This window comes from Legionella stuttgartensis, from assembly GCF_977063405.2.
The window spans coordinates 1-115,343 of record NZ_CDRUHA020000061.1 but is presented as its reverse complement, the minus strand read 5'-3'; the positions used below and the strand labels follow the sequence as shown (position 1 = coordinate 115,343).

Genomic DNA, 115,343 nt, shown 5'->3' with positions numbered 1-115,343 from the left:
TCATTCCAACAGGAGTGGATCTAATCACGAGCAACTTACTTAAAGCAGCAAGCCATGAGCTCTTACCTGCTTTGATTCAAAATGAAGCCGACAAAGGATTTTATTCATTCCCTACAGCTGAAGAACTAAAACTTTTTAAATCCAAAGGATTGAGCCTTTATTCAAAAGAGGAGTTAATCCATGTAATGGACAATTATTATCTAGGTGAAAATCAAAAGGAGGTTTTACACAAATTACAAAACCATGGTAGATCTAATGCTGCACCGTAATAAGTAATCTAAGAGCAGACTCTGGTAACGCGAAAAAGGAAGAATCATGATGCCAATGCTATTGAATATTTGTTTACTTGCTGTAGGCCTTTTCCTGGTAATTAAAGGAGGGAGCCTCTTTGTGGATGCAAGTGTCCAAATAGCCGAGGGATTAAACGTTCCGCGTATCGTGGTAGGTGGTACTATAGTAAGTCTCGCTACAACCAGTCCCGAGCTTGTTGTTTCTACAACGGCTAGTTGGATGGGGGATAGTGGGATCGCTATAGGAAATGCGGTTGGATCTGTCATCGCGAATATTGGGCTCATAGTTGGAATTATCGCTTTTTTAGCGCCAGTTTCTGTCGATAAAGCTAATTTTCGAAATCGATCTCTATGGATGCTTTGTGCTGCTATTCTGGTGATCTTATTCTCTATATCCTTAGAGATGGGGCGATTTGCTGCATTTTTATTAGTGGTATTTGCAATGGCTTATCTTGCTTATGACTATAAAGGGATTATGGAAACCATGAAGCAAAATGCTGATTGTAAATCGGATACTAATTCTGAACCTATTTCGTTAAAAAAACCATTTATTACCTTCATTATCGGGGCTTTTGTGGTCGTGGTGGGAAGCAAATTGTTGGTCACATCTGGTGTCGCGATTGCCAATGCACTTCAGATCCCATCCATAGTCATTGGATTAACGGTGATCGCTATAGGGACATCTTTACCTGAGTTGGTTACCGCGATTATATCCGTCAAAAAAGGAATTGCGGATCTTTCCATAGGGAATATAGTGGGTGCTAATATACTTAATTTATCGATGATTACTGGTGCTGCAGGGCTCATAAATCCCTTAACTTTAACCCGATTTACTCGGAAGTATTCTTTTTCTTGGATGATGATTATGATGCTCACCATGATCTTTATCTTCTGGAGAAAGGGTAAGGTGGGAAGAAAAGAGGGAATCATCATTCTCGTCCTCTATGTTATATATTTTGCAGGAATAGTTATCCGCTCAATTCAGTATAGCGTCATGAACCCATTGGTTTCATAGATTGAAGCCTTACTCAAGCACTACCTGAAAAAATAAAGGATGGATTTCTTAGACTTTAATAATCTCTTAATAAACCCGAAATATAATTTGGCCCTCAATATAAATTATTCATCCAATTATATCGTCATGTGCTAAGCAAGGATGAATGGAGGACCGGTACACTTAGTACTCTAAATCAATAAATTATGAACAATAAGCCAGATTATTGAGGTAGATATTTAAGTTAATCAGTCCACATGCTTTTAAAGTCCCTTTGTGTTTAAGCATAATATCCATTTATTCATGCGTCTTAGAGATTAATTGACTGTTACTTATTTATAAATGTTCTCTATTCTGATTACGAAATACTTCATAGTCTTGTTGATTCAATAGTTACTACTTTATTCCTGGAATATCTTGAACGTGTAACGTCACTCCCAACAAAAGAATAAAAATACAGAGGTATTTAAAATGAAAAAATCTTTTTTCACCGTATCTAATAAAGAAAAAAATAAAACACAATATTTTTTACAACAATTTCCATGTATCGAACTTTGGCGCTTTTTTGTTGAGCGATCGAGGTATGACGACAGGCAATTTTCTAAAGATTTGCTTATCAAGTGCCTTGAAGGGGTAACAATTAATTTTCATGGAGAGTACAGAGTTCTCAACAGAGAGGAACGAATAGAATATCTGGAAACCGTTAGATTAAACGAACTTTACCAGTTGGCTTTCAGGGGTTTCTCGCTAGCAAATTTAAATTTACTCAATTTAATTATAAATTTTTTTAAGTTTGAGGAACAAGACCCGCAATTACTTAAAGACTATTTCGAAATGCGTAGGGGATGGAATGGTTTTGAGCTATCCGAGCCGGGTTATATGCTTGGTATGGCGCACGGCTTTGTTTTTATTGTAAACAAATTAAAAGAGTCTGCGGTTCTTGATTTAGAATTTATCAAAGGTCTTCATGCTGCATGTACCACAGTAGTCAGGAATCTAATGGGTTCAAGACCCGGTGAGTTCAGGAAAAATTCTTTAGTTAGCTGGTCCTTGAATGCAGAACAAAATTCATTTGAAGGTATTTATGAAATTCTACTCTATATGCGGACTTCTGAGTGTAAAGGCCTCTCTTTTATTGATAAGAGCGGTAAAATTCTTGCCAGTACGCGGGATAAAGCTTTTGATCCCAGGGAAAAGGCACTTTTGATTTGGGATATGCTCAAACAGGAACAGACGATAAGCATGCGTACCTCTGAAATGGATGAACAAATTAGGGATGTGGATGGATACCTCAATGAAATTTGCAATTTACATCTAAAGACATACAAGAAAGAGATCTTGGAATCAAACTCAAAACGAGAGAAGCTCGCAGCACTATTCAAATTTATCAAATATACCGTATTACATCATCCGTTTCCTGATGGAGTGGGTCGTACTATTTCGATGCTTTTAACCTTCTATTTATTAATGAATAACAATTTACTACCGGTAATCTTAAAAAATTCAAATAATATTCCGGGCTGGTCGGTTAAAGAGATGGTTGAAGACTACTTAAGTCTTGAGCAGGAAATGAAGGAAGTTTTGCGAAATCCCAGTTATCTTTCAAGTGAGCGTTTTGCATTAAACAATCTTGATACAGGCAATTACCTAAAGCAACTTCCGGAAACTTCTCGAAGTCAATTTTATGAGGCAGTTGAAATGATGCAAAATGCCATCCAATTATATAACTTGGAAAATCAAGAAAATTCCTGCTCCTCTAGTGAGACTATCCAATTGTAGTTCTCTGGATTGCAAGAACGAATCTCACCCAATTTCTTAATTTAATTGGGGTTTTAGTAGTTAAATGGTCTTTGATTGTCGTATTCATTTTTTTATCAAAGGCCTTATCAATTTATCGTGAGTGAAAAGAACAAAATGAAAGTACTTGACCATTGGTTTGTTACTTGATCTCTAGAGAAGAAAAAACCAGCTAAGTCACACGCTAAGGGATAGAGATAACCATTTTCAGTTGAATGTGAGATTTAGAAAAAGTACACTAAAGTGGATTCTTTGGAGGCAAAGAGTTATCAGTCCTTTAATAAATTCGTTCACGATAAATATATTCTTCAAATTAAGAGGGAAATTACTAAGAGATTTAAACGTCCGTTCTTTTAATCATTCCGGATCATGTTTAGCCAACCGAAACCAACAACTAGCCCACACCTCCTTGTAGAAAAGGAAAGATCCAGCACTAGGGGCAATTAAGAGTGCCAAGATAAAAAGAAACAACGCCAATATAGTTAAAAAGGTATGAATAATTAATTTCAAAATCACAATAAAATCATCTCTAAGTTCAATTTTTTGAGGTGCTGTCAATTGTCATCATTCAAGCTAGAAAAACGACACTCTTTTAAACTATTTCTAAACGCAAGGCCAGGGAGTCGGCTTTAAGGACAGAAAAACCGAACTCAATAGGAATTTGTCGTTTTACCTTGTTGGAGTTTGATGTACCTCATCATGTTATCTTTATCGGAATTACTGGGTCCAGTGGCTAAAATAAATTGATGATGCATCGAAGTTTCATTAATTTGTATTTATTTAAAAAATTATGTATAAGCATTTCTTTTTAAACGTAAATAATGAGAGATATTATGCTTAATATGCCCAAAACAATAAAAAATAATTGCCCTGGAGATGAAAACGCGTATGTTGAGTTTAATCGGGAATTAAAAATGTTTCGTGCGGTGGTAAAAGATGTGGAATTCTTCGACACTCCAAAAAACTTAACACATGTTCTAATTGATTTTAATCGCGATGAGGAGCGGGTAGAGTTAAGTTTAATCATTTCAGAAAATGAATCCGAGGCGAAAAACCAATTAAATGAATTTCAAAAGGTAGTCGGTAAATTAAACGATACAAGTTTTTTCAATAAATTCTACCTTTCTCGGACTGATTTTTTTCAAAAACAATGCAAACATTTTGTCGGCATGTTTTCTAATCTCTCAACTGAGAAAAAAAGCGCTACAAATAATCCACATGAAAGTAATAGCCATAATGGAAATTTTGCATTCTAATTTGAAAAAATTCCATCCTAAATTACCGAGCGGGTTAGTTTTAACCCAACAATAGACGTTTTAAGCGATTGTTTGGTTGGGTCAGATGCCCCAACCAACTTAATTGTTTTTCTTGGTTGGAGCATTTTCGATTACCAAGTTTTGAGTATAAACACTGGGTTTTCGGGACCTTATAGCAAAAACAAACACAAACAGGCTGAACAGCAATAAATAAGCTAAATCCCAATACGGAGGTAGAATATGTTTACCGCCGTAATTACCAAGATAAGAGAAAATACCAAGACCAAAAAGATACAATATAAACCACAGGGATTGTTTGCCATCAAGTTCCTGATGGGTGTTTTTTATAAAACAATAAAGAACGGTCCCTCCTAGTCCCAGCAGCGTGATCACCAATAGCTTTCGCATACTGTGGAATCCCGCCCAATAAACACCGACTGTACAAACATAAAACCCAATACAAGCAATAAAGTTACCACCCTGCAATCGAAAAGGTCGTTTATAGTTGGGTAATTGCCTACGTAGACAAACAAGTGCAATAGGTCCTACGGAATAGCTAACCATTAATATGGCCACAAGAAAAGCTGACATTTCTTGCCAGCCATGTAATACAAGCGACATTATGGCTGCAAGGACAAAGTTCACTCCTAAACTAACCCAGGGCACTTGGAACTTATTTCGTTTGGCAAGGACTTTGGGGGTTTGTACCACCGAGCTCATGCTGCTTAGCATATGAGCTGAGGTAGTTGAATAAACCAGACCGGTTGAATAAGGCGATATAAACGCATCAACGTACAATAAAATACTCAACCATACCATGCCGGCTAGGGACGCGAGAGCTGCGAAGGGGCCTGCGTCACCGATAAACGATAAGTTGACCCAGCCCTTCGCAAGTGAATGATCACTAACGCTGCCAATAAAAGACCATTGTAAGCCTGTGTAAAGTACGGTTGTGAAAAATAACGAACCACACAAAATCAACGGAATATACTGGCCTGGTTTTTCAAGTTCGCCCATCATAATAACCACTTGCCTAAATCCTAATAAGGAAAAAAGTACACCGCCGCTTGACATCGCAGCCATGATCCCCTGCCAACCATAAGGCATAAACCCACCATATTCAAAGAAATTATCTGGGTGATAACTCATGGTCACTAGGCTTGCAATGGTAAGCGCGGGGATTATTATTTTCCAAACAGTAAATGCTGCGTTAATGCGCGCAAATAAACCGATACCGAAATAATTGAACAAAACAAAACTCATTAATACCACTAAGGACAGCACATAACCTAATGGAGTATTTCTATAATACACCCCATAATGGGCTACTAGACCAGGAATATAATTACTAGCGTATTGAATGACACCTTGGGTTTCTATTACGGGGAGGAGAGCTAAGGAAAACCAGGTCATGCTGTTCACCATTGCACTTGTTAAACGCCCATGAGTATATAAAGGTAAGCAAGCCAGGCTATCGGACTGTGGAAACATCGTACCTAACTCAGCATAGGATAAGGCAACAAATAAAAGTAAAAAACCTGCAAGTGGCCAGGCAATAATCGCTGCAGGACCGGCAAAATGAGCGGAGTATAAAGAACCAAATAACCAACCTGAACCCACCATGCTGGTAATTGAAATCCAAAGTAAACTCAGGGGACTTAAATTTTTATTCATCTTGTTTTCCCATATCCTTATGGTTTTGCTGTGAACAAATAGTCAGGCCGTAGTAGCGATAAATAATTATATAATTTTGAATTGTAAACAGAAATATCGTTGTTACCAACCCGTAGGAATCAAGAATTACCAAACGATATTATTTTATATCTAAAAAACAAATCTGTTGGTGAAAAGGACCTAATCTACTTCTTATGTAATTACACATACATTTATGTTAAAAATCATATGACTGAAATTCGACTCATGAATTTCAGAAAATAACTTTTTATTACAGGGAGTTACAATGCCTCAACCTAAATACATTACCGTTAATGGTGTTATGAAAAAAAACCCAAAATATGCTTCTGAAGTAAACACAATACCAACCGCTCAAAAACCTCTTAACGCAATCGCGGTAGTCTCATCGCCAGACGAGATATTCGAGGCTTCTGAAATCCAATTGCAATCCGCTAAAATGGTAGTACCGATGGAAGCAACCACTTCAAAAACAATTGAGATGTTGCAGAAAGAAGAGACATTACAAAAATACCAGTCTCCAACCCCTTTAGATGGTGGAGAAATTATCGATAAAATTGGAGAAAAATTTACACAATATGCAACTCCTTTCGGGCTGATCAATCAATTAATAGCGTTAACCAAATATAAATTAGATTTTCTTATTGATGATAGTGGCTCCATGTCCAATCTTACCGACGTGGATGCCTTGGAAGCCTCAGAGCCGGTAAAGTCAGCTATTAGAAAGAGCTTAGGGAGAGCCCCCTACATCGGTGAAAAAATGACTCGTCTGCAAGAAGCCGAAGATCGCTTGCATATTATGATAAGTATTTTGGCATATATTCCCTTTGAGCACATTCAAATACGTTTTTTGAATAGTCGCACCCCATTGATTTTAGAGCGAAAAGGAAAAACTCCAGGACAATTTGAAGAGTACGCCCATAAAGTAATTCGTGAACGATTTGCCAGTCTTGATTTAGGAACAACTCCGGTTGCCGATCCGCTACAAGCAGGATTCGATTATTCAGGAAGCTGGTCACATTATTTATTCAATGACGGGGAACCTGATGAAGGTGGAGAGGCTATCGCACAACAAATTATTAAACGAAAAAATCCTGAAGATCATCCTCTGACTCTAATCAGCTGTACCAATCGAGATGAAGATACTGAATGGATGAAATGGGTGGATGGGAAAGCAAAATTTGTCGCGGAAGTCGATGATCATAAAGATGAATTACGTGAAGTACAAAGAAAACAAGGGGAGGGGTTTCCATACACCCGAGGTATTTGGATACTTTGCCAACTCGTTGCTGCAATCACTCCTGATTTAGATGCTTTAGATGAAAATCTGCCTCTAACAAATTATTCTTTATCTAAGATCTTAGGTCGCCAATTAAACCCCTATGAGTATCAATATTACTTTGAAAGAAATCCAAATGCGGCATTATATGTAAATGAATACTCTCGTTTCTTAGAAGAGGAGGGATTTGCGAGCCAAATCATTTCAAAAACGGAGCAAGAACGACGGGAACAGTGGGCAGGATATGTAAAAGGTGAGCGCCCTAATATCCCGCTGGCTAATATCAGTTCGCAATTAACGCCCATAAGTGCTAAAGCGCATCAAATATTTTTAGAAAAATACTCAGCGAACCAACTTGTTCAAGAGCTCCCTACACAACTGAGTTCGATATCAATTGCACCCCATCAGGCATTTATGCCCTCACCAATGAAAATGGAAGTGTCACAACATTCCTATGAAAGCTCAATGAGTAGCAATTTCAAATAAACGAAAAGTAGTCTTTTAACCTAATATTCGAAATTGTGGGAGATTGATGGTTGGGTCAAGACGACCCAACCTACGTTCTAAATGATAATTACCTTGTATTAATTAAAACAAACATTTACCCATTCATATCCATCCTGATTACATCGAATTGCGGGTTATTATCGGCCTCCTCCTTCTTATTTTTTTGCCCAAACTGACCTGCATTGCTCACACCCAAGTGAACATCAGCTATAAGCTCTTTCTTTGAAGCCGGTTTATTATAATTTCTCTCTTCAATCAGGTTTTTCACGAGCAGATTGGGGTAGAGTGGTATGGTTTGTTTTATACCTTTTGGTGTTAGGTTTCCATGTTCAGCCAAGTATTTTTCAATCTCTGTTTTTTCATAAGTAATTCCGTCTGCCGCAACAACTGGACTTTCAAATGTTTTATTAGTCTCTTTAGAGATTAGGATAGGGGGCGTCTGAGTTAGATCTATTCCAGGCTGTTTATAATAGGCAATTAAATCACTTACTAGTAAGTTCGGAATCAAATCAGCTTGAGTTAAAGCTTGTCGTGTGGAAGGATCCCTATTCAAATCTACTATGGTTGCTTTTTCATAAGTAATTCCTGCAGGAGTAATGACAGGATTGTTCATTTCCTCATAGTAAATAGGATCTTCAAAAGAAGGTAGTATTTCGGCAGGCAACTTACAAAACTCTAATACTAATGGCTTAATAATGTCAGCTTTTCCTTCAGTGATTAAAAGAGCAATAATTTGTTGTTCATTGTTCTTAATTAACTCTTTAAAATAAACCTTGCCCTTCTCTGAAGTGAAAAACTGCATTGGCGCACCCGCTTTTAATAGAGCACTTGCTAACTCTATTTGATTGGCGTTTAGTGCAACTATCAAAATAGAATCATAGATAACTTTATCGGTCTCACACATCCTATGATTTTCTACAATTGCTTTAATACAGCTCCACTCTTTTTTAAGGACCGCCAAATCGAAAGCTGTTTTGCCTTGCTTATTCTTCCGATTTACATGTACACCATATTCCAGAGATAAACGAATTAGCGCCACATTTGGGATTTTCACACCCAGATGCAAAATAGTATTTAATTCATTATCAATAACCGTATTAACAGATACACCCTTTTGTAACAATTTAGAAATTTCGGCAACATCCATGTTTTCAACTGCTTTTTTATAAGCATCCCTAGGATTTAATGGTTCAAAAAACCGTGTCTCGATGTCCATAGGCTTTGTGTCTAATGGATGCATGAAGTCAGCAATTAATTGATAACAATCCCAGTGCTCTAATTCAGCAGCTAATTGAATTGGTGTGAGCTTATTTTTATTTAATGCATTAAGCTCAGGTTTATATTGTAATAATAATGCGGTTAATTCTTTATTATTTAACTTTACTGCTTTATGAATAGCCGTGTTTAATTCTTTATCCACACGAATATTGATAGAGAAGCCTGAATCCAAACACGCTTTCACTTGGAGAAGGTCACCTTTATTAACAGCCTGTATAAAGGTATCTCTTTTAGTTGTTTGTGCTACTGGTCGCGCTATAACATCAATGGGTTCCTTAACAACATGGAACACTTTTAACAAAGCCAAATCACCTGAGGATAATTGCCGAGTATTATCTGCGAAACAAAACTCAGCCATTATGGAAAGGCAATCATCAGCCTCCATAAAACCCGCTAGCCCAATAGCGCTTAAACCTGCTTTATTTTTATAGGTCAAATCAATTTTATATTTTAACAATAAGCGGACCAACTCTTTATTGTTTTGTTGTACCGCATAATGCATTGCCGTATTAAGCTTACTATCAATACGAATATTGGGAGAAACTCCGTTAACATTTAAACAGTATTCTAGAGCACTAAGATCGTTAATCGATAAAGCAGCTAAAAAAGAATCACGAGGAGATTTAGTATACATAGTTTTTAGTATCCACTTTTTAGGTTAATTGAAATAGAATTTTTTTATCGTGCTGGAGCGGGTAGCCCTTCATTATTGATAAGCGGTGGTTCTAAACTATGACCTCTCAACGAGCTTATTTTCTTTGCAAAAAATGAAACTCCATTCGCTGCACTTTTAGAGTCTCGATAGAGCTCATTAAGATACCCTAAATTTCTAATACAATTTGAAAATTGAGTCTGTAGTTTTGGATGAATGAGCCCACTTGTATTAACGCTCTTTAAAATTCCAAAAAGTTCTTCATTCGAAAGTTCTTTCTGAAAATCGCGCAGTGCCAAGAACGCTTTACGGACTCGCATTAAATAAGTGGTGGGTTCACCAGCTTTTCGTGCTTTTTCGATATGTTCGGACAAAAGAGTGTCGAAACTTGTACCAAAGAGCGCGTTTTTTATTGCAGTTTTTGGCACAGATCTCAAGACATCACCTAGTTGCCTTAACTCAACTTCGGTGGGAGGTGCTAATGACATTTCCCCAAAGTCGTACAAGCCCAACTTATCATGTTCATAACGTAATTGATTACCATGTCTATCCGAATCAAAACAGCCACCGCTTAGAATGTTAACCAGTTCCACTGTGATGACTGCTTTAGCAATTGCTTTACGAGTTGCTTTATCCTCTTTGGTCAGGTTGGGTAACTCATTAAACTCTATTCCATAGAAGCGCTCGATGAACCGATACCCTTGACCATTTTTAAGCAGATGAGCCGGTTTCATCGTTAGGGTACGCATTACACCGTCCCCCATCACAGTGACCAACCGGTTATATTTTTGGGAAGCAATTTGATTTTGTTTTTCGCTAAGATCTTTATCCATTTCAACAGTAGATAATGCTTCTGCTTCTTTAATGATGGACAAAACGGTTTCACGCATTGACTCCATTTTTTTGTGTGTACAAGCCTTTATGGTTGCTTCTAAATGAGCAAAACCTTGTTCTGCATCTTTTGCTGCATTCTCACGCTGCATCAATAAAACAACGTGTTGTCCATCCTTAAGTTCAGCTTCTAACGCCAAGTTATAAGAAGCAGAACCTAAAAGAGCGCCAATGCGAGAAATATCACTTTGATCTTCATGCGATACAACCTCACGTATAAGTCGCCATAATTGCCAACGAGGAGGTGGATTAGCTCGTCCTTTCACATGATCCAAATCGCGACGGATATGCTCGGGGGTACGCGGATGACTATGCACTGCTTGAGCAAGTTTGATGTAGGCTGGTCCCATGTGCTCACATAAAAGAGCTAATTTTTTGCCGGCGCTTGGCTTTTCTCCAGAGCGGTTGACTTCGTTAGTTGCAACTAACATTCCCGCTAACAAATGACTCCGAATATATTGATTTGCTGTTTCCAGATAGGCCTTTAATAGAACAAAAGCAAAGGCTTCATCTTCATCTGTTTCAATATTAGGGAATAGTTTTTGTGTAACATATAAAAATGCTTCTTCATACGCTGCATCCATCTCTTTGGCAGTTTTTACAGCATTTGCGGGAATCAGCAAATGATCAATAATGACCGCCCGTTCTTCTAATTTCCTATCCCAAAATTGGCAATAAAGTGTTCTTAGCATCATCGCCACACTACCAGGATGACGTTGTTCGAACTCCTTAATGTCTTTGCCATATCCCAGAGACTCAGCTAAATTGTTTATCTTTTCGTGGCCTAATAAATAGGTGGTGAATTTATCCGTAGTTTCATTGGTAATTGGGGCAGAGATAAAATCAAGATATGCAACGATATCATTTTTGTCTTCACTCAGCAGTTGCGATACGACGGCCAAATTGCTGAGAGTCCTATCTAAAAATTTTTTATTATTAGTAGCTAAGTATTTCTCTGGCTCGAGCAATATTCCCAAGTGTTCTGTTACACCCCATTGCGATTCTATAGTATCCGCCAAACGAGAAAGGATAATGGGAGCATCACGCTGTGCTACATTTTCAAAAAGATGGTTTATTACAGCGATCATTTGTTCTTTATATTGAGAAGACTGATTATCCTTCCCATATTTAGTACCTAGAGTATTTACTAATAACTTAATGGCCTCATTACGTAGTTGAATGTTACTCAGTGGTAAAGTGATGTTATTTTCTACAAAAAGTAATGTTTCTAAAACTTTCATCCTTTCTTCATCATCTGTTATTTCTGAGATTCGTTGTATGATAAGAGCAGCAAAACGTTCTTGTACTTCGGTCGATAAAAAGAGTAGGTGTGCGTCAAGAGTGCGATAAAGAAAGACCAACTCTTCGGGAGTCAAATGACGCGTCTCATTAATATCTTGAGGAATATCTTGTTTAAATTGAGTTAATATTTTTTTCGTATCCGCAGGGTTTCTCAAGGACTTTGTTACTAATTGGATTAGTTTGACGGCTTCTTTGGACAATATACTATAGGGTCCATGTTCTTCAATATGCGCTAAAAAAACCATTTTTTTAAATAAATCGGCATACCATGGTATCGATTTTTCAATTAAAGGCATTAACTGTGTAATACATTCGATAGAGAGTGACTCAAAAGGGAGGCGGAAAATGTGAATTAAATCCTGGGCCGGAATCTCATATATTAATATCGAGCGATCATTAATTATTTTGATTTGCTCATCGGGAGTAAATAAATTAAATTTTGCTCCTTGAAACTCTTGCTTCGTTACAAATGGAACGTAACAGCTTTTATAGCTCAAGCTCGAGTGGATACTCTTGCTATTAGGTTTGATTAAATGTTCTAGATCGCGATTATCTTCTCTTCCTAAGAAGAAACTCTTTACAATGGCTTTTTCTTCAGAAGTACCATTTAGAGCAATATTAGCAAATTCTGCAAGTAAAAACCGAATCGCGATATTATCAGAATTTCTATCATCGCCTGGATGAATTAATACCGCCCAATTCAGATCATAAAACTGCTTGAATTGTTCTTCAAAACTCAGTTCACTAAAGAACATTTCCAATCGAATGTTAAATGTTTGGAGTTGTTCCTCAGATAAAAAGTTTAAAATATTTTCATAAAAATTAGGGTTTGCGTATTTTTTATAGGCTTCCGGTAATTTTAGGTATCTTGAAGACTTTTCAAAATCTGTATATCCATATAATTCCTTGGGTTCAAACAAGGACCATAAACGCTTATCATTATTAATCCCAAAGCTCCATAAAGTGTCAGCAATAACATGGCTGTCATCTTCTTTTGCCCAGTTCAGATGTTTTGACCATGGTACTTCATCTCCCTCTTGGAGCATATTTTTCCGGAAATTACTCCATTTAATATGAGCACCAATAGAGGAACCAAAAAATCGCTCTCTTCCCGTGGGAGCTCTTCTATTGTCTTTCTTAAACTGATATAAATGCGTAAATGCTGAATTGGCTAAATACTCAGAAAGATGATTAGTATGTTTCTCACGAAGAGCCTTTAGTTTCTCTGCGGCCTCTTTAGCTTCTTTGTAATCCTGTGCACTTATAAAAGCTTGGATAGTTTGTTCAATCTCATTAAAAAAACCCAGTGGCCTAACAAAAACATCTCGATTTAAATATCCGTGTTTATTATAGGTTTGATGTACAAGAGCCAGATAAATCAACTCAAATGCTGGGACTTTTAATTCATAAGCCCGATCGATTAACTGGTTCGCTGCCATTAAATGCTCAGGATTTTCAAAATCAATCGGAAGTTTATGCAATAGCTGACAAAAATCTCTTACTTGAATACTTGGTTTGAAAGTCAACTCATAAGGAAGTAACTCGGTGGTTATCAGTTCGTTCAGTTTTGATTTCAGATAATTGAGTACTTCTACTGTTCCTTCGCAGACATTATATACTTCATTAAAGTGAAAGCGTCTTTTAATAGAAGCCACTTCGTCCAATATGAAACCAGGTAAAGACGTTTGCTCTTTGTCATCCCGTTCTTTCTCATCTATGGCCAATAAGGTCATTAAACTTTTTATGCGCGTTGAAAAATCCGCGGGCGGACCTTCCCTGTAATTGAAAATCAAATCAGGTAGTTTGACCTCACTGATGTCATGTTGATTTTGCGCTTCAAAATCAATACTTTTTCGAAGATAACTAATTGCAGCCGGGGCATTATGACATTTCTCGATACTTAACCTATCAAGCTTGTGTTGTTCGCTACTTGGAATAGAATGATAAATTCCTACACCTTCGTGCATGATATAAAGTAGAGCATTTGCCAATGCAAATTCGAGTTCCTCAACGGTGTAAACACCATTTTGCATTTTTTTGAGAAAATCGCTGTGGATTATAATCTTGGGTTCAGAAAATCCTGACAGAGTATCAACGAGATGGGCGCCTCTGGAAGTAATAAAAATTTCAATTGGACCCTTAAAATTATCAGGACGCACTTTGTCCAGCAGTTTATATAAGAATGACTTGGTTGCCTCTAATCCTTCTTTATCGAGCGAGGTCAATTGGTGTTCTTCGATGAGCTGGGGCACACGTTTTTCTTCAGCATTGCTGCCGGTCATACTAAAATAGGTCGCTGCATCATTTAGATTTCTTTTAATATCATAATCAGCTTCTGTAAATTTAATTGACTCCCATTGGGCTCCAGCAGGATACGAAATGAAGTAAGGCTGAGCGTTTAAATCATCCGTAAAGCAGGTTACCTTATTCCAGGGATCAAACAGAATAGCCTTCCATTGACTCATATCATTGAGTGGACTATCAGGATCCCGGTTTATGGCTAGGAAGATATGGTTGTCCGCGGGTTGGCCGTTATCATCAAAATACGACACAGATATTGCTTCAACGGTTATTCCCTCCTTGATAAGAAATTCATCATATAACCTTTTCAAGGCAATTGACGTATGTTCATCACAAAAACCCACATCGATTTCTTCCTTATCAAAGTATTCGGCTTTTGCAAAAATAGCTTTTTTTTCTATTGTTTCACCAATCTTAGGATCAACCATTTTTTTGACAAGCAGAACGTTTTCTCTGCTAAAGTTCCTGGAAAAAGCATCGCGATGCTCACCTAACTCAAGATCTTTTTTAAATCGATAAGCTAACTCTTCATCGTCAATGTTTAGCTTTTCCCCTTGGCTTAAAATTTCGATAAAATGCTCGATATTATTCTGAAGGTAGGCATCAATTTGTTGTTCATCAATAGAACTACCGTATCCTAGAAGTTGATGGGTTCTTGTCAATTTGTCACAAAAAATCTGTGATTTTTTCAGCACAAGATTCTTAAATGTATTATTCTGTTCCGGACTTAACTGTTGTGCTGAAGTTACATTTGCTTCAGTGAGAAAATCACTAAAAAGTAAATTGATTTCATTAAGAATTTGATATTGGATTTTCTTTTGATCGACGAATTTTTGATACAACTCATATTTTTTATCATGCAACTCGAGGTATTCCATTTCATAAATACATGATTCTAATGGCTCTTCATGATTATTTTGGGCCTCTGCAATCTTGGCTTTTATATACGTTTCTATTTCAGTACGATTAATCTGTTCAAATTGCTCAAACCGATTGGTTGCAAGTGGAATTTTTTCATTTATTCTTTTTTGGATTTCAATGCATTTTGCCAACAATGGTTTTAAATCTTCTTTGCTTCTCATGATTACTTTTCACCTTATATTCGAATTCAAATGACACATCTGATATGAGTTTTCATTGGTAATTTGATTTTAAACAGATTGACTATGCTGTCATCTGGTAGGTCAATAAGTCAACAATTCTGAGTGAAATGCGTAGTTCTACGTGGTAGCGAAAAAGAGTGCAAATTGAGAGAAGCGGAGGCCCAAAAATGGCAGCCAAGGAAATGAAGATGATTCTGAATCAGCGAATAAAGATAGGAAAAACAAGTAACTTAAATGTGATGCTTAAGTGTGACCTGGATCGAGTGGTCTATACGGACCACATAAATTTCATTTGTATGAGTGGACATTTCACCATGCAGTGCATATGGAAACCTACGAACCTAGAATGTAACCATAGCGGGTAGGCTTGGGTCGTTTGACCCAACTTTCGGAGTTGGGCCAGATTGTTTGCAGGATCAAAATGATCTGAGACATGGATTCCTTGCCTGCGCGGGAGTGAGCTGGGTGTTAAAAACGGTGACGGTATCTGATATCAAAACGATTCAACCCTACTTGATAAATTATTTGGAGGGACGCGTAAAATATTCTTCTGCAATTTGAATCGCTTCCATTTCGTTACATAAATCAGAATTTCCAGTAAATCCTGCCATCATAAATCGTAACTCTCGAGGCATGTTCTCGTTAAAAAATAATTGTCCACTTCGAGTGCGTTCCGCTTGGGCAAATAAACGCGCATTTTTTCTAATTTCAGCGTGCTGAGCATTTAGCAAGAAGAGTTGACGGGCTTTTTCATTTTCTTCAGGAGGAACTGAGGCATCAAATACTGTTGCGTACTTTGGAAAATTGCGAAACTGTTTCGACAGATATAACTTATTACTTATTAGTTTATTAAAGTGTTCTGAATCCTTAATTACTCGATTAAAAAAAGTATCAGCATGCTGTGGGGTAACCATAGCAATACGTAATAGATTTCCCATAAATCCCACAACTTGCTTAAAGTAATCAGGATCTTCCAGTAGATGATTAATTAACTTATCTGCATAGGGATGTAAATTTCTATGGAAAAGGAAACTACTTAAAGAGTAGGGATTGTCGATGAATTCTTTATATACCTTTGCTTCGTTATTGAAAATAAAATCGATTAATTTATTCGTTGCAGTTGGAGTAAGTGCCGCTACAACTTTGTTTAAAAAGGAGGGGGCTAAAATAATCTGTTTAAAATTTTTTAGATCACTAATAACCACATCAATTAGTTGATCGGCAAATTGAGGAAAGCCTTTTGCAACATGACATAAACTAAGGTGCCCTCTAATTAAACGATTAAATTCTTCTTTGTCTTTAAGTAAACATTCAATCAACTCGTCAGCCTGTGACTCAGGAAGGGTGGAGGCCATTTCTTTTAATTCTGCAGCGCTTTGGATGTCTCTAAGCCGAGCTAATATTTGAGAATGATTTGTAGGACTACTTATTTTATTTTCTTTCATGATTAATCCCTTTTAGTCGGCAAAAGAACAAAAAAGTATCCTGTGATCTCTTATTTTACAATTTACATTTTTTGAAACCATTATTTTCCAAATAAGTAGATTCTCTAAAAAATATCAGTCGGATAAAATAATGGTTATTTGAGTTTTTTAATCCCCCGCCCATCAAGGTGAGCATCATTCGACTACCTATAATTGCTGATGTAGAAATCTAAAACGCGGCTTCGACGATATAGCTACAAATCAGTTTATTATGAAATCGATTATACCCAGGAATATAGATTTTTCTGGAATAAACTATTCGCATAAATAGAGCCATCCATCTCGTGCATTAAATTATCATCAACATTATGCAGCATCACAACATGTACTATATTTATACAAGGTGCTTTGTTTCGGAGAGTGGACATGCAAGATAAATTAGAGGCTCAAGTTTTTGTAGATGCTTTAAGAAGAGGTGAGTTTGCATCTACAGCAGAAGTTCTGGCCAAGAAAATATATGAGAAATATCAGACACCGGAAAGGCCCCTTCTGGCTGACGACTATCTTCCTTTAATGACAAATATATTAGCAGAAACAGACATTTCTATTAACGACCTGCCCATGCTTAAAGTCGGAACACTCTCTACCGGAAGCCTTACGGAAGTTGGGTATTATATGAATGAAATCCTAGTAGCAGCTGCAGTGTTCTTAAGCCATGAAGCATGGTTAAGAGAGCAAGAAGGAAACCAAGACAAATCACCAGAAGAAATTCGCCAAATGGTAAAAGATGAAGTTACTAAAGCATTTGAAAAAAAAGAAGATGGGATTTCTAAAGCCGTGAAAATAACTGAGGGAAAATTGAGTAAACAAATGGCTGCTTTGGATTTGCTTACAAAAGAAGCGTCTCACCCGAAGGCATTTGATTATGCTATTAATCATTTAATAAAAGAAAATAATACTTTAATACGTGAAACGGGAGAACTACTTGTTAAGGAGCTCAATCAAGTAGAAGCTGAAATGGCAGAATTAGATAAAAAGATTGTATCAGCAGAGGCTAAAATAAAAGAATTGGGTAAAGATGCTAAGGAACATAAAGATGACCTCAAAAAAATGGTACAATCTAGAAGGGTATTATTTGATCGTAAAATAGAACTAGAAGAACATCTTTCGAATTTGATGGTTAAACCTCACGATTTTAATGCAAATAAAGCTTTTGAAAAAATGCCTAATGTCAAATCTATTCAAGAATTAAAAGGACGAATCGAATCCTATTTGGAATTTTTAAATGATAACCCTGTTGAAGAGCCAGAGGAAAATCTAAAATTATTAAGATCTTACGAGTCTCGCAAATCTGCTGCAACAATGATGCTTACGGCGATCAAAACGGCCAGTTTAAGGTCACCTGAACAAACACTAGCCATTTTACAAGATAATGCTGAAGCGTTAGCAAAAAACCGTCCTGGTATATGGGAATTAGGTATTATTGCTTGGATAAAAGATTATCTTAGTAAATCGGGGATGATGAAAACAACCGATGAGGCATTGAAGTCAACTAAAGCGGAGATAGAAACACTGGGAACTAATAGCTTTTTTCTAATTAAACAGGAGCTTAACGAAATAAAAAAAGAAAATGAGGTTGTCCCAGAACATAATAATCCGATGTCGCCCCAGGGCGGAGGTGGTTCTTAACCCGACAATTCCTTATAAAAATACCAAATGTAATCTTGTTGGAACGATTTGTTTTGTCGGACCCAAGTCCAAACTAGCGAGCTACAATTTATTTGAACATATACCCTGAAATACTTAAAGATTTTGAAGAATAAAACTGTCGCACAGAGAGAGTAATTTCCTTCCCCATTAAATAATTTCATCCATATACAGATTTATGATAAGATCTAAATTTATACAAAGTGCTTTTTTGATGGGGCTTATGTGCAAGGTAAACTAGAACCTCAAGCTTATATTGATGCTTTAAGAAAGGGTGACTACGTTTTTGCATCAATAGGTTTGGCCAAGAAAATATATGATAAATATCAGTCATTAAGTGAAAAGCCCCTGAGTGCGGATGATGTCACCCCTTTATTGACAAATTTATTTGCAGAAACAGATCTTTCTATTAAAGACCTGCCACTGATTCAACTTGGAATATTATCTATCGGGGCATCTTACGGGCCAGGGGAAGCTACGTATTATATGACGCAAATTATGGCAGCTGCTGCAGCGCTATTTAGCCATGAAGTCTGGTTAAGAGAACAAGAAGGTAATCAAGACAAATCACCACAAGGTATTCGTCATATAGTACAGGATGAAATTACTCAAGCATTTAAAGAAAATGGACTTAAGGCAGCTGAAGGAATAACTGAAGGAAAAATGAGTAAAGAAGTAGATCCAGCTGTTTTGATTGTAAAAGAAACGACTTACAAGAAGGTATTTGCTTATGCTGTTAATCATTTAATAAGTAAAAATAATGCACTTGTCCGCGAAACTGGAAAGCTACTTATTGCTCGTCTCGATGAAGTAGAAGCTCAAATAGTAGAATTAGATAAAAAAGCTGATGCAAGTGAAGGGGACTCCAAAGAAATAGGAACATTAGGAAGAAAAGCCCGGAAGAGTCAAAGAGAAATAGAAGATCATCTTTCATTTTTGATGGTTCAACCGAAAGATTTTAATGCAAACAATGCATTATCCTGGATGCTGGATCAAGGTTATTTACAAGAGGTAAAACAACAAATCGAATCCTATTTGGATTTTTTTAATAAAAATCCTATAGATGACCCAAAAAACAATCAGGGCTTGTTAAAAGCTTATGATGCTCGTAAATATGCTGCAGCAATGATGCTTACGGCTATTAAAACTGCGAGTTTAAGGCCACCTCAAGCAACCTTAGCCATTTTACAAGATAGTGCCAAAATGATTGAAAACAACCGTCCTGGCCCATGGGAATTAGGTATTATTGCTTGGATAATCGATTTGTTCATTAAGAAATCAGAGATGACAAAAATAACCGATAAGACATTACAGTTGACTAAAGCTGAGATAAAAACATTAAGAACTAAAAATTGGTTTTTTCAAAGTAGAAAAGCGCTTAATGAGGTGAACGCAGAAGACAGCGGCCCAGAAGCTGCTGATAAGGATATTCCATATTGTATTTTTGATTAGCTAGCTTAGGTCGGGTCCGTTGACCCGGCATACGCTAGCTATATAAAAATCACTCTAAAAACCAACTAGTCTTCAATATAATTACCTCGACTGGTTTTTAATTAAACTCCAAACTCTTAGTTTCATTAAAATTAGGTTTTTCCTTCACAGTTATTCCCTTTTCCTGGAAAAAATGGTGAGGATTCCATTTTGAAAATTGAATTTTCAGGAAGGACTCTATGCTTGAAAAGAATGCTTCTGGAACATCTGCCTCCATTGAATGATCTGCCTGGGGAAACACTATAAATTGATTGTCTGGGATCTTGCTTGCCATGAATTCGGAATGTTTTTTATCGGTAATCCAGTCTTCTTCGCCCACAAGAATAAGTGTTTTACATGCTATTTCATGCAAGCGATCTTCATAATCAAATGTTCTTAAAAACCCACCAAATCCCTGGTTTAAGGGTTCATGGGCAAAAATATAATCAGGAGCTGGTCGATTTATAGGGAGGCTGTGTCTTTTTTTCCAGGAATACATAGAATCCATAACATCAAAAAACTTATCCAATTCTTCATCACTACTAAAGCTTCCTTCCCATAGTTGTTCACAAGCTTTTTGTTGGTCTAAGTTACCTCTATTTTTGACATTTTGACGTGCTGTCTCCAGGTTTCTAAAGCTTGGAGAACCTGCTGCCAACACCAGATTGGCAACGTGGTTCGGATAGCTCAGGGTATATCCTAATGCGCACATTGCTCCATAAGATTTACCCAATAAAACGATTTTATCCAGATTGAGCTGCTTACGAATTTCCTCAACATCCTGAATATAATTTTGCATGGTATATGATGAAGGTTCGTTTTTATCGCTTAATCCACATCCTCGGGGATCGATGAATACCATATTTCCTGTGGTAGATAGACATTCATAATCTTTGTAATGAGAATGATTTGCACCAGGTCCACCAGGGAGCATAAAAATGTAAGGCCTTTTATCGAGCTTGTTCTCATTTTCACTGACTATTTTGATATGTAATCGGGTTTCCGGTGCGTCGTCTCGCACAGGAATATCAATAAATAAATCCTTACTCCACATGTAATTCTCCTGATTTAGATTATTTTTACAGAGCACTTAGAAACGAGCTGTAATTGCATTCCAAAGCTATATGGTTCAATTTTTAGAAAAATATCATAGAAAAATCAAGAAGTAATCTTAAAATTACCGGTTCGTTTGATTGGGCCAAAGGCCCAATCAAGAATTCAGTGGTATTAAAAAGAGAAAGGATTAACTGCTTATAGTAGGGCTATTTTCTCGCTCTTCAGATTCCTCTGTCTTTTCTGATTCATTAATACTGTTTTGAATGTCTGCAGTCATATTGGTTTCAACTTCTTCTTTTGAAGACTTTGTCAGCTCTTCTTTATGATTAAATAATGACAAGTTAAGGAGAGCACTTTCTTCATTTACAGAGTTCCCCTCTTTAATGATGTTTTGTACAAGAGTACCTATTTCAATGTTGCTATTTAAAATGCTCCATGCTTCAGTATCTATATTGAGTGCTTGAGCTAAAAGAGGGTAGTGGGGAAGAAATTCACGAGTGAGGTAATGGAATGTTGACTTACCGTCACTTGCTGCTTGCTCAATTAATAGAGTTGCTATTGTTTTCAGTAAATCATGATTTTTCGGAGATAATAGTCCTGTTCTCTTAATTGCATAAAGCATAGCAATCAATTGCTCGGAATCAATTAAAGCCCTTAAATCACGAAGGATAAGTGAGAGAAGCTCAAAATACTGTTCTGGTTCTTTAAAAGATGTATGTACTAATGATTCTATAAACTTGTTAAAAGCATCTTTCGATAAACTTCCTTGTGTATAATTTACAAGAAGAGTGGTTAAATGCGCTGGAGCAATATGTTGTGAGATATCAAAATCGGAAATTATTGGTAAAAGCGATTGTTCATGCGTTTTGGCATATTCGGGATTGCTAAGCAGTTCATGGAGCTCAAGAATCGCTTGGGGAAAACCAACTTTTACTGCTTTAAGAACGAGAGCAAGTTCGGATTGTTTTCCTGCTTTTTCTACTTGATAACGATTTTGATACCATGCAACAAGACTTGAATTTTCTTTTGCTGCAAGTTCCAACATTGCAAGTGTCATTTTATTAATGTCTGTATAGTACCAATAAGCTACTGCCGTAAATGCAACGGCGGGAATTTGCATACTTAATTCTTGGAATAAATCAGAAGCTGCTTTATCGTTTGCACGCATCAGCTGAATTAATGCTTCAATGGCTTCTTTTTGTTTCTCACCGGCTTGTTCTAAAATGGAGAGTTTGACTTGCAGTAGCTGCAAATCTTTTTGAGAGTTGGGAGCTTTATCAGGTAATTTCGAAGCAAGTTCTAAATAGTGGTGCGCTTTAGCAAAGTTTCTGGAGTTAGTATAATAGGTGGCCAATAGTATTGCTATATCAACGTTCCACTCAATATATTTTGGGGTATCATTTGAACTCATTAGAGCGCCTAATGTTTCAACTGCCTGAGACATCCCTTGTTTTGACGCTTCTAAAAGATAACTAACACTTTGCTTAAAATGATAACTAATTTCTAGTTTGGCGCCAGGTTTCCCATTAGGACGTATTGCTAGAACTTCCAATGCCATCGCATAATAATATGTTAACTGTCCTAATTCACTTAAGAAAATAGCGTGGTTATTGGAGATAAGCTCTTGAGCTTTCTGTTTGCATGGTCCTTCTTTAAGAAAGAAATAGTGATAAAGTTTTATAAAGTCTTCAGGCTTATTCAAAACAAAACGCCCTAAATTAAATGTTTCGGGCATGTGTTCATTATCATTGGGTTGAATTCCCAGCATCTTAAAGATTTTAAGATATACGTATGCCTGTATGGTGGCTGGCGTTGCAGCGTTACCACTCAATAACAAGAACAGATACATTAATTCAAGGTGGTTTAAAGATTCGGCCTCCTCCTGATTGTTGTTCTCATCGGAGGAAGTTTTGGATTCATCATCAAAAAATAGATGCCCCTGATCATATATGAATTGCATCATTTTTGAGGCCCCTTCAAGATAATGAGTTAGAGCTAACGGATCATTTGGGGTGAAGGGAAACTCATAATAGGTTTCAATGAGTGCACTTAAAAGAACGCTAAAGTTTTCGAATGGACTTATTTTTTTTATATGAGGTATTTCAGAACCAACAGTATTTAAACTTTCAGTAGCCTTGATTAAATTATCCCGGCTTGTTTCAAGATTTTTTTGCATGCTGGTGAGCATAAGATAGAGGGAATTCTTGTCATTTGGCCCTAGCAATTCCAGTTTCTCTTTAATTATATCAATTTGAGTTTGCAACTCTTTTATCACGTCCTTAATCGTATTGTCTTGCTTACTTGCTATATCGCTTATCTTCGTATCTTGTATAAAACTAATAAACTCGGTTCTGTTGGATTCTCGTGTTATCTCGCTGAATCCTGCAAGAATATCCAGATCTGAAACAGATAACCGTTCAAACTCTTTAATTAGTAATCCTAGTTGCATGTTGAAATTTTCAGGATAGTTTTTTAATTCAAACTTTAATTGTTTCGTTAGGAATTCGGTTGAATATTGGCGTAATGTCTTTAGTAGGGTTAAAAAATCAAGAAAATTTAGATGAGCAAAGGGAATCTCAAACCCCAGAGCTTCATTGATGTCTTGTCTTACTTCAGGAGGATAATGAATATTTCCACTTTCACTAAATCCAGGCACATTGAGAATATTTCCTGTGATATTATTCCAATAAGTGGGGCCTGATTCATGGTCAATCCAAATCCATAACCAATTATCATATACCCCAATGACCGTTCCAATTCCTTTAGGGGTAGTTATTCTATCTAAAAAGTAAATTCCAAATTTTTTAGTCGCTTCAGTAGTAATATCAAAGGAATAGTGTTTTCCATATTTAGTAAAAAGCTCAATACTTGAGACCGGTTTAATTGTATTTAATACGTCAATTTTTTTTTGCACATGTCACCTTGAATTAAAAAAATTTTAGAATGATTCATTATTAAACAACAAGTAATGCGAAAAGTGAACATTTATTTTATATAAAGGACATATTGCTCAATGTAATATCGAGGGTTGGAATAAAAAATGATTAGTATGTGCCTAAAAATGGAACTTGCGCCACATTAATGAAATGCGTGCGCTAATTCTTAGCAATGTTTACTGTATTTGGTAATTGAGGGGGGAACTTTACTTGTGTTCAAATGTTACCATCGAATAGGTTTCCGCTGTGTAATATGGCTCTTGGTCCACTTTGTATTCCTTGGCTAACTCTGCTGCCGTTTTATGATCAATGCATTTTATTCCAAGCTCTTTACATAGAAGTACAATTTCGCTTGGCTCAAAAAATGTTTTGAAAGGAGATTTTTTACTGGCAAATTCATCTAAAGTTTTTTCTAAACATTTTTCTTTAGCAGTTGAGTCTAATTGTTGTGCCCCGGTTTGCATTAAAGTATGCATGTAGTCGAAGGTAATAATTAAATGGCTAAACTTACTTGATAAATCACGTAAAATTCTTATTACCTCCTCTTTTTCGAGGTAAAAGGTATTTCCTTCCCATAAAATTAAAGTGGGTTTTGTGAAATCAATATCATTTTTTGTTAATTCAGCGATTAAATCACCCTTAACATAGTCCAAACCTATATAAGTGGCATTTTTATTAATACTTTGTTCGGAATAAATCTGTTCCTTACATTTTAAAATTTGCGGTTGATCAATTTCAAAAAAACGTGCGCCAAATTGTTGCGTATATTTCATTTTACGAACGGGCAGGGTATCAAAGCCGCTCCCTAAAATGACGATTTGCTTAACTTCTTTGTTTTTGACTACATCGGATACGGTGCGTCTAAAAAAACGGGTTCTAGTAGCTAATGGCAACCACATTCTTTTATCTAGTCTTTGTTCTGCTTCTTCTTTAACTTGCTCGTTCACAAAGTTTTGCATGAGCGGATCTTTAAACAAATCGTTCTCTCTTGTGCCTTGCTTTTGGGTTAGTGCCGGCCAATTGTCTTTAGATTTAGCCTCTTTTTTCCAATAATTCGCCAATAGGGAGGTTGTCGCAACATTATTATCTTTCAGAATTTTTTCACGCATAAAAGCACTTTCTCTTATTTTATTAATTCATCTACAATCTGGCTCACGCCTGAATAATAAACGGCATGATCGGCGTCTAAATATACAATATTATCGGTGACTTCTCTACTCATGTGTAGCTGATCGCTTAGAAGTAAGACCTTATCATACCGGCAAACTAAAGAGCGTTTCGAAATACGTGTAAATTGTTCGCCAATATGGACTGATTCGATAAAGGGCCGTAAGGGTTGAGGTTGTAATCGAGCCATCGCTTTTTGAGCATCCTCCAGGCTACAACAGTTAAAAAAAACATTGACTAAATCCGGGGAACGTTGAAGGCGAATTTCTTGTAATGCCTCATCGATGATTAAATAAGGTGTGAGGTTATTAGATTCAGATTCTTGTGCTAATGAAAACAGAGACTTATGGTCTTGTGGAACATAGGCTGCAACAAAAATTAGTTCACGAATCGCCTCAGGAATAATCTCAGCAGCTTTTGCGATAATTAAACCTGCCATACTATGGCCAACCAGCGTTACCTGTTCGGGTTGTTGCTCAATTAGTGTGACAATACTCTGCACGTAGTCATTGAAACCTATTGAGCTACTCATTTGACTTTTTAGGCCATGGCCAGGTAAATCGGGCATCAATACTTTATGCCCTTTAAGGAACAACTCTTTTGCAATACGCCTCCAACACCAAGAGGCATGCCATGCACCGTGAATTAAAATAAATGTTTGAGCGCTTTGCATAAAAACGATATAAGAATAAATTTAATTGTCATTTTATAAACATTGAGTCATTAAATAAAAGCTTTATCTCCAATAATGCCCCAGAATATCTGAGCTTAAAACACGAAGGTTTTATTCTTTAGTTGGCGCGATGTCTGTAATTCCGAGGCATCAGCTATTAATATTAAATTAATGTTGGAGTGATATAATTAAACTGTAGCGATATCTCCTAGGTTATAAATCAAATTTCTATCGCTACATTAAACTTTTTCATTTTGTTAACCCATCTCGAAAATATTCTTGTTTGATATTTATTTTTTTAACACTATTTGTTTGTAACTTAAATAAGCTAACTGTATAATTCGCCGTTAATTTGGTAATTTTAGAGTTCATTAGCTATGCTAGCTCCACTTCAAAAACAAGAATTAGAGAAAATAAAAAATAAAATAATACAAATACAGGATGTTTCTCAGGAGTTAAAAGCTAATGAAGAGTTCATGCTTGAAGTAATACGATTATATCCTTCTGCAATAGCTCATGCCGATCCTGCATTAAAAAATAAAAAAAGTTTCGTTTTAGCAGCGATTGAGATCAACGGTTGGGCTTATGTCTATGCATTAGATAAGTGGAAAGATGATGAAAATGTAACCTGTTTCGCAGTAAGAAAAGCCTCTCGTTTTCTTTTTTATGCTTCCGATAGATTAAAAGCTGATGAGAATTTTAAAATCAATGCTTTGAAAATTAACAGTTGGTACCCCTGGATAAGACTAAATAAAGTTATAAAAAATAATTTTTTTGAAGGGTTGAGCGACACCTTTGCAATAATGTACGGAAATTATGGGATTTTCGATAAAATGGATGGAAAGGAGTTCGATCCTAATAGACTAAAACATGGGTTAATTGATATCACCTTGATCCCGCAATTATCTAATTTTTTAATTAATTACGGAGTACCTAGTAAGCCATGTAGTGCCAATCCTTTCCGATATGCTCTAGATAAAGAAAAATTGAATGAAGCCACTCTTCTTAGAAACATATCCTCTTTTATAGGATTTGGTTTGCAGTTTTTAAGATTCGCGATGGCCGCAGCAGCCACGGTAATGGTCCTGCCCATAGTTGCTTTGGTACATGTACTCAAATTCCCTTATACTTATTATTACCAAAGGAGCTTACTTCAGCTTGAGGGGGTAATTTACAATGCTGAAAACCAGAAGCCTATATCCCAAAAGACGACTTTGGCAGAGTTTATTTCAACTACTAATTCCAGTTTAAATGATTTATGTGGTTATAAGTCTTCGAATATCACTTCTTATTCTTCTAAAAATACAGACATAGAAAGATATGAGGGAGCGAAAGGCCTTAATCCACACTTGTTCTTTAAACCATCAAACAAAGCAACGCCGTCTCAGATTCGAGCTAAAGCAATAGTGTCCTCCCTAGAAATAGATGAAAAATATGATCCTAATGACTCCAGATCATCAGCTATAGGCCGATCTTTTTACTAGTAAGTTGGGTCGTCTGACCCAACAAGCAATCGCTTATAATTTCGAATGTTGGTCAAATGGTTTTCAACTAACTGTTCTCTCTCATGAGTCTATAGCGGGGTAAATCTCGGTCAACCCATATAGTAAATCTACTTTTTATACATCTTATCGCTAAAAAATCTTTAATTTTTATATACCTATGCTATTTTAGTTCCCAAGATGACCTAATTTAGAAAAGGATATCTCCTCGTTGTACAAAAAGCCTGGCACTACAAAATCGATATCGGGATTATAAATACCTAGCAACTTTGCTATAGAATTTTTAATTATTATTTTGACTAACATTAGTGAATGAGAATACTTATGCCCAAACGTACAAAAAAGAATAATGGAACGAATACCGAACCTCTGTTGCCAAATAATTCAGCGTATCAATCAAGGCCTTCACATGACCCAATTGTAACTCAGGATCCAATCACTCAATCAGAAATAGAATCGAAAAGACAACTTAGGTACACAAGAACTCTTAAAGGAGATGGAATGCAATTATTTGTTAGTAAGCAGCTTCCTCTCGCAGCTCTTTACAATAAAGAGAAACAAACAAATCCTCTAGCAAAGGGAATTCCAATCCAAACCCGACAGGAAGAAATAGTTTTCAATGGCTCTGGAACAATTGTTGGCTTGAGTATCAATACAAATTGGGAAGAAAATACAAAAGAAATCCAGCAACTTACTAGCCAATGGCGGCAAATACAACAGGATAAATTGCTCGAGAAATTATTAAAACTTATTGAAACGCTACTGGAGCAACCCAAGCAAACATTTCGTTTTCTCGATGCTCTAGAAAAATTTTCTGTACAGCCTCCTAATAGTAGTTCGAGATTTATTAACTTTTTTAATCTTATAGAGGAGATACGTTTAGCTACCCAACATTGCCAGTTAGAAACTAAAACTAAAGCTTGGTTTGCAATGAAATTAGATGGATCCTCATTAAATGAGGATTTATCTTCAGCAGAGTTACGTTACTTTCCTGAGCGGATGTCAAATTTGATAGAAAAATTCCTGAGTACCTTGGTGAATGAAGAGCAATTAAACAATGAAGCATTAACAGCAAAATTTGAAGAAATTTTTCCACAATCTTCTTCAAATAATAATAATGATCTTCATCATATTCACAAAATTGTTCTGGACGCTGCTAAAGAGGTTTTTTTACAGCAAGTCAAAGAAGATTTAATCGCCATAAGAAACAACATGGATCGCACTCTTGATTTTTCAATATTCAAGAATGTTAAATATCTTACAATCGGTGCCTCCTCGAAGAAGCCGAGTAACATCGATGCATCCTCGCAGAAATTACAAAATGATAAATTTGCAGACCTAGTTTGCATGCTAAAAGCTATGGAGTTCTCTAATTTAGAAGGAATAGTCATCGAAGATTTGAGTGTCTTTCAAAATAAATCGAAACTTGCTCAGTTGTTTTTATTTATTGAAAAAAATAAGCAAACCTTGCAAAAAATAACGATACTTAACGGTGGTACTAGTGAAGATGTGGCCAATTTTCGTACCATGCTAGAAGCCTTTGCAAACATCACTTTAAATGTTGAGGGAAGTCCTACGCCATCACCGCAACCAGAAAAAAAGAGTTTTAAATTTTTCAAGCGCTCCCAATCTCGGCAAGATGAACGCGACACCTATTCTGTAGGTTCAAGATGCAGCCCATCATCTAGCTAAAACTACAAAGTACGGTAGCAACTGCCTTGTATTTTATTTCAAGACAGTTGCTATTTGCTTTGTTAATCCTAGATAAGTGCACATGAATTTGAATACCGAGAGTCATCACCTTTGTCTGACGTAGGAATTTCCTCTTCCTTTGTTGTATCCGTTGGTTCAAGTATTATTTCTTTTTTAGGTTGCGGGACCTTTTTCTCAAAAATTTGCCTGGCTTGTTGCATTTCTTTTTCATCTTTTAAGGAATGCCATGTCAGTTCGGTATCATCTGAAAACGTAATTTTATATGTCACTATATGACTATCTTCAAAAAATGTTCCTTTATAACCCATGCTTGAGTTATTTTTATAGTCAATAAGTACATTGAACCCCGAGACGGGTTTTCCTTCAAACGCTAATTTCATCTCCTGTTTTAAATCTTCATCATAGAATAAAGAATTAATTTCATCCATTAACTTGTAATATTCTGATAATTCATTTTTTATCGTTCGTTGTTTAAATATATTTCATTTTAATAGTTTCTCTCCCTACTTGAGTTGCCAACTCATATAGGGCGAGATGAAACTCATCCATTGTTCTATTTTTTAGGCAAATTACATGATTATCAAACTACTAGGAGCTTGCTGTTGCTGTTTAAGAACGTTTTAAACTCTTGGTTTAACTGCATTATTGTTAGTTTTGGAGAGTCCGTAAGCTTAATTGGATATAATTCCTATATTATTGGGGGAAAATAATATTGAATATGAAAACAAGTTTCAACTTTTGCATAATGGTTTCAAAGGCTTACAAATGAATCATTAAGAAGGTTATCATTTTGACCTAGCAATTTCTTGTCAGCGGAATGAAAACAATCGTAACTACATTTTCAACACTTCTATTTTTTTTACCTCGTCATGTTCAGCTCCTTTTTTAGGGGCTTCAAAAATACTGTTCCTCGGTTTATGCAAAGTAAATGGGGCAACTAATTCTGTTTTAGAGTCGCTTAAGGTGGTTAAAATTTTTATGGTCTGGGTTTGGGTAAATCTTCTAAATAATTGAGTATTAATAAAGATCATGGCCCTTTTTTCAATGAGAGGATATTCTTTTTTAAATTCGATAGGACCTCGGAGCATTAAGGTAAGCGTTTCTCTTTTATAAGTACTAAAATAAAGGTTTTTAATTGTATTTTGGCTCTCCTGGATCAGAACACATTCATTATTAAAATCAACAATAGCGTTCGGAATTTTATTGTTTTCTCTAAGTCTTTTATATTGTCTTTTCGTGAGGACAATACCTTGCTCTGCTAATATTTTCAAAGCATTGGCATAATTGCTTTGTTCATTATTTGAGTATTTTTTAGGGGGAGCTTTTTGAGGTTGATTTCTTGGATGAACTAACAATTGTCGAAGATGTTTTTCCAGTGTGCCCAAAGTAGGTCGATGTTCTGGTTTGAGCGAGAGACATAATTGAATGAGACGATTGAGAGCGGCAGATGGTTTTAATATCGATTGCATCATAACACCTAGAGCGTAAACATCCATACTTTTTTGAGCAGTTATCGGCTTTTGTGACCAGCATTCGGGTGCAATTTGCGTATATGTTGTTTTATTCGATATTAGAGCCTCTTGAGTTTTTACAAAAAAGATATCTGGGTCGAGTAGCATCCCTTTCTTTACAGAAATACCTCCATCAAGTAAATAACTTTTACCTGAATCCTTATTATAAAGAATATTGTCCGCTTTTAAATCCAGAACTATATATCCCTTATCATGACAATCTTTTAATGCTTCAATTGCAGAAATAAAAAGCTTTATTTGTTGCCTTTCATTAGTAAAATGCAACTCTTCATAGGGTATGCCATCAATATAGGGAAGCACCAAACGATAAGTATCCTCCCGTTCTATTAATTCACTAGTTTGTTTCGGGTATAGGGTTTTGAAAAATTTATATTTATTGTAGGCCTCGATAAAATCAACATCATCACTATCCGCTGGCATTAGTACGGCAATTGAGCGTTGACCATCAACAGATTGAAATTTTCGTGCTTTGGCGTATGTGCCCGAACCAATTTTTTTTTGGGGATAATATTCTGTTTCTCCGTCACTTTCATAACAAGAGTCTTCAGAAGCATTATCATCATGGAATTTATAGTTTTTTGGCATGGCCTTGCCCTCTCATCCAAGAATTCCTTTAATCAATTTTGCTTGTTTTACAGGATAAAGTCCATGGAGTAAAAATACTCTGATTTTTCCCGGTAGGTTGGGTCGTTTGACCCAACAAATTAAACGCAAGGACGCTAGAGAAGGGGGCCTTTAGTAGTATTTCGGCGACAAATTACCAGTTTTCCCAGAATTATGTTTGTCAGATTCCAGTGGTTTTATCGTTTTGCTAATACTTGGAATAACTGAAACACTAGCTGCCCTTCCTTTGCCTTTAAAATTATTTCTTTTATCGGTAACGTTCTCAGCTTTTTCTTGTTCTCTCGGTTCTTTCCCTCTTGCTGTTTTTGGCGTTTTATCTTTAAACATTAAATGCTTTTCTAAATCGCGATGTGAGTATTGCTTTGCATTTAGACTCAACTTAGGAGTGGGCTTTTTTTCGGGTTCTGGTGTCGTTTGTTGTAATTCCTGCTCTACTAGATAGGAAGCAGAAGAAGTGGCTAGTTCCTGTTCTGAAAACATTTTAATTGAAACTTTTTTCTTTGCCTTATGCTTCTTCTTCTCTGGTGTACTTTCCATTGATTCATCTGATTGTGGCGCGGATGATTGCTCTGCATTGTGAATAGCAGTTGATGAAATAGCTTCTTTCTTTGCTGCGAGCGTTAGCATTAACAAAGCTTGTGAAAAATCCATCCGCTTATTTGCTTTCTCATGAGTTAATCCACGAATAACCTTTTTTACACTTTTGCCTAGGGGAGAGTTAAAGGCGGGGTGGTTGAAATCGAGTCGTGTACCTGGTCCCTGCATATCGAGCTGATCCAAATAGGCTGATAAATTGGTGACAGCCAATTGTATGGTCTGTGCATCCAATCCCAAGGGGGTGTCTTTTGCTAAGTCATACTGTTGCTGGTTCATTAAGTTAAATAAAGATTTCTTTGAATTTCCAAAATTACTGGCAACCGGCACCCCTGTTATCACTTCATAGATGCTAACTCCCATCTTATAGCGCGATTTATAATCAATTTCCGAAATCGAATATTCACTTGAAGTATCTGAACTTGATGTCACGCTAAGTGAAGTGGGTCTGGAGCGATAGATAGGGGTTTGGGCAACTTCCATTTTAGGAATAGAGCTTTCTTCGAGCACATTCAATAAAGACTTAATATCGCAAAGGACTAAACGTCCATCATCCGCAACAATAAAATTACTCGGTTTAATATCTGTAAAGCGAAAGCCAGCCCTTTCTAAATCCACCATGAGTTGTAACATCTTCCTTGAATAATCAAATGAAGTGTCAAAATCCTCCGCATGCCGCTCCAGACTACCCTTACCACAATATTCAATTAGCTCAAGATAATAACTATTTTTGCGATTTTTGAATGGTAACAAAAGATATCGTTCTGGAAAGTGCTTAGCAAGTTCTGGTTGTACTCGCAGCACATCGTAAGCAGCCACATATTTTTCTTCAGCGGGTAACACGCGAAACACCACGCTAAAATCTTTGTATGTTGCCGAAAAAAGGGATATCACTGACCCACCTAGGAATTTAAGGGTAACAGGCTTTTTATCAATCGTGATCAGCATAGCTTGCGGATTATCGCCAGCATTCATTAGTGCTACTAATGGCGCTTTAGCTTGGCCATTCTCTGCCACCAATTTCTTAAATTCAGCAGTAAGTTTCTCGATAATTTTGCTTCTCATTTCCGCAGTTTTGCTCACTTTTCCCATGAGTACAACCTATAACTTAAAAAGGAACAATATTATCCATTCCGTTGATTTAATGTCAACGAGTCCGCATAAATTTTAAACATTCCAAATTTTGTTACAGTGGGTTGGGGCATTTGACCCACAATTACAATCTTCTTTGTCGAAACAATTGTTCAATGAAATAAAGAATCACTGGCATTTTGTGACCCATCCTACTACTCTAAAATGCACGTAAAAAAATATTCTATTGAAACAGAACAAAATAAAAGAGGGAGATAACATGATGCGTTCAGCACAAATTGCCTTGGTTTTGACTTCAATTTGTTTTTTTAATATACCCGCAGCTTATGCCATGCAGTTTAATATCCATGGTACGCAAGCAAAAAAACTCTACAATATGCTCACAGGTCCTAAGGTTCAAGAAGAGGGTGCGGCGGGGCATTCTTATCGTAAGGGAAAAAGTATTCTTTGCCGTTATACTAATGCTGATATGAGCAAGAATGGAAAAGAAGTTCCCAAGACCTCGTCATGTCGTTACGCATGTTCCATTAATTTTAATCATAATGGATTAGCAACTCCTGGACAAAATCCACAATAGATTGTGGTCAGTAAACCTACGTTGGGTCATTCTGACCCAACGACTTGCTTTGTGTATCCTATAATTAAACATCATTTTAAAAAACCGAGATTTTTTATGAAAAAAAATCCGTTTAACATAGGTACTTCAGGATGGAGCTATTCGGGATGGTTGGGCAATTTCTACCCACAAAAGATAAAACCTAATCTGGTACTTCCTTATTATGCTGACTTGTTGAATAGTGTGGAACTTAATAATAGTTTTTATCAAATTCCTAAAGAAAAAAATATAAGAAACTGGGTAGATATAACACCACCTGAGTTCGTTTTTTCATGTAAAGCAAATCGATACATTACTCATTTTCAAAAGTTAAAAGAAAGCACTGAAACTGTGGATAAACTACTTAAAGCGTTTAGTCATTTTGAAGAAAAATTAGGCCCTATATTATTTCAATTCCCACCCTGGTGGAAAATAGAAATCCCCACTTTGAAAACATTTATTCAGCAGCTTCCTAAAAAGTATTTATATACATTTGAATTCAGACACAAAAGCTGGTTTTGTGAAGAACTTTATGAGTTGTTAGATAAAAACCAAATGTCACTTTGTTTTTATGATCATAAAATGTATCGCTCACCGGAAATAGTCACAAGTCCTTTTATCTATATTCGCATGCATGGACCTAATATAGAGGCATATAAAGGAGCTTATGAAGAATCTACCTTAATGGAATATGTAGGGAAATTTATTAATTGGCATAAAGAGGGTAAAACAATCTATTGCTATTTTGACAATGATGAAAAAGCGAATGCACCTCAAGATGCACAACGTTTAAATCAACTGTTAAAAAATAAAAATCTTGTTTAAGCTTAGGCAGTAGTTAACGCTCCCACCCAAAAATGCTTCTGCCACCATAAGTTGGGGAGGCCTTTTTTTCATGAGTAATTATTTCTTCTACAGAAGGACCAGAAATAATGTATTGTTCTAATTCACGTGCTTGATTATCGAGTCGCTTAATGGCATCCAATTTATCGCTTTGACCTAAATGTGCTTTTTGAATGGCAGTTTTCAATACCCGGATGGTTTCGTCATAGACTTTAACAGGAACAGGGAAAGGGTGACGATCTTTGCCACCATGAGCCAAAGAAAAACGAGCTGGATCGGAAAATCTGTAAGGAGCACCATGAATGACCTCAGCCACAAAAGCCAAAGCGAGAACGGTTCTTGCCCCCACGCCGGGAGTTAGAAGAAGCTCAGTAAAATCTTCTGGCCCCCGATTGATGGCTGCAGCAATATTGCTATGTAAACGAGTGATGGAAATATTTTCTGCTCTAACATCATGATGTGCCGGCAAATCGAGATGGGGTAAAAGAAGCTGTTCTGTTGAATCGTTTACTGGCTTCAGTCCATTCTTTTTTTGCTTGGATAGTTCTGCAAGAATACGTTCAGGGGAACATGTTTTCAAAAGCTCAATTTGCTTAAATCGTGATAAGTGAGCACGTTGATCGGTGAGATTGATGATATTTCCTTGATGAAATCCTTCTATGGCCGTATGAGGTGCGTCAATGAAACTAGTCAATCCTTCCGATAACCAGTGATAGCGTCGTGCCTGTTTATTAACCGTATTCATGCCCTGTTGGATAATCGTCCACTTGCCCTCATCCGTAACGATAAAGCCGTGCAAGTACAGATCGAATCCATCTTGGACCGCAGCACTATCTACTTTAGCTACGAGACGGCTGCATTGCGCAAGTTGCTGTCCGTCAAAACCGACTTTGGTTCCTATACTGATAAGCTCCTGGGGAGTTTGCCGTGAATATTTGCCCCTGCCACCACATACATGCACTCCAAGTTCATGCGCGAGCGGGGTTAAACCGCGCTTCAGAGCCCCTATAACACTGGTAGTAATTCCTGAAGAATGCCAATCCATGCCCATAACCGCCCCAAAGGATTGGAACCAAAAGGGATTAGATAAACGGCGAAGAATCTCATCACGCCCATAATGGTGAATAATAGCCTGGCATATGATCGCACCTAATTTAGCCATACGATCCGCAAGCCAAGTAGGCACACGACCATAATGCAATGGTAAATTAGCGCTGCCCGTTTTATGAGCCATACAGTCTTTGTGAATGGATTGGAAGTAATAAAATTATAGCAAATTGTTATATAAGGAAACATTAAATTTATATCATTTCCTGAGTACGCGGGAATCCATCTCACAATCCCTTCATAATAATTATAATTTATTATAATTAAAACCGTTGTCTTCCTGTTGACTAAGGTCTTTAATTTCACGATTTAAGGTATAACTTAATAGCGTTCGTATTAAAACGATGCTTGCAACAATTCCAACTGAATAATAGTCCGGTGCAGTAGTTGTTCCTATTAAATCAGCAGCTACAATAAACTCCAATCCTAATGTCAATACTCGACCTAATCGTAATCGAATTTGATTAATATTTTTGGTATCTGAGGTAAAAAATAGATAAGAAATGTAATGAAATAAAGCGATCAAAACACCAATAAAAATAACGAGAACGCCACAAAAAGAGATACTATGTTGGATATACAATAATAAGGTATGGAAATTTAATACATCCATTTATATATCTCCTTAGATATATGAATTTTAATAGATTAAATTTTAATGTTAAAAAAATCCAAAGTTTTTAACATGTGGGAAGTAGGTTGGGTCGTTTCCCCCAAATCTCAGAATTTTAAATTAGCCCTTATGGTAGTTTCTCTAAGACAGCTTAGGCTAAGAATTAAATAGTATATTGCTTTAAAAAATTATTCAAAGATCCTTCAGCTTCTTCGTATTTTTTTGACCATTCATCTATTACACTGTTTATTTGGTTTTGCTCTGCTTTGGAATCTTCATCAAATTTTTGCATTTCCTTTTCTACATCTCCTACCGGATCAGAACTGCGGAGTGCAGCTTTCTGGGCTACTTTCAATCTTTCGTCCCTCTGAAAGGGTTGATAAAATCCTAAGTTACCGTATCTGAATTCTTTAGCTAATCCATTATTTAATTGATTATACTCTTTGAGCATTTCCTGCTGATGTTCGATTAGGTGTTCAAATCGAAAAATCCCTTTTTTAATTTCGTTTATTCTTTGTTCTTCACTATAAAGGTCAATACGATTGGGGTTGTATAAAATTGTCCATTTTATACCATTAGTTATTAATAATAAGTTCATCAATAAATAATTCGTTCGAAGATTTACATCATAATATAAATGAAGAATTTCTAATTCATGGGTTAGTTTATCAATGGCTCTTATCTTATCATGAACAGTATCTGCTTCTCTGATCTCCTTATTGTAGGTTTTAACAGCATTTAAAGAATATTCATAAGCTAATTTAGGCTCTGGAGTGAGTATATAAATAGGTACCCCTTTTTTAATTTTCTCATAAATATTATTAGCGAGCTCTTTTATTTGCTCATCTTGGAAATTTTTAATGTTTACACATGTGTCTGAAGAAGTGTCACCAGCACATGCGAGTGCATTTTGTCTCGCTTCTCCGATTACAGCAATCATCTCTTCTCTATTTGAAAACTCCAATGTTGAAGGACTTCCAAGCATAAATCCCTCTGCATTGTTGTCCTCTCTAATTCGGAATAATAATTCTGTAACCCCTTCTAATGTGGATGTTTCTTTGAAAATCGGAAATCCGTTATAAATGGTACGGTATTTTTTAAGAGCTTCCCCTTCGCCCTCCATTTGGGCTAAACCTGTACTCAGCTGAAGATGCAACTTATCTATTAGCTCAAGGGTTATACTTGTTCTAATTTTGGGATCCCGCCTGTATAACTCTAAAATCGTGGTGGTGGTATCAAACAAATTTTTAACACATTTTTGTTCTCTAAACTCATAATCAATCCAATTTTCCTTGCAATGGTGAAATAATTCATAGTCAACAAATAATAAGTATCGTAGCTTGTGAGGAATCGCGGAAATATCTTTTATAATAGACTGGGTTTTGAATCGCTCTTCCTTAACATCGAACCGATACAATATATTATTTTCTTCCTGTTGTTCGTGTTTTATTGCATCCAGTTCGGTTCGAGTTATGATTATTCCACTCGTGTGGGTTATTGATTCTAATCCATCAATAAATTCTTCGCGGGATAATTTTTCTCCCATTTTTTGTTCATCTATTTTAATTTTAGCAATCCCAGTATGGTAGAACTTATGATGTTGACCATGTCGTTGCAATTCCATTCCTGTTTTTTTATATAACTTTCTAGATGCATCTGCAGCTTTTTTGAAATCTTGATAAACGCTTACTTGAGTATCTGCAAAGAGTTTATCTTCTGAAAAGGTTATATTGGCGATGCTTTCTAATGTTTCTCCTGCTCTTAATAACCCGGGAAAGTCATTTACAAGGACGTAAACATATTTGTCTTTTAGAGTTCGTTTCTCTTCCATATGTTGTTCCTCTAAAACATAAAGTACCTTCTAATAATTATAATAATAGTGCATTTATAGGTCTAATTGATCTGTTGTTGGGCTTGTGTTCGTATTAGATTGGAACTCAATAGGGAGTAACTTATCTTCAACTGAAGTTAACTTGTTTTGGGATGGAGTACACTTGGATTGTAATTTTTTGATTTCATTATAAAAATTTTATTTATTTGTCTTCATGCAAGCAAGATATCCAATAGTTTTATGGGATAGAATAGGATTCAACACGTCCTTATTTCAATAAGGCCAAGCGATATGTTCCAATTTCTTCAAAGCCTAGGGCTCGGTAAGTTCGTATTGCAGAATTATTGTTTGTGAACAAAATTGCTCTTTTCACTTGTCGGATGGCAGCTTGTTTTAAGCATAGATATACGGTAATTCGTGCAAAACCCTTATTTCTTAAGGAAGGAGGGGTATAAACAGGGCCAATTTGTACAATATCAGGTAGATTGGCATTAAATCCGCATAATGAAACAGGCGTATTATTTAAGTATAATACCCATCGATTTTGGCTAAGCTGTATATCTTGAATTTCATTAATAACAGATTCTTCAAGTTTAGGATTATTCTCATCATCTCCAAGGGCTTCTACATTGTATGCGATGAGCCATTTTTTGATGACATCCATTTCACTATCATAAACTGTTTTTAGCGTGTAACTCTGTGAGTGAACTGTTTGAGGAATAATCATTTTTTCAAGATTAAGTAGAAAGAGTTTTTCCTTATAGTTAATAGCAAACTGTGAGGATTTTACACCTAGGTTTTTAATCACAAAATTTGCTTGGGAATCTTCACCAAGGATTCCAGCAATTGGTCTTTTTCTTTTAAGCTTAAATTCTTCTACCAACGCTGATAGTACTATGAGATTTTCCGCTTGCATCATTACGTTACCATTCCAATAATGAGCTAAAACACCCTTAAGTTGATTTCCTTCAAAGGAGCCATAATAGTCTCCGTGAAAAGGTTTATTTTGGTAGGTAATTCCTGAATGGTATAAATTATTTCTAATAAACATGGTCGTTTCTTGATAATGATTGAGATAAGATGACAATTCATTCATATGCACTTCTTCTAGCATTTTTATCTCGATCATTTTTTTCTCTAAGGGAAATATTTTTAAGAACGTTTAAGGCATTGTTAAAATAGCCTAATACTCTTTATTATTAAATAAAAAATCTTGAATTCCTCCTACGGTACCTATTCGAATATGACAATAATGATAATAAGTCAGGAGAATAGTACCTACCTTGATTCTCAGCTATCAATCTTAGCGTATCGAGGACCCATTTTTGGGGTGGCAGCTTTCCAAGCCATACCAGTACGCCTTGCTATTCATCATGTTTAGAATCGCTCGTAAAACGAAACTCCTGAATGCATGCTTTAAAATCCCCTACATTAATTTCCTTAGCCAACATAGGTACATTACCTTTGTTTCGATAACTAGAATAATCTATCTTGGGTCTTGAATCGGATATGTGCCAATAATCTGCATTGATACTCTGACTACAAGGACCTTTAGAAGTTAGAGTGGCACGTTTTGTTAAGATGCATCGATTCGGTGTTTCAATAAATGATAAATCTTGTTTAATTGAATCCCCTTTGGAACCATAAGTAATTATTAATGTTACAACAGAGTAGCCTTTCCCAAGCGAATTAGAAGGGCTTTCTATGTCAAATGACCAATTTGTTTTATTTAATAAGTCGGTTTGATTGATAATAAATTGGTCGCAGTGCGTCATGCCATAGTTATGAAACTGCTTGAGTAATTGCTCATTATCACTTAGTGCAACAACTTTAAAGGATTGTAAGCTCAAGAGAAGAAAGGTGGCATAAATTTTTTTGTTCACGAAAAGACCCATCTTGTTATATTTGCAATAAACGTTTAATTAGAAAAGTCTCCGCAAAGCCCCTCTAATCTGCTTACATTACATTATTTTTTGCAATTTTCCTAAAACTATCGGAACGACTTAATCTTATTGGGGGCTGTGTTTTGCTATTGCACAATGCTTGGGTGAAAAAATAGTTATCCCCAGATAAAAATTCCTTTGATAATGAACCACTGTATATTTTTTTGTTACTGTTAATATTGTTAATTTAGCTGTCTATAGAGGATCTTATTATTAATTGAGAAATCCCGTAATCCTCTTTGCTCCTTACGGGCTAGGCTCTCGCCTTATTTGAATATTGGATTTTAATTATTATGGAAAAATACGAGTAATGAACAACAAAAAATTTATCCTTAAGGTTCAAAATCTAATTGATCTTGTTATTCCTCCTGCACAAGATCTCTCTTCAGATTATGAGACTCTAAATTGAGATCATTCCCGCATAGGCGGGAATTCATCTGCCAACCATTAATGATGATTATAATTTATTGTAATTTACCCCGTTGTTTTCCTGCTGACTAATTTTGTAAATCATATATCTTCTTGATTTACCTCCCTACATTATTTATAGCGTAGAGGAGGTCCAAGTTGTTCTTCCCAAAGAAGGACAAATGCAAGTATCTTCTTCATTCGAACTCGTATCAAAAAATCTTGGCCCAGTTTTCTTACTTTTAGAATCATTAGGTTGTGGAGATTTTTCTGATGTTAATAGAGTATTATTTTTCCGTGTTTCATGAGTAGAGTCTGAGCTCCTATTTTCTATCAATGGCTGTTCCATTTCTGAAGGATTTTGAGTTGACTTTTTTCTAGAGAAAACGGTTGGCCATGTAAAGGCGATCGAGACGAATACTAAAATGACTGGAGACAATATTGCCATAGTAACGGTTAATGCAAATTTCTCCCCTATTGCTTCCCCCAATGTTTCACCGATATGAATTCCGCTTCGGATTCCACCAGCAACAGAATAAGCAAGAGAATCACCTATCAAAGCACATAATTTGAGCATATTAATGGCGCCATACTGTATTTTTTGTGCTGTTGTTTGGTTTTCTTCGGGGGGTTGATAGATTGATTCAAATTTTTCTTTAAGATCGACATACGTTTTGGGGTTAAAGACTTTATATACTTGGGAAAAAGTATTCACTACCATGGTGGTCGAAGTACATATCATCGCAATAACATGTGCTAAAAGGGTGTCAGGTGTAGCACCTATAGCGTTTAAAAACTTATTAACCCCTGATGCAGTAGTAAACCAAGTCAGCGTCGCATAAACAGCTAAAAAGAGCGTGCTTACCACTCCTAATAACGCACATCTCAAAAGACCATAAGGTTTTTTATACTCATCAATAAAAAGATTTTTAAATTTGGTATAATTTTCCCGTATGCCTACAGCTTGAAACGAATAAAAAGAAATCGCAGCAACCACAGACAACCCAATTGTTACTGCCAAAACGAGAGGGGTAGAAGCAAGCGCACCTGCGCCCAAAAAAGTGAGGAGTCCTACAATACCCGCATATCCAGAAATGCCCGCAGAAATACAGGCCAACAAAGTCACAATTCCAAAAAATAATTTCTGACCACTATCTAGTATTGTTTTTTCTCTTATATTTTCTTCAAGGGTAGTGAACGTTTTTTGTTTTTTAGGCTGAAAACCAGCACTATCAAGCATGGCTTGCCCACGACTTAATAAACAAACGATGCCATTACAGAAGGAAAGTACGATTGCTAAGGCCAGGCTTACGCCAAAGGGTGCTCCTAAAGTACTCAATAATCCCAGGCAAAATACCATACAAAGTGCCATGGAGGTGACTACTTTACCAATAACCAAGGGGATTCCTTTTAGCAGTCTATCTCTATTTTGAATGGGGGTTCTTTTAAATTCTTCGCCCTTGCTTGAGTAGTGAGCAATTTGCAAGATCTCTTGCTTAGATAATCTTTTTCCACCCGCAAGAATCTCTCCCCATTTAAAGGTGAGGAAACTCCAAAAATTGTGGGAAAAAGGGCGTTCCAGAAGATCGGTTATTCGAAGATCTCCATTTAAGATCGCGTATTCGACTTTTTGAGATTCTTTTTTAGTAAATTGATATTGATTGAACGAGGCAATAATCCAATCTCTTTGAGTACGCCATTTTCTTCTTAAAACCATTATGACTTCAGGACGTTTATAAGGAGTCAAATCGATTTGCTTTTGATCTAATAAACTAATTATTTTATTCATTACCACAAATCCCTTTTAATACAAAGCGTGTAGCTTATTTATAATTTCAGAAGAATTCCATTTAAATTTTTAATTAATGATCTATAGATAGAGATCTGCTCATTTTCATGCGAAATAATTTGACATACTTGACGAGTTACATTCTAATCTTATTTTTTTTCATGATGATGGATGATCATGGCATTTTTGACTTTTCTAAAACCTGCTCCTTATCTTAATGAAATTCAAGATAAAGTCGTTGTTGAACGGCAATATCGTTATTGGCGTATACGTACCTTTTATGCAATGTATTTAGGGTATGTTTTGTTTTATTTTACGCGAAAAAGTTTTACCTTCGCTATGCCTGCATTACAAAGCACCCTAGGAATGAGCAAAACTGAACTTGGAATGATTGCTAGTATTTTGAGCTTAAGTTATGGCATCAGCAAATTTTTGAGTGGAATTCTTGGCGATAAGTCAAATCCTCGTTATTTAATGGCGATTGGGCTAATTTTGACAGGAGTTTTTAATATTTTGTTTGGTTTGTCTTCCACCTGGTGGTTATTTGCTGTTTTTTGGGGATTGAATGGCTGGTTTCAAGGCTGGGGATGGCCAGGATGTACTAAGTTATTAACCCATTGGTATTCTCAATCCGAACGCGGTCGCTGGTGGAGTATTTGGAATACATCACATAACGTTGGGGGTGCATTAATTCCCTTGATTGTTGCGATGTGCGCGCAATATTACGGCTGGCGTTCAGCCATGTTTGTGCCGGGGATCATCTGCATTTTAGGAGGTTTTTTCTTAATCAATCGATTAAGAGATACTCCTCAGTCGCTGGGTTTACCTGCGATAGAGCAACATAAGAAAGACTTTTCTGGTTCAGCAAATCACCACCATGAAAAAACAGAGCTTTCAGTTAAAGAAATTCTTTGGAATTATGTGCTAAGCAATCCATATATTTGGATACTGTCCATTTCTTATTTGTTTATTTACATTGTGCGAACGGCTCTAAATGATTGGAGCATGTTGTACTTAACCGAGGTGAAGGATTATTCCTTAATCACAGCTGGTAGTTGTGTCATATGGTTTGAGGTTGGTGGGTTTTTTGGCAGCCTGGCTGCTGGTTGGATTTCTGATAAAATATTTCAAGGTAAACGCAATCCCATTAATGTACTCTTTACTGCAGGTGTATTTGCCACGTTACTGCTCTTTACTTTGACTAAGGGATATACCCCATTCCTCGATTCATTATTTCTTTTTTTCTTTGGTTTTTTTATCTTTGGCCCGCAAATGATGATTGGTATGGCGTGCGCGGAGTTAGCGCATAAAAAAGCAGCAGCAACTGCAACTGGTTTTGCCGGATTTTTTGCTTATTGTTTAGGTGCTGTTATGGCTGGTGCTCCTTTGGGGGCAATTATCAAAAATTACGGCTGGGATAATTTCTTCCTTACATTGTTTGTTTGCTGCTTGATTCCATTATTTTTGATGCTGCCACTCTGGCATGTGAAAGCCCGTCCAACGGATCGTAAACCAGAATTTTCAGGAAAATCTGAGTTTGCTTAGCAAAGAAGGTGGGTCGAAAACGACCCAACCCTCTTGCTGGTTTTAACATCTTAGATTGGGTTGAAATTGATTATTTCGGATAATAATTCTTAGCCACACTGAAGACCATTTCTCGAAACCAACGATGGCCCGGGTCAACATCATCTTTTTGATGCCAATATTGATAGCAATAAAAACGGTCAACCTCAAAGGGAACTGAAGCAATACTTAAGGGTATCAAATGAGAAAGCTCTTCAGCTACATGGCGAATACTTAATGTCAGATATTGAGAATCAGTCAGGACAAGTAATGGCATGATTCCCTGGCCTAAGCTAATAGAAACCCGTTTGTCATGCCCTAGTTGACGTAAATAACGATCAAAATAATTATAAAAAGGAGTATCTCTTAATGAAAACTGAATTAATGGGTACTTTAATAGTTCTTCAATGCAAATTTTCCCTTCATCGATTCCTGGATGGTTACCGCCCCCAACGATGACAGCTTCATCTTGAAACAATTTTTGTTGCTTTAGGCTTTCGGGAACTCCCTCAAACATACCAATCATTAAATCAATCTCACCGGATTCAAACACCTCCATCGAATTTAAGTAGCTAGGATGCTTAATATTTAATTTTATGCCTGGAGCCTCTTGCTCCAATCGGCGAATCAAGCTCGGAGTCAATAAAATTGAGACCAGATCAGTCATCCCAATAGAGAAACTTCTTTCTGAAATTAAGGGATTAAAGGCATCTGTAATATTAAATAATGTTTCAATCATTGAGAGTGCTTGGCGGGTTTTGCCTATCAATGAGCTAGCCAAGGGGGTCAGTTGCATAATATTGCCTTGCCCACGAACAAGTAAATCATCATGGAAATGCGCACGAAGTTGTTTCAAATAAATACTCATTGAGGATTGGCTTATGCCCATTCTTTTGCTAGCTAGGGTTAGATGACGACAGTTTAAGAGTTCATGCAGGGCGCGAAGTAAATTGAGATTTAGTTTATCCATAAAAAGTCACCCATATTGAGGGAACCTGATAGTCTCTTTTGAGGTATAGTTGAGAACGATTTGGTTTGCAAATACAACGGGAATAATGAGAGATATCAAAAGCTCGAAGATTTTGAAACTTCGAGCTTTTTACAGTAAAACTAGAGAATACTGCATTGCTCTGACAACTTGGGTTTGTAAGCCATCTCTGGTTCCCCATCTAACATATCCAAAGCAGTTTGGAGATAACTTTCAATTTCAGGTTGATTGTGTATTTTTTCTTCGCACGCTCGCATAAATACTCCCTTGAATTGCTCGAATTCAGCGCGAGTGGCAGAGTGTTCGATGTACTCATGAGAACTCATTCTTAACGCTCGAATCTGTGCTGCTTGCTCCACTGTACGTTGTAATTGATGATATTCCCATGTTCCTACTAAAGTATCTGTTAATATCACCATATCCACGGTGTTTCCTCGATTTATAGAGAAATGTTCAATTCCCTCAGGTGATTCAGCATAAATTGATAAATTACCACCTTCTCTATAAATTCCTATCATACAAGCTTCATCAGCGATTAAATGGTCATGATTGATAACAGAACGTGTATTGATTTGTGTTTCTTTTTTGCTAAGCATTGGACCTCTCCTAATTTACATTGTTAAATAAATTCATCGCCTCAAAATGTCTAATATTTAATCATATTGAATTGATTTAGGTTATTTTATCGATGAAGACTTAGCGGATTATTAAAATTATTGATGAAATTTTAATAATGAGTATTAAGATTCTGGAGGACGCATGCTGATGTAGATGATGGATTTAAAATGTGTTTTGAGAAATGCAGTCCGTAAGGAGCGTAGCGGATTACGGGGTTTGTTCTGATATTGTTTTTACCTTCGTGTATATGAGAGAGCTAATTATGAGTTGAGAAATCCCGTAATCCGCTACGCTTCTTCCGGGCTACCTGTTAAGCATCATGCTTTTGAAAAACGAAAAATAATGGTGTACATATTAAAGGGAACATCTTTCTAGCGAAGCATATAAAGGATATAAATCATGCCCACAGAAAATAATTGGAAACGTGATAAAACATTTGAAGCCAAAAGAGAAAGAATTTACAAGGCATATCAAAGTCAGGATATTAGTGAGCTTCGAACGCAACAGGTTAAAAACTCCAATCACGTAGCTATGGAATTGGTTTTTAGTACGGAGCAAGTTATCGAGCGCGTGAGGCAGCAATTGCAGCTGAATCTACCATTCAATACAAACATCACCTATGTGTCGCCTGTCGAGCACCCACCGGGTCAAGGAAGAACGTTAGGACGTATAAAGTTTGCGACAGAAGATAAGTATGAAATGATGCAATTCTTAAAGGCGGTATCTCATTTACATGAAATAGCAGGAAAGGCAAAAGAAGAAATTCACAGAACACTCGGTCTTACTGATAAAGATGATACAAATACCTATCTTGCGGAACTGAAGTTATGCAAAGCACAGGGAAAAAGTCTCGAAGACGTTTATACCAAAGCTCTGGACTATCCTAATAAATCCTTACTTTGGGAATTAGGTCAGTATTGTCAAGAACAGCAATTAGACGATGAAGCATTAAAATATTATTTGGCCATACCTGAAAATAATCCTTATTATGAGCGGGCGAATAAACACGCTTATTTATTGGTTCAAAAGAGAACAGCTCAACTATTGATGTTAGTACAAGATCCTAGGTTGGATACTGAATCTAAGAAAGCATTAAATTCCGAATTAGAATTTTATAAAACTACTGAGGTTAGATTGTTATTAAGATACAGTCTTAATGATAACTTTATAAAAGAACGCTTTAGTGAGCGATTAGATTCTGCTGCTTATGAACTATCAGGAGGAAAGGGCGCGCCGGACATAAAAGGTCTTACATTCAGCGAAGAGGGATTTCTAACGTTGTTACACTACATTGCTGATTTAAGACAGAAAAATCATACATTAGAACAAGCTAATGCAGCTGCTAAAAAGCAGGCTACAGGTCTTACAGAACATTTGACAAGACAGGGTTTTTATTCTGCTCCTAAAGATATCACTTCCGAGAATAAGGATAATAGTTCTGCGGACGATTCTAATTTAGGCCCCACGTAGTAACAAGCGTAGATAGTGTCTTTAAGCAAGCAACCTTTTAATGAAAATTTTGTTTGCTTGCGACGAAATTTGATGGGAAGTGTTCACTGATTTGAACCATACCGATTAGATAGACTTCTCCAAATGCTCCATCGTGGTTGATGATCGGTACTGGGCCGAATTAATATCCATTGGTCGTACATTTTTTTCTGGAATCCATCATTTTTCTTGAGTGTAAGCCAATAATTTAAAAAATTTACAAATTGAGGTGAGTTAAGCTGCACCATATAGGCCATGAGAAAGGGGGCCGCAACACCAGAAGGCACAACAGAAGTATATTCCGGATGTGCCAAAACCCACACTTGAGTTTGAGCTTGGCTCCATAAAACAGCATCAATCAGATTCTGCGCGAATGCTTGCGCAGGTGCGTTGCCGCTTATATTTGGCAAGATTACAATACGCGCGTTAGGAAAGTTATTTTGAATTAATGGAATTAAAACGGGATCGTTAAATACACCGATTCTTAATCCTTTTATATTTTTTATCTGATCTGCAGTTTGAAATTGATTTTGCTTATTTTTAGGTACAATTAAAGAAACTGGACTATGAAAATAAGGTTCGGTGAATTTGCTGCTTGTCAATCGTTGTTCAGTTGCGTAAATGGCCGACATGGCAATATCAAACTTATTTGTTGCCAGGTCGCTAACTAAATATTGCCAAGTAAAAGGGATAAATTCGAGGCGAGAGTTCAATGCCTTGGCAAGCGCATAAGCAAAGGCGATATCATAGCCGACTAATTCATTTTTTTTGTTGTAAAAAGCAAAAGGACGCATGTCCGCATTAAAGCCCACTCGTAATACACCGGTTCTTTGTATACGAAATAAAGCGTCTTCTGTACTTTCTTTCGATGAGATATTTTTTTCATCAAAAGATGGCATGATGGTTGCCTGAGTTTTATCAACAAGTTCTCTGCTTAAAGAAAATGAATTCAATCGCGTATAATTTTTTTCTCCTGGGTTAGGAAATACGCTTTTTAAAGTAAAGGCAAGAATGATGAGTAACGCATAAGCGATGATGAAATGACTCGCCATTTTTTTATAGTTTATTCTTGCATATCCAAAGAACACGAAAGTACCAATAATAGAAATAAAAGCAAAACCCATGACAGACAATAACACTTGTCCATAGCGAATAAGTGGCAATAAGCTCATATAAAGATTAACTGTATCGATAGGCAAGTTCACCCAATTAGCAAGAAAAGCAACAGAGTTAATAGAGCTCGATGGTGATCCAATTGATGAGAGATAGGAAATAACAGGCAGAAAGACATATTGCAAGTTATTAATTGGCGAATCGAAATAAAGTGAGGCAAACAGGATGAAAAGATATACAAAGAAATTGCCTAATTGTGCGAGTGGATAATTGATTAGTAAGATTGTATTGATGATATCTTCGTTTTCTTTCGTATCGATCTCAGGTTTTTTATGGGCAATAAATTTTTCTGTAATTTTTTGTATATACGGTAACGCAACGACAGATAATGTAGTGATGGCGGATATAATTAATGCATCTCGAAGTTCAGGCAGGATTTCTTTATATCGAATATCAGTAAAAGAAGAAATCGTGATAGGGATGATCCATAAAATAAGCAATAAAATACCAATAAGAAATAAAATCAAAAATATGCTGAGATCATATAATTGGTTGAATTTTATTGTTCCAGAAATATAAGCCACTAAGGCAAAGGTGGCAATAGGCGCGAACTTAACCAGCCAATTCCAATATGATAGGCAGGTGTTACTTATGGTTTCTAATACGCTAAACAGGGTTGATTTATTTGAAATGTGCTGAAGCATGAATCCAAATAAGATACAAAAAATTACAACAGCGGGAACATAGTTATTTGTTAAATCGTAAAATAGATTTTCTGGCAGTAGAAAATCCAAAATTCCTGATTGTTGAGGATTGTTTGTTTGTTCGTAGGTTAATAATGTGGTCGCTAATGGTATTGCTTGAGCTAATATAATCAATGTGCCATAGGTAAGTAACAATAATAAAAAATAGACCCATATCTTTTTTAATAGTTTGAGTGAAAGCGAGGGAGACAAATCTCCAAGGCTGACTAACAAGGTGGAGATAACATAAGGGAAGACAACGGTTTCCATTAGCATTGTATACATTCTACCTAAGGGCTCAAAAATGGCTGCCTCATCTCCGATCAGCAATCCTGTCAGAATACCCAAAATAATCGCAATGATTACTTGTAGTGGTAGAGAGATAGAAAGAAGTTTTTTAAAAATCATTTGTGATCTAATCCTTGGCCTTATTTGTCCATTCTCACCAAGTTATTTTAATGATTTTAATTCCACAATGCATGCAATAAATATTTTTCTTAACCCAAAAGTAATGGTGTCTTCCGGTGAACCAGGGAATAACCATAAAAAACAAATGATAATTTTTCAAGAAGGTTGGGTCATCCCTTCCCAACCAATTAATTAAATTGTGCTCTACCCCAAATAAGAGCATTTTAATCAAGCTATTTTATACTAAATTTATGCTTGATTTATTGCCGCTAGCATAACCACCAGAAACTAAAGATCAAACATTCTATTGATGGAAACGTTTATAGACTGCAACACGGTCGTTTTAAAAGTATCTTTTGTTGCCAAAATTCCTGTTGTTAACAGATTATCGCCATTCATTGTAGATGTATTAGCAAATGACTGTTCATGTCGACTTACACGGTTTTCGAAAGCTGAAAAAGTGTAAGATGCATCTATAAACCACGAAGGAGTAATAAAATAGGACATTCCAATTTGACCACCGCCACCCCATGCCCACATGGTAGGCGAGCCATAGTTTACCAAACCGGTGACATTAAGTGTTTCACCATTCACAATGGCATAACCTATGGAGTTGTAGTTTTGTGATTGCAAACTGATTAATGAAGGACCTGCACCTAAGTAAATGCTTTTATTACCCAATTGTTTGCCAATTAAAGCGAATAAATTCATCTCGTGGTTAATAGTTGTTTCAACAGAATCAGCAATTGCATATCCGAACATAGGGCTCTGGGTGCCTGATGCACTGGTAAGCACACCGGTTTGAGGAAGGTAAACATCCCTATTAGTTGCTACTTCGCCAAGATATTGATAAGTAAATTTAATCCCATAATAAATGTTCTCATTAAAGTATCTTAAATACCCAGCTTGAGCCTCGGGCGATAAATTTTGGCTCGTATTTTTAAACGGGGCAGCATTCCCTTGGGCAATCCCGGTAGAATTGTACACCCCGTCAATATATAAACTTGAAATCCCCAGACCCCATGAATCCTGCTGAATCCTTACAGAGTTATAATTTCCACCTACTCCAATAAAAAAACCTTGAGGATTGGGCGCTGCACCCATGGTGCCTGCGAAAGCAGAGGTTGCAAAAATGGAGAGAGGTAAAATTGTATTTGATAATTTGAAAAACATTAATAATCCTTTATAAAATTAGGCAAATTAGTGTATTTACTAATTGACACTATTACAATCATTTAAGACAGCAAGGGTAGCCCGTAATCCGCTTTGCTCCTTACGGGCTACCCTTATTACCCCTAAGTTTTTCTCCTAAATCTTAAAATTCACTTGTTCAATCAGCTCATTAGGAAGGACACTCAAAGAGTCGTCACTCAGTTCCCCTTTTAATTTCATTGTTCTTACCTTAGAGAGGGCTAAAACGAATAATGATGGAAATTTATATTTTTTATTAATATCAAAGAGCTGCTCAGTGTTTGGATTTTTGGATAAGCTCTGTGTCAGTTTGTAGCGGAAGTTCAATTTAGCTATGGGGCTTGCCAATGCTGTTCTTTCAGCGATTAGTTTTTTTTCTTCTTCATTTAACGAATGCCGATAGGGTTTTGGTTTGTGCTCCAGCTGCTCTCGAACCTTAGCAAAGCTTATTTTATATTCAGGTGAGAGTGTTGACGTTACGCTCTCATTAAGCTCAGATGCATTATCCGGTTCTGCGTTAGGGTGAGTACAATGTTCTGATTCTTCTTGTTTTTCTTGGGATTCCGAATAACCAAAAAGGTATTTAAAATTTAACTCAAACGCGCTCATGTGTTCTAAGAGTTTATCCATCTTTTTTCTCATAGGTAAAATTCCTGTTTAGTTAAGTGAGTAGAGGTTTTCAAAAGCGGTTCATTTAGGCCATATTGATGAACAAATATGGATAGCAGGAATGATAGCTCATGATGACATTGATACAAGCTTTTTTTGTTTCGAAGCACTTTCTCCATTAGTAAATCCGTTGGGATCCTCCATCGTTTTTTTGAATTTAGTTAAAGGTTCTTTCTTGAACAAGTTTAAGTCGCTCACTGATGAAAATACCATTTGTGTCTCAACGGTTTTTAGGTAGCACGTTTACGGGGCAGTACGATGAAATGTCGGGCCGTGGGGCCGACCTACGGTTGCTCCGCTGTGCTATGGTTAATATATGATAAACAAGGGGATTAAAATGATTAATAACATGCTTCTTATAATGTGTATATTGTTTGCAACTATTCACTATTTGATTAGACGCAAACATTATTCTGCTGAACAGGTCGTAGATTTATACTTGGTTTATTTCCTATTTTTTACGGTAGGTCTTATCGGTTTAATTGGTTTTATCAGCCATGTATTCTTTCCTGATATGGCAGCTGAAATGATTGGTTGGCCTATTGGTAGTCCATTTCAATTTGAAGTTGGATTTCACGATGGCGCGTGGGCCTTGTTAGGTATCCTATCCTTATTTATTGGAGGAAAATTTTGGCTGGCTACTGGTTTAGGATGGTCATTTTTTATAATAGGCGCTTTATATGGTCATATTAGAGAAATGATTTTACATGAAAATTTTGCGCCTTATAACGCCGGAATTATCATATCAGAAATTATTATTCCAGTTGTAATATTGACTTTACTATTCGTGAAGTTTGTTGTTATGAATAAGAAATAAAAGAGTGCTGGTCGGGCCCATGGCCCGACATTTCTACTTACCTATTTATCTTTATATTCTCCAACAACGAATTGGCTGATAGCAATCCCTTTAGGTGCATTTAAAGTAGGTACTCGTACTATCAATATAGTGACTAGATTGTTTTGTTGTGAAAACTCAGTGGAACTCTGATACGTGACTAGTGTTGGCATTTGCACACGCCAGGAGTAAACACCATTCAATAATCCTTTTTGTAAAATAATCGGTGCACGCGTCGCAACAGCTGAAACAATTAATCTCTTAGCTTTAACAGCTTCGAGATTGTTTGATTTATCTAGTGCTTGCTGGAAATTCTTATAACCTTCGGTAGTAAAATATACTGATAAATTCTGCAATGCCTCATTATAATTAACAAAATTATAAGAAAAAGCAGACACAATAGCTTCATTTGCCCATGTTGCCACAGCTATATCTGATTGATTTGGTTCAGTCAGAGGAATCTCAGCCGGTTTACATGGACAGGAACATTCACTGGTTTTAGGTAAAACAGTTTTACTGGAATTAAATAAATTTGTGCCGGCAATTGTTGTTGTAGGCAGGACCAAACTTAACGCTACAAGTATATTTATTATTCGCATCAAATACCCTCTAGTTTTAAGAACAAGTTCGTTTTATCCAGCAACTCCTAAATCGTTTACAAACTCGAAGCGAATCACTTATTGGAGGTGTGAAATATCCCAAAAAGAAACGGCAATAACAATATTTGGTCCAATCTACCCGCCATCACTATGAGAATATCTACCCTACGCGGAGCAGTTAGTCCTCGCACGAGACTTAAACTGAGTGTGAAATTACAGGGTATTATTCTTATTGATACCCATGATTTTTTAGTATAGTTTATGAATCAGCACAGAGTAAATTTATTTTTATAGATCAAGCGTGTAGCACGCGTAGGTAGCTACATATCCATGCTTAACGAGATTATAACGGATGAATCGACGTGATGTTTAACGTCTTTCTCATCTCGAATGAGATGTTCCCAAAATCGTTTTTGCCGAGATACCCTGTTCCCGTTTATTTTTTCTGGAATCAGAAATAGGTTCACTAGCCGGTATCAGTTTTGAAAAAATGCCCTTAGTCCAATTCCAGCGTAAAGAATAGTTTCCATCGTCTTCAGGTCAGGCAACACAACGATGGCTTCAATGAAAATGGATAATCCAGCAACGTAATTTATCATTTTCAGTGAGCAACCTACTTTTTTGTCGTGCAGATTGACCGTAAAAAATAGCAGGTACCGGGAATGATTACTCTTCGATAGCGCATGGCGGACTCATTGGTTATTCCATTAGGCCGGATGTATAGCAATTAAAATTTTGGAGTGCAAGATGAATCCCTGGCCGTGGGCCTTAATCAAGCCCGGTTATTTTAGGAAAAAATTGAGGTGTTGTTGATTGATATTCAATATAGTCTTGTCCTCTTGCTTTTACGGATTCACGCTCGGTCACTGGAATAGTGATAAATACCATAATCACATACAATGCTAATGGCGAGAAGAGGCTTAGTACGCCATAAGGAGATGGCAGTGCAAAAAATGTGAACGAGCACCAGATAAGCCATTCAAAAAAGCAATTAGGATGCCGGCTGAAACGCCATAATTTTTGATTGCACACTTGTCCGGGATGACTTTTTTTAAACTGCTGTAACTGAAAGTCTGCTAGTGATTCTAAGCCCAAAGCAAAAATAAAGAAAATGAGCGCCGCGATATCAACAAAGGTTATATTTTTTGCAGTGCTCAAAGAAATAAAATACCAACATATGGAGACAATAAAGATAAATAGTCCTTGAAGCTGAAAATTAATAAAAAAGCCGAGGGGCTTTTTAATAGTCCAGGAATTGCTTAATGCCGTATAGCGTTTGTCGACATGTTTTTGTCTAATTCGAGCCCACCAAAGATAGCCACCAAGACGAAGACCCCACATTAATAAGGCGGTGCCAAGGATCACAGTGCGTATCGATAAGGGAGACTGACTTAGATAAATGAGTCCGCTTAATGTGAGGCCCGATGCCCATCCTACATCAACGACTGACGGGTTATTCGTTATTCGGTACCAAAGCCAGATAAGAGACATGTGAGCTATTATAATTAAAAGCACGACAAACATAATCATCATCTAGAGTGTTCCTTTCTTTTGTGCCTACCTTTATTATCCAGGTGTTATTCTAGCTGCTATTGCCACGCAGCCTTTTCCTGCGTGCAAGCCAATCACGAGAGAGACCGTATTGATAAAAAGAGGGTCTTTATTAAAATACTCAGAGCTAGTTTTTGCAAGGAGAGTTGCATATTCGTGATTGTCCGCATGAACAATCGCGTAGTCTTCTAGGTGAGCATTTGCTTTCTTAAGTTGCATTTGAACTAATTGAATTAATTTGCCAAGCCCTTTTGCTGAGGATAAAGATTTTCCTGCAACAATTCCGCGTCCGTATTTATCAATGGATACTATAGGCTTGATATGCGACCAAGATGCCAGTTTTGCTGATAGCTTACTCATTCTTCCAGAGCGAATCATTGAATCAAATTGATTTACCAAGACAAAAATAAAGGTATTTTTTATAGCGACTTGAACTCTTCTGATGACTTCGGCAAAAGGAAGTTTTGCTGCAATTAGCTCCCCTGAATAATGGAGTAATAATCCATGTGATGCGGAGTTGGTTTTTGTATCTAATACAGTTATTTGCGGGTCTTCTTTACTCGCTTCAATAAAAGCTGCGTACATGCCGCTCATGGCACTGGAGATTGATAAAATCAAAACATGGTTATAATGAGCACGCAGTCGATTTAAGTATTGTTTGACCTGATACGGGGAAATACAGGAGGTTTTTGGGTAAGTAGGCAAATTTTGCAGCTGATTATAAAAATGATTTGGTTCAAAACTGTATTTATCTAAAAAATCATGCTCCCCGATATGAATGTTTAAAGCAATGGTGTGAATTTGATATTTGTCTAAAAGGTCTTGGGGTAAGTCAGCGCTTGAGTCAGTAACTAATGCGATGGAGTGTTTCTTTGCAAACTGAACCTCATACTGTCGTTGCATGTCATCAACCTTAGGGTATTTTACAGTACCTAGTCGATAAAGAGTGCTGAATAGATGAGTCGGCTCATTGGTATGAATATGAACTTTAAGCAAGTCTTTTGTACCTATAGCTGCTAGGCTATCGCCTTTATTATTAAATTGCTGCACCAACTCATGTTGACTTATTAGCGGGTTTCTGAGAACCGCTTCAGTACAGTAGCGAAATTGAGGTTGCTCAATCATTTGATGGTCATGTGCTTGTGATGGATGAATTTTATGTGGTGTAGATGACTTGAGGACGACTCCTTTTGCTAAAAAATCAGTGAACCCTTCAATAAAGTAGTAAAAGCCCAATGCTCCTGCATCCACAACCTTTGCTTCTCTTGCTATTTTGAGAGTTGTTTTGGTTTTTTCTACTTCCTTTTTAAGCATTGGAGTGATGATATTCATGGTTTTTACGATAGAGTTGGGATGATTTTGTGAGTTTACAAACTCAGCCAGTTTTTTAATAAGAGTAATTATTGTTCCTTCAACGGGTGCTGATAAAACAGAGTTAATTTCTTCTCCAATTCTTTTGAGAGCAGAACATAAATTACCCACATTTAACTTATTGGAAATAGGAAGGTATTGATGTAGCCCAAGAAAAAATTGTGTTAATAGAATACCAGAGTTGCCGCGACTGCCTAAAATGGCTGCTTGTGCTATTGACTCAAGGGTTAATTTATTGTCTTCTTTTATTTCAGAATATTCGATAATAGCAACACATACTGAAGCCATATTATCACCTGTATCGCCATCAGCAACCGGAAAGACATTAATCCTATTAAGCTCCTCTCGTTTACTAATAAGTTGGTGACATCCATTGATTATAGCCCCATGGATTGACTCTGCATTTAGTTCATCAAAAACCATCAATTATTTATTCCCTTTTAACACTTGAAGTTAATAATACTCTGCTCCATATTAAGTTTTTTTACAACGAAGGTATAGGAATTTATGGCTCGATATTTAATTATTGCAGCAAGTAGTGCTATTGGTCAGTCCGTAGTTGAACTTCTTAAAACACAAGGTGATGAGGTTCTGACTACAGCACAAAGTACGGATAAAATGGCACCTGATTTTATTCTGGATGCTTCTGATTTTGATGCAGTAGACAGGGTATTTGAGCAAGCAGGTTCTATTGATGGGGTGGTTAATTGCGCTGGTTCTTTATTACTTAAAAGTGCTCATATGACCAGTTTTGAGGAGTTTCAAAAGACAGTTAATGCGTCTTTAACTACATCCTTTGCAACGATACGCGCAGCAGGCAAACGAATGACTAGAGGTGGCTCTGTGGTGCTTATTGCCTCTGCCGCAGCGTTAACTGGACTGGCTAATCATGAGGCTATTGCTGCAGCCAAAGCAGGTGTTATTGGCTTAGCACAATCAGCAGCAGCAACTTATGCATCATCTAATTTGCGTATCAATGTAGTGGCACCAGGGATGGTTAAAACACATTTAACTGATGCATTACTCAAGAATCAATTGATTGCTAAGGCATCCACTGCGATGCATGCCTTGGGGCGAATTGGCGAGCCATCTGATATAGCACGAGCTATTTTATTTTTTCTTAATTCTGAAAACAGTTGGATAACAGGGCAAGTTCTAGCCGTGGATGGTGGCTTAAGCTCGGTTCGTCCAAAGCTTAAAGTGTAATTTATTTACTTTTAGGGCGTTCTATGACGAAATTATGCTTTATTTTGGGCGACCAACTCAGTGAGTCACTTTCTTCACTCGCTGTAATCGATAAGCATGATGATGTGGTTTTCCTTTGTGAAGTGATGGAAGAAGCAACTTATGTGGCACATCATCCTAAAAAAATAGCCTTTTTATTTTCAGCCATGCGTCATTTTGCACGACGATTAACAGTGCTTGGTTATAGAGTTCGGTACACTCAATATGATGATGCCAGTAATACTGGTTCTTTTGAAAAGGAGTTGCATCGCGCGATCAATGAAGAAAAAATTTCAGAGGTACATGTTGTTCACCCTGGTGAGTGGCGCGTTCTAGAAAAAATGAGCCTATTAAAAAAACAATTGTTGATACCTCTTATCATTCATGAAGACACTCGATTTTTATGTTCGATAGACGAGTTTAACTATTGGGCAAAAGATAAAAAGCAGTTGCGTATGGAGTATTTTTACCGAATGATGCGTCAAAAGCATCATCTTCTCATAGATGATCGAGGGAGGCCGGTAGGTGGGGCGTGGAATTATGATGCGCAAAATCGAAAGAATGCAAATCATATCGAAAAATTTCCTAGTCGCTTGACACATCCTATAGATGAAGTGACCTCAGAGGTTTTAAGCTTGGTGGAAAAGGAGTTTTCTCATCATTTTGGTCAATTACATCCGTTTAATTTTGCAGTGACCCGCGAGCAGGCTCTTTGTGAGGCCAACTACTTTATAGAGCATTGTCTAGTCTATTTTGGTGATTACCAAGACGCCATGCGCTCTAATGAAGTCAATTTATATCACTCCAAATTATCTTTTTATCTGAATGCAGGGCTTTTATTGCCTTTAGAGTTATGCTGTATAGCAGAAGAAGCTTTTAAAAATAAACTGGCACCGTTGAATGCGGTGGAAGGATTTATTCGTCAAATATTAGGATGGCGAGAGTATGTGCGTGGTATTTACTGGCTCATGATGCCTGATTATGCAAACAGGAATTATTTTAACTCATCCAAGCCCTTGCCCTCACTATTTTGGGGGAAAGACACCCAGATGTTTTGTATAAAAGAAGTAGTGCGCCAGACTCAAGTTGAAGCGTATTCTCACCATATCCAACGCTTAATGATTACCGGTAATTTTGCTCTGTTAGCAGGTCTTAATCCTAAAGAAGTGTGTGAGTGGTATTTGGCTGTCTATGCTGATGCATTTGAATGGGTGGAGTTACCAAACACTCTAGGGATGGCGCTTTATGCTGATGGTGGGGTGATGGCGACTAAACCTTATGCGGCAAGCGGGAAATACATTCAAAAAATGAGTAATTTTTGTAAGTCATGCACTTATAATCCTAGCGATGTAGTCGGTGAAGATGCCTGCCCGTTTAATTCCCTCTATTGGAATTTTATAGAGCAACATCAAGACAGGCTTAAAAACAACCCCCGTCTTCATTATGCGTACTTTAATTGGGATAAAATGGACCAAGAAAAGAAAAAAGCCATCCTTGTCAAGGCAGCTCAAGTGTTGACTGCATTAGATGCTGAGCAGTTATAATAAAAAGTCACCCCTGAAAAGAAGAAAACTAGACTAGTTAACAGCTTTTGGTCAATAAAAAATTGTATGGCCTTGTCTTAATTAAAAATACTTATACCTATCAATTTTAACAGTATGTCTTAAGAGTAAATATGCTACAATTTATGGATCGATTCACACGGTTGAGATCTTTATGCTTGTAGAAATTCTATCTCGAATTCAATTTGGTTTTAGTATTGGTTTTCATATTTTGTTTCCTACATTAAATCTTGGTCTCGCGGTATTTCTTGTGATTATGGAAGCAACTTGGTTGAAAACAAAAAATCCAATTTATCTCGAGATCTGCAAACTTTGGACTAAAATTTTCGCTTTGACCTTTGGAATGGGAGTAGTTTCTGGAATTGTTTTAGCCTATCAAATTGGCACTAATTTTGGCCCCTTTATCACGCAGTTTGGAAACGTCTTGGGCGCTTTATTTGCATACGAAACCTTGACTGCTTTTTTTCTCGAGGCTGGATTTTTAGGGGTGATGCTATTTGGTTGGAAAAGAGTTCCGCCAAAGCTTCATTTTATTGCCACGCTTTTGGTAACTATTGGTACAACAATATCCGCATTCTGGATTATGTCAGCGAATTCATGGATGCAAACTCCTAGCGGGTATCAATTGGTTGATGGGAAGTACATTGTCGATAGCTGGTGGGCCGTAGTATTTAATCCTAGTTTTATTCCACGTTTTATTCACATGCTATTGGCCTCTTATGTGACCACTTGTTTTGTCATCATGGCTGTTTCTGGATATTATCTGTTACGGGAAAAGTGTAACGCGATTGCCAAAAGATGCTTAGCGTTTAGTTTGTGGGCAGCGTTGATTTTAGTTCCTTTGCAAATAGGTGTTGGCGATATAGTGGGTATTAATGTGCATCACTACCAACCTTTAAAAACTGCGGCGATGGAAGGGGTTTGGCAGACCCAAAAAGGAGCGCCCCTTGTGTTGTTTGCGATCCCGTCACAAGAACAACAAAAAAACTTTTATCAAATTGGAGTGCCAAAGCTTGCAAGCCTTATTAACACGCATGAGTGGAATGGCGAGCTTATAGGTTTGAGTTCAGTTCCTGCTGCTGAGCAGCCACGCATGCTCCCTGTTTTTTTCTCATTCCGAATTATGGTAGGTATTGGAATTTTGATGTTATTCACTGCCATAGTAGGAGTTTTTCTGTATTTAAAAGGTATACTGTTTAAGCTTCGTTGGTTTCATCGGTGGTGTTTTGCGATGGCTCCATTAGGATTTATTGCGAGTATTGCAGGATGGTTAACCGCTGAAATTGGCCGACAACCGTGGGTAGTTTATAATCTTTTAAAGACAAAAGATGCGGTATCTTCTATAGGGTATGAAGAGGTGCTGATTTCCTTTTCGTTGCTTATTCTTGCTTATGGGGTTGTTTTTGGTTTTTATCTCTATTATTTACTCAAACTAATTGCACATGGGCCAGAGACATTAATAGAAGAAGTAGAGCATCATGCATTTCAGTATATGACCGATATTCCTGAGGAGAAAAAATAATGTTACCACTTATTTTTGCCGCACTTCTTGGATTTATTATTCTGATGTATGTCATCCTCGACGGTTTTGATTTAGGCATTGGTATTCTCTTTCCATTTACATCCAATGAAAAAGACCGTGATACTATGATGAATTCCATTGCCCCCGTTTGGGATGGTAATGAGACATGGCTCGTTTTTGGCGGTGCGATGCTTTATGGTGCATTCCCAAAAGTCTATGGTTTGCTGCTACCCATTCTTTACATGCCCATCATGCTCATGCTAATTGCTTTAATATTTCGTGGTGTGAGTTTTGAGTTTCGTTTTAAGGCGATGAGATCGAAACCAATCTGGAATTGGATTTTTGCAATCAGCTCGGTTGCTGCAACATTCTTTCAGGGAGTTATTTTAGGTGCTTTTGTCCAGGGTTTTTCCATCAATGAATCTTCAATGACTGTTAATAATCCCAATTGGTTAACCCCTTTTAGCCTATGTACTGGAATTGCTTTGGTGTGCGGGTATGCTCTTTTAGGTTCGACTTGGATGGTTATCAAAAGCACTGGAAGACTTCAGCGTACAATGATTCATCACGCACGAGGATTGTTAGTATTAGTCGGTTTATTCTTGATTTTTGTGAGTATTTGGACCCCTTTGCACAGTGATGAAATTTTTCATCGTTGGTATAGTATTCCTAACGTGTTTTTATTAAGTCCTCTACCATTGTTTGCCGCTGTTGCTATTTATCAAGTTTGGAAAAACTTAGATGCGGCAAGTGAGTACAAGCCGTTCATCTACAGTATCATTGTATTCTTGTGTGCTTACGTAGGAATTGCGATTAGTGTTTATCCTTATTTAATTCCGCATGAGGTGACGCTTTGGGAAGCCGCGGCTCCTGATTCAACGCTTAAATTTATTCTTGTTGGTGTCGTGATTATGCTTCCTATACTCCTTGCGTATACACTGTATGCTTATCATCTCTTCCGAGGAAAATCGACAGGACACTATCACTAGAAATCCTGCCAATCGGAACTTAAGGCAAGGGATAAATAATTCATGTTACTGATGGTTTGCCTGCATTACTTTAAATGGCTGCCTAAATAAACGGTCAAAAAAGAGCTCCAAGAGCAAAGAAGGATTCCCCAAAACCAGTCTAAGATCCCCATTCCTATGGGGAAACCCTTAAAAATCGCAAGGCAGGTAAAATCGTAGACGCCATAAATTACGGCACCGAGAACGGCTCCGTAACAAGCAGCCCAATAGGGTGAATTATGAGCCAGTGGAATTATGAATAAGACAACACTTAAAGCAAACAAGAGATACACTATAAGGGTCGCCCACCAAATAGGTTTTAATTGGCCGTCTACAAGGTTTAACCAGGGCCCATAATTTTGAAAATAGAGATTCTTGGCAATAAAGCCCAACCAAATCATATCTGTAATAATAAATATAAAAAAAGCAATAAAAAATAGCTTTAATGTTATTCCATTCATCATTTGTCCTTATGCGTTATGGTATCGAAAACTCTTCATCGAGCGCAGACTCTACCTTAGGGTAAGTGAATTTAAACTGAGTTCATTTCAATAAGCTCCTTTTTTACCTTTTAGCTCCAACGTTTAGAGCCAATACTAGGTTCTGATAAATTAATGATGATATCGAATTGTTGGCTGTCGTGAAGACTCCTGCAATAAGCATATTCATGATTTAACTCCTTTAATTCATTATTGCAATAACCACATTGAGATATGAAGCAAACATCAGCCAAAATACGTAAGGACTTAATAACCAGGCAATGCTTTTATGCGTTTTTTTAACTTTAATGATTAAGAGCACATTCAAACAAGTTAAGCTAATAATCCATAGAGCACTAGGTATTAACCAGTGCAGGCCAAAAAAAAGCGGAGTCCATGCCCAATTCATCAGCATTTGTGATACAAAAAGCATCTTAACTATTTTAGAGAACTCGGTATTATTGCTTGATAAAAACCAGGCAATGATGGCAAGAAGTGCATATAATAAGATCCAAATAACCGAAAAAACAAACCCAGGGGGAGTTAAGGAAGACTTATTAAGATGCTCGTACCAAGGGTAAATATTAGCCTGAGTGAGCAAACCCATTAAAAAGCCTATGCTCTCAAAGAGCACAATCCATAATGCTAATTTCATTAGCTTATTTAAGTGCAAAATCAGTTCTCCAAATTTGGGTCAGTCCTTCTTTGTAAGTTGGGTATTTCAAAGCAACATGTAACTCTTTTTTGATTTTTAAATGAGAAACTCGCCGGTTATTCGCGTAAAATTCTTGTTCCACGGGAGATGAATAAGCTTCTGAAAAGGGAATTAAAGGACTCATGGATTAGTCCTCTTCTTTAGTTGATTGTAATAAGCTAAGGCTTTGGAACGTGATTCGCTGTGATTAATGATAGGTTTAGGATAATTGTTTGTACTATAAATTGATGCAGCATTCTTGGATTCCCAAGGTGCATGAATTTCACCATTATTTAGGCAAGAAAGCTCTGGTACCCAGCGACGTATATAAACCCCATTGAGGTCAAATTTTTGGCTTTGAAGAACCGGATTAAAAATGCGAAAATAGGGCGCTGCATCAGCCCCACAACCAGCAACCCATTGCCAACTGGCGCTATTGTTGGCTAAGTCAGCATCAACTAAAGTATCTAGAAACCAATCAGCACCCAATCGCCAATCGATGAATAAGCCTTTAGTGAGAAAGGAAGCAACTATCATTCTTACTCGGTTGTGCATGTATCCAGTAGCCCATAGTTCTCGCATGCCTGCATCGACGATGGGGTACCCCGTCATTCCTTTTTGCCATCTCTTTAATAACGATTCATCGTTATGCCAGGGAAAGGAATCAAATTCATTTTTAAAATTTTGATAGGGTAAAGATGGTACATGATAAAGCAGGTAATAAGAAAACTCGCGCCATCCCAGTTCTGATAAAAAGTGCTCGGCTCCCGCTAAATCACATTGTGGGTTGAGTTTGGCGTACTCAACGGCTCTTAAAATAGTCCAGGGGCTGATTTCACCAAAATGTAAATGCGGAGATAGATGTGACGTGGCATTTTTTTCAGGGATATTTCGATTTGTTTTATAACCATGAAGATGGTTCTTGATGAATTCTTGCAGTCGTCGCTTTGCTCCTTCTTCTCCTGGTGTCCAAAAATCAGGAAATTGTGATGCCCAATCGAGATGTGGTAATAACCTCCAATCGTTAATTTCATCACTTTTTAAGGAAACGGAAGTAAAATGATGCGATATTAATTGTTCTGGTTGAGCACTAAGTGCTTGTCGACACGTTTTCCAATAAGGAGTAAAGACTTTAAAAAAGTCACCAGTTTTATTTCTTATTGTCCAAGGTTCATTCAATAAGCTTCCATTAAAGCTGAAGACATCCATTCCAGATTTTTGAAGTGCTGCTTTGATTTCTTTATCGCGCTCGATATTCTTAGGTTCATAGCATCGATTCCAATAAATAGCCTCAACTCTTACAGTCTTTATAAGATCTAAAATAATGTCTAATGGGTTTCCCTTGCGCAGAATAAGTGTTAATCCGAGTTGTGTGGTTAGCGAGTTATTGAGAGCCTGAAGGCTGTGATGAAGCCACCAGGCTTGAGCTTCGCCAAGGACGCTGTTTTTTTCATCCAAAATATAGACTGGAATCACTGTTTCGTGATTCGTACAAGCCTCAAAAAATGCGGGATTATCAGCTAACCGCAAATCCTGTCTAAACCAAACTAATGCGCTACTCATGTCTTCCTTATTTATTTTTGTTGTGTAGAGCTATTTGCTCTGTGAGTTGAAGCGAAATAGCGAGCCCTAGCCTTTAATTCCTCTAACTGGACCTGAGCTTGTATGGTGTTGAGTTGTACCTGGGTGGTCATTTGCTCGCGTTGATTCACTAAAAATAAAGTACTGTCTCCTTGATAAAACTTTTTTGTTTCTCCGTGCTGCACCTTTTGAGCCAAACTTAATTCTTTTTTCAATAAACTGACTTGTCGTTTACTTCTGTTGATACCAATCAGGATATTTGCAAATTCATTGTGGAGTTGTTCGTATAAGAATCTCTTTTCAACACGAACTTGACGCAATTCACCTTCCGCCTGGATTAGGTTCCCTTTGGCTTGTCTTTGCAGCAAAGGAAATTTAAACGAGACACCGACCATTGCTGCTTGTGGAATTAATAAGGGGTATCCTCCCGTTCCATTTTGTTTGAAGGTGTAGGCACTTGCATCTAATTGAGGTAGGAGTTCGTTTCGTGCCTGATTGCGTTTGAGTTTCATCATATTGGCATAATGGTTAAGTTTTTTTATTCCTGGGTGTTCTTTAAGTGAGGCCTCGAAGGTGTATGAGGAACTGGTCAAAGCAGGTAAAGACCGTCCTTTAGGAATTAATGGGTTTCCCTTTGGGTCGCGAAAATAAAGAGATAAATTAATGCTTGTTTGTTCAAATATCATTTGAGCTTGATTGAGTAATTGTTCTCGTTGAATGATTTGTTGTAAATTTTCACTGATGGCAAGTTTTGGCAAATCCCCAAGATTGGCCTGTTGTTCAATTGCATGTTGACGTTTTTGTGCTAATTGCAGGAGTTGTTTAAATGTTTTTAATTGAAGGCCTGCTTCTACCCATTGCCAATAAGCTTTAATCGCTTCTTGATAAATTTTTATTTTGATTGCCTCTGCATCTTGTTCCTTCATCAGCATCAATTGTGCAGAAGACAATAATCCGGTTCGCTCTTTATCAATTAAGCGGTCGCGGAGCAGGGGAAGCGATAATCCTGCTCTATATTCTCCACCGGAGTTCGTCAAATAGTTTTGATAGTAAATGGGCCAGTTTCCTTCACCATTACGATAGCCTGCAAAAAGCTTCACACCGTTATAAAGCGTTGGAATGGTAAGTTGCGTATCGCCATAGTTATTAATATAACCCCCTGCGGGTTGCGAGCGAGTGCTGGCTTCTAATGAGGGATCAAATTGTCCCTTTGCATTGACAAAAGCGCCACTGGCTTTAATTACTTCAAGGCGGGCTATTTTTACTTGAGGGTAATGAGTGTCGATGCTTTGCAGTACCTCCATTAAGCTTAACTTTTGTATTTTTTGGGAGGCGTGCGATTTTGGATACTCCAATAGACCATTTAGTCCAAAAAGGATAAGGACTAACCCCCGTACCGTTGATCTCCTCATGAGCTTGCCTTTTGTGCTGAGCTTTCAGGAGGAAAGCCGTTAAACTGGCGCCATAACTCATACCACAACGGTACCTCGCCTAATTGCACCCAGCCATGTACCCGCACTCCTTGCCTTAAAAAGGTAGGCTCAGGCCAGGGCTCATCAGGCACAATCACGGCACGAAATAGCCCCATGCCATTATCTGTGGGGTCAATAAACGCTACTTTCCCACCAAAAGTACCTACGGCGATTTGCGGCCAACCCCTAAATTGAATGGCGGGCCATCCTTCAAATTGAAGGCGTGCTTTTTGATTCAGCTGAACAAATGGAATGTCATTGCCATCAATCCAGAGTGCTACGGCTCTTGATTCGGTTACAGGTATAATCTCTGCTAATATTTCCCCCTCTTTAACAACAACGCTTTCTTGTCCCGCCAGGCGCTTAAAGATGATTCCTGGGACATGCGCTTTGATGAGCTGGGTTTGTTGTCTGGCAATCCGAACATCTATGCTGACTTTATCAATATTGGCTTGTGCTAATTCATTCTGGTATTTGGCGTATTCAATTTGAGCCAATTCGTATTGACGCTTTGAATTAATGCCTTGTTGGTATAAGTTCTTTTGGCGATCAACATTGGCTTTTCCTGCTATTAATGATTGTTGAGCCGCTTCGATGCGAAGCAAAATGGCCTTTTTTTCCAGCTCCAATCGTTTGAGTAGTTCGGGATCATTATCGGTAATCTCTACAATGGGGTCGCCCGCTTTAACCCGGACACCCTCGTCAACATACCATTTTTTAATTCTGCCATAAATAGGTGAATTGACGGTATGCAATCGCTCAGTGGGTGAAAAAGCAATCACCTTTCCATCCCCAAGGGCAAACTGTTGCCAAGGGGTAAAGCTTAAAAATAAAATTAAAATCAAAAGAACTAAAAAAATAATTTTGGCAATTTTGCGAGGATTAGGTAATTTGCCAATCATCTGATAAGCGTGCAGCTTCATGAGAGCACCCGGCAGTTAGACAGTGGAATAAGTTTTGGGTATTGGGTGATTACAATCAAAAGCGTGTTATTAAGCGTTCTTAAATGAAACAGCAATAACTCAATGTCTTTTGTGGTCAGTCTATCAAAAGCTCTATCGATTATAATAAGCTGAGGTTTTGAAAGTAGCGCACGAATCACCATGAGTTGAATGAGTTCAAGCTCATTAAATACGTACTCCCAGTCATAGATTATGCTTTTTAAGCCCTGGGGTTGGCCCATAATTTTATCCATCAGCCCAAATGATTCTAAAACCTCTTTTAATTGCTGTATCGAAAAAGACGGTTGATTAAGTCGTAAATTGTCATAAATGCTGCCTGCAAACCATTCTTTGTCTCTAAGCAGCAGAGTGTGCTCACGCAGGGAGCGTCTGTATTCTTGATGACAGAAGGTCTCATTGATATACAGGGTGAGAGCATTATTATTTTTAAAACCTAAAATAAAATCGCTAAGTGATTCTTGTTGTTGTGTTTCATTTATACAAATAACAAGGGGATTTTCAGGAGTGCTGGAGGCCTTTTTTTGATTTTCAGTGACTAGTGTGATGCTTCTTATGGGAATAATAAGTTCGCTTAATTCGGTGTTAATCGTTTCGCTTGGGAGATTTAATACAACGTCAATTTTATGCTCGGAAGCTACTAAGTCGTAATAATTTTCCAAAAGAACACCAAAACGTTTAAAAGCATAGATTAACGCGCCAAGAACAATCTCTGCCGCAACGAGCTGACCTAAACTTAATTGGTTGTTAATCACGAGATAGCCTCCTAAGCCGAGTAGAAGACTGCTGGCGATTGCCGAGAGGAGATAAAAACCAACCTGATGTTTGATAAGTTGTTTAAAGTGCATGTTGCGTGCTTTTAAAAAGGAAACCAAGCGCTTATCTGTTTGTTGAGTTGCATAGTTATGATAACGATTAAAGCGAAATAAAAAGCGATTGGTCAGTAACTCCTCTAGCCATGCACCTACTTGATGTTTTTCCGCGCATTCTTTTTCGGCACTCGCCAATCCTTTTCGGTAAGGTAGAAAAACAATCAAAATTATACTTAGTACAATAAATCCATCGAATACCAGAAAGAATGGATGATAAAAAAGAAGCAAGAGTAAACCAAAAAAGAGCTGCAAAATTAAGTTCACGCCATAGAGTAATAGACTTGATAGCGCTTTGTTGATAGTCACCACTTCGAAAAAACGATTAACGAGCTCGGGCCCATGATGGGAGGAGAAATTATCTAGTGACAAATGAGTAAATTGACGAGTTAGGTTAAGACTTATTTTCACCATTAATTTTTGTTGAATAACTTCAATGATAATCGCTTGCCAAATATTTAAAGCTCCTAGAGCAATCATTAAGACAAGCACCATTACGCTTAGAGTAAGAACAGGTTGTAGCAGTTTACCAAAAGCAAGCAGATTGACTAATGTTTGAGCTGCAATAGGAATGCTTAAGGTGAGTAGGCTCACTATCACGCTTATCATGACTATTGATGCGATAGTCGCTTTATCTAAGGTCTCAACAATGGAATTCATTTCCTGTTTCATTAAACGCCCCATATCCTTTGCTTAATGTTTAAATTTATCCATTATAAAAAACTCCAGGGAATCAATTGCTTTGTTTGCATCTTCCTTTTTAATTAAGGAGACATGGATGTCCTTTAAAGAGGGTAGAAAATAATCATCCAGCCTATCCAAATAGTTTGGAATCATACTACGCTGTATGGCGGTAATCCCAAGGCCTGCTCGAACGGCTGCCATTTTACCGGCGTAACTTGGACTACTAAATGCCAGGCGCCATTTTAAGTGAAGTTGATTAAGTGACTCAATGACATTGCCGCGATAGACACAGGGAGTAGGTGAAAGAACTAATGGAATAACTGCTTTATCATTAAGTGCTGGCAGTAGTTCTTTTTTGCCTACCCATTCTACGGATTCATTCCATACATTCACCCCATCGGAAATTTGATTTCTTTCATTCGTTTTTATCAAAATTAAATCAAATTCGTCCCGATTAAATCGTTCAATTAAGTTGAGAGTTAAATCACACTCCACATTGAGCATGACTCTCGGGTGAAGCCTTGAAAATTCCACCAAGATATCCGAGAGCATCATGGATGCAAAGTCTTCTGGCAGACCAAAACGTAGTTCACCCTGAAGTTCTGGGGTTTTAAATCGATCAAGCGATTCACGGTGCAGTTCATAAATTCGTTTCGCGTAGCTTAAAAAAATCTCCCCATCTGGGGTTAGAGATAACTCTCTTCCACGTGTAATTAACTGTTTTTCAATTAAATTCTCAAGCTTTGCTATTTGCTGACTGATGGCCGATTGAGTTCGGCCCACACGAGAGGCTGCTTTAGTGAAGCTTTGAGTTTCTGCTACTGCTAAAAAGCATTGTAACGTTACTGTATCTAGTGACATTAGGATTCCTAATAGTAAATATAAATATTTTTAATTTTACTTATATCAGTATATCTAATACATTTCAATTGTAGCAAAACAATTTCTAATGGGGAATGGTGTGAATACAATAGTTCTAATTTTTTTATGTCTTATGTTAGCCTGTCCAATAATCGCGCTTGCCTTTAATTGCGGTTTAATTTCTCGACCAATCATTGGGGCGCGCTTGGCAGGTTATTGTATTGGGGTAGGATTTTTGATTGGGGTGGGATTACTATCTTACTTATCCTTATCGCACAATCCTACAATCTACTTATTAATTAGCCTTAATACACTGAGTCTGTTGTTATGTAATTTAGTGTTATTGGTGAGTTTTATCGTGCATCGATTTTCATTAAGGTACATGCATGGAGACAGACTCTACAGACGATTTTTTCTTCTTTTATCGGCACTGACATTAACGGCCATGCTCATGGTGCTTGCCGATAATTTATTTTTATTCTGGGGCGCTTGGTTTGCTTCAAATGTTTTGCTAGTGCTGTTGATGGTGCATAAGAAAGAATGGGTGGCCTCCAAAAACTCTGGTCTTTTGGCCTTATATACGTTGTCGATAGGAAGTCTGTGTTTACTAGTTGCATTTATTATTTTAAGTGTTACTTACTCAACATGCTCTATTTCGACTTTGACCCAACTATCTAACCCTGGTCACTTATCATTACTTTCACTTTCGACGGGCCTTATCTTGGTGGGCGGATTTGCCCAATCTGGATTGTTTCCTTTTCATCGATGGGTTATCAGCTCTTTAAATTCGCCAACTCCGGTTTCTGCTCTAATGCACGCAGGCCTTGTTAATGGTGGAGGAATTCTAATCGTTAAATTTGCGTCACTAATGATGCTTTATCCAGGATTGTTAACTGTACTGTTCCTACTCGGTTCCATATCTGCATTACTGGGTACAGTTTGGAAATTGATGCAACATGATATTAAAAAAATGTTGGCTTGCTCCACCATGGCGCAAATGGGGTTTATGATGATGCAATGTGGTGTGGGTTTATTTGCTGCAGCCATAGCGCACCTGTGTTGGCACGGGTTATTCAAAGCCTATCTATTTTTAAGCTCGGGCTCTGCAGTGAAACAAAAAAAATCAGAGACTCATTCCTCTAAAGTATCTCCCATGATACTTCTCACTTCTCTTGCTGGTGGTGGGGTGGCAATGATTTCCTTTGCTTTCGTGACACATAAGTCCCTGTCAGTGTATGAGGCAAGTAGTTTTGTCTTGTTCTTTGCCTTAATTGCCGGTGCACAACTCATGCTTACTTGGATTCGTGCTCATCAAACGTTGTTAAGTCTAGTCTCAGGCCTTGTTCTTGCTCTGCTTTCAGGGCTTATGTATGGCGCGAGTATTCAGCTGATTCAGTGGTTGATCCCAAGCATATCAACAATGCAAGCCCACCCGTTATCGATTATTCATTGGATCATCATGGCTTTATTTGGGGCTTTATGGGCGGTCTTTAATCTAGGGGTGCATCAAACAATGGGGCAATCAAAGCTGGGTTGTTGGCTTTATATGAGCTTGTTCAATTCAAGTCAGCCCTCTAGAAAAACTGTCACTGCGTTACGAAATCATTACAACTACTAAAGGTATTAAGGAGTATTTATGTCTACTGCAAAAACGCTATCGAAAGAAGATATGGCAACCAACGGCATTAAAAAAGTAGGTATGACCATTGATCCTGGAAAAAACAAAGACCTTGAACTACATGTCTTAGTGCACAACGCTGCAAAATGCATTGCGCCCGTTTGGCCGCTTGAAACTTTTATTGCCTGTAATCCCTTGCAAGGCTTTGAAGCACAAACCTTTGAAGAGGCATTGGCCCAAGGTGGCTTTAGACGCCAAAGAGCAGAGCGCAATATACAGCTCGAAGAGGTTAATTTGCAAATGATTAAATGGTGCGGTGGTTTTTTTGATGCCGGCCAAGGCACTATTGACATGCCTCATCGTGAACAGGGGTTTTATTATGGGTTCTTGAAGTTAGCATATTTTGACAAGCAAGTGCACCATAATAAAAAAGAAGCAAAAGAGTTTCTGCAGCAATTGCCTGAATCGGCAGAAGAGGCAATTAGAATTTGTATGCAAAGACTTCATGTTTCAGAAGGACAAGAAGAATTTCTTTCAAAGACACTTTCCTATTTACCCGGATGGGCTGGGCTTGTGAAGTGGAAAACAGACTGGCAGAATTCAAAGAGGCCAGGAGAAACACCGGTCACTCTTATTGATTTTCTAGCGGTGCGCTTGGTTCTCACCTGCATCCTCTGGCCTGATGCTGCCAACGAAAAAAAAAACGTCGACAATGGCTCTTTGGTTAAAAAAGTGTTGGGGCAATTAAAAAGTAATGAAGACTCCTATCGGCAAAAGCTATTAAGTCAGCTTTTGCCAGAGATACAAAAAGAAGCCGCCCAGGTTCCTCGAAGAAATGCACAATTGGTTTTTTGTATTGACGTTCGGTCAGAACCTTTTCGTCGCGCCATTGAGTCTTTAGGGGAGTATGAAACCTTTGGTTTTGCCGGATTTTTTGGTCTCCCTGTTCGTATCGATGAGTTCGATAGCAATAAAAATAAAGAGTGCTGTCCTGTCTTGTTAAAGCCAAAATATGCTATTAAAGAAATACCGGATGCTGCGAATAAAGACGATTTTGAGCGTTATCAGCGAGGAAAAAAACTCATTAACAGTTGTAAAAGCCTATATACGCAACTCAAACACAATGTGTCGACACCGTTTGCCTTAGTCGAATCTTTAGGGCTTTGGTGTGGTCTAAATATGACTTTAAAATCCTTATCACCAGAATTAACGAAACATTCAGTTTCAACCATCAAGAGTTGGTTGAAACCTGCACTTCCGACCAAAGTCGCCTATGAGTTAAGTGAAACCGATTCAAAGCAAGGTTTGTCCTTGAACGAGCAGATTAGTTATGCTGAAACAGTATTACGACTTATGGGGCTCACCTCAGGTTTTGCTAAACTCATTATTCTCTGTGGCCATGGCAGTACTACTGAAAATAATCCTTATGCTTCTGCCTTGGATTGTGGGGCTTGTGGTGGAAATCATGGTGGTATCAACGCGCGACTGTTGGCGTCCATTCTTAATAAACGTGAGGTTCGACAAGGTTTGGAGGACTGCGGCATACACATTCCCTTAGATACGGTATTTTACGGGGCCCTGCATAATACAACGACGGACAGTGTCGAACTATATGCACAAGATAGAGTAAAACCTCTTTATCCTGAGCTTTTAAGTCAACTTCAGAACGATTTAAAAGAAGCAAGGCTTATAACCAACCGAGAGCGGGGTATTAAATTACACAGTGACACGCCTCATAAAGACATCATAAGACGAAGCTTAGACTGGTCTGAAACACGACATGAATGGGGCTTGGCACGCAATGCTGCCTTTATTGTAGCACCTCGGCATCTAACAAAAAATATTCCTCTTGATGGTCGTTGTTTCTTGCACTCGTATCGCTTTGAACAAGACCATGACGGAGCATTGCTTGAGACGATTTTGACCGCGCCTATGGTGGTGGCTGAATGGATAAATACCCAATATTTATTTTCTACCTTAGATAACGTGGCCTTTGGGAGTGGGAGTAAAGTCACTCACAATGTTGTTGGTGCGATTGGGGTAATGCAGGGCAATGGAAGCGATTTGATGCATGGACTTCCTCTGCAATCGGTCATGAGCTCTGATGAGAACACCTATCATGAGCCACAGCGTTTATTGACGGTCGTCTATGCACCTAAAGAGATGGTTTTTCAAGTGATTAAAAAACACTCTATCTTAAAAAACTTATTTTTTAACCAATGGGTGCATTTGGCAGTTATTGATCCAACGAATCAAGTTGCTTATCAACTCAACCAATCTGGTGAGTGGAGTTTTATAAACTAATAGCGAGGAGAAAAAAATGAGTATTATTAAAGTTCAAGAACGAAAAGATATTGGGATTAATTTGCATCCGATGAAAAAAATAGAAATCATCGTTTCTGGTGAGCATGAGCAGCTCATCAGCTCGATGATGGAGGAGGCAAAAGTCACCGGATTTACCTTATTTAGAAACATTTCAGGTAAAGGCCATAATGGATTTCATGAAGGAAAAATATTATTCAATGACAGAGCTTCGCTGATTATGTTTCTTGCCGTAGCTCCTGAGGAAGTCATTGCAACCCTTGCTTTAGGCATGAAAACCTTATTTCAACAGAATTCAGGTGTGATGTTTGTCTCTGATGTCAATGTGGCGCGAATTGACTATTTTCACTCTGTTACAGGGGCTTAATCATGTACTACAAAAATCAGAATGTTTTATTAGCTTCCAAACATGAAAAAGAGCAAGTGATTGCTCTACCTTTTATGACTAGATTATCGTGCACTTTGCATGTGCACGAGTTTGATACCGATCAGTTTGGGACGTTTACCGGGGAGATTGCACGAACTCTGAGCCCTTATGAAACCTGCCTTTTAAAGGCTAAAACAGCAGCAGAGCGCTATGACTATGCACTTGCTGTTGCTTCGGAGGGAAGTTTTGGGCCTCATCCTGCCTTCCCTTTTGTACCGAGCGCTCACGAGCTGATGGTGTTTGTTGATAGAGCGCGGGATTGGGTGATTGCAGAGCAGCTAGTAAGTCAAAAAACAAATTATGAGATGATAACAATTAACAAAAATACAGTTCTGGATGCTTTTCTTAAACGAGTTCAATTTCCATCTCATGCACTCATTGTGCAAGTTCCCTCTAATAACCGTGTGTTGGCCAAAGGCGTTAACCATATAGAATCCTTGACTCATCACCTGGAACTTGGTTTTAAAATTGAAAAAGAGCTTCTTTTAGCAACGGACATGCGGGCTATGATGAATCCTACTCGAATGGAAGTGATTGGTGAGTTGGCGAATAAATTAACACAACGAATTGCTACTCTTTGTGCTCGATGTGAACGCCCTGGCTTTGGATTTAAAGCAACTAAAGGAGCATTACCTTGCGCGCTTTGTGGCTCTCCAACCTCGTTTTATGAGGAAGAGGTTTGGGGTTGTATTGCTTGTGAACACCAAGAATACAAAATGAGACGAGATGGTTTGTTAAAAGCCGATCCTACCTATTGTGATTATTGCAACCCTTAAAGGATAGCTTAATTTATTGATGATACGTTATGATGCCACTTTTTTAAGGCTTACTCACTATGAAAAAAGGATTGTTATTAATTAATTTAGGCACGCCAGATTCTACGAGTAGGCGGGACATTAAGCGATATTTACGCGAGTTTTTGACTGATAAACGAGTCATTGATTTACCGGCGATGGTTCGTTATTTTTTGGTCTATGGATTAATCGTGCCTTTTAGATCGAAAAATACAGCGCATGCATATCAATCGATATGGACTTCTAGGGGGTCGCCTTTAATGGTATATAGTCAGGACTTGGCGATTTCTATCCAACAACGCTTGGGGGCTCAATATCAAGTGGCATTAGGCATGCGTTATGGTGCTCCTTCCATAGAGCAAGCTCTTAATGAATTAGAATCATGTGACGAGATTACCATTCTTCCGGTATATCCTCAGTATTCTGCTGCTGCCACAGGCTCATCGATTGAAGAAGTAATGCGCGTCTTAGCTCAGAGAAACGTGATTCCTTCGCTTCGTGTACATCGTGATTTTTATTATCACCCTGCCTACCTCGCTTCACAAAGTGAGGTCATTCAAAACCATTTAGAAAAGGAATTTCATTTATTATTTAGTTATCATGGCATTCCTGAGCGCCACATTATCAAGACAGGGTGCGATACGATATGCTCGAAAGACTGTCATTTAACAAGCTTGAAAAATCGAGCTTGTTATCGGGCGCAATGTTTTGAAACAAGTCGTTTGCTTGCAAAAGAATTAAACTTAGAGGCACATCAATATACCACGGCATTTCAATCAAGATTGGGGAAAACACCCTGGATAAAACCATATACGGATGAAGTTTTATTTGAGTTAATTGAACGGGGAGTGCAACATCTTGCAGTGGTTTGCCCTTCGTTTACGGTTGACTGTCTGGAAACATTAGAAGAAATAGGCATGCGCCTTAAAGAGCGGTGGCATGATTTAGGAGGAAAGAAATTTACTCTAATTCCTTGTTTAAATACTCATAAATCTTGGGTAGAAGCGATTGCTCAATTAGTGGAGTCTTAAATTTAAAACAAGAAATGCAGTTTTTATTGTATCTGAATAAAGAGGCCTCATCATGAGGCCTTAGTGCATTATTCTTCAACGCTGATTTCAATTTTCTTTTCAGTAGCCGCTTCTCTTTTAGGAATTTTAATTTCAAGAACTCCATGAGTGTAGCGTGCAGTGATTTTGTCATCATCCGCGGTTTGAGGAAGGCTAAAGCGACGATAAAATTTGCCTTGAGTCCTTTCTCTCCGCGTATAGCCTTGATGTTCCTCGTTTTTTTCAAATTGACGTTCACCTTTAAGGGTAAGAACGTGGTTCTCTAAAGAAATATCAATGTCTTCTTTTTTTACCCCAGGGACATCAGCAATAACCAAGAAGCAGTTATTCTCTTCTTTAATGTCAACCAAAGGCGACCAAGTGCCTGTTTCAATGTAGGATGAATCATCCTGCTTTTGGAGATTAAAAAAATCATCAAACAACTGACCCATATCACGGTACATGGGCATAGTTCTTCTAAATGTGTTCATGCTGTCTCCTTAAAATATGTTTTTGGTTAATTTTTATGTAAGGGTTATTGAAAAAAATTCAAGTCTAAATTTTAAAAAATTTGATACGGTACTTTGGATTGTTTAGATGCCTGGGGTTGCCGTTAATACCGGATGTCGGAATCGCGAAATACGTGAACTTCGCTGGGATTGGGAAATACAAATCCGTTTATTTTTTCTGGAATCAGAAATAGGTTCATTAGCTGGTATTTGTTTTGGCATTTGATATCAGTTAATCAAATTTAATCGCTTGCATCGTTGCTCTAGCAATTCGAGATATTTTTCTTGCATCGGTTGAGATAAAAAACTGAAACCAATCAGCTCTTGCCATTTTGGTATTACCTGATGGAACTCTTGTACGCTCCCATCGATGACGTTCTGGTTTAATCCTAATTTTTCCACGGCAAAATAGTTAAGAAAATCACTCTTTGTTAAATTATTTTTTTTTCCTTTTAGAGGTAAAGCCAGTTCTTCTTTGGTATTTTTTTGAGCGATGGTTGAGTTAAGTAAATCGTAGGCTGGTGATATGGAGATTTTTCTATCCTTAGTAATCAGGGAAAAATTTTTTAGATGCATGTCTTCATTGCCGACCAGGAAGTTAAACAAGGTCAACTTAAATAATTTGACGAATTCAATTTTTGGGAATGTACAAAACTGTTCAATGACTGCAATTACTTTTTCCATAGAGCTTTTATATTTTGTATGTCGATCTTCACCTGATAGCTGTGCAAAATCTTCTAAAGCTAACTTTTTATTATGGCCTATTCGATCAAAGCGTTTAATGAAGTAGGTCAAACTGTTGTCTTTAGAATAAACCAAACCATGAACCGGAACTTCGAGGCCTATAGTTTTTGCAAGGGTCATAGTAATGGCTTCATTTTCAGGCAATTCTGGATAAATATCACTTTGTGGTTTTAAAATATACTGACCCTTTTGATCAACGATTTCAAAACATCCCTCTTTAATCTTTAATTTGGCACTTAGTTTCTTTTGAACCCCCTGGATAGACATCTTTCCTACCCGAGCAATTGCTTCCTGTCGCTGCTCATCAGCACTTAAATCTAATGGGCTAAGATTTTTTAATTGAGGAGAAAGCAAATGCAATCCACGTTGTGAATAGTTTTCTTGAACACTTATCTTTTCATAAGTAATAGGACAGTGTTTCATCTTAGTTCCTCAATCGTCACTGCGCCTACTACATCTTGACCAACTAGTATCAATTGGCCAAAATAATCATTTTTATCGATTTTATATTTGCGTAATAGTGCTTCAAGCATAATGCCTTCAGGAAGTAATCCTTCGAAAAAAGGCGGAAACACGTCAAAATCATAGACCTTATTGGTTAACGGCATGGTGAGAGACACAGGTGCGCCTTGATAATCATCAAAGTAGGTAAATCGATAGGTTCCACCTTGTAATTCTTCTAATATTCCAGCGTTCATACCATTCACTGATACGTATGCTTTTCTCATGTATTATCCGTTGTTTGAGGAAAAGGTGTTTCAAATTTCATTTGGATATTTAAAACATCGAACACTTTTAGCAGCGTGTTTAATCGCACCGATTCTTTACCTTTTTCAATATCGTATATCACTGTCTTCCCGACACCCGCTAACCGGGCTAATTCTTGTTGCGATAAGCCGCTGTGTTTGCGGTAGTAATGGACTAAATTGGCAATCTCGTGTTTGGACATGGAACACCATAAATTAATCATATATTACTGTTATAGCAGTAAAAAAGATAAAAATAAATTTATTATTGCATTTCTTTGCATTAATTCTCTATAAATTACTGTTATGGCGGTAAATTTGATTGATTTTCAAATTTTCCCTATATTTATTCATTATAAACGCCTGAAAATTACTGTTACCGCGGTAAATTTTTGAAAATAACAAAAAACTCATGTTCCTCCTCAAAACTCATCCATGATGAAAAGGTTCGGCTAATAGGGAATAGCTGGTTTAGGAGAGCGTAGGTCGGGCCCGCGGCCCGACCTACACTTGCTAAAATTTTACATACCTTCGACTTCCAACTCAAAATCGATGTTACCACGTGTGGCATGACTGTAGGGACAGATTTTTTCGTGCGTTTCCTTTACTAATTCTTTTGCTTCATTAGTAGAAAGAGATGGAACTTTAACATTCATCCTAACTGAAATACCAAACCCTCCACCCTCACGAGGACCAACAGAGACATGACATGTTACTGTTGCACCGTTGACTTTTTTCTTGTGTTGACTCGCCACAAATTCTAATGCGCCACCAAAACAAGCTGCATAACCAGCAGCAAAAAGATGTTCCGGTGTGGTGGTATTGGGTAATCCAGGCCCCCCCATCTCTTTGGGAACGGAAAAATCTGCACTAACCGAATGATCGGTGGTTTCAGAATGGCCGTTGCGTCCTCCTGTATTAGTTGCTGTTGCAGTTACTAGCGGTTTTATGGTGTTGACTGACATGCTACTCTCCTTGTTCTTTAAGGGGTTTGGGTTTGCTTACTCTGATTGTGAGGTTTCGCAGTCACAGAGACATTGTTCTAGTTTTGAGAAAAATTTCTAATTTAGTATAATTTAAACTGAGCATTTATTCCTAATGAATTGAATTCATAAAATCTCCATCATCGAGACTTTAGAAGATCAGCGTAATCGTAGATTAGGTAAACTTGTATCAAAGGACAACGTGAACAAATCCTTATCTCCTACTAAGCAATTACGCGAAGGTTTTTCCGGATATAGTAATGGTCGTGAAGGTTTTTTTATCGTACTTGAAGCAGAAAAATCACACACAGTTTCAGCATGACTTGCGGTTGCAGAATGTAAATTGGTTTCGGATCAAATTAATCTTTTTTATCATTAGGAAGTTGGTGTGTAGAGCCTACAACAAATTATCAGCAGGAAAGGACTTAAAGTTTTAAGTAAAGAAAACTACTTTTTGCTTTACACAGCGAAGGGAACTAACCGTTCCCTTCTTAATAAAATCATAAAATTTTTATTCATAAGTAATAACTGCTCGAAATCGTACCTCCCCTTTATCAACTTTTTCATAAGCTCGTTGTATTTCTTTGAATGGATAGGTTTCTGTATAAACCTTCACTTTTCCTTTTGATACCATATCAAGAGCTTCATAAAGATATTCGCGCCCATTTTGTTGACTACCTATAATTCGAATTCGTTTCATAATTAAATCGGTCATTGAAATTTGAAATGGTTTTTCATCAAATCCCATTGCAACAAAGCGCCCATCGGGACGTAATCCAGCTATGCTATCTACCATGGCTTGGTTTGAATTAGTTGTGCTCAGGATGATATCGGCACCACCCATTTTCGCAAGCTCGGCACCAGAACGTACTATTTCATCTGCGCCTAATTCTTTAATAAGCTTATCTTTCCCAGATGAATGTGAAATTGCAATGGTATCGAAACCTGCAGCTTTAGCATATTGAACAGCCAGATGACCTAGACCACCTATGCCTAGTACAGCAATTCGTTCGTGAGGTTTAGGATCTGACCATCGTAATCCCGACCAGACAGTATATCCTGCACAAAAGATAGGCGCCGCTTGTTCAAAACTGACATTATCTGGAACGAGCATGGTGGCGTCAGCATAAGCCAGCATAAACTCAGCATGACCTCCGGGCAGTTGCATACCCGTTGCTATTTGGTTAGAACAAAACATAGGACGATTACTTGAACACCATTCACATCGCCCGCATGTGGTTTGAATCCATGGAACCCCAACACGATCACCAACTTTTCGATTGACGACGCCAATTCCTAATTCAACAATTTCGCCAACAGGTTCATGCCCTAAAGTGCGAGGAAATTCGCCAGGTAAATGACCATTTGTTTGATGAACATCTGTATAACAAATGCCACTAGCATGAATTTTAATGAGCACTTGATTAGGACCAACAACAGGCTTTTTAACTTCACGAATCTCCCACTTAGCTTTCGCAGAGGGTACAATAGCTGCTTTCATATGATCTCCTTATCCATTGCAACGTATTATTGCAATTTGTTAATATATAACTACTGTGGCTTCAATGAAAATTCCCGAACCTAGCATTTCAGTTCCTCAGGCAATAAAAATTCAAACGAACATTACAGTTTTATTTTTTCAAAAAATACTGATTTAAATTATATACAAAACCCGGTAATGAAACTTCCTGAAAGGTATAATAAATTAAGGCAATTTATTAAATCAAAGTTAAATCTTAGACAAAAATAGTCTAATAAAGAACACGCTCTAGCAAGCGTAGCCCATGAAGTGAAATTAAATCCGGGATGTTCAATGCCCAGCCTCCCGGATTACAGTTGTGTTTGCATCAAGGCTCGGATATCTTAACATTTTCTACCTTAATTTGCTTTTCATAGTCATCAGTTATGCAATTCTAATTAGAGATACACTAGTAATATTTTCCTAATTTAAATGTCTATAATTAATAAAAAAGGATTATTTACTATGAGGATGAAGGCATGTCATTAAGACGGAAAATTGCAGAGTCCTTAGATCCATCTTTAAGAATATCACCAGGGTTATCCGTCCTTAATAAAGCGATTATTATCATTATTATTCTCTCACTATTATTAGCAATTGTTGAAACCGAACGTTTAATTTATCAAAGCCATGAATGGTTGTTCTTATCTTCGGAGTGGATTTTTACAATTATTTTTGCCATTGAATATGCAGCGCGAGTCTGGGTAAGTATAGAAAATCCAAAATATTCAAATCGTCTTGTCTATATGTTAACTCCAGCAGCAATTTTAGATCTTTTAACCGTCTTATTAATTCTGCTTACTACCCTAGGTACTGAAGGATTTATTCTAAGATTAGCCAGATTGCTTCGTGTTTTAAGAATAGCAAAATTAGGACGATATACAGTTGCTATGCAAAATATAGGGCATGCTATTTATTCAAGACGATTTGAATTAATTATCAGTTTTGCTATTGGAGTTTTTGCTTTAATTCTGTCTTCCTCTATATTGTATATTGTTGAGGGAGGAGTACAGCCTGACCATTTTGGTAGCATACCTAGAGCGATGTGGTGGTCAATAGCAACATTGACAACTGTTGGTTATGGTGATGTTTACCCTATAACTCCTTTAGGTAAGTTATTTGGTGCAATTACTGCTATTACAGGTATCGGACTGATTGCAATGCCTACTGGGATATTGGCAGCTTCTTTTAGTGATGCAATACAGGATATTAGGAAGAATCATCAGGAGGGAGAATAGTGGCGCTTCGTTTTCGAAGACGAATTACTTTATTACCCGGAGTTAGGTTAAATATTGGTAAGAAAGGTGGCAGTTTATCTCTTGGTCCAAGAGGGACGTCTATTAATATTGGGAAAAAAGGTCTTTTTGCAAATATTGGCCTACCCGGGACTGGTTTATCAATTAGAAATCGTCTTGATTCAAATAATAGTCAACTCTCATCTTTAGGTTCAGTTACGCCTGAATCTATTTCAGACTTTGGGCTGGGCATTTACGCGCTTTAGGTACTTCTCGAACCCAGTCGCTTGGTGTATGTCAGTCAGAAAAGATAGATGCGGTTATTAATCAATTAAATCAGTGGTTGCTAACCATTTAAGCTGCTTTGCCACAATTATTTAAAGACTACCTAGCTAGCGTGCTATATTACTAAATCAGCTCAACTCCCAGTTTTGTTATAGCATATGTTTTGATTATTATATTTTATTTAATATTTTTTAATATTTTTCAACGAAGGATGTCGACCGTTATGAGTATAAATCCCCATCCTAAGCAGCGTAGTTTGCCACGAACTCAAGCCTTGGTTGCTCGCGCTTTTGCGTCAATTGAACACTTCCTTCATATTGAGGCAGTGAGTGGTGTGATCTTGCTTATTTCAGCCACAATAGCATTAATATGGGCTAATTCATCGTGGGCTGATAGCTATGCAAATATATGGCAAACCCCATTTTCTATTAGCTTAGGTCAGCTTCAATTTTCTAAGTCACTTCATTTTTGGATCAACGATATTCTGATGACCTTTTTCTTTCTCATTGTGGGTATGGAAATTCGTAGTGAGATGCATGAGGGTTCGTTAAGTAAAATTAAGCAAGCAATATTACCTGTTATTGCGGCCTTGGGTGGGGTCATCATTCCGGCAATAATCTTTCTAGCTTTTAATTTTGCACCAATACAGCAAAATGGCTGGGCTGTTCCTACCGCAACTGATATTGCGTTTGCAGTGGGAATACTGGCATTATTAGGCCGCTCTATTCCTGGGGAGGTTCGAGTATTTTTGCTCTCTTTAGCTATTATTGACGATATTCTTGCAGTACTCATTATTGCTTTATTTTATTCGGAAGGTCTCAATTATTGGGGATTTCTAACAGCAGGAATCGGTATTATATTGGTGTTGGGTTTTCAATGTATTGGTATTGGTTCAGCATGGAGCTATCTTATTCCAGGGAGCCTTATTTGGTTTGGAATTCTTATGAGTGGGGTGCATCCTACCTTAGCAGGAGTAATTCTTGGTCTAATGACTCCTGTAAGCTCCAAATCCATGTCTGAGCGTCCTTTAGATTTATTATCACGCATTACCCACGAGCTTACCGGGCGAGATATAAAGTCAGAAAAAGGGCAGAGGCAAAGGCATCTACTTCAGAAGCTTCACGTCGCTAAAAGAGAATTATTGCCTCCGGTAGTTCGAGTTCAGCAAGCATTACACCCATGGATTGCATATATCGTCATGCCACTATTTGCATTAGCAAATGCGGGTATAAATCTCAGTGAAGGCACTTATTCTGCTCCAGAGTTATCTATTATAACCGGTATTACTGTAGGGCTAGTTTGTGGAAAACCTATAGGGATCGTTGGAATTAGCTTGATTTGTGTTAAGTTAAAATGGTGTCATTTACCAGATGGTATGACATGGAACGGTATTTGGTTGGTAGGTCTTCTTGCAGGAATTGGATTTACCATGTCAATGTTTATTGCCATGTTAGCTTTTAATGATATGAAGTTTTTAAATGCCGCAAAATTAGGAGTGCTACTGGGATCTCTTATCGCGGCTATATTAGGAGTTGTATGGGGAATAATGTACCTGAAACAAATGACCAGGAAGTAGATGATATAAACTAGCCTATTTCCTTAATAAAATGATGCTCATATAAGCTTAAAAGTTTTTTACGGTCTTCTTTTAGTGGAAGACTTTCATTTGCGGCCTCTTTAAGCGATAGTGCATGAGCGGTTAAAATAGATCTCTGCAGATCATTAGTGATGTTTTTATGTATAGAAATAATCATTTCGATCATATGAAAAGTTGCATTCCTATCTTTACATACATAATGTTGCTCTCTACTAAATATAGGTCACAAAACTCCTGAGAGGGAATTGGTTTAGTTATTAATCGTAATTTATTCTCAATATCTGCTCTATAGCCCGAAGGCTGATCCGTTTTTGATAATTTTTGCTGATTTGACTATTTAAATCTTCTCCGACTTAAGCAATCACATTAGACATATTAATACTTTCAGGGATGTGATGAATAAAGCTAATTAAAACAGCCAGACTACTTATAGTGAAGATGATAGCCAACAGCAAAGAAATTTGTGGAATAAAAGCCTGCCCATTAATCTGTGGAATACCCTCTTTATTAGCATTAAAAAGTGCTAATAAAATGAAGAGGCAAAATAAAAATTTTGTTAAAGCTTACACTAAAAGAAAATAAAGCAGTCCTGAAGAGGGTGACATCCCTTTTGTCCCATGTGTTTTTTATACGTCTGCAAATAATCTATTATTTTGTTCAGAAATTTTAGGTTGGTTTACCCGTTTGCAAGCAAACGGGCTACTTGCTAAAGTGATTGTAGAGACAATCTTAAGCCCTATTACTGAATTATAAGCGCTGTTATATATGGAATTTGATTCGTAAAAATGATGCCTCAATGAGGTTTTATTATTTAAGGAAATAAAATGAACAAAATTCACTTCAAAACTGCAAAGGTTAATAGTCTGAATTTGTTTTATCGAGAAGCGGGAACCATAGGACAACCTAAATTGCTTCTGCTGCATGGATTTCCAACTTCAAGCCATATGTTTAGGGACTTGATTCCACTCCTCTCTGATCAATTCCATATCGTAGCACCAGATTTGCCCGGGTTTGGTAGAACAGAAATGCTGCCACGTTCGGAATTTAGGTACACCTTCGATAACATCGCGAAGGTGATCGATGAATTCACAGAAGTCATAAGATTTAATAAATTTGCAATTTATATTTTCGACTATGGAGCACCTATTGGCTTGCGGATTGCAATGAAGCATCCGGAGCGCATCACAGCGATCATTTCTCAGAATGGGAATGCTTATGAAGAGGGATTGAGTGATGGTTGGACGCCAATCGAGGCATATTGGAAAGATGCATCGAGCGCGAACCGAGAAGCTTTACGTGCATTTTTGACACCAGAGACAACGTTTTGGCAATACACGCATGGGACTAAAGATGCTTCAGAAGTTTCTCCAGACGGTTATTCGCTCGACAATTATTATATGGAGCGACAAGGTGCCGATGAAATACAGTTGGATTTGTTGGGTGATTACAAATCAAATGTTTCTCTCTATCCTGAATTTCAACAGTACTTTCGAACTTACAAGCCCCGATTTTTAGCTGTTTGGGGTAAACGAGATCCGTTTTTCCTACCTCAAGGTGCAGAGGGATTCAAGCGTGATAATCCAAATACAATCGTGGAGTTTTTTGACACCGGACACTTTGCTCTCGAAACTCATGTGCAAGAAATCGCTAACAGTATTCGAAGATTCTTAGGGTGACGTCATGGAGTATGTTCATTTTGAGCTAAATAAAATAGGAGGCCATTGCGATGACTAAAATTCTCTTTGAAAGTCCTTTGGTTTTGTCTATATTGCGTCTACATGATTTATTCGAATTAATAAAAACAACACGTAACTACTTGATTTTATTGGTGGGCCCACTAGGACTTGAACCTAGGACCAACGGATTATGAGTTATATGTGATTAACAAATGACCATCAATGACAACAAATAACAATAAATCAATCAAGAGGTTAGCTCAAAACGGTTGTTCTTGTCTATTGTAGATTATTGTTATTTTTTATCTGTGAGTGCCCCACCAGTGCCCCATGGGTTCAATCTGATATTTTAAGAAGAACTATCAAGCTCAGAAATTAGTTCTTTTTTCATTTCCAGAGTACAACCATTATTAAAATATATTTGCCAACTGCCCGTGTTATTTCTTTCTTGAATCTTATCAACTAGCCACTTTTCAGTATTATCTTCGATAATTTCTGAACTAAAGATTTTTTTGCTTTGCTTGTTATAGTATATGTGGCGATCGAAATGATATTGAAAGTCATTTGAATTTAAAATTTCCGTTTTAGCTTTCATAACCTCTCCATGTTACGCATTTTCCCTGATTACGATTATAGACAATAAAAAGTACGCAAATAGCTTAAAGGACTTATATTTACACAATAGTTGATTAATTTTAGTGCATTGGCTCTCAAAGGTTATAAATTTTGTTATAGATAGGGAGATAAGTAATTTCAATATTAACAAAGTACTTAAGTATACCGTCGTCTACTCTACTTCTTACAGAGAAAAAAATATGCTCTTTTTTTTGTACCCAGCCAATAGCTACAATCTCATTCTCATCTTCAGGAGCTTTTTTAAGTACCATACCCTTACCATATTTATCTCTAAGCTTTTCCAAAATCGCATTAATTTCTTCTTTACTATCTGTAGAATAGGATAGGTCATATCCATATAGGCTATTATCTAAAAAGTAATAACCTACAATAAAACTTTTGCTATATTCTGGTAAAAACAATGAATTTTGCGATACCACCACAACTTTCTCGGCATTATGAGTTGAACTTGGAGCTGGTTGTATTACTCCTCTATCACCATCTATATCCAGCGGTATAAGGCCTTTTCCCCACTGGGAGTTAGCTTCACCATTAGCATTCTTCACTTCCTGTTCAGACATCCCCCATCTCGAATTTAAGAGAGCTTTTGAAGAATCAGTCGACATGTAGGCATAGCAAAAAACTATTAAAGTTACAGTTATAATTACACTGAGGGTTACAATTAATTTGTTCTTTGTCCAGTTCACTCCTTCTGATATCCACCAGAGGCAACTTATTATAATCACTGGAAAAACGCCCAATATTAAAAATATAATGACCCCTGTCATTACACTTTCAACATTTGCGAAAAATAGGGAAACGAGTATAGAAACTAATAGCCATAAAATTCCGAAAGATATACCTACCCTTTGTCTCAGAGGTAAACCTCGCATAATTCATTCCTTTTATATAAATTTTATCCCTATCTCTTTTATAAAATATAGTAGATACGCTCGTGTAATGAGACGAATTCTCACTACTGTCCTCTGATAACTGCTGTCATTACTAGGTTTTTTATGATCAAATAAATGAAGGGTGACACTACACACGCGCGCATCATGGGGTCTGGATTTGTAGAAATAGGGAGACGTAAAATATGGCTACAGTGTATTTCGATAAGAACTTTAATGTTCGTATTTCATTATTTGCTAATTCTCCAAAGCTTCGAAAATCTGAAAGGGGAACATGCGATGCTAAGACTAGAAAAAACACCTTATGTCAGGCTCCACCTGTTTGGGATCACTTTAGCGATACAGCAGTAAATGGACGTTGTAAACTGCATGGCGGCTTGTCAACAGGGCCTAAAACTGAGGCTGGTCGACAAGCAATTAGGGAAAGTAATCGAAGACGTAAGAATTGAATGTTTCCCTAACATCAATTTTCAATTAAATTTATATGTGGGCCATTAGCTTTTCCATCCAAAGAAAGTAACTCATCAAGACTGTGTTCATTTATAAATAGCCAATTTGTTCCTGCAGATGTAATTGCATAAGCAGGATCAATAGAATCATGCGAACGCTCAATTAATTGTTTTACTATCAAATGCTCTATATTTAGGTTGAGTTTAAAATCTATAAAATTTAGAAAGTCATTATCACCTAAAGATCTTATGTTGTCTGAAATGGTGCTTTTTAGTACACCTCTGCCAGATTCAGATTGGTTGGTCATTATGCTGAGCAAAATATAGATTTCAGCCTTAGATAGAAGAATTTCGTTTGAAGTTCTCATGATACAACTCCGCTTAATGTTATTTTATTCAACTCTCCTTTTTGTTCTTCTTGATTCCATATACCCATAACTTGCTGGGACTGGAATTATATCGGGTAACACAGATTAATGCCACTTATTGGGTGTGGAACTTATAGGGTGTGATCGTCTTAACTCATTAAATGAAAGAAAAACATCAAAACCTCATAAAAATAGGGGACAGAATCAGAGAATTAAGAAAAGCTAAAGGCTTCTCGCAAGAGAGTATTGCTGATGCTTCATCTATGGGGCGTACATATATGGGTAGAGTGGAGCGAGGTGAGCAAAATATTTCTATTCAAAATTTAATCCAAATTGCATTTGCATTGAATGTAAATGTAGGGGAGCTTATCCCCCCATTAAATGAACTTGAAAATCCTGCTTAGGAAGTTCTATTTCTCATGAAAGTGAAGGCTTTAATGGTCGTACAAAGTAAAGTTATGATCTATCCAATATACGATAAAGACTCTTCCGTCTCTGCGGCCAACCATAGCCGCTTTTCCATCAAACCGTAAAGCAATAAGGTTTGTATCAGGAGTTATATCTTTAGGCATGGGCGCTTTGATGGCATGTTGAGCAATTTTTTCAGTGCCTAATCCATGTTTATGAGCCTGAATAATCTCATTCCAAGTCATTTTTCCTCGTTTCCTAAGTGCATCTGCAAGTGCAGCTTTTTGTTCCTTAGTGCAATCAGAAATACAATAATTTGGCTGTAAATGTTCTAATGAAAATAATGGCTTATACGGATTAGTTGAAGAATTATCTGTTTTTACAGAAAAATTTTTTCCTTGTTGGATAGGAGGGGATTTTAAGCTACTTTTCGCCATGATTAATTCAATTGGTTTTTAAAATAGTCTTTTAAGTCGTCATGTGAAATAACTTTATTACTTTCTGAATCAATATTATCAAGCCAAGGGGATTCTGTATGAGTTAAATTCCTGAGTTTCCATGCTGAGAATTGACCATAAACTTCATATATTTCATTAAGGAGATCTTGTTGTTCCTTATTGAAAACAGATGCATCAAAATCGGGATTAGGAGCCACAGCTTCATTTTTATGTTGTTTTTTTGCATGGTAAAGTACAGGGCAAACAGGACCATGAGTCCATGCTTCAATTACCTCCGCAAATAAAGGCTTACCATACATAGCCAGGTGGAAGCCTTGTGCATAATAAATTAATTTTTGTAATTTAAGGTTTGAGATTAATTCGCTGCCATCTTCTTCTTGTGAAGCTTTATGTAGAAAATAGTCAGCAACTTGAAAGGCTGTGTTCATTTATTCTCCTTGTATATAGCAGCAAGTATAGCATAATATGTTAAATGAACAGATCAGGTTGATTATCAAAAAATACATTATGCTAAAATAGGTTATAATTCAGAATACTCAACAATTCTCTTTGGTTTACAATCTGGTTGAGATAAGTATTGTAGAGATGGAGGATGGAACCAAAAACCTAAAGCACCTTCCCAATCACCATTACGTTGTTTATTGCAATACAATCTACAATCCGAGGAATTAATAGTTTTTAGTTGGGATTCATTTAATTTCGCACCATTTGACCTCATTTTAATTAGATCTTCCTTACTCTTGTTTCTCCAAATACTAAAACAATTATCAGCCAAGTCTGCAATTGCTCCTGTACCTTTTATATCTAATTTGCCCGGAATTTTTGATTCGTCCTCTGTTTTCCTCGGATGTACAACTAGATGAATCTGACAATTGTGTTGATTTTTAAAATCACAGAGCTGATCCGTAATAGTTTTTTGTAAGTTATAATCGTCCTCAGCAATGTCTAATTTCATCAGTGAATCAATAACAAAAACATCTATACCATAGCGTTGACGAGCATATTGAAAAACTTCTAATAACCGCTTTGATTTTGCTGTACCGACTAGATCAAATAGCCATAGTTTGTCTCCAAGCCAATCATGAATAGCATGAATATATTCAATGGATGGTTCAGCTAGAGCACTTGCTTGTCGGGTGAGGCGCATCAATAGACGTTTGGGCTTCATTTCTAAACTTGCAATGCAAACACGAGCTCCTTGTTTCATCATATGAAGGATGACTTGGCCTAATAATTGGCTTTTTCCATGCCCATTAATTCCTGTCCAAACTGAAAACTCACCAGGACGGAACATAATTATATCGTTTGTTTTTTCCCAAGGAGCATTATATCCAATATGAACGCCAGGAGATGGGTAAAATTCACCAATTACTTGATTAACAAACTCACGAGCTGATTTTAGCTCTTCTGGATCAAGAGTTTTTGCTTCATCAAAACATTGATGAATAACTTCTCTAGAAACATTAGATTGTAGGCATTCATTTGCATCTTTATATGGTAATGTAACAATGTGGCAACGATGACGCCCCAATCTATCAATCAATTCAACTTTAGCTTTGTGACCTTCATCATCATTATCTAAACAGAGATATATCTGATCAAATATAGCTAGCCGATCAAACTCATATTCAATCCAACGTTGTTTATCTCCACCGCCTCCTCCAAAGGGCACTGAGAGAGCTGGTAAGCCATATTGGTATAGGGACATTGCATCAATTTCCCCTTCACAAATAATTACCTTGCGAGCATTCGTTGGTATCTGGTTCCAACCAAATAAACAAGGCTCACAATCTGGTTCAACATAAATTTTCTTTTTATTGTTCACTCTGTGTAATTTAAGATATTTTACTAATATAAGTTCTTCATTACGCCAATAGCGAAAAATAACATCTCCATTCCGTTCGCCAATTTGATAAGTTCGAAGAGTTTCAGCTGTAAGTTTTCTTTCATTAACCAAATAGCTCATAACAGGGGATGATAAAGCTAATTCTCCAATATTATTTAATTTAGGTTTAGCAAAGCTAGAATTCTTATGACCTTCAAACTTTTGTGGGGACGGTATACCAAGATAACGAGTTACTTCTTTAATTGCGTTAGCTAGCGTTAAATTATGCGTCAATGCCCATAGATCAAGTAAATCACCTTTACTACCTTCTGCAAAATCTGACCAAATACCAGCTTTTTCCCCCTTAAGGCGTACTCTAAGTGATTCTCCAACTTCCCCATGAATGCTACCAACACGCCATTCAGCCCCAGATTTCTTACCGTTCGGGAGTAAATATCTAGCAATCTCCTCTGCCCGTTGTGCAAGTTGTTGTGAAATTTCTTTAGCCATTATCATGTCAAATTACCCCCGCCATTAAGTCATCAGTGCTTTGAACTCCATGCCACGTGCTATATTCTTTGGCATTATTAATAAAACGCTCAATATGATCTGCATCACGAAAAATTAAGCTGATATCGTTATAGGTTTGATTACGATCATTTTTTCCCATGTTGTAAGGGGTTTTAGCACAGCCATCAATTGCTTGTTTAAGCTCAGCAGGGGTATAACCTGATTTTAAAGTTGACTTGATTATATTTTGACGTTTCTTATCCAGCCTTGCTTTTGGACGATCCATGGTAACTTGCCAATGTTGAAAAATTTCTTCTACAAAAATAGACGAGTTAACTTGAGAAGCAGCAATTTGTGAGGTTTCGACCTCACACATATTTATATCCTTTCTACTCCTTTCCTTTCCATTCCATTCCGTAGTCGAGGGCTCATGGAGGAGTTGCGGAGGACTATCTAATAATTCGTTTACTCCTCTAATAGTACTCAAAGAGTGATCGGCGAATTTATTGAGCTTAGATTGTGGAAGGGGGTAACGTGATGTTGGTTTATCAATACGCTGATGTTTTTTCCAGCCCGTGACCATCCAGTATAGGGCATTATCCTCCTCATATTCGCATAATAGATTATTTTGAATAAGCTCATTGATGAGTTTTTCTATTTCAGCAGGAGAGAAATCATCTGCTGGAAAAACTTCTGTTTTAAGACGCACGTAGGATGCAGTATGTACGCCATTATCATCACAAAAATTCCACATACCAATAAAAAGTAATCTGGCATTAAGCGAGCAAGATAAAATTTGCTCGCTTGTCCAAAATTCTGGTTTAACTGTCCGAATGCGAGACATATTAATTATCCCCCTGAGTAATAGGACCTAGATAAACATACAAAGCAATTTTATGAATAATGCCATTCCGATCCGGTTCCTTGGTCCACTCTTTGGCGATATTGTGTTTTTCTTTTAACTCTTTTATACGAGGGGGTGGGCTTACAATTCCCATGTTATGAAAGGCAAATGTAGATCTCCTTGGATTTTCTTTGAAAGCTTTAAGCATTCTTGTTTGTTGATTGGATTTTGAATTATTATATTCGTGACAATTTTTAGAAGGGTTGCCCGGTTTTACTGGGCGATTCTTTTTAATCATGATTATACCCCTTTCCCTTGGTTTGCTACCCATTCAAAAAAGGCTGCTTCATCAATTAGTATGCGTTTACCAACTTTCTTGATAACTTTATCAAAACCATTTTTATCCTTATTGAAAATAAGATTTCGCAAACCACCAATTCGCGGCCATTCATGGTGTTTTTCCCAATTGGGAACAGGGATATAGCGAGTATTCTGGGGGAGTTGTGTATTATTCATAGATACCTCTCATTAGCGTTATACACATAAGTGAATTCTTATGTATTAAGAGGTATACCAGTGGGAATACACAGCTAATTCCATTTTGTGTAGATGTGTAATTAGCGATGTATTTTTATTTAATGCGTTTTAATTTATATATGATATTTCGAAATGAATTGCGTTGTAGATCTTGCTCAATACCCTCCGGTGAAATCCATTTAATTACCGGATTTTTTGCAGACCAGGAAGTTACTTCTTGTAATATTGAGTCTTCATTTTGAGCAATAATTACTAATTGACTCCAAATTGCTCGAGGCGATTTATCTTTGGATTTAATATACGTTTCTTTTATAAGTGTATTAAGTGCATGTTCACGAGTTTGCACGGTTTTCTGTTTTTTTGTGGACTTATTTGTTATTGGGGGAGTTTTGTTGTCAGCCTTCGAATGATTACCTTTGTTACAACAATTACCAAATGATTTTAACTTTAGGTTTGAATCTATTAAATCATTTATGGCAGCATTTGTTTCACTAATAATGTTTGCAGGGAGGGGCTTGATAGTATTTATTTTAAGCATTTCTGTAGCTGTTTTATGAGTCTCGGTTATGGCTTTAATAAATTTTTTGTCGATTATCATTTTCCATCCTTTGTATTGCTAAAAATTTTCTCATTCATACTTGCAACAACTTTACTTGTGTGAGCATCAGACAAATGTGCGTAACGCTTAACCATATGCAGGGTTTTATGTCCAAGAACTTCGGCAATCTCTGCTAAGGTTGCTCCGTTCATTGCTAAATAGGATGCACTGCTATGCCGCAGGTCATGCCACCGGAAATCAGCGATCCCTGCACGTTTAACTGCATTTTCAAAAGGAGTACGTAAATCGATAGGTTTTTTAAATTTGTGATTTGGGAAAACTAAATCGCATTTTAGGTGACGTATCTTTGATAATTGGTTGATTAATTCAAAAGCGAGACCCTGTAAATGCAATGAACGTATCTCGCCATTTTTAGTTTCATGCAAAGTGATAACTTGCCTAGTAAGGTCAATATCATGCCATTTCAACCCTAGTATTTCCATTTTTCTTGCCCCAGTGGAAAGAGCGAGTACTACAGCAGTATATAAATATTGGCTGTCACTTTTTTTACACTCGTCTAATAAGCGTCTCCGTTCATCATCTGATAAGTACCGTACCCTACCGCGAGGCTCTTTGGGCTTTGTAACTCGGCGTAAAGGCGAATCCTCAATCCAGCCCCATTCTTTAACAGCAATGGTAAAAGCATGGGAAAGGGCTGCCATATATCGAACTACAGTAGAAGGAGAGCGGAGTTTGTTTCTTGTTGTGATACCCGAAGATAGTTTGTCTCTTCGTTCTGCAATCAAAGCCGGTGATATGTCTGCTAAACAATATTGCCCAAGTTCATGTTTCCACCATTTAAGATGCAAAATAGTATTTTTATTATTTTTAGGCTTAAGAGGTAGGATGTCTTTGATGTAGCGGTCGATCATTTCTCCAAGTGTTCTACGTTTGGCTTCTGTAGTTTTAAAATTACGACCTTCAAGAATAGCTGCTTCAGTTTGCGCTGCCCACTTGCGAGCATCTGTTTTTCTTCTGAATGTAGCTTGCTGTGTAGGAAATCCCTTAAGTCTGACTTTAACGCGGTAACTTGGTTTGCCGTCTTTATCGACTCTTTCTTCAATGGTAGCCATAAATAAACATTAATACACATAAGTTGCCACACACTATAATATGTCCCAAAAAATAGCAACATCAGTTAGTTAATCCTATGGATAATTATGGTAAGATTATGAAAAATAGAAATATATATTCATATACAAGAAGCCATGGGGCACTAGTGGGACAGTAATTTTAAAAACTCAATAATCGTGATTTAAAATTTAATGCATTACCATATAGGGTTAATAGCATTTTTATCTATAGACGCTTAATCAGTGCACTCTTTGAGAAAGTATGAGGGACATATGCCATTGTTGGGAAACTGTATAATATTTTTAGAGACTGGTTTTTTCAAAAGATACAAATCTACAGATGAGGGGTATAACACTTTATTTAATTATGCTAAGAATGGCGGAATTATTTTATGTACATCCAGCTTATGTCTTGAAGAATGGCGGACACAAAAAATAAGGGATTTAGAAAATAATCTACGTACGTTTAGGCACACTATATCCTCACATCAAGGTACAAATTATTTCTCAAAATTATTACTGAATACAATTATATTTGAAGAGTTAGATGATATTGCTTATCTCACCGAAAAAAGTAAAAACATTGTTCAGGAGTTTCTAGAAAAAAACAGTATAAAAAATTATCCACCATTAGAAAAACATATTGATCCGGTTTGGGATGCTTATTTTCACGGCAGACCTCCATTTAAAGGGATAAAGAATCGGAAAGATATACCAGATGCGTGGATATACGAGGCTGCGAAGAATGTTTTAGAGACACCAGAGCATGGAAGATATGAGTTAAGATACTCTTTATCTAATGATAATACTATGTCAGAGGCTCTCCAAAGTTTGGGTTATCACCCTATAAAACTTGAGGAGCTGCTTGATATTTTGCATAGAGAAGAAGCTGGGATATCACAACCAGAAATAAATATAGATTCCCAAGAATTAGAGTTAAATGTTCAGATGGAGAAGGATAATGTAGACATGACTTCTCTTAATCGCCTTCTAGAACAAGTAATTTATAAACAAGATAGCGAAATTTACTTGAGGCTACTTGGTTATCTAGTGGCATTTGACTCTCCAACGCATGACACACTCATACAGGCAGTAAGCTCGAAGGGGTATAATCCCAGGAGAGTAGAGGCTTGTGCTGTGATGCTTTCTGGGGAACCCAATCCGTATATAAAAGATCTCGGCACTCATTATATCGTCGGAGATAAAGAAGTTTGTCATGCTGCTAGTGAACGAGTAATGGATGAAATCATTGGAATGTTGGAGTAAGAGTAATCATGGATCTTAAACAAAAAAAGAAAATTATTAATTTTCTTATTACTAAGGCAGATAAAGACTCGCGTGCTCTTGATGCAATTCAAAATGAGCTAAAAAAAGCCGATAAAGAGTTAAGATCGAGTATTGAATTTGATGGTATATCAGAACAAATTGCATTCCTAAAGATTATAGCTCAGCGCCTCCCTAAACAAGTCATATCGATATATCTTGAATTACTTCCTCGCTTAAATTCCATTGAGTTAAGTTATAAAGATATCCTTAATGTTCCATTAGATACATTAAAAAGTATATACACTAAAGAAAAGTTAATCACTCAAGTATTTAATGCTTTAGAAACTGTACGTTATTATGACATTGAAAAAATTCTAAATATTCTTTTTGAATATGTTATTCATGAAGATGAAGATGTTAGAAAGCAAGCAATTAAAGGACTTGAAGCTATCGCTCAATATAATTTAGATGTCTTTAATCGGTTAGGATGGTGGCCACAAGAAAAAGCCATTGAAAAAATTCAATCTTTTTCTAAAGATGAAAGAAAAATATATTTGAATGTTATTTTTACGTGTATTCAAAAAATTCTATCTCCTTCAATTGAAGGAGTTGTGTGGGGATATAACACTGTCGCATTTCAAACTGCATCTATACCTCCAGAAGAAGGATTAATCAAATTACGCCAGAATGCTTTAAATTTTTTAAAAGAAATATACTTCGAACTTCCTAATCTTGAGACCAAAAAAAAATTATTGGATGTGATGTTAACAGCTACAAGGTTTTCTAGTGTCTCTAAGCGAACCAAAGAAATAGAACAAATGATAATAGATAATACAACGGTTGTTCTTCAATTTATGAGTGACTGTATTGTTGAATCAGAAGATCTCCAAGTACTTCAGACTATAGAGCATGATGCCTACTGGCTTTATTATCATTTAGGGAGCTTGAGTTCCGATATAAAAAAAGCGGCATTAGCAGTCAAAAAGAAACTGGATGATAATGAAGAATTTCAAATATTTCGTGTACTCATTGGGTTTGAAAGTATTTTTCATGATTGGGATGGAGAACGGGAAAAAGGGTATTTTGAACAGGAAAGAAAAATTAGGGAAAAAAAGATTATTGAGTTTGTTGGAAGTATCAATGAACAAAATTATGCAGTCTGGAAAAAGCGAGTTTTTCAATATGCTGCTATTCGCTCAAATGATATGGCAACCTTTCCTTATTTCGGGAAGTTTTTAGAGTGTTTGGGAAAAGAATCGTCTGAAATCGCGTTACAACTACTATCAGAGTTTCCCGAGGAGCTTGGGTGGTTTATTGTTCCAATTCTACGAGGAGTTGAGCAAAGCCCTAAAAAGAGTGTGCTGTCTGGTCTTATTTCCTCTTGGATTAGAAATGGTCTGTTTTTTCTTGCTGTTGCAAGGTTTTTGCAATTTACTGCCAGCTTTAAACTATCGACTCTAAAAAAATTATTTGATAAAGCTAAGCTTTTAAAAAACACTCATCTTTTGAGTCAAATAATTGCTACTTCAGCTGCACAACATAAAAATAGTGATAATAAGCTCATTAATGAGGTTATGATACCTGCCATTGAGAAATGCACAGAACTGCGATATTCAAATTGGATATTTGATCTGTGGTTTAGTAAAGAGTATGTCAGCGTATTCTATAAAATGGATGAAGGTAATTATGATGTTGTTTTAACAAATCTACTTTGGCTAAAAAAAATTGGTCATGAAGCTGAAGAGATCATATTGCCCATTGCTGAACAGGCTCCTAGAAGAATAGTGCAATTCTTCTGTGAACGCATCATTTTGCCTCAGGAAAAGTCTGATGATAGATTTGAGGCTCTTCCATTTCAATTTAGCTCGCTTTCTGAGCCTCTTTCTAAGGTTCCAGAACAGATAATTGAATTGATTCTATCCTATAAGAAATTTGACGATAGACTGTTTACTTATAATGCTGCGAGGTTGTTAAATTTAATTTTTCCAAAACTTGAAGAACAACCTGCTTTTGAAAAATTGCTGATTCAGCTCGTGAATAAGGGTGATGACCTTACTCACTTTTTTATTGCTGATATATTACGAGGTTATGATGGTAATAAGTCTATATATCCAATATGTAAAGAGTTGATCAAGGTTGCGAATAACAACGAGGATTTACTTAATGCCGTAGCCATCGCATTGCAATCAACGGGAGTTGTTGAAGGTACAGAAGGTTTTATATACATCTATGAAGAGAGAATAAAAGAAGTTGAGATGTGGTTAGACGATCAAAATCGTGAAGTCGTTCTTTTCGCTAAAAATTACATAGCAATACTTAAGAGGCAAATTGAGGCAGAAAAACAACGTACATCAGAAGATGAAGCACTGAGAAGACATCAATATGGTTTAGATGATAATCAAAAATAATATTGAATAGTTGTGAGTTATTGGTATTTGTTATTTCTAAGTGCCCCGTGAGTGTCCCACGGAGGTCATAATTTTTTTCAGAACTACTCGTAACTACTTGATTTTATTGGTGGGCCCACTAGGACTTGAACCTAGGACCAACGGATTATGAGCCCCCAGCCTTAAAATTAACTCGTTGATTTTAAATTAATAATTTGCAACGGGATACCACTACAATTGTCGTACAGAGTATAACAGTGTCGTACTCAAACACGCAAATCTCACGCAAGGATATTTTAGCTACTTTATTGGCATTTTACTGAAAAAGCCATTTGGTTTTCATAAAAATGACTATTTGAGACGTAATGATGGATAAGGTAAAATGTAAGTCGCTTGATACAAATGTTCGTTATTTATTTGTAATTAACGAAATTATGTATCATAATATTAAATATGAAGACAGAAGCTACCTATAAACAAAAAGTACTCCAGATGGCTAGTAAATCGGGCATTGTTCGAATGTCCGATCTAACCGAAAGGGGGATCACTAGAGCGACCATTTCGAGGCTTGTTAGCGAAAACAAACTTGAAAAACTCGCTTCTGGTCTCTATTGCTTGCCCGAGACGGAGTTTTCAGAAAAAGAAAGCCTGGTTATTATAGCAAGCCGAGTACCCCAAGCAGTGTTTTGCCTGCTAACTGCTTTGCAGATTCATGATCTAACAACACAGCTACCTCGAAAAGTATGGATAGCTATGCCAAAAGGGAGTCATGCGCCAAAAATGGATTATCCTCCTCTAAAAATGGTGCAATATTCAGATGAAGCCTTTAGTGAAGGAATTGAAATTATAGAATCAGATAATATTAAGCTAAGGGTGTATAACTTTGCCAAGACAATTGCAGATTGTTTCAAACATCGCAATAAAATTGGACTTGATGTGGCTATTGAAGCGCTCAAAGAGGCTTATACAAAAAATAAAGTCACAGTTGATGAACTATGGCATTATGCGAAAATTTGTCGCGTTGCAAACGTAATGCGTCCTTATATTGAGGCAATTCAATGACAAAAAATATTGGTGAGTCTGTACGCTCTCGTTTGAAGAATATAGCTGTTAAAGAAGGTTCTGATTTTAATGCGGTATTGACTCGTTATGGTCTAGAGCGTTTGTTATATCGAATTGGCGAATCAGAATACTCTAAACAGTTTTTGTTGAAAGGTGCCTTACTATTTAACTTGTGGTATGACATGCCTCATCGCCCAACTAAAGATATTGATTTATTGGGGTTTGGTGATAATGATCTAGCGTATATTAAACAAACATTCAGTAAAATTTGCAGAATCTCTGCAGATGATGGAATAAGTTTCCTGTCTGAATCAGTGACGGCCGATACTATCAAAAAAGATGGAGGTTATACTGGGGCAAGAGTTGAGTTATTTGGGGAATTGGCGAAAGCAAAGATTAAAATACAAATTGATATAGGGTATGGTGATGCAGTTACCCCTGGGCCAATAGATGCCCATTATCCCGTACTTCTTAGTGATCTTCCTGCCCCTAAAATCCGTACTTATCCAATTTATACGGTAATTGCAGAAAAACTGCACGCAATTGCATTATTGGGCATGACTAATAGTCGATTAAAAGACTACTTGGATCTTTATGTATTATTAGGTAATGAACAGATAGATAATCAAATCTTGGCTAAAGCGATACATGCTACATTTAATCGTCGAAGTATGGATCTTCCTGAAGAGCTACCTATTGGCCTGACCGATGAGTTTGCTAATGACCCAAGCAGGGAGTCAATGTGGAAAGCCTTTTTGAGAAAAAATGAACTAGAGCAGAAATCATTAACTGAAGTTATTGCTGTGATCAGAAATTTGATTCAAGTGCCATATTCTTTGTCAACACACCCTAATTTTAGTAGATAAAAATAAGAAGCCCAATTTAGGGCCTCTTAAACAGAAGGACCTTATTTATAAAACAATAAGAAAATCATACATGAGGCAACAAACAATGTGGCTGATAATACCAGTACAAATTGACTGAATTTTTGTGTCTTTCGTGTCAAGGAGTGAGCCTCAGTCAATGAGTTCAAGATCAATTTCTGCATAGCCTGGACCGATTCTTTGGTAGATTCGTTCAGCAATCTGGTTATAGCTTCTTTACTACTAGCTAATGCTGCATTGAGAACCTTTTCAGCTTTTTCTTTGGCATCATCTTTCCATTGTGAGGAAATGCCTTCCATTTCCTCTCGGAACTGTACCAGCAAATCCTGTTGGGCTTTCCGATGTTCCTCAATCAGTTGTGCATTCATAGTCTGAAGCATGAGGATTGGATCGTCTTTACCCAAAAGTACACCATGTTTGATGCTGATGTCTTGAATGATTTTATCCAGTTTTTCTGACATTAGATCACCCTGGCGCTATCCAGCTGTCCGAACAGTTGATCGCGCACGATTTTTAAGCGTTGGCGGGTCATAATGCTTTTTTCTGGCATACCCAAAACTTCATCGAAGGTCAGTTTCTGTTGAAGCATCTCTGTTAGATCCCTGCCATAGGTTTCTTTTTTCAGATCGGGGATTTGAATTAAGGCTGATATTCTGTCCTTGTTATCTCGATAGGCTTTCAGTTGTTCAAATGCTTTGCCTTCATGTTCTATGGCTCCCCAATAGGGATTAAGCCAGACAACAAATTGTGCTTCATTTGAAAACTGGTCAATCAGTTGTGCAAAACCATTTATGGTGTCGAATAAAGCCTGGCCGCCGGTGATTACAGTATGAATCACCATTTCATGGCCTAACTCCTTTAACAAAGCTGGAACTTGGTTGCTGATGAGGTAATGAGATAGCGGTACAAAAGAGCTAGCTCCATTGTCAATGACTACATCATTAGTTGTTGAAGCAATTTTTTCGATGAGGGCATCAAAAAGACGGGGGTTGATTTCATCACCACTCATAACTTGAATATGATCGACGTTTAGGGCTTTAAAGCCATGAAAGGTCGAATTGATGGGGTCGGTGTCAATACACAGCGGAGTGTGGCCTTTGTGTTGTTTGTATTGAGCTGTGGTTGCTGAAATAAATGATTTGCCGACACCGCCTTTTCCCTGCAGTGTGATATGTATTTTTGCCATTACAAGAGTTCCTCCAAGTTGGGTTTGGGATTAAAAGTAAAGCCGCGAATTTCGGTTTTTGCCTTACTTTTAGCCTTTTCATCATCCTTGGTGTTTTCCTGCATAGATGGCTTTTTTTCTGCAGCAATCAAACGTGCTACATAGCCACAAAAAGTTTTATATGAAAATGAAATTTTGCCTTCCTCAACTAAGGTTTCCCAGACAAGCTTTATAGACCAGCCGTCAGCTAGCGCTGAAGCGATATCATTTTTTAATGCAAGAAATGCGGCTTTATTTACAGATTTAGCAGAGGCTTTTCTTAACATTTGCTTTGCTGCGATTCGTTCGCTGAGGGAGTTTCCCATGTCATACCATCAACTTATTATTGTTCTCTTTCTGATGGTACAAACTATTTTGTTGCTGTGCAATGAGTGGAGTTATTTTATTTCCTTTTGGCGTAATTAAACCTTCTCTAAAGCGCATAAATATGTAATTTATCGTAATTATTGGTAATTATTAGAAATTAATTTTGTTTCAAAACAAATAGCCTTGAAATTACATAAAATTACCTGATAGTATGCCATTAGATGAACTTAAAACGCAGGGCAAGATAGGTGAAGTTAGCTAACCAGCAAGCTGGTTATCAAATCTCACAAGTATTATTCGCACCTTCGGTGCTCAACGAAAAATCGATGCTTCTAGTTCACAAACTGATACCCAAAGGATTGCAAACCACTTTAATGAAGAGGTCAGCATCCTTATGGATAAAAAACTTAAAACACCCACCAGAAAAAACGGACGACACCTTCGTGTTCCTGTTTTGCCCTCCGAAGAAATTCAAATCAAATCCAATGCGGCTAAGGCTGGTCTATCGATTGCTGAGTATTTAAGGCGTGTAAGCCTTGGATATCCAATTCAAAGTACTGTTGATAAAGACTGCATCCTTCAGTTATCCAAAATTAATGCGGATATGGGACGGCTTGGGGGCTTGCTAAAACTTTGGCTTAGCCAAGATAAACGTGTTGCACATTTTGACCAGCGACTTGTCATGTCGCTGTTAAGCAAGATTCGGTTAACACAAGATGCAATGCTTGATGTGGTAAAAAAGCTATGATAATTCGCCATATTCCCATGAAATCAGCAAGATTAAGCAGCTTTTCATCTCTGGTTAGGTACATTATTGATACACAGAACAAGCAGGAGCGAGTGGGTAAGATCAGATTATCAAACTGTAATAGTTTCGACCCCATTTGGGCCGTTCAGGAAGTATTGGCAACGCAAGCTAAAAATCAAAGAGCCACTGGAGATAAAACTTACCATATGCTTATTTCCTTTGCTCCAGGAGAAAACCCTTCGGCTCAAGTTTTACAGGAAATTGAAGATACGGTGGCTTCATCGATTGGATTTAAAGAGCACCAAAGAATCTCCGTTGTTCATCATGATACAGACAATCTACATATTCATGTTGCGATTAATAAAATTCATCCTCAAACCTTTAATATGATTGAACCTTACAGAGCATATAAGACTTTTGCGCAGGCTGCATCCAAGCTAGAAATTGAATTAGGTCTTCAAATAACCAATCATCAAACCCGTAAAAACCATTCAGAAAATCTTGCTGACGATATGGAGCATCACTCCGGTATTGAAAGCTTAATTAATTGGATGAAACGCTATTGTAAAGAAAAAATCGAGGCAGCCAGTAGTTGGAAGGAAATACATAGTATTTTGGCAGAACATGGGTTGATAATTCGTATTAAAGCCAATGGTTTTGTGTTCTGCAATATCCAAGGGCTTACTGTTAAAGCAAGTTCAATTTCCAGAACCTTTTCTAAAAAAAATCTCGAATCCAAGCTAGGTTCATTTGTACCATCTTACCCAGAAGACGATAGACCTGCATCAAATGTTTATCATTATGAGCCATTAAATAAAAAGGTACTTGGCACCAATCTCTATGCTAAATATCAGTACGAAAAATCACACAATAAATGTTTTGTTTCAGACCAACTTAAAAAGTTGCGTGAGGCCAGAACAAAACTTATTGAAAAGGCGAAAAAGCGAGGACGAATTAAACGAGTGGCTTTGAAGTTAATGAACCTTTCTAAAGCACAGAGAAAGTACTTACATCAACACATAAATAAAACGCTGCATAATGAGATTGAGAACATAAGGAAAAATTATGCAAAAGAACGTGGTCAGTTATTAAATTCTCATCAAAAAAAAACCTGGGCTGATTGGCTGAAACAACAAGCACAAGGTGGCAACCAGGATGCTTTAATGGCAATGCGGTGTCGTAATCGTAAAAATACGCATAAAAACAGCATATCAGGTTTAGGCTCTACTTTTTCTTCTTCTTTAAATTTTGGACAAATCGACTCTATTACTAAAGAAGGTACTGAGATTTATAAAAAAGATAACAGTGTTATTAGAGACAATGGAAAGGAAATTATCATTTCTAAAGACGGGTCTATTCCTACTCTTAAAAGAGCCTTGGAAATGGCAAGGCAGCGCTATGGTGACTGTATTTGTGTGAATGGGTCTCCATTATTTAAAAAGATTATCCTGCAGATAGTTATTCAATATCAAATGCCAATCACTTTTGCTGATTTGGATTTGGAAAATCAGCGTCAAAAACCAAATTTTGAACAGGAGAAATCCCATGAACAATCACGATCAAATGGACAAAGCCATCGAGGAAGAACTTCATGAGGCTAAGAGGTTGCTGGAATACCCGCTGAAAATGGATAGGGCAGCACAAAGCCCAACTCTTTCAATATTAGACAAGGGTCGCCAGCAAAAGATCACAATAGCTTGTTAAATTTGTCAAAATACGATTTGTTGCAGCTTACCGGATGAGGTCAAGTGCTATTGCAGGATAATGCACCTAATAAACTGAATATGTATGCGTTGTAATAATTGATAATTTAGTTTCAGGAGCTCCTATTTCATCTTCAATTTGCCTATAGCTGTGTTCACTTTCCAGATATAATTTAACCGGATTAAGCTTAAATTCTTTATCATAACTTCTTGAACTTCTCTTACTCATTTATACATCTCATAAATGTAATAGTATTGCGCGATTTGTTCGCATTTTATGTATTCTTTATCCATAGTGACTGATATCGATCTCTCAGATGGTTTTCTTTGAAAAAATAGTCTAAAATAAAATCATATTTCACATTTCGAGTTTTATATGGGTATAAAAATTGCAGTGTGGGGTGTTGGCAGCCTTATAAATCCTGTTGTATTTAAATCTAATGAAGATTTACCAAAAAGTGACAACCCCGCAGATTTTATCATAGCTAATAAGCCTTTTTTAAAGCTAACGCTTGACATCCTACATCAAAATAATATTACATCAGTGATGGGCTCACAACGCGTTCAGAGAAATGAAGAGGATAAGGTTTATGGAAAATATATTAAGAATATTTATATAGGCCTTGACCGTATTTTCGGAAAAAAAAGGCCTTATCTAAGGGAAGTTGATGAGATTTTTCAAAAGGTAAACTCCGATGGTATCATTTTTATTGATGATTCTGATGAATATAATCAATCCCTCAAACAAGCTGGACAAATATTTGTTAATGTATCTAGAGAAGCCAAGCCTGGTAGTGTTGAAGGTAATGCTTTCCTTTACGAAACACTCCTTCGCACTATTCCATCTAGTAAGATTCATGAGGCTATTAAAAATTCAAAAGAAAGCGGTACTGTAAAAAAAGAATTTAAAAAGCAACTCTTAACTTTTCAATTAGATAACTTAGATAAAGTAAAACTATGGCAACAACAAATATTGTCTGAGGAGAATATATTATCTGTAGAAAGTTCAAAAAAACTCAGCTCGGTTCGGAGGAAGAAGCCCTAAAGCAAGTCTTAGAAGGCGTTCGTTATTTAATCTTGAACACTAGGTGGGACATTGGTTATTTTGGAGGACTTAAAGTTATTGACAGAGAGACAGGCATCAAAAATACCGTACCAAAAGGGATGGGTAAAATATTACAGGAAATTGATAAGGTGCAAAATGGAGATTCGACTTGGAATAAAGCATTTGAAAATATAGAGGAAATACTCAAAAAATCTGCTGAAGAAAACGAGCATGGCTTTTTTAATAGAAGAGGAGAAACCACGCAGATTTTTTATGAAAAATCCAAGAAAATATTATCTGATTTAAGGTCAAAGCCTGAGGTCGTCGTGAAACAGTTATCTATTTCCCCCGAAAAGCATGATCTAGGCATAGTAATCTCTGAGCCCGAAGAAAATACGAGCAATAATAATAGAGCTTTAGAACAACCTGTTGCAGTAAAGGTTAAAAACTCTATAGGGGGTATATCAAGTGATAAATTGTTCATTTCTGAGAGCGGATATGCGTATAATGTCGACGACATAATCAAAAATTTCAGAAAACTTGATGGACCAGTTATCTTTGTTGATTACCTAAATCCGGATAGCCAAGAATCTACAATTCATTTTACTACTAATGATATACAGCAACTGTTAGATTTTCCTTCTATCAAGGAAGCAGTTTATAAATTATGTAGTCCCAAAGATCAGCAGGAGGACAGGCTTATTGAACTAGCAGAGCTAGCAAATAACATTCCTCAAGAAGTTCTTGATGCCATGTATGAAGTTCACAAAATAGGAGTTGCTATCCCTTTCCAAAAGCGAGCCAACGAGAGTGAATACAGTGTACTCATGTCTCCGTCCATGATAGCGTTAAATGAGGCAGTGAATAAAATGACTCCTGCTGAGAAATTATCTTTAAAATTATTTATGGACATCATGCCTTATAATTATGAGATAATGCGTTCGGTATCACGAACGCCTCCAACTGGGCCCTCAATGTTAGAAGAAGATCTAAGAAAGCAGTTAAACGAAGGCAAGTGTGGCAATGGTTTTGCTGAAGCAATGAAAGTATTACCCGACATAATTCGATCATTTCAAGAGATCCAGAAAGTATCGGAACAGGGGTATTTCACACAATCAAAAATAACTCCCTGATGATTACAAGGGTCGTTAAGTTGGCAGGGCAATAATGAAGTGGTCAGGAAAATTAAGTTTATTAGTTCAGTTAAGGAGCTACGATTAAAAGTTATGCTGGTGAAAAAAGATCAGCCTGAGCCTTGTTTAAAGCGTTGCTTAAGTACGCATGAAAGATGAAGCGTTTAAACTAGTACGAGATCGCAGTAAAAAAGAATGGAAAATTAAATCAAAATACCAGCCTAGAAGTTTTGCGGAAACAGGTGTATTTTTAGTAAAAACTTTAATGAGGAATAAATTAACCGCTTGTACTTTTGAGTGTCATTACAATGAATGGTTTTATGGTGTCACCTCATTAATTAAATCACTCTAACGGCTGTGCATCTTGCTGTTTTTGTATAAAAAATTTCATTCATAGGATTGTTAGTGATTTTATTTGTCCAATAACGACTAAAAATAACGATTATTGGTATTTAATTGACTAATTGATTTAATTTACTACAATTTAATCAAAGAGATTAATCCATTTTTTTTATGCCAATATCAATTAATGACGTTATCAAGAGCGCGGATATAACAACTCATTATCTTGGTGATGCAAACAAAGAATTTAAAATTTTTCGCCACAATAAAGATGTTTATGCAGTTCGATACGATGGAGCAGTGCCCGTTGATTTCTTATCTCTGTGGACAAGTAACAAGGGTGAGGGGAAAACCAAAAAAGTATACATTGGTTCCGGTACCTTTGGAGATGTTTATGAAAAAACAGAAAACAAGGCCTTTAAACAGGTGGGCGATAGAAAATACAAGGGTAATGAGATTGGCACTAACCTTGATATTCTAAGGCAAAAATTTTTGCTTAAAGATAACAATATTGATGAGTACTTTGTATTAGGATTGTGGAATATTAAAGACAGAGGTAATGTTGTTTTTAATATGCCAAAGCAAGAAAAACAGAATGTTGCTGCAGAGCAAATGCAGTTGATGTATGAAGATTTTGTTATCGGATTAAAAAAGCTCAATCAGTTAGGTTATCTACATCCAGATTTAGCCAATAGTCATACACACAATAGCCCGCAAAACTTAATTACAACAGAAAAAGGGATAAGAGCAATTGATTTGGATTCGGGTTTTTACCCTTATCAGGATAGAGCAAACGCAAAAGTAGCAGGTAAAGATCAATGGCTCTATGTCTATAACTATAAATTTCCACCGGATAACAAAAAGCGTAATCAATGGCGAGAGACAATTGACAAATGGTACACCAACAACCCAGGGAAAGCGTTGACAGATTATCCTGAAGTGCTCTTAGCATTTCACAATCAAGGCAAAATTACTTTACCCCCTCGTATGGTACATGAAATGCGCATACAACATAGTGATATCGAAGTTAGCGAGTATCTATCTGGGCGTCGAGAAAGTAGGGCCCATACTTTTCACGAAGTCAGTTCAGATGATTTCCAATCCCCCAGTTTCAAAAAGCAGTATCAGAGCATAAAAGGCGATGCTTTGAAAAGAACTATTCTTCGTGAATTGAAATACTCTTTAGACCAAATGGACAATCTTGAAGAACTGCAACAATTGAAACACCAGTTCCTACGCTCCCCTGAAATGCAAATTCTTGATAAAGCTCAAGGCCAATGGACAAGCAGATTTCACTTGAAAACCGATTCTCACAAAGCGGTAGAGAGGCTGTTTGCTTCAGCAGAAAAAAGAATAAAAGAAGAAATTCATACACATCTTGAAAGTTCGAAAGGAAAAACCGGATCGCCTTAATTTCCTAAATATCCGCGTCAATATACTTTGTGCGATCGTCGCATTTGGCTTTAGTCCCTAAGGTTTGCTCTGTTTAGGTAAAGTCACGTTTGAACGCATAACCGCTTCTTATTAACGATTTGAGAGGCCCTCAATGATTTTTTGTCAGAACAGAGTAAAGTTAAATTTGCTCAAAAATCCCCGCTAGGCGGGGATTAATACGTTTAACCCAGTAAAGTCCAAGCTTGAGACCAGGCAAGACCAACGCCGGGTTCATAATAAGCCGCTGACTGAGAGCACCAACCTGAATAAGGCCAAGGTTTGCATTGATAGCGTTTGTGATCAAGGCGGCCTACAACAATCGTACCGGCTTTATAGTTGCTAATACCGTCAGGGTATACTATATCCGTGCTGTTAGATGGCTCAGTAAAATCAACCATCACGTGGTAGCTGTCTTTATCAACATCGCTGAGATAGATTTTATTGGCCTGATTGGCTACTAGTACGACTTGGCCGCTTTCCGGATCAAGCTGGCCGATACGTACCAGTGAAGAGGAGTTATTGACTAGTGTGCCTAAAGCTAGAGGCCATTGACCGCTCTTCCGATTGTTTTCATCCACGGTAATGCTCTTTCTTTCTACTTCGGTTTCGTGTTTAAAAATTCGTAAAGTGACTTTGGTATTAACTGGAATATCGCCAGTTTCATAAAAATTCTCAAGCTCATACCAGGTTGACGCCGGCGTTGTTCCGTCGATGAAAACATCACTGCATCCATAGAATGCCTCAGGGCTGTCTTCGCGTTGCCAAATCATGTAGAAAATACGCTTTCCTGACATATTGGCTGGCAATTGACAATCCATTTGATAACGACCATTAACCAAGGTCACGTTAGTAATGGTACAAAATGGACTTGCTTCAAGATCAGACCATTTTAAATGAGTATTGAAGTCATAACCATCTTTCGTGGCATAAAACTTGAAATACTTGGTTTTATGAGGTGCAGTCGCCACAAACACAAATTGAAAATGGCCATTAGCGTCGGGATGAACCACAGAGGTGGTCCAATCGCTACGTGCTAAATTAAATCCTTTAAAAAAATCTCTGCCACCAGCGCATAACTGCCCATCGGCAATCAGTTCACGATGTTGGTCATTGGCCGTCCCCTGGTTCACCTCATGCCAGTTATATAAAGGTTGCGTCCCCCCCACCTGCACCGCAGCTTTACAGGCCGCAGATTTTGGGTTTTCCGGACCCTCTTTGTAACATTGGTAGGTTCTGGAAATAGGTGTTTCCAAAGCCCCATGAGCAAATAGCGAAAAACTGGCCATTGCAAGACTAATACTTCCTACTAGCTTTTTCATCATTCATCCTATTATGACATTAAAGAAAGATATGCGCTTCTTAAGAAGCGCTCACTACATCAGTTACATACACCATTGACAACGCAATTTTTGAGGTCAGTAGCGAACCTGAAGTTGTTACTTTGATCAAAAGTCACTTCCCAGTTAAACACACCACCAATATTTCCATAAGCTCGTGGAGGAACATACGTACCGCAACTTGTAATGCCAGCTGTTGCTGTTTTTAAGCACTGGATGGCGCGCTTTATAGTGCTTGTCGGGATAACAGGGGAACCATCACCGCCGCCGTTTGCATTGGCCGCTAGGTAACCGAGGACTACTTGGGATGGTTTTAAATAACTAACATAAGGTTGAAAACCAGTATTGCCACCATTAGGAATTTGAGCAGGCCAGTTTTCCAGCAGATCAGTGGCCATAGCAACACTGAAATCAGGATTACTTACCGGTGTTGGACCGTAGCACACTCTATCAATGCCGAACATACAGCCAGTATTGTATAGCTGGATACCCACCCAAGCCAAAGAATTATGGGTTTGCATAATTAATGAGGCATAGTTACCCCAGACCCCGTCAAACAAACTGGTTGCGGCCATATTGGCTGTCTGCGGTGCCATAGTGATCAGTAGATTGGGATTCTGGCTATACATCGTATTGATAATGCTGGCTAAAACGGCAATATCGCCTTGCGGGTTGGCAAAAGTTCCTCCTCCATTCAAACCATGCTCAATGTCGATGTCAAAGCCATCAAATCCGTATTCATTCATCAACCCGAGCAAAGAGACCATGAAGGTTTGTTTAAAGACATCGGGTGATGTCGCAGCAGTTAGGACCTGGTGAAAATCAACAGTCGTATTCGGCAAGCTCGTCAACGCACCACCTAATGATAAGATAACTTTGATACCTTTTTGATGCAAAGATTGAATGTAGGCTTTAGTGACTGTATCAAATGCGGGCGTAATCTGACCAGGGGTACTGGTGCTGAATACTCCAAAGGACACCATCATATGGGTATAACCCGCATCAGCTAGTGATTGCGCTGTTGGAGGTGTTTTCCAGCCTGGCAAGTACCCAATAATACGGCCATTACTGACTGGATTAGCCGTAAACGTCACCGTTTCAATCGCATTCGTTGTTGCAGTTAAAGGCTGTGGCGAGAAAGTCATGGTGTAACCTGCTACCGACTGACCTGACACAGTGTAAATGACGCCATCAATCAGAGACACAATAGCAGTGCCACTTCCATTCACCAAATCGATAGTCTGTACAATTGGCGCAGAATTGTTATTCGGTGTGAAGGTAAAGTTAAGCGTTGTTAATGAAGAGGGGGCTCCTTGAACATTCACCGTGACAGAGTCTTGCACAACCTGAACGCATTGGTAAGCTAGATTAGTGGTTGGTGCATTCGTTTCACTGGCAATAACAGTTGCTGGCGTAAATACAGGCTGGCAAGTGGTGTTGTTGAAACTGATTTGAGGGGTTGAAAACTGATAAGATGCTCCTTCTTTGAGTTGGTTCACCGTGACTGGATTACCCCAAGTTACCACTTGTGATTGAGAAGCACCCGTTTGTAAACGAGTCAGTAGCACCGAAGGATTATTTGTGTAACCAGTCAATTCAGCAGGAAGTGGTTGCGTATTGATGGTGATTTTTCCATTCTGAGGTGTCAATGCATAGCTGATGGTTGCATTGACCGTCTGGTTGGCCGTGACCGTTAGAGTATTGGGGACTGCCGTACCCTGGTAAGTATTACCATCCGTACCAGTCACAGTTTCAGCAGCAAGTCCATAAGTGCCGGCGGCAAGTCCGTTTATTAATTTTGAACCGCTCCAGGGTAATTGCACATCGCTGAGAGGTTGTCCATTAAGGGTGACATGGACCAAGGCATAATTCTGGGTTACGTTAGAAGGTTTTGCAGCACTATTCGTCAGTTGTATACTTCCAGTATTAACAGGCGTTCCTAAATATATATTGACTGTATTTTCAATATGACTGTCAGTAGAATCACCGTACTTAAGGGTGATTGAGCTGCCAGCTGGTAATTTACTGTTGGCGCCGGGGAACGTTGGGAAATGCATCGTTAATGCCGCCAGATAGTTTCCTTCAGGTTGCGTCTGCGAACTAATGTTCAATGCATTATCAGGATAAGACAATGGCCCAAAATCACCCCAAAAAGACGTATTGAGAGCTGTTGTGGTCTGAAAAGTGATGGTCGAATTTTGAAAATCAACGACTTGTCCACAGTTATTGGTCAATTTTAAGTTGATGGATTTCCAATGTTGGTTGCCAGTCGAAGTAAACTGGGAAGTAATGCATGATACAGGTTGTATATTTGGAGAAGGAGGAGAGGCATAGATTATTGTTGATGAAAAGGGCGTCAGTACTCCCAAACCCAATAATAAATATTTCATGTTCTTTTCCTTTTGATAATAAGTTTTTCAATCTAACATAGATTTTCTTTATTTAACAATAGGTTAAAATAAAAAACATAAGAATCGAAATGGTTCTTTGTACGATTGACGAAGGCTCAACTTTTCATCAAGATGAGGATCCTTTTTTGTATTTTTCTATGCCAAGCTGTCGCAATAAGTGGGTGTTTTTAACAAAGTTGAAATCTAGACTAATTCTTTGATTTAGACTATCTCAATCTTCGATATCAAGTGGTACATCTTCATCTTGGGAGTTATATGCTCGATAATACAAAAGAATTTAATTTGCTTTTTAACTAATTTCATAATTATAGGCAAAGCTTAAACCAGAGCTATTATTCAGAATTGGTTATAAGCATTTTTAATCATAGCCATTTGCGCAACCCGAAATTACAACAAACTATTTAAATGTAAGTTTTTCAGATATCTCATTACCACGAACATCTAATACAAGTCCTTTTTCTTTCCCAGCCGGTCTTAAAATTCGAAATAAAGTATTCGTATTTTTTACAGTTGCTATCGTTTGATGAGGTCTGCTCTCAAGAGCATCAAACTCGGATTTTTGAGTATGCTTTTTTATATGTGCATCAGCGTCATCTTTGTTTGCAAATAACTTCAGTATAGTTTGAAATGAATTTTTAATTTCTTTTTATTTTGACTTGACTTTAAATCGATGTGACGATAAAAAAGGCATTTGTTATTGGATGCATTAAAAAATAATGAAAAGCAACGAGGTATAAAATCCATGCCAAGCCGAGACCAAGTTTACGCCATGCTCATGTTACGTAATCGCGAAGAAAACCTTTTTTCTACATTACCCATGGAATTAATTCAAGAAATTGGTGATTTCCATGAAGGCCCAAATAGTGATATTGCCAAGGCATTGCAATATGCCGCCTATGCCCGAAAAGAAGATGTGCGTGAGCTCATTAACATGTTAGAGGATAATCCACGTCTTCTGCTTGAAACAGGCAATGTAAAAACACCTGGTGGTGATGAAATAAGGCGTGTCACTATTTATGAGTTTGCCTTAGGTGCTGGGGATTATGAGTTGGCAGAGATTGTACAGGGTTATTTTTCAAGAATAAACGATGGTGAAAAGCAAATGATGCGCCAATATGAGCGATATAAACCGCATATTGAAAGCATGTTGGACCAGAAGCCTTATGATTTATCTCCATTGTTTGAGTTGATAAAAAAAGCAACTCTTCAAGAAGTAACAGCACTACTTAATAAAAACATGACTGGCGACAATGAACTGTGTAAGGCACTTGTTAAATTTCGCAAAGATTGGGCGCCTAGAGTTCTGACTAAACCCGGCATGCACTACAATTATGCCAGCCTTCAACATGCTTTCGAATTACTTGACAGGGAATGGGATAATTTATATGAATCAAGCGGTAATGATTATGACAAGATTCGTTTAGTGTGGCGGCAATTAATCGGTTTTGAAATGAGACGCCTCCCTGGCATTGATCGATGTGTAACGGCGCAGAGTGTTCTCACGATAATGGACCAAAACGAGAATGTGATTAGGTCCTATAAATTTAAAAATAATGAGGGTGATTTTCCTATTACTGATTCAGATAATTCTCTTGATGGCCTTGGAGGCGACTTTGGCGTTGAAGTTATAGGCTGTTCGGAGCCTTCAGGGCATGGCTCTCCTAAGGCACACGCTGAAGGAGTTAAAAAATTCTGTGAAACAAAAAAATCAAATTTGAAGAACGTGTATAGCAGCGTTGACCAGCTTATTACGCAACCTAGTCTAGTTTTTTGAGCTAGTTTATTCATTCAAATCATGAGCGCTCAAGGGGCGCTAATCTTAAACCAGCTCACCTAAAGACAGTATATAGATGACTCAATTTTTAGGTTTAGTCTCAAATTAAAGATGGGATTTATCTAAAAGATGGAGTCTCTCCTAAGCTGATTTGAGGCCTTCATCAAGTTTAAACAGAAAATTTCAGACATGATCAGTAAACCAACATAAACAGTAGAAAATCGCATGATATAAAAGGTGTCATAGCCTCGGAAATGTCCTAATTCATGTCCTATAATGGACGCAAACACTTTTTTCAACAACAGCCATGGGCTGGATGCAGAAGCATACAGCGTTTCTTCACTCATTTTGTCCTTACTACTACCAGAATTAAGTGTCTGTATTTGCAACATATTGCGACGTATTTGTGCTATAAATACAGTATAAGTTGTGGTCAGGAGTGTCAATGACCTTGAAAGTATAAAGTCGAAGGGGTTTAGTTGGTGACCTTTTACCGAGCTAGTATACTTGGGGGAGTTTTTTCTTAACAACTTCTCAGCTAGGCGACATTTTATTTTGAAGCAATTCTCTAGTTATTGTGTTTATTAACTTAAATAGAGAGGAGAAAAAATAATGTTTGGACGTTTTTTTTCTAAACCTAATACACCTAATGGATACGCATCATCTCCTGATAGATTTAAAGATTTCGGATCCCCCACGTCGGAGAACCAAAAAAAATGGATAGCTCATTGTGAAAAAACAATATACTCTTTGATGAATTTATTACCTGATTTTCCGAAAACCAAACCAAACCTAAGCCAATCATTTCTTGATGAAAATGGAGACTTGCTCAATGAGTATAATTTTTTAGACACTAAAGTTGGGTGTGCTTATGCATTTTTAGCTGACAAGAGAGCAGAAATAGCAAGAACGTTAGAGCATGCAAAACAAGAAAAGAGAACAAAGTGGTATGGAGCAATTAGACCTCAAGATTTTGAATCAATTGAAATGATTTATTCAGACGATGTTACGGCTTGGGAACAACAAAAAGATAAGATTTTTGAAAATTGTCATAATCTAGTGAAAAAGGCTCTTCAGGCAAATTTACCTGAATATCAAGAAGTTGACTTTGAAGATTATTCCATCTTACACAGAAGGTTCGTTGAATGTTATGGAACTACTGAATTTGAAGGTTGTATTCGTTTGATGTCTGAACTGCCTCAAAATTTTAAAGAATATAAAGAGAGTTATATTTTTTTGAGTAATAATGGAACAAAAAAGCTGTACTATATTACACCAGAAGGAATAGATAAAGAAGTGGTGATTGATGATCTTGTCCAATTTGAACAGGATCTCAATGACCTGAACAAAGAGAAAAAAAACGTATTGCGTCTTAGTGGTAATCAAATTAAGACGTTGATAACAAAAAACACTGGCCACATCCCTGATTTTAATTTTAAGGAAAGAGTATCTGACGAATACACGATAAAGATAAAATCACCAGAAAAGTCTAAGACAGTTAAATTTCAGGGTAAGGAACAAGATCATTCGGTATATCTTTCTACCATCATGTTAAGTGACAGAAAGGATGGTTGGTATGTTATTGCCTTAGGTAGGCCGCCAAAAAATACAAGAATTCAAATGGGAATGTTATATCTATACAAAGATGAAGAAAACATGGTGTTGGAATTTAAAAATGAATTTGGTGAAAATAGCAAGATAATAATCAAAAATGAAGAGTTTGGGGAGCATTTAAAATCTATAGAAGATTGTTTATCTGAAAATAAAGATCTGACAAAGGACGATCAAAATCATGTTTTCAAGGTTGCAGAAAAGCATGGTTATGTAAGAAATAAAAGCGTCATAGAGTTATCATACCCACTAGTTAATAAAGATAAGATAAAAGGTGATTTATTACTGGCCGATAAATATTATTCTGAAATGGAACACGCATGTGATGAGAAAAGCGTACAAACGTTTCTGGAAAATGCAGGTAGATTATCTCATCTTCTTGCTCATGTATTACCTGTTAAACTAGGAAATGCAAGTTGCGTTGAATTGTTAATTAAAGGACTAGCAGAGTCTAAAGGGCTTGATTTAGGCCCATTTTCTTATAAAGAAAAAATCGGATGGGATTGGAAAGCATTAACAACCGCGAGTCGAGAAGAATATGCTAGTTGGTATGCTCAAAATGCTTTTTCTAATTCGTCTAGCCTAGAATTCGGTTCTGTCGCCTCTCACCAAAACCAATTTGGAAATTGAAAGATGATTATCTTGAAACTTACTGGGTATTTATGATTGTGCGAAAAGCACCGGTAACAGTTGATTCAACTCTAAAGATTTTTCTGGCTGAGTTGAAAAGCTAGGTCAAGGGGGCACCCGCTCGTAAGCCCAATATTTTACACATCATCTCAAGACAGCATCTCAATCAAAAAATATTTGATATTTGGTTCTAATTTGTGCCAAAATGTACCTAATAGAATCATTGGTGGCGAGGGATTTATATGTTTTCAAAGGGTGCTGGTAATTTTTTTGGTAGCAACATGTTTAGACAATTGAGCAGTGATAGTCGAACAAAAGCTTCTGAGCAATGGTTTAAAAAGCAATTGGAATACTCTGGGCTGTTTAAGAAAATATCACAAAAAGAATTAGAAAAATCCTTACCATCAGTTCGAGTTTATTATAACAACCATTATTTAAAGAGCCCTCATGATGCCTTAATTAAAATTCCTGCAATAAACGTAGCGGGTGATAGGGCGGTTGTTTTTCAGGATGGATTAGCAAATGAGGGCAAACCGGATTATTTTGCAAAAATACCCAACGGTCATCCATATCTACTGTCCCCAAGAGAAAGGCTTCTTGCTGCTAAAAAAATTGTCTATTCAGACAGTCTAGTTTTTGCGACAGGAGGATACCCGAATACAAATCCATTGAAGCAGTACAACAAACCTTTTTTTGCCTCTATTTTCTCATTAGCTGGAGCAAATTTTGAAGTTCCTCATCAACATGCTACTGTTTTTACACTGGATCAGTTTAATCAATCTCTACATAAAAGTACCCACTTTTCTCATCTGTACGATGGTGTGCCAACAAATTTTAGCGATGCCAAAAAGGCCATCGGTGATTACGATACTCATGAGACTATGTCTCGAATCAGGGTTGGATTATTTACATTGCTAGGAAGAAGAACTGACGGTAGTTATCGGCCGACGCTATTTAAAGACAGCTCTATTATCTTTTTAACAAGCCCTTATTTTCGTCATCAACTAGAAGATGTCTCTATGCTTCTTAGCGCTGTAAACGAGAAAGGTCTCGAAGCAGGAAAGCCAGCTTTATTAAAAGCAACAGCAGTTGGAATGGGCTTTTATGCAAAAATAGATACATCTTATGGAATACAGCATTTACTATTTCCTTATTATTTAAGAGCTTATAAGAAGCTCCTTGTAGAGCAATCTTATCCTTGGATAGCAGAAATTGAATTTCCAATATTTGATGAAGCACAGCAGGAGCAGTTCGATAGAGTATTTGAGGACTATAAGGGACCAATCAAGGTGTATAGAAGTGAACGAGATGTACTTAAATTAACGGAAGAAGAAATTAAAAAGTATACTCCTTGCATATTAAATCCTTCCGATGCATTTGCATACACAGGAAATGAGTGGGGGTATGGAAGCGTTGAGGCGATGATTGGGAATAATACCTCATTAAGAATAGACCAAAATCCTCATACAAACCCCCTGCTTTTGGACCCCAATCATCATGTGGGAGTTAAAATAAAAGCAGATTACAGTACTGAATTTAGTAGAGGATCCGATCTAGAAGAAAGCTCAGGTTTAAAGATTTTGCATAGGTAATTCTCTTATTTTTTCTTATTGCGGTAGGCTTTGACTGATCCCGAAATATTTTGTTCTCTTAACACGCTTACAACAAAATATGTTTAATCATTTACTCAAACAAATTAAATGTAATGATTAAATAAGCATATTCTATTATAGTCTATTTGTTTGCGAAGTTGACAAGCCTTTGCTTGAAGCGATCGCCGTATTGGCTTAAATTACAGAAACGGGGGTATGCCGTAGCAAGCTGCGGAAGAGATGGTGGTAGACCCACCGAGATCGATCACCAGCGATAGGTCTCAAACCACCTCATGCGGCTGTTGTTAAGAGCAATGGTCGTGAGTGATGAGGAAAGTCAG

The 115,343-nt window shown here is 37.3% G+C and carries 101 protein-coding genes and 1 pseudogene (1 of these 102 running past the window's edge); 44 read left to right on the top strand and 58 right to left on the bottom strand.

Annotated features, from left to right (window positions below):
• The 4 genes from ACWTEW_RS22890 to ACWTEW_RS22875 all read left to right on the top strand — a co-directional run.
• Positions 1–269 carry the 3' portion of a formyltransferase family protein gene (locus tag ACWTEW_RS22890; RefSeq protein WP_454783362.1) on the top strand. 628 nt of this gene lie to the left of the window's left edge, so 269 of the gene's 897 nt are visible here — the last part of the coding sequence; its start codon lies off the left edge, out of view; its stop codon occupies positions 267–269.
• Positions 270–315: 46 nt separating this feature from the next.
• Positions 316–1,305, top strand: a complete 990-nt coding sequence (locus ACWTEW_RS22885; protein ID WP_454783361.1) for a calcium/sodium antiporter — start codon at positions 316–318, stop codon at positions 1,303–1,305.
• Between the two features lie 450 nt (positions 1,306–1,755).
• Positions 1,756–3,063 (top strand): hypothetical protein, encoded by a 1,308-nt coding sequence (locus ACWTEW_RS22880; RefSeq protein WP_454783360.1) that lies wholly within the window; start codon positions 1,756–1,758, stop codon positions 3,061–3,063.
• An 851-nt stretch (positions 3,064–3,914) separates the two neighbouring features.
• Complete coding sequence (locus tag ACWTEW_RS22875) at positions 3,915–4,337, top strand: hypothetical protein (RefSeq protein WP_454783359.1); 423 nt, start codon at positions 3,915–3,917, stop codon at positions 4,335–4,337.
• Between the two features lie 99 nt (positions 4,338–4,436).
• Here the strand turns inward: ACWTEW_RS22875 and ACWTEW_RS22870 are convergent, their stop codons facing one another.
• Positions 4,437–6,011 (bottom strand): APC family permease, encoded by a 1,575-nt coding sequence (locus ACWTEW_RS22870; protein WP_454783358.1) that lies wholly within the window; start codon positions 6,009–6,011, stop codon positions 4,437–4,439.
• 286 nt (positions 6,012–6,297) lie between these two features.
• On the opposite strand from ACWTEW_RS22870, the gene ACWTEW_RS22865 reads away from it, so the two are divergent.
• Positions 6,298–7,794 carry a hypothetical protein gene (locus tag ACWTEW_RS22865; protein ID WP_454783357.1) on the top strand — a complete coding sequence of 499 codons (1,497 nt, stop codon included), beginning with the start codon at positions 6,298–6,300 and terminating at the stop codon, positions 7,792–7,794.
• Positions 7,795–7,909: 115 nt separating this feature from the next.
• Here ACWTEW_RS22865 and ACWTEW_RS22860 read toward each other — a convergent pair whose 3' ends face one another.
• The 3 genes from ACWTEW_RS22860 to ACWTEW_RS22850 all read right to left on the bottom strand — a co-directional run bounded on the left by ACWTEW_RS22860 (position 7,910) and on the right by ACWTEW_RS22850 (position 16,787).
• Positions 7,910–9,727, bottom strand: a complete 1,818-nt coding sequence (locus ACWTEW_RS22860; protein ID WP_454783356.1) for an ankyrin repeat domain-containing protein — start codon at positions 9,725–9,727, stop codon at positions 7,910–7,912.
• A gap of 44 nt (positions 9,728–9,771) precedes the next feature.
• Complete coding sequence (locus ACWTEW_RS22855) at positions 9,772–15,321, bottom strand: AarF/UbiB family protein (protein WP_454783355.1); 5,550 nt, start codon at positions 15,319–15,321, stop codon at positions 9,772–9,774.
• Positions 15,322–15,863: 542 nt separating this feature from the next.
• A complete protein-coding gene (locus ACWTEW_RS22850) occupies positions 15,864–16,787 on the bottom strand; it encodes a hypothetical protein (RefSeq protein ID WP_454783354.1) in 924 nt (307 codons plus the stop codon).
• 405 nt (positions 16,788–17,192) lie between these two features.
• On the opposite strand from ACWTEW_RS22850, the gene ACWTEW_RS22845 reads away from it, so the two are divergent.
• A complete protein-coding gene (locus tag ACWTEW_RS22845) occupies positions 17,193–18,455 on the top strand; it encodes a hypothetical protein (protein ID WP_454783353.1) in 1,263 nt (420 codons plus the stop codon).
• A gap of 243 nt (positions 18,456–18,698) precedes the next feature.
• On the top strand, positions 18,699–19,925 hold the full coding sequence (locus ACWTEW_RS22840; RefSeq protein ID WP_454783352.1) for a hypothetical protein: 1,227 nt from the start codon (positions 18,699–18,701) through the stop codon (positions 19,923–19,925).
• Between the two features lie 97 nt (positions 19,926–20,022).
• On the opposite strand, the gene ACWTEW_RS22835 is transcribed toward ACWTEW_RS22840, so the two are convergent.
• From ACWTEW_RS22835 to ACWTEW_RS22820, 4 genes are all read right to left on the bottom strand, one after another.
• A complete protein-coding gene (locus ACWTEW_RS22835; protein WP_454783351.1) occupies positions 20,023–20,997 on the bottom strand; it encodes an alpha/beta fold hydrolase in 975 nt (324 codons plus the stop codon).
• Positions 20,998–21,186: 189 nt separating this feature from the next.
• A complete protein-coding gene (locus tag ACWTEW_RS22830; protein ID WP_454783350.1) occupies positions 21,187–23,913 on the bottom strand; it encodes a hypothetical protein in 2,727 nt (908 codons plus the stop codon).
• A 228-nt stretch (positions 23,914–24,141) separates the two neighbouring features.
• Positions 24,142–25,044 carry a class I SAM-dependent methyltransferase gene (locus ACWTEW_RS22825; RefSeq protein WP_454783349.1) on the bottom strand — a complete coding sequence of 301 codons (903 nt, stop codon included), beginning with the start codon at positions 25,042–25,044 and terminating at the stop codon, positions 24,142–24,144.
• 14 nt (positions 25,045–25,058) lie between these two features.
• Entirely contained in the window at positions 25,059–25,775 is a 717-nt protein-coding gene (locus tag ACWTEW_RS22820; protein ID WP_454783348.1) for an alpha/beta hydrolase, read from the bottom strand.
• A 377-nt stretch (positions 25,776–26,152) separates the two neighbouring features.
• Here ACWTEW_RS22820 and ACWTEW_RS22815 point away from each other — a divergent pair, with 377 nt between their 5' ends.
• Together ACWTEW_RS22815 and ACWTEW_RS22810 are read left to right on the top strand one after the other, a co-directional pair.
• A complete protein-coding gene (locus ACWTEW_RS22815) occupies positions 26,153–27,259 on the top strand; it encodes a DUF4116 domain-containing protein (RefSeq protein ID WP_454783347.1) in 1,107 nt (368 codons plus the stop codon).
• 342 nt (positions 27,260–27,601) lie between these two features.
• Entirely contained in the window at positions 27,602–28,969 is a 1,368-nt protein-coding gene (locus ACWTEW_RS22810; protein ID WP_454783346.1) for a hypothetical protein, read from the top strand.
• 68 nt (positions 28,970–29,037) lie between these two features.
• On the opposite strand, the gene ACWTEW_RS22805 is transcribed toward ACWTEW_RS22810, so the two are convergent.
• The 3 genes from ACWTEW_RS22805 to ACWTEW_RS22795 all read right to left on the bottom strand — a co-directional run bounded on the left by ACWTEW_RS22805 (position 29,038) and on the right by ACWTEW_RS22795 (position 32,832).
• Positions 29,038–29,418: a hypothetical protein gene (locus ACWTEW_RS22805; RefSeq protein ID WP_454783345.1), complete on the bottom strand. Its 381-nt coding sequence runs from the start codon at positions 29,416–29,418 to the stop codon at positions 29,038–29,040.
• Between the two features lie 405 nt (positions 29,419–29,823).
• Positions 29,824–31,107: a protein kinase domain-containing protein gene (locus tag ACWTEW_RS22800; protein ID WP_454783344.1), complete on the bottom strand. Its 1,284-nt coding sequence runs from the start codon at positions 31,105–31,107 to the stop codon at positions 29,824–29,826.
• Positions 31,108–31,257: 150 nt separating this feature from the next.
• The gene (locus tag ACWTEW_RS22795; protein WP_454783343.1) at positions 31,258–32,832 is read right to left on the bottom strand and encodes a hypothetical protein; all 1,575 of its coding nucleotides are present in this window, start codon (positions 32,830–32,832) and stop codon (positions 31,258–31,260) included.
• A gap of 259 nt (positions 32,833–33,091) precedes the next feature.
• Here ACWTEW_RS22795 and ACWTEW_RS22790 point away from each other — a divergent pair, with 259 nt between their 5' ends.
• Together ACWTEW_RS22790 and ACWTEW_RS22785 are read left to right on the top strand one after the other, a co-directional pair.
• The gene (locus ACWTEW_RS22790; protein WP_454783342.1) at positions 33,092–33,409 is read left to right on the top strand and encodes a hypothetical protein; all 318 of its coding nucleotides are present in this window, start codon (positions 33,092–33,094) and stop codon (positions 33,407–33,409) included.
• Between the two features lie 96 nt (positions 33,410–33,505).
• A complete protein-coding gene (locus ACWTEW_RS22785; RefSeq protein WP_454783341.1) occupies positions 33,506–34,252 on the top strand; it encodes a DUF72 domain-containing protein in 747 nt (248 codons plus the stop codon).
• A gap of 13 nt (positions 34,253–34,265) precedes the next feature.
• Here ACWTEW_RS22785 and ACWTEW_RS22780 read toward each other — a convergent pair whose 3' ends face one another.
• The 6 genes from ACWTEW_RS22780 to ACWTEW_RS22755 all read right to left on the bottom strand — a co-directional run bounded on the left by ACWTEW_RS22780 (position 34,266) and on the right by ACWTEW_RS22755 (position 41,961).
• Positions 34,266–35,504: a DUF763 domain-containing protein gene (locus ACWTEW_RS22780; RefSeq protein WP_454783340.1), complete on the bottom strand. Its 1,239-nt coding sequence runs from the start codon at positions 35,502–35,504 to the stop codon at positions 34,266–34,268.
• A 120-nt stretch (positions 35,505–35,624) separates the two neighbouring features.
• Positions 35,625–35,990: a DUF1622 domain-containing protein gene (locus ACWTEW_RS22775; protein ID WP_454783339.1), complete on the bottom strand. Its 366-nt coding sequence runs from the start codon at positions 35,988–35,990 to the stop codon at positions 35,625–35,627.
• Between the two features lie 163 nt (positions 35,991–36,153).
• A complete protein-coding gene (locus tag ACWTEW_RS22770) occupies positions 36,154–37,821 on the bottom strand; it encodes a hypothetical protein (protein WP_454783338.1) in 1,668 nt (555 codons plus the stop codon).
• 268 nt (positions 37,822–38,089) lie between these two features.
• Positions 38,090–38,917: a GNAT family N-acetyltransferase gene (locus ACWTEW_RS22765; RefSeq protein ID WP_454783337.1), complete on the bottom strand. Its 828-nt coding sequence runs from the start codon at positions 38,915–38,917 to the stop codon at positions 38,090–38,092.
• A gap of 268 nt (positions 38,918–39,185) precedes the next feature.
• Complete coding sequence (locus tag ACWTEW_RS22760) at positions 39,186–39,704, bottom strand: hypothetical protein (RefSeq protein ID WP_454783336.1); 519 nt, start codon at positions 39,702–39,704, stop codon at positions 39,186–39,188.
• A gap of 604 nt (positions 39,705–40,308) precedes the next feature.
• Positions 40,309–41,961, bottom strand: a complete 1,653-nt coding sequence (locus ACWTEW_RS22755; RefSeq protein ID WP_454783335.1) for a hypothetical protein — start codon at positions 41,959–41,961, stop codon at positions 40,309–40,311.
• Positions 41,962–42,138: 177 nt separating this feature from the next.
• Between ACWTEW_RS22755 and pgtP the strand changes: the two genes are divergently transcribed.
• Complete coding sequence (pgtP, locus tag ACWTEW_RS22750) at positions 42,139–43,506, top strand: phosphoglycerate transporter protein PgtP (RefSeq protein WP_454783334.1); 1,368 nt, start codon at positions 42,139–42,141, stop codon at positions 43,504–43,506.
• Positions 43,507–43,576: 70 nt separating this feature from the next.
• Here pgtP and ACWTEW_RS22745 read toward each other — a convergent pair whose 3' ends face one another.
• On the bottom strand, positions 43,577–44,494 hold the full coding sequence (locus ACWTEW_RS22745; protein WP_454783333.1) for a LysR family transcriptional regulator: 918 nt from the start codon (positions 44,492–44,494) through the stop codon (positions 43,577–43,579).
• Between the two features lie 140 nt (positions 44,495–44,634).
• Positions 44,635–45,108, bottom strand: coding sequence for a hypothetical protein (locus tag ACWTEW_RS22740; protein WP_454783332.1), 474 nt, complete (start codon positions 45,106–45,108; stop codon positions 44,635–44,637).
• A gap of 421 nt (positions 45,109–45,529) precedes the next feature.
• Between ACWTEW_RS22740 and ACWTEW_RS22735 the strand changes: the two genes are divergently transcribed.
• Positions 45,530–46,600, top strand: coding sequence for a hypothetical protein (locus tag ACWTEW_RS22735; RefSeq protein WP_454783331.1), 1,071 nt, complete (start codon positions 45,530–45,532; stop codon positions 46,598–46,600).
• Between the two features lie 83 nt (positions 46,601–46,683).
• Here the strand turns inward: ACWTEW_RS22735 and ACWTEW_RS22730 are convergent, their stop codons facing one another.
• The 3 genes from ACWTEW_RS22730 to ACWTEW_RS22720 all read right to left on the bottom strand — a co-directional run bounded on the left by ACWTEW_RS22730 (position 46,684) and on the right by ACWTEW_RS22720 (position 50,715).
• Positions 46,684–48,882 carry a cation:dicarboxylate symporter family transporter gene (locus ACWTEW_RS22730; RefSeq protein ID WP_454783330.1) on the bottom strand — a complete coding sequence of 733 codons (2,199 nt, stop codon included), beginning with the start codon at positions 48,880–48,882 and terminating at the stop codon, positions 46,684–46,686.
• Between the two features lie 288 nt (positions 48,883–49,170).
• Positions 49,171–50,055, bottom strand: coding sequence for an outer membrane protein (locus ACWTEW_RS22725; protein ID WP_454783329.1), 885 nt, complete (start codon positions 50,053–50,055; stop codon positions 49,171–49,173).
• 135 nt (positions 50,056–50,190) lie between these two features.
• Positions 50,191–50,715 (bottom strand): hypothetical protein, encoded by a 525-nt coding sequence (locus ACWTEW_RS22720; protein ID WP_454783328.1) that lies wholly within the window; start codon positions 50,713–50,715, stop codon positions 50,191–50,193.
• Between the two features lie 364 nt (positions 50,716–51,079).
• Between ACWTEW_RS22720 and ACWTEW_RS22715 the strand changes: the two genes are divergently transcribed.
• A complete protein-coding gene (locus ACWTEW_RS22715) occupies positions 51,080–51,559 on the top strand; it encodes a DUF6790 family protein (RefSeq protein ID WP_454783327.1) in 480 nt (159 codons plus the stop codon).
• Positions 51,560–51,600: 41 nt separating this feature from the next.
• On the opposite strand, the gene ACWTEW_RS22710 is transcribed toward ACWTEW_RS22715, so the two are convergent.
• The 3 genes from ACWTEW_RS22710 to ACWTEW_RS22700 form a co-directional block, all read right to left on the bottom strand.
• Positions 51,601–52,176, bottom strand: coding sequence for a DotI/IcmL/TraM family protein (locus ACWTEW_RS22710; RefSeq protein ID WP_454783326.1), 576 nt, complete (start codon positions 52,174–52,176; stop codon positions 51,601–51,603).
• Positions 52,177–52,944: 768 nt separating this feature from the next.
• A complete protein-coding gene (locus tag ACWTEW_RS22705; protein WP_454783392.1) occupies positions 52,945–53,706 on the bottom strand; it encodes a DUF1295 domain-containing protein in 762 nt (253 codons plus the stop codon).
• A gap of 36 nt (positions 53,707–53,742) precedes the next feature.
• Positions 53,743–55,521, bottom strand: a complete 1,779-nt coding sequence (locus ACWTEW_RS22700) for a DegV family protein (protein ID WP_454783391.1) — start codon at positions 55,519–55,521, stop codon at positions 53,743–53,745.
• Positions 55,522–55,605: 84 nt separating this feature from the next.
• Here ACWTEW_RS22700 and ACWTEW_RS22695 point away from each other — a divergent pair, with 84 nt between their 5' ends.
• The 4 genes from ACWTEW_RS22695 (at position 55,606) to cydB (ending at position 60,395) form a co-directional block, all read left to right on the top strand.
• A complete protein-coding gene (locus ACWTEW_RS22695) occupies positions 55,606–56,304 on the top strand; it encodes an SDR family oxidoreductase (RefSeq protein WP_454783325.1) in 699 nt (232 codons plus the stop codon).
• A 23-nt stretch (positions 56,305–56,327) separates the two neighbouring features.
• Positions 56,328–57,866 (top strand): cryptochrome/photolyase family protein, encoded by a 1,539-nt coding sequence (locus ACWTEW_RS22690; protein ID WP_454783324.1) that lies wholly within the window; start codon positions 56,328–56,330, stop codon positions 57,864–57,866.
• A gap of 172 nt (positions 57,867–58,038) precedes the next feature.
• Positions 58,039–59,406: a cytochrome ubiquinol oxidase subunit I gene (locus tag ACWTEW_RS22685; protein WP_454783323.1), complete on the top strand. Its 1,368-nt coding sequence runs from the start codon at positions 58,039–58,041 to the stop codon at positions 59,404–59,406.
• A complete protein-coding gene (cydB, locus tag ACWTEW_RS22680) occupies positions 59,406–60,395 on the top strand; it encodes a cytochrome d ubiquinol oxidase subunit II (protein WP_454783322.1) in 990 nt (329 codons plus the stop codon). Before ACWTEW_RS22685 ends, cydB begins: the two co-directional genes overlap by 1 nt.
• Positions 60,396–60,460: 65 nt before the next feature.
• Here cydB and ACWTEW_RS22675 read toward each other — a convergent pair whose 3' ends face one another.
• The 8 genes from ACWTEW_RS22675 to ACWTEW_RS22640 form a co-directional block, all read right to left on the bottom strand.
• Positions 60,461–60,877 carry a DUF2177 family protein gene (locus ACWTEW_RS22675; protein ID WP_454783321.1) on the bottom strand — a complete coding sequence of 139 codons (417 nt, stop codon included), beginning with the start codon at positions 60,875–60,877 and terminating at the stop codon, positions 60,461–60,463.
• A gap of 217 nt (positions 60,878–61,094) precedes the next feature.
• The gene (locus tag ACWTEW_RS22670) at positions 61,095–61,547 is read right to left on the bottom strand and encodes a TspO/MBR family protein (RefSeq protein ID WP_454783320.1); all 453 of its coding nucleotides are present in this window, start codon (positions 61,545–61,547) and stop codon (positions 61,095–61,097) included.
• A 4-nt stretch (positions 61,548–61,551) separates the two neighbouring features.
• Complete coding sequence (locus ACWTEW_RS22665; RefSeq protein WP_454783319.1) at positions 61,552–61,731, bottom strand: hypothetical protein; 180 nt, start codon at positions 61,729–61,731, stop codon at positions 61,552–61,554.
• Positions 61,728–63,149: a cryptochrome/photolyase family protein gene (locus tag ACWTEW_RS22660; RefSeq protein WP_454783318.1), complete on the bottom strand. Its 1,422-nt coding sequence runs from the start codon at positions 63,147–63,149 to the stop codon at positions 61,728–61,730. The genes ACWTEW_RS22665 and ACWTEW_RS22660 overlap by 4 nt, the downstream gene beginning before the upstream one ends.
• An 11-nt stretch (positions 63,150–63,160) precedes the next feature.
• Positions 63,161–64,579, bottom strand: coding sequence for a TolC family protein (locus ACWTEW_RS22655; protein ID WP_454783317.1), 1,419 nt, complete (start codon positions 64,577–64,579; stop codon positions 63,161–63,163).
• Complete coding sequence (locus ACWTEW_RS22650) at positions 64,576–65,562, bottom strand: HlyD family secretion protein (RefSeq protein WP_454783316.1); 987 nt, start codon at positions 65,560–65,562, stop codon at positions 64,576–64,578. The genes ACWTEW_RS22655 and ACWTEW_RS22650 overlap by 4 nt, the downstream gene beginning before the upstream one ends.
• The gene (locus ACWTEW_RS22645) at positions 65,559–67,139 is read right to left on the bottom strand and encodes an ABC transporter transmembrane domain-containing protein (RefSeq protein ID WP_454783315.1); all 1,581 of its coding nucleotides are present in this window, start codon (positions 67,137–67,139) and stop codon (positions 65,559–65,561) included. Before ACWTEW_RS22645 ends, ACWTEW_RS22650 begins: the two co-directional genes overlap by 4 nt.
• A gap of 21 nt (positions 67,140–67,160) precedes the next feature.
• Entirely contained in the window at positions 67,161–68,012 is an 852-nt protein-coding gene (locus ACWTEW_RS22640; protein ID WP_454783314.1) for a LysR substrate-binding domain-containing protein, read from the bottom strand.
• 100 nt (positions 68,013–68,112) lie between these two features.
• Between ACWTEW_RS22640 and ACWTEW_RS22635 the strand changes: the two genes are divergently transcribed.
• From ACWTEW_RS22635 to hemH, 5 genes are read left to right on the top strand one after another with little or no spacing between them, the layout of a single operon-like run.
• Positions 68,113–69,630, top strand: a complete 1,518-nt coding sequence (locus tag ACWTEW_RS22635; protein ID WP_454783313.1) for a proton-conducting transporter transmembrane domain-containing protein — start codon at positions 68,113–68,115, stop codon at positions 69,628–69,630.
• 18 nt (positions 69,631–69,648) lie between these two features.
• Positions 69,649–71,934 carry a DUF2309 domain-containing protein gene (locus tag ACWTEW_RS22630; RefSeq protein ID WP_454783312.1) on the top strand — a complete coding sequence of 762 codons (2,286 nt, stop codon included), beginning with the start codon at positions 69,649–69,651 and terminating at the stop codon, positions 71,932–71,934.
• 16 nt (positions 71,935–71,950) lie between these two features.
• Positions 71,951–72,319: a P-II family nitrogen regulator gene (locus ACWTEW_RS22625; RefSeq protein WP_454783311.1), complete on the top strand. Its 369-nt coding sequence runs from the start codon at positions 71,951–71,953 to the stop codon at positions 72,317–72,319.
• A 2-nt stretch (positions 72,320–72,321) separates the two neighbouring features.
• A complete protein-coding gene (locus ACWTEW_RS22620) occupies positions 72,322–73,155 on the top strand; it encodes a DUF6671 family protein (protein ID WP_454783310.1) in 834 nt (277 codons plus the stop codon).
• 59 nt (positions 73,156–73,214) lie between these two features.
• Positions 73,215–74,204: a ferrochelatase gene (hemH, locus tag ACWTEW_RS22615; protein ID WP_454783309.1), complete on the top strand. Its 990-nt coding sequence runs from the start codon at positions 73,215–73,217 to the stop codon at positions 74,202–74,204.
• Positions 74,205–74,272: 68 nt separating this feature from the next.
• Here hemH and ACWTEW_RS22610 read toward each other — a convergent pair whose 3' ends face one another.
• Entirely contained in the window at positions 74,273–74,713 is a 441-nt protein-coding gene (locus ACWTEW_RS22610; RefSeq protein ID WP_454783308.1) for an Hsp20/alpha crystallin family protein, read from the bottom strand.
• Positions 74,714–74,819: 106 nt separating this feature from the next.
• Here ACWTEW_RS22610 and ACWTEW_RS22605 point away from each other — a divergent pair, with 106 nt between their 5' ends.
• Positions 74,820–74,957 carry a hypothetical protein gene (locus tag ACWTEW_RS22605; protein WP_483099554.1) on the top strand — a complete coding sequence of 46 codons (138 nt, stop codon included), beginning with the start codon at positions 74,820–74,822 and terminating at the stop codon, positions 74,955–74,957.
• A 2-nt stretch (positions 74,958–74,959) separates the two neighbouring features.
• Here ACWTEW_RS22605 and ACWTEW_RS22600 read toward each other — a convergent pair whose 3' ends face one another.
• From ACWTEW_RS22600 to ACWTEW_RS22580, 5 genes are all read right to left on the bottom strand, one after another.
• Complete coding sequence (locus tag ACWTEW_RS22600; RefSeq protein WP_454783307.1) at positions 74,960–75,898, bottom strand: lpg2370 family Dot/Icm T4SS effector; 939 nt, start codon at positions 75,896–75,898, stop codon at positions 74,960–74,962.
• Positions 75,895–76,203 carry a HipA N-terminal domain-containing protein gene (locus ACWTEW_RS22595; protein ID WP_454783306.1) on the bottom strand — a complete coding sequence of 103 codons (309 nt, stop codon included), beginning with the start codon at positions 76,201–76,203 and terminating at the stop codon, positions 75,895–75,897. The genes ACWTEW_RS22600 and ACWTEW_RS22595 overlap by 4 nt, the downstream gene beginning before the upstream one ends.
• A complete protein-coding gene (locus ACWTEW_RS22590) occupies positions 76,200–76,424 on the bottom strand; it encodes a helix-turn-helix transcriptional regulator (protein WP_454783305.1) in 225 nt (74 codons plus the stop codon). The genes ACWTEW_RS22595 and ACWTEW_RS22590 overlap by 4 nt, the downstream gene beginning before the upstream one ends.
• A gap of 318 nt (positions 76,425–76,742) precedes the next feature.
• Complete coding sequence (locus tag ACWTEW_RS22585; protein WP_454783304.1) at positions 76,743–77,186, bottom strand: organic hydroperoxide resistance protein; 444 nt, start codon at positions 77,184–77,186, stop codon at positions 76,743–76,745.
• Positions 77,187–77,715: 529 nt separating this feature from the next.
• A complete protein-coding gene (locus tag ACWTEW_RS22580; RefSeq protein WP_454783303.1) occupies positions 77,716–78,705 on the bottom strand; it encodes an alcohol dehydrogenase catalytic domain-containing protein in 990 nt (329 codons plus the stop codon).
• Between the two features lie 497 nt (positions 78,706–79,202).
• On the opposite strand from ACWTEW_RS22580, the gene ACWTEW_RS22575 reads away from it, so the two are divergent.
• The 3 genes from ACWTEW_RS22575 (at position 79,203) to nhaA (ending at position 81,819) form a co-directional block, all read left to right on the top strand.
• Positions 79,203–79,961, top strand: a complete 759-nt coding sequence (locus ACWTEW_RS22575; RefSeq protein ID WP_454783302.1) for a potassium channel family protein — start codon at positions 79,203–79,205, stop codon at positions 79,959–79,961.
• Positions 79,961–80,224 (top strand): DUF4236 domain-containing protein, encoded by a 264-nt coding sequence (locus tag ACWTEW_RS22570; protein ID WP_454783301.1) that lies wholly within the window; start codon positions 79,961–79,963, stop codon positions 80,222–80,224. The genes ACWTEW_RS22575 and ACWTEW_RS22570 overlap by 1 nt, the downstream gene beginning before the upstream one ends.
• Positions 80,225–80,466: 242 nt before the next feature.
• The gene (gene nhaA / locus ACWTEW_RS22565; RefSeq protein ID WP_454783300.1) at positions 80,467–81,819 is read left to right on the top strand and encodes a Na+/H+ antiporter NhaA; all 1,353 of its coding nucleotides are present in this window, start codon (positions 80,467–80,469) and stop codon (positions 81,817–81,819) included.
• Positions 81,820–81,829: 10 nt separating this feature from the next.
• On the opposite strand, the gene ACWTEW_RS22560 is transcribed toward nhaA, so the two are convergent.
• Together ACWTEW_RS22560 and ACWTEW_RS22555 are read right to left on the bottom strand one after the other, a co-directional pair.
• Positions 81,830–82,006 carry a hypothetical protein gene (locus tag ACWTEW_RS22560; RefSeq protein WP_483099553.1) on the bottom strand — a complete coding sequence of 59 codons (177 nt, stop codon included), beginning with the start codon at positions 82,004–82,006 and terminating at the stop codon, positions 81,830–81,832.
• A gap of 187 nt (positions 82,007–82,193) precedes the next feature.
• Positions 82,194–82,382 (bottom strand): annotated as a pseudogene (locus ACWTEW_RS22555) (DUF2254 family protein); the annotation flags it as partial.
• 282 nt (positions 82,383–82,664) lie between these two features.
• Here ACWTEW_RS22555 and ACWTEW_RS22550 point away from each other — a divergent pair.
• On the top strand, positions 82,665–83,516 hold the full coding sequence (locus ACWTEW_RS22550) for an alpha/beta fold hydrolase (protein WP_454783298.1): 852 nt from the start codon (positions 82,665–82,667) through the stop codon (positions 83,514–83,516).
• Between the two features lie 50 nt (positions 83,517–83,566).
• The gene (locus ACWTEW_RS22545) at positions 83,567–83,710 is read left to right on the top strand and encodes a hypothetical protein (RefSeq protein WP_454783297.1); all 144 of its coding nucleotides are present in this window, start codon (positions 83,567–83,569) and stop codon (positions 83,708–83,710) included.
• 155 nt (positions 83,711–83,865) lie between these two features.
• On the opposite strand, the gene ACWTEW_RS22540 is transcribed toward ACWTEW_RS22545, so the two are convergent.
• A complete protein-coding gene (locus ACWTEW_RS22540; RefSeq protein WP_058461117.1) occupies positions 83,866–84,111 on the bottom strand; it encodes a hypothetical protein in 246 nt (81 codons plus the stop codon).
• Between the two features lie 115 nt (positions 84,112–84,226).
• Positions 84,227–85,024, bottom strand: coding sequence for a hypothetical protein (locus tag ACWTEW_RS22535; protein WP_454783296.1), 798 nt, complete (start codon positions 85,022–85,024; stop codon positions 84,227–84,229).
• 203 nt (positions 85,025–85,227) lie between these two features.
• Between ACWTEW_RS22535 and ACWTEW_RS22530 the strand changes: the two genes are divergently transcribed.
• Positions 85,228–85,491: an HGGxSTG domain-containing protein gene (locus tag ACWTEW_RS22530; protein WP_058461119.1), complete on the top strand. Its 264-nt coding sequence runs from the start codon at positions 85,228–85,230 to the stop codon at positions 85,489–85,491.
• A gap of 14 nt (positions 85,492–85,505) precedes the next feature.
• Here the strand turns inward: ACWTEW_RS22530 and ACWTEW_RS22525 are convergent, their stop codons facing one another.
• Positions 85,506–85,859, bottom strand: coding sequence for a hypothetical protein (locus tag ACWTEW_RS22525; RefSeq protein WP_454783295.1), 354 nt, complete (start codon positions 85,857–85,859; stop codon positions 85,506–85,508).
• Positions 85,860–86,020: 161 nt separating this feature from the next.
• On the opposite strand from ACWTEW_RS22525, the gene ACWTEW_RS22520 reads away from it, so the two are divergent.
• On the top strand, positions 86,021–86,263 hold the full coding sequence (locus tag ACWTEW_RS22520; protein WP_058511778.1) for a helix-turn-helix domain-containing protein: 243 nt from the start codon (positions 86,021–86,023) through the stop codon (positions 86,261–86,263).
• Between the two features lie 30 nt (positions 86,264–86,293).
• Here ACWTEW_RS22520 and ACWTEW_RS22515 read toward each other — a convergent pair whose 3' ends face one another.
• From ACWTEW_RS22515 to ACWTEW_RS22480, 8 genes are all read right to left on the bottom strand, one after another.
• Entirely contained in the window at positions 86,294–86,704 is a 411-nt protein-coding gene (locus ACWTEW_RS22515; protein WP_454783294.1) for a hypothetical protein, read from the bottom strand.
• A 2-nt stretch (positions 86,705–86,706) separates the two neighbouring features.
• Complete coding sequence (locus ACWTEW_RS22510) at positions 86,707–87,153, bottom strand: Panacea domain-containing protein (protein ID WP_058511779.1); 447 nt, start codon at positions 87,151–87,153, stop codon at positions 86,707–86,709.
• Positions 87,154–87,245: 92 nt separating this feature from the next.
• Complete coding sequence (locus ACWTEW_RS22505; RefSeq protein ID WP_454783293.1) at positions 87,246–89,060, bottom strand: bifunctional DNA primase/helicase; 1,815 nt, start codon at positions 89,058–89,060, stop codon at positions 87,246–87,248.
• 7 nt (positions 89,061–89,067) lie between these two features.
• The gene (locus tag ACWTEW_RS22500) at positions 89,068–89,904 is read right to left on the bottom strand and encodes a hypothetical protein (RefSeq protein ID WP_454783292.1); all 837 of its coding nucleotides are present in this window, start codon (positions 89,902–89,904) and stop codon (positions 89,068–89,070) included.
• 1 nt (position 89,905) lies between these two features.
• A complete protein-coding gene (locus ACWTEW_RS22495; protein ID WP_058511782.1) occupies positions 89,906–90,202 on the bottom strand; it encodes a helix-turn-helix domain-containing protein in 297 nt (98 codons plus the stop codon).
• A gap of 2 nt (positions 90,203–90,204) precedes the next feature.
• Positions 90,205–90,420 carry a hypothetical protein gene (locus ACWTEW_RS22490; protein ID WP_058511783.1) on the bottom strand — a complete coding sequence of 72 codons (216 nt, stop codon included), beginning with the start codon at positions 90,418–90,420 and terminating at the stop codon, positions 90,205–90,207.
• A 115-nt stretch (positions 90,421–90,535) separates the two neighbouring features.
• On the bottom strand, positions 90,536–91,039 hold the full coding sequence (locus ACWTEW_RS22485) for a hypothetical protein (protein WP_454783291.1): 504 nt from the start codon (positions 91,037–91,039) through the stop codon (positions 90,536–90,538).
• A complete protein-coding gene (locus tag ACWTEW_RS22480) occupies positions 91,036–92,112 on the bottom strand; it encodes a tyrosine-type recombinase/integrase (protein WP_454783290.1) in 1,077 nt (358 codons plus the stop codon). Before ACWTEW_RS22480 ends, ACWTEW_RS22485 begins: the two co-directional genes overlap by 4 nt.
• A gap of 273 nt (positions 92,113–92,385) precedes the next feature.
• Here ACWTEW_RS22480 and ACWTEW_RS22475 point away from each other — a divergent pair, with 273 nt between their 5' ends.
• The 4 genes from ACWTEW_RS22475 to ACWTEW_RS22460 all read left to right on the top strand — a co-directional run bounded on the left by ACWTEW_RS22475 (position 92,386) and on the right by ACWTEW_RS22460 (position 97,693).
• Positions 92,386–93,378, top strand: coding sequence for a PIN domain-containing protein (locus ACWTEW_RS22475; RefSeq protein WP_454783289.1), 993 nt, complete (start codon positions 92,386–92,388; stop codon positions 93,376–93,378).
• Positions 93,379–93,386: 8 nt separating this feature from the next.
• Positions 93,387–95,786: a hypothetical protein gene (locus tag ACWTEW_RS22470; RefSeq protein ID WP_454783288.1), complete on the top strand. Its 2,400-nt coding sequence runs from the start codon at positions 93,387–93,389 to the stop codon at positions 95,784–95,786.
• 471 nt (positions 95,787–96,257) lie between these two features.
• Entirely contained in the window at positions 96,258–96,827 is a 570-nt protein-coding gene (locus ACWTEW_RS22465) for a type IV toxin-antitoxin system AbiEi family antitoxin domain-containing protein (RefSeq protein WP_229309780.1), read from the top strand.
• Positions 96,824–97,693: a nucleotidyl transferase AbiEii/AbiGii toxin family protein gene (locus ACWTEW_RS22460; RefSeq protein WP_028378775.1), complete on the top strand. Its 870-nt coding sequence runs from the start codon at positions 96,824–96,826 to the stop codon at positions 97,691–97,693. Before ACWTEW_RS22465 ends, ACWTEW_RS22460 begins: the two co-directional genes overlap by 4 nt.
• 41 nt (positions 97,694–97,734) lie before the next feature.
• Here the strand turns inward: ACWTEW_RS22460 and ACWTEW_RS22455 are convergent, their stop codons facing one another.
• Genes ACWTEW_RS22455 through ACWTEW_RS22445 form a run of 3 tightly spaced genes read right to left on the bottom strand, consistent with a single transcriptional unit; the run spans position 97,735 to position 99,241 of the window.
• Positions 97,735–98,172, bottom strand: a complete 438-nt coding sequence (locus ACWTEW_RS22455) for a conjugal transfer protein TraM (RefSeq protein WP_028378774.1) — start codon at positions 98,170–98,172, stop codon at positions 97,735–97,737.
• The gene (locus ACWTEW_RS22450) at positions 98,172–98,897 is read right to left on the bottom strand and encodes an ArsA-related P-loop ATPase (RefSeq protein WP_028378773.1); all 726 of its coding nucleotides are present in this window, start codon (positions 98,895–98,897) and stop codon (positions 98,172–98,174) included. Before ACWTEW_RS22450 ends, ACWTEW_RS22455 begins: the two co-directional genes overlap by 1 nt.
• On the bottom strand, positions 98,897–99,241 hold the full coding sequence (locus ACWTEW_RS22445; protein ID WP_028378772.1) for a TraK family protein: 345 nt from the start codon (positions 99,239–99,241) through the stop codon (positions 98,897–98,899). Before ACWTEW_RS22445 ends, ACWTEW_RS22450 begins: the two co-directional genes overlap by 1 nt.
• 395 nt (positions 99,242–99,636) lie before the next feature.
• On the opposite strand from ACWTEW_RS22445, the gene traJ reads away from it, so the two are divergent.
• The 6 genes from traJ to ACWTEW_RS22415 all read left to right on the top strand — a co-directional run bounded on the left by traJ (position 99,637) and on the right by ACWTEW_RS22415 (position 105,626).
• Entirely contained in the window at positions 99,637–99,990 is a 354-nt protein-coding gene (gene traJ, locus ACWTEW_RS22440; RefSeq protein ID WP_028378771.1) for a conjugal transfer transcriptional regulator TraJ, read from the top strand.
• Positions 99,987–101,585, top strand: a complete 1,599-nt coding sequence (gene traI / locus ACWTEW_RS22435; RefSeq protein WP_080274386.1) for a TraI/MobA(P) family conjugative relaxase — start codon at positions 99,987–99,989, stop codon at positions 101,583–101,585. Before traJ ends, traI begins: the two co-directional genes overlap by 4 nt.
• Before the next feature lie 484 nt (positions 101,586–102,069).
• Positions 102,070–102,738, top strand: coding sequence for a hypothetical protein (locus ACWTEW_RS22430; protein WP_028378770.1), 669 nt, complete (start codon positions 102,070–102,072; stop codon positions 102,736–102,738).
• A 32-nt stretch (positions 102,739–102,770) separates the two neighbouring features.
• Entirely contained in the window at positions 102,771–103,871 is a 1,101-nt protein-coding gene (locus ACWTEW_RS22425) for a hypothetical protein (RefSeq protein WP_058479877.1), read from the top strand.
• A gap of 148 nt (positions 103,872–104,019) precedes the next feature.
• A complete protein-coding gene (locus tag ACWTEW_RS22420; RefSeq protein ID WP_028378768.1) occupies positions 104,020–104,223 on the top strand; it encodes a hypothetical protein in 204 nt (67 codons plus the stop codon).
• A 161-nt stretch (positions 104,224–104,384) separates the two neighbouring features.
• A complete protein-coding gene (locus tag ACWTEW_RS22415) occupies positions 104,385–105,626 on the top strand; it encodes a hypothetical protein (RefSeq protein WP_028378767.1) in 1,242 nt (413 codons plus the stop codon).
• Positions 105,627–105,829: 203 nt separating this feature from the next.
• Here the strand turns inward: ACWTEW_RS22415 and ACWTEW_RS22410 are convergent, their stop codons facing one another.
• Complete coding sequence (locus tag ACWTEW_RS22410; RefSeq protein WP_454783390.1) at positions 105,830–106,933, bottom strand: lytic polysaccharide monooxygenase; 1,104 nt, start codon at positions 106,931–106,933, stop codon at positions 105,830–105,832.
• A 92-nt stretch (positions 106,934–107,025) separates the two neighbouring features.
• Positions 107,026–109,374 carry a glycosyl hydrolase family 18 protein gene (locus tag ACWTEW_RS22405; RefSeq protein WP_454783287.1) on the bottom strand — a complete coding sequence of 783 codons (2,349 nt, stop codon included), beginning with the start codon at positions 109,372–109,374 and terminating at the stop codon, positions 107,026–107,028.
• Between the two features lie 718 nt (positions 109,375–110,092).
• Between ACWTEW_RS22405 and ACWTEW_RS22400 the strand changes: the two genes are divergently transcribed.
• Positions 110,093–111,169 carry a hypothetical protein gene (locus ACWTEW_RS22400; protein WP_050598501.1) on the top strand — a complete coding sequence of 359 codons (1,077 nt, stop codon included), beginning with the start codon at positions 110,093–110,095 and terminating at the stop codon, positions 111,167–111,169.
• 122 nt (positions 111,170–111,291) lie between these two features.
• Here ACWTEW_RS22400 and ACWTEW_RS22395 read toward each other — a convergent pair whose 3' ends face one another.
• Positions 111,292–111,516 (bottom strand): hypothetical protein, encoded by a 225-nt coding sequence (locus ACWTEW_RS22395; protein WP_028378764.1) that lies wholly within the window; start codon positions 111,514–111,516, stop codon positions 111,292–111,294.
• 265 nt (positions 111,517–111,781) lie between these two features.
• Between ACWTEW_RS22395 and ACWTEW_RS22390 the strand changes: the two genes are divergently transcribed.
• Positions 111,782–113,410, top strand: a complete 1,629-nt coding sequence (locus tag ACWTEW_RS22390; protein ID WP_454783286.1) for a hypothetical protein — start codon at positions 111,782–111,784, stop codon at positions 113,408–113,410.
• Positions 113,411–113,652: 242 nt separating this feature from the next.
• Positions 113,653–115,002: a hypothetical protein gene (locus ACWTEW_RS22385; RefSeq protein WP_028378762.1), complete on the top strand. Its 1,350-nt coding sequence runs from the start codon at positions 113,653–113,655 to the stop codon at positions 115,000–115,002.
• The last annotated feature ends 341 nt before the right edge of the window (positions 115,003–115,343 follow it).

What these genes read in the sequence shown, in the direction of transcription:
- ACWTEW_RS22705 (WP_454783392.1), bottom strand. Translation starts at nt 53,706, where the DNA reads ATGATTATGTTTGTCGTGCTTTTAATTATAATAGCTCACATGTCTCTT.
- ACWTEW_RS22545 (WP_454783297.1), top strand. Translation starts at nt 83,567, where the DNA reads ATGACTAAAATTCTCTTTGAAAGTCCTTTGGTTTTGTCTATATTGCGT.
- ACWTEW_RS22535 (WP_454783296.1), bottom strand. Translation starts at nt 85,024, where the DNA reads ATGCGAGGTTTACCTCTGAGACAAAGGGTAGGTATATCTTTCGGAATT.
- ACWTEW_RS22455 (WP_028378774.1), bottom strand. Translation starts at nt 98,172, where the DNA reads ATGTCAGAAAAACTGGATAAAATCATTCAAGACATCAGCATCAAACAT.
- ACWTEW_RS22505 (WP_454783293.1), bottom strand. Translation starts at nt 89,060, where the DNA reads ATGGCTAAAGAAATTTCACAACAACTTGCACAACGGGCAGAGGAGATT.
- ACWTEW_RS22485 (WP_454783291.1), bottom strand. Translation starts at nt 91,039, where the DNA reads ATGATAATCGACAAAAAATTTATTAAAGCCATAACCGAGACTCATAAA.
- ACWTEW_RS22445 (WP_028378772.1), bottom strand. Translation starts at nt 99,241, where the DNA reads ATGGGAAACTCCCTCAGCGAACGAATCGCAGCAAAGCAAATGTTAAGA.
- ACWTEW_RS22855 (WP_454783355.1), bottom strand. Translation starts at nt 15,321, where the DNA reads ATGAGAAGCAAAGAAGATTTAAAACCATTGTTGGCAAAATGCATTGAA.
- ACWTEW_RS22465 (WP_229309780.1), top strand. Translation starts at nt 96,258, where the DNA reads ATGGCTAGTAAATCGGGCATTGTTCGAATGTCCGATCTAACCGAAAGG.
- ACWTEW_RS22540 (WP_058461117.1), bottom strand. Translation starts at nt 84,111, where the DNA reads ATGAAAGCTAAAACGGAAATTTTAAATTCAAATGACTTTCAATATCAT.
- ACWTEW_RS22470 (WP_454783288.1), top strand. Translation starts at nt 93,387, where the DNA reads ATGGATCTTAAACAAAAAAAGAAAATTATTAATTTTCTTATTACTAAG.
- ACWTEW_RS22585 (WP_454783304.1), bottom strand. Translation starts at nt 77,186, where the DNA reads ATGTCAGTCAACACCATAAAACCGCTAGTAACTGCAACAGCAACTAAT.
- ACWTEW_RS22875 (WP_454783359.1), top strand. Translation starts at nt 3,915, where the DNA reads ATGCTTAATATGCCCAAAACAATAAAAAATAATTGCCCTGGAGATGAA.
- traJ (WP_028378771.1), top strand. Translation starts at nt 99,637, where the DNA reads ATGGATAAAAAACTTAAAACACCCACCAGAAAAAACGGACGACACCTT.
- ACWTEW_RS22715 (WP_454783327.1), top strand. Translation starts at nt 51,080, where the DNA reads ATGATTAATAACATGCTTCTTATAATGTGTATATTGTTTGCAACTATT.
- ACWTEW_RS22475 (WP_454783289.1), top strand. Translation starts at nt 92,386, where the DNA reads ATGCCATTGTTGGGAAACTGTATAATATTTTTAGAGACTGGTTTTTTC.
- ACWTEW_RS22870 (WP_454783358.1), bottom strand. Translation starts at nt 6,011, where the DNA reads ATGAATAAAAATTTAAGTCCCCTGAGTTTACTTTGGATTTCAATTACC.
- ACWTEW_RS22625 (WP_454783311.1), top strand. Translation starts at nt 71,951, where the DNA reads ATGAGTATTATTAAAGTTCAAGAACGAAAAGATATTGGGATTAATTTG.
- ACWTEW_RS22530 (WP_058461119.1), top strand. Translation starts at nt 85,228, where the DNA reads ATGGCTACAGTGTATTTCGATAAGAACTTTAATGTTCGTATTTCATTA.
- cydB (WP_454783322.1), top strand. Translation starts at nt 59,406, where the DNA reads ATGTTACCACTTATTTTTGCCGCACTTCTTGGATTTATTATTCTGATG.
- ACWTEW_RS22735 (WP_454783331.1), top strand. Translation starts at nt 45,530, where the DNA reads ATGCCCACAGAAAATAATTGGAAACGTGATAAAACATTTGAAGCCAAA.
- ACWTEW_RS22655 (WP_454783317.1), bottom strand. Translation starts at nt 64,579, where the DNA reads ATGAGGAGATCAACGGTACGGGGGTTAGTCCTTATCCTTTTTGGACTA.
- ACWTEW_RS22785 (WP_454783341.1), top strand. Translation starts at nt 33,506, where the DNA reads ATGAAAAAAAATCCGTTTAACATAGGTACTTCAGGATGGAGCTATTCG.
- ACWTEW_RS22515 (WP_454783294.1), bottom strand. Translation starts at nt 86,704, where the DNA reads ATGGCGAAAAGTAGCTTAAAATCCCCTCCTATCCAACAAGGAAAAAAT.
- ACWTEW_RS22410 (WP_454783390.1), bottom strand. Translation starts at nt 106,933, where the DNA reads ATGGCCAGTTTTTCGCTATTTGCTCATGGGGCTTTGGAAACACCTATT.
- ACWTEW_RS22770 (WP_454783338.1), bottom strand. Translation starts at nt 37,821, where the DNA reads ATGGAAGAGAAACGAACTCTAAAAGACAAATATGTTTACGTCCTTGTA.
- ACWTEW_RS22775 (WP_454783339.1), bottom strand. Translation starts at nt 35,990, where the DNA reads ATGGATGTATTAAATTTCCATACCTTATTATTGTATATCCAACATAGT.
- ACWTEW_RS22480 (WP_454783290.1), bottom strand. Translation starts at nt 92,112, where the DNA reads ATGGCTACCATTGAAGAAAGAGTCGATAAAGACGGCAAACCAAGTTAC.
- ACWTEW_RS22660 (WP_454783318.1), bottom strand. Translation starts at nt 63,149, where the DNA reads ATGAGTAGCGCATTAGTTTGGTTTAGACAGGATTTGCGGTTAGCTGAT.
- ACWTEW_RS22595 (WP_454783306.1), bottom strand. Translation starts at nt 76,203, where the DNA reads ATGAGAAAAGCATACGTATCAGTGAATGGTATGAACGCTGGAATATTA.
- ACWTEW_RS22500 (WP_454783292.1), bottom strand. Translation starts at nt 89,904, where the DNA reads ATGTCTCGCATTCGGACAGTTAAACCAGAATTTTGGACAAGCGAGCAA.
- ACWTEW_RS22810 (WP_454783346.1), top strand. Translation starts at nt 27,602, where the DNA reads ATGCCCAAACGTACAAAAAAGAATAATGGAACGAATACCGAACCTCTG.
- ACWTEW_RS22765 (WP_454783337.1), bottom strand. Translation starts at nt 38,917, where the DNA reads ATGAATGAATTGTCATCTTATCTCAATCATTATCAAGAAACGACCATG.
- ACWTEW_RS22780 (WP_454783340.1), bottom strand. Translation starts at nt 35,504, where the DNA reads ATGGCTCATAAAACGGGCAGCGCTAATTTACCATTGCATTATGGTCGT.
- ACWTEW_RS22385 (WP_028378762.1), top strand. Translation starts at nt 113,653, where the DNA reads ATGTTTTCAAAGGGTGCTGGTAATTTTTTTGGTAGCAACATGTTTAGA.
- ACWTEW_RS22650 (WP_454783316.1), bottom strand. Translation starts at nt 65,562, where the DNA reads ATGAAGCTGCACGCTTATCAGATGATTGGCAAATTACCTAATCCTCGC.
- ACWTEW_RS22730 (WP_454783330.1), bottom strand. Translation starts at nt 48,882, where the DNA reads ATGATTTTTAAAAAACTTCTTTCTATCTCTCTACCACTACAAGTAATC.
- ACWTEW_RS22740 (WP_454783332.1), bottom strand. Translation starts at nt 45,108, where the DNA reads ATGCTTAGCAAAAAAGAAACACAAATCAATACACGTTCTGTTATCAAT.
- ACWTEW_RS22850 (WP_454783354.1), bottom strand. Translation starts at nt 16,787, where the DNA reads ATGAAAGAAAATAAAATAAGTAGTCCTACAAATCATTCTCAAATATTA.
- ACWTEW_RS22860 (WP_454783356.1), bottom strand. Translation starts at nt 9,727, where the DNA reads ATGTATACTAAATCTCCTCGTGATTCTTTTTTAGCTGCTTTATCGATT.
- ACWTEW_RS22695 (WP_454783325.1), top strand. Translation starts at nt 55,606, where the DNA reads ATGGCTCGATATTTAATTATTGCAGCAAGTAGTGCTATTGGTCAGTCC.
- ACWTEW_RS22755 (WP_454783335.1), bottom strand. Translation starts at nt 41,961, where the DNA reads ATGAATAAAATAATTAGTTTATTAGATCAAAAGCAAATCGATTTGACT.
- ACWTEW_RS22395 (WP_028378764.1), bottom strand. Translation starts at nt 111,516, where the DNA reads ATGAGTGAAGAAACGCTGTATGCTTCTGCATCCAGCCCATGGCTGTTG.
- traI (WP_080274386.1), top strand. Translation starts at nt 99,987, where the DNA reads ATGATAATTCGCCATATTCCCATGAAATCAGCAAGATTAAGCAGCTTT.
- ACWTEW_RS22550 (WP_454783298.1), top strand. Translation starts at nt 82,665, where the DNA reads ATGAACAAAATTCACTTCAAAACTGCAAAGGTTAATAGTCTGAATTTG.
- ACWTEW_RS22670 (WP_454783320.1), bottom strand. Translation starts at nt 61,547, where the DNA reads ATGAAATTAGCATTATGGATTGTGCTCTTTGAGAGCATAGGCTTTTTA.
- ACWTEW_RS22590 (WP_454783305.1), bottom strand. Translation starts at nt 76,424, where the DNA reads ATGTCCAAACACGAGATTGCCAATTTAGTCCATTACTACCGCAAACAC.
- pgtP (WP_454783334.1), top strand. Translation starts at nt 42,139, where the DNA reads ATGGCATTTTTGACTTTTCTAAAACCTGCTCCTTATCTTAATGAAATT.
- ACWTEW_RS22700 (WP_454783391.1), bottom strand. Translation starts at nt 55,521, where the DNA reads ATGGTTTTTGATGAACTAAATGCAGAGTCAATCCATGGGGCTATAATC.
- ACWTEW_RS22710 (WP_454783326.1), bottom strand. Translation starts at nt 52,176, where the DNA reads ATGCGAATAATAAATATACTTGTAGCGTTAAGTTTGGTCCTGCCTACA.
- ACWTEW_RS22405 (WP_454783287.1), bottom strand. Translation starts at nt 109,374, where the DNA reads ATGAAATATTTATTATTGGGTTTGGGAGTACTGACGCCCTTTTCATCA.
- ACWTEW_RS22815 (WP_454783347.1), top strand. Translation starts at nt 26,153, where the DNA reads ATGCTAGCTCCACTTCAAAAACAAGAATTAGAGAAAATAAAAAATAAA.
- ACWTEW_RS22805 (WP_454783345.1), bottom strand. Translation starts at nt 29,418, where the DNA reads ATGGATGAAATTAATTCTTTATTCTATGATGAAGATTTAAAACAGGAG.
- ACWTEW_RS22525 (WP_454783295.1), bottom strand. Translation starts at nt 85,859, where the DNA reads ATGAGAACTTCAAACGAAATTCTTCTATCTAAGGCTGAAATCTATATT.
- ACWTEW_RS22725 (WP_454783329.1), bottom strand. Translation starts at nt 50,055, where the DNA reads ATGTTTTTCAAATTATCAAATACAATTTTACCTCTCTCCATTTTTGCA.
- ACWTEW_RS22795 (WP_454783343.1), bottom strand. Translation starts at nt 32,832, where the DNA reads ATGGGAAAAGTGAGCAAAACTGCGGAAATGAGAAGCAAAATTATCGAG.
- ACWTEW_RS22610 (WP_454783308.1), bottom strand. Translation starts at nt 74,713, where the DNA reads ATGAACACATTTAGAAGAACTATGCCCATGTACCGTGATATGGGTCAG.
- ACWTEW_RS22560 (WP_483099553.1), bottom strand. Translation starts at nt 82,006, where the DNA reads ATGATCGAAATGATTATTTCTATACATAAAAACATCACTAATGATCTG.
- ACWTEW_RS22420 (WP_028378768.1), top strand. Translation starts at nt 104,020, where the DNA reads ATGAAAGATGAAGCGTTTAAACTAGTACGAGATCGCAGTAAAAAAGAA.
- ACWTEW_RS22605 (WP_483099554.1), top strand. Translation starts at nt 74,820, where the DNA reads ATGCCTGGGGTTGCCGTTAATACCGGATGTCGGAATCGCGAAATACGT.
- ACWTEW_RS22720 (WP_454783328.1), bottom strand. Translation starts at nt 50,715, where the DNA reads ATGAGAAAAAAGATGGATAAACTCTTAGAACACATGAGCGCGTTTGAG.
- ACWTEW_RS22690 (WP_454783324.1), top strand. Translation starts at nt 56,328, where the DNA reads ATGACGAAATTATGCTTTATTTTGGGCGACCAACTCAGTGAGTCACTT.
- ACWTEW_RS22820 (WP_454783348.1), bottom strand. Translation starts at nt 25,775, where the DNA reads ATGCAAAGCGCTCAAACATTTATTTTAATTCACGGTGCATGGCATGCC.
- ACWTEW_RS22685 (WP_454783323.1), top strand. Translation starts at nt 58,039, where the DNA reads ATGCTTGTAGAAATTCTATCTCGAATTCAATTTGGTTTTAGTATTGGT.
- ACWTEW_RS22520 (WP_058511778.1), top strand. Translation starts at nt 86,021, where the DNA reads ATGAAAGAAAAACATCAAAACCTCATAAAAATAGGGGACAGAATCAGA.
- ACWTEW_RS22640 (WP_454783314.1), bottom strand. Translation starts at nt 68,012, where the DNA reads ATGTCACTAGATACAGTAACGTTACAATGCTTTTTAGCAGTAGCAGAA.
- ACWTEW_RS22800 (WP_454783344.1), bottom strand. Translation starts at nt 31,107, where the DNA reads ATGCCAAAAAACTATAAATTCCATGATGATAATGCTTCTGAAGACTCT.
- ACWTEW_RS22845 (WP_454783353.1), top strand. Translation starts at nt 17,193, where the DNA reads ATGCAAGATAAATTAGAGGCTCAAGTTTTTGTAGATGCTTTAAGAAGA.
- ACWTEW_RS22600 (WP_454783307.1), bottom strand. Translation starts at nt 75,898, where the DNA reads ATGAAACACTGTCCTATTACTTATGAAAAGATAAGTGTTCAAGAAAAC.
- ACWTEW_RS22835 (WP_454783351.1), bottom strand. Translation starts at nt 20,997, where the DNA reads ATGTGGAGTAAGGATTTATTTATTGATATTCCTGTGCGAGACGACGCA.
- ACWTEW_RS22675 (WP_454783321.1), bottom strand. Translation starts at nt 60,877, where the DNA reads ATGATGAATGGAATAACATTAAAGCTATTTTTTATTGCTTTTTTTATA.
- ACWTEW_RS22630 (WP_454783312.1), top strand. Translation starts at nt 69,649, where the DNA reads ATGTCTACTGCAAAAACGCTATCGAAAGAAGATATGGCAACCAACGGC.
- ACWTEW_RS22575 (WP_454783302.1), top strand. Translation starts at nt 79,203, where the DNA reads ATGTCATTAAGACGGAAAATTGCAGAGTCCTTAGATCCATCTTTAAGA.
- hemH (WP_454783309.1), top strand. Translation starts at nt 73,215, where the DNA reads ATGAAAAAAGGATTGTTATTAATTAATTTAGGCACGCCAGATTCTACG.
- ACWTEW_RS22885 (WP_454783361.1), top strand. Translation starts at nt 316, where the DNA reads ATGATGCCAATGCTATTGAATATTTGTTTACTTGCTGTAGGCCTTTTC.
- ACWTEW_RS22825 (WP_454783349.1), bottom strand. Translation starts at nt 25,044, where the DNA reads ATGCGTGAAAAAATTCTGAAAGATAATAATGTTGCGACAACCTCCCTA.
- ACWTEW_RS22415 (WP_028378767.1), top strand. Translation starts at nt 104,385, where the DNA reads ATGCCAATATCAATTAATGACGTTATCAAGAGCGCGGATATAACAACT.
- ACWTEW_RS22790 (WP_454783342.1), top strand. Translation starts at nt 33,092, where the DNA reads ATGATGCGTTCAGCACAAATTGCCTTGGTTTTGACTTCAATTTGTTTT.
- ACWTEW_RS22580 (WP_454783303.1), bottom strand. Translation starts at nt 78,705, where the DNA reads ATGAAAGCAGCTATTGTACCCTCTGCGAAAGCTAAGTGGGAGATTCGT.
- ACWTEW_RS22390 (WP_454783286.1), top strand. Translation starts at nt 111,782, where the DNA reads ATGTTTGGACGTTTTTTTTCTAAACCTAATACACCTAATGGATACGCA.
- ACWTEW_RS22665 (WP_454783319.1), bottom strand. Translation starts at nt 61,731, where the DNA reads ATGAGTCCTTTAATTCCCTTTTCAGAAGCTTATTCATCTCCCGTGGAA.
- ACWTEW_RS22495 (WP_058511782.1), bottom strand. Translation starts at nt 90,202, where the DNA reads ATGATTAAAAAGAATCGCCCAGTAAAACCGGGCAACCCTTCTAAAAAT.
- ACWTEW_RS22460 (WP_028378775.1), top strand. Translation starts at nt 96,824, where the DNA reads ATGACAAAAAATATTGGTGAGTCTGTACGCTCTCGTTTGAAGAATATA.
- nhaA (WP_454783300.1), top strand. Translation starts at nt 80,467, where the DNA reads ATGAGTATAAATCCCCATCCTAAGCAGCGTAGTTTGCCACGAACTCAA.
- ACWTEW_RS22490 (WP_058511783.1), bottom strand. Translation starts at nt 90,420, where the DNA reads ATGAATAATACACAACTCCCCCAGAATACTCGCTATATCCCTGTTCCC.
- ACWTEW_RS22645 (WP_454783315.1), bottom strand. Translation starts at nt 67,139, where the DNA reads ATGAAACAGGAAATGAATTCCATTGTTGAGACCTTAGATAAAGCGACT.
- ACWTEW_RS22620 (WP_454783310.1), top strand. Translation starts at nt 72,322, where the DNA reads ATGTACTACAAAAATCAGAATGTTTTATTAGCTTCCAAACATGAAAAA.
- ACWTEW_RS22865 (WP_454783357.1), top strand. Translation starts at nt 6,298, where the DNA reads ATGCCTCAACCTAAATACATTACCGTTAATGGTGTTATGAAAAAAAAC.
- ACWTEW_RS22510 (WP_058511779.1), bottom strand. Translation starts at nt 87,153, where the DNA reads ATGAACACAGCCTTTCAAGTTGCTGACTATTTTCTACATAAAGCTTCA.
- ACWTEW_RS22450 (WP_028378773.1), bottom strand. Translation starts at nt 98,897, where the DNA reads ATGGCAAAAATACATATCACACTGCAGGGAAAAGGCGGTGTCGGCAAA.
- ACWTEW_RS22745 (WP_454783333.1), bottom strand. Translation starts at nt 44,494, where the DNA reads ATGGATAAACTAAATCTCAATTTACTTCGCGCCCTGCATGAACTCTTA.
- ACWTEW_RS22430 (WP_028378770.1), top strand. Translation starts at nt 102,070, where the DNA reads ATGGGTATAAAAATTGCAGTGTGGGGTGTTGGCAGCCTTATAAATCCT.
- ACWTEW_RS22880 (WP_454783360.1), top strand. Translation starts at nt 1,756, where the DNA reads ATGAAAAAATCTTTTTTCACCGTATCTAATAAAGAAAAAAATAAAACA.